Raw genomic sequence first — 115,343 nt, 5'->3', positions numbered from 1 at the left:
AAAATAAATATGCAGGAAATGATAACCAACTCAAGGGTTATAGTATGGTAACGGCTAATGGAGATCCAACCTCCTTTATTTACTACTTAAGAAATGGTAACAATGTAACTTATAAGTACTGGGTTCCATCTAAGACCAAAGGTGTTGCTGGTGGCCATTTAGTAGCAAAAAATGTTACTGTTGATCAATTAGTTAATGATTACTATGTTAATCAAAATCAAAAGGACGAAGTTAATGGATATGTAAATAAATTAGGTTCTGAAAAAGAATATCAAGAAAAACAAGCTGAAAAGAATTAATAATTTTAACTTTTCGACAACAAATAATACGTAAATGTTACAATTGCATTGCACACAACATAATCCCTTTTATTTTAATACCGTTTGAATGTATAATGATGGTATAAATAAATAAAGAGGGTATTCATATCATGAAGCAAATTAAGAAACTTTTGCTAAGCGCTGTAACATTTACAGGAGCACTTGTTATGTTTGCAGGTGTTAGTTCGAATGTTAAAGCGGCTTCGACAACTAAAGATGCTAGCTCATCCAGTGTCAAGGCATCTTCAACGTCTAAGGATGCTAGTTCATCAGTTGTTAAGGCTGGTTCATCATCCAGTGATAGTACTTCCAATAGTACATCTAATGATGATAGTTCTAATGGGTATACAATTAAGTCTGCAACCCAATATCGTTTACGAAGCATCAATACTTCAAACATCAGATTTTGGAGTCAACCATATGCTAAGGGTGTTCAAGCTCAAGGAAATACTAAACAACTTAAGGGCCAATTAGTTAAGTTGAACCGAGTTGCTACGAAGGGTAACAATACTTATTTTGAAGTCTATGGTTTAGGACCAACATATGGTAGCAAGAACTTAGGTTGGATCAATGCAAAAGCCTTAAGTCAAGTTACTAATTACCAATTACCATTTACTTATTCTAGTCAGTTATATCCTACTTATGCTCCAGATGCTTGTGAAGCCGTTAGTTTATTAATGGCATTGAGTGTTAGAGGTTTAGCTACTAACGTTTCAACCAAGGCATTTATTGATGGGGTTCCACGTAGTAGTAATCCTAATTATGGTTATACTGCTGATCCATATCGTCGTGGTTCTGGAGCAACTATTTATCCAGTTGCTTTAGCTCGGTATGCAACTAAGTGGACTAATGCAGCTGCTGATATCACAGGGGCTTCTAAGACGAAGTTAATTTATGAAATTCGTCATGGAAATCCAGTTGTATTTGAAGGAGCTAGAGGGATGTCACATCCAAATTCTGATCACATTTTAATAATGGTTGGATACAAACCAGGTTACTTTGAAATTGCTGATCCACTTAAGTGGAAGTCATCAACAGGTAAAATTTTCTGGACTTCAACTTCTAACTTTATGAATTACTTTACAACTAAAAAACGTGGTTCTCGTGCCATGGTATTAAGATAATTAAATTAAAAACGTGTCGAATTCAGATTACAATCTGAGTTCGACACGTTTTTTTGTAAGAATTTAATTTATTTTTTGGAGGGGGAGAATAACGGATTTAATTAATTGCTTTGATTAAAGGATCGACGCGGTTTTCTAAAAAAGCCCAACTAGATTCACACATGTCTTGGAGGGAACGTTGTGGAGTCCAATTTAAAACTTTCTTTGCTTTACTGATATCAGCAATTGTCTTTTTAGCATCGCCTTTTCGACGGGGAGTTACTAAGAAGGGGATGGGTTCGCCACTAGCTACTTCAAAAGCATTCTTAATTTCAAAAACACTGTATCCTTTTCCGCTCCCTAAATTAATTGCGTCAAAGTAGTTTTCGTTTTCGATTACTTGATCAATTGCAGCAAGATGGCCTTGAGCTAAATCTGTGATATGGATGTAATCACGAATGGCAGTTCCATCGGGGGTATCGTAATCATCCCCAAAGATGTTTAATTCATTTTGGTTGCCCATTAAAACATTGAAGATAGCAGGACCTAAGTTATCAGGTTTACCCTTAGGTAAATCACCCAATAAACCATTTTCGTTTGCACCGAGAGGATTAAAGTATCTTAATGCAATTGCACTCCAACCGTGTTTGCTATTAACAACATCTTTTAAAATTTGTTCATCTTGTTTTTTACTTGTTCCGTATGGATTCATACTTTTAGCGGTATCTTCTTCACGAATAGGATTGTGTTTTGGACTTCCGTAAACACAGGCGGAAGAACTGAAAACGATATTTTTAACATTTGCGTTTTGCATCGCGATTAGTAAATTGACGATTCCGTTAACGTTATTTTGGAAGTATTTAATTGGATTATGAACGGATTCACCAACTGATTTGTATCCGGCAGTGTCAACAACACAATCAATTTGGTATCGTTTTAACACCTGTTCAACAAATGGGACATTTAGCATGTTGCCCTTTTCAAAATTAACTTTCCGACTTGTTGCAAGTTCGATTTCTTGAATTCGTGATTGATCAGACTTAGCGAATGAATCGATAATTGTGACGTTATCACCACGATTTAATAATTCAACAGCAATGTTGGAACCAATGTAACCAGCACCACCTGTAATTAGAATATTTGACATGTTGTTTCACTCCTTTGGGTAATGTTTATTTACTATCATCATTTGATAGTATCTATACTATAAGGGACGAACCTAAAATGAAGCTTAAAATGAAATTATGGAACGTTAAAATGCATTAAAAAAAGAAATAATTCTAGTTAAAGAATCTATTTGTATCAAATAGATTTTATTTTGCTTGAAAAAGTTAAAATTTGAGTTATTATATAAACAGTATAAATGATTTATACTGTTTATATAATAAAGGAGAATTAATAATGAGTAATTTCAAGAAAGTGTCCATAATTATTGCAATGTGTATTGGTACATTCATGTGTCTAGTAAATGAAACGATTATGAATGTTGTTTTACCAGAAATTGAACATGGTTTGCATACTAATTTGACTTCAATGACCTGGGCAATTAACGCATATACAATTATCTTTGCAGCTTTAACAATTCCATTTGGCAGATTAGCACAAAGAATTGGCGTTAATAAATCGTTCCTAGCTGGAACTTTTATTTTTTTAATAGGAGCAATTATTGCTGCTTTTGCTCCAAACATTAGTATTGTTATTTTGGGAAGATCAATTCAAGCTTTTGGAGTTGCATTTGTTTTTCCATTATCAATGATTATTGGGATTTCAATCGTTCCAATTCAAAGAAGATCTTTGGTGATTGCGTTATTGAGTATGACGCAGGGACTAGCAGGAGCATTAGGGCCTAGCATTGGTGGAAGTTTAGCTCAAGCATTTAATTGGCGATGGGTGTTTATTATAAATGTTCCATTAGCAATTATTACAATTGCCCTTTGTTTAGTAGCAATGAACTTTAATGAAAAAGTCACTGATAGTAAGATTGATATCTTAGGAAGTATTCTAAGTATAGTTGTTCTATTTTCACTAACGTTGGCTCTAGTTCAAGGTAACAAGTGGGGATGGAGCAGCGCAAGCATCATTAGTCTATTTGTGACTAGTGTTATTGCCTTAATTTTATTCATTTTATATGAACGTCGAATTGACTATCCAATGATTCCAATGAAATTATTTACTTATCGTCAATTTAATGGTTCAGCATTATCTATGTTAATCGGAACGGTTTTCTTTGTTGGTGTTCTATCAGTATTACCAACTTACTTCGTTAGTTTACAAAATAAGAGTGATTTAACTGCAGCATTGTTAATTACACCTGCATCAGCAATGATCGTGGTATTTTCGCCAATTGCATCAATGTTAGCTAAAAAAATTGGTGGTCGAATTTCCATTATTTTAGCTGCTTTATTTATGGGAGTAGCTTATATTCTTCTTTGGAATATTAATATGTATAATCAGTTTCATGTGGCAATTGCTTGTGCAGTATTAGGTGCAGGTTATGGAATCATAACTGGGGCTATGCAAAGTTTAGCAGCATCTGATTTTAATGGAGATTTATTATCGTCCTCTCAACCAGTTATTTTAGTAATGAGATTGATAGGTTTTGCTTTAGCAGCTTCTATCTTTATTACAGCATTAAGCAATAATGTAAAGACAGCTAAAAATCAATCAATTAGTTATGCTAAAAACCAAGTTGAACGATTGAATCTTAGTTCTAATCAAACAAATAGGATGAAACGTCAAGTAACAAAGCGTATTCGTGAAGAGAAAAATGAAAAAAATAAACCATACCATGTTTCTAATGCTCAAGAGAATAAGATAATTAATGCAGAATTGATAAAATTTCCTGTTCAGATGCGTTCTAAATTGAAGCCAACAATTGTTAAAAAGATTAATAGTAAAATTAAAAAAACAGAAAATAAGATTAATCTAGCTACTACAAGAGTCAGACATAATACTAAGAAGCAATTCTCACAAGCATTTACCAAAATATATAAGATTGCTAATCCATTTGTTTTTTCAATCATTTTGTTAGCATTTATTTTTCGTCGATTGAATAAAAAATCAACTAAAAAAAATAATCATTTAAGTTTTTAAGAAATAACTGGTTTACTTTAGGAAATTAGCTGATTAAATTGTATAATAAATCTATATAATTTAATTAATTTAAAAGAGAAGATGATTTAATGGCATATTCAACCGCTTTTTCACAATCAATTTCCATTATGGCTTATATAGGAGCTGGATCTCAAATGGAAGATTGTAAATATTTATCAATTAAAAATATTTCTGATAAATTAAAGATACCTGTTCCAAGTATAAAAAGACTGATTTCGTTAATGAAAAAAAATGGCTTATTGGATACGAAGGCAGGTATTGATGGTGGATTAGCATTGAGTAAGGATACTAATCAAATTTCTCTTTTAGATATATTTAATTCAATTGAGGGAGTTAATCCATTATTTAAAATATATGATTCATTTGATTTTGACTCATTTGATAGAAATAAAACTGAAGTTGAAACATGGGTCAATAATGAAAAAAATGTTTTGAATACAATAGAAGAAAAGATGCTTTTAGAACTTAAGAACACGAGTTTAGCAGATATCCTTAATGTTAAATAGAACACATCTGTTATGTTATAATTAACGCATACGTTCAAAAGGAGCCATTAATATGTCACAAAAATATCCTAATTTATTAAACTATTTAAATCAGTTACAAAAAGAAAAGATTTTTGATTTTGATCGATTTGTTGAAGGAAATCGATTCGTTGATAAAGTTCGTCAATCGAACGATGAAAAAACTGCACAAAAAATTATTATGGAATTTGATCAAGCTTCATTTAATGCTAAACTTCGTGATTTAGAATTTAAATTTGCTAATGACTTTGACACATTGATTGACAATGCAATGGGAAAGGGTGACTATGGAAAAGTTGCCAAGTATGCCCAAGTTGCTCAATTATTGAAACAAAATCATCTAACAAAGGTTATTTGGTTAGATCCTGACAATGATGAGCCAATCACATATTCCCAATTAGCCCAAAAACTAACACAATTAGCATAATAACTTACTTAACTAACTACTTAGAATTATTATTAATTTCTAGGTAGTTTTTTTATTTGCTAAATTCCTTACGTGAATAAAAAAAATATGGTAGGATAATCTTGTTAGACAGCTAACAAAAAGGAGAGAATTATTATGAAAGGTGAAGCAATCGGCAAACTGTTAAAAATTGCTTCTAATCAGATAGTTACAAATTTTGATAATTATACAAAAAAATTTGGGTTAACAGGAAACCAACTGTTATTAATTGATTATCTATATGATAAAAGAGATAGTAACGTTTGCCCACGAGATATTGAAAAAATGTTAGTGGTTAAAAGATCTACGGTATCGATCCTATTGAATCGGATGGAGGAACATGGTCTGATTCAAAAAGAACCAGATGAAAAGGATGCCCGGTTAAAGCACATTGTTTTGACTGATAAAGCACTTCAAATCCGTTCTAAAACAAAGGATTATTTAAGTCTAGAAAGTGAACATTTACATTCGATTATGTCTGATAAAGAAATCGAAGAATTTACTAAATTATTAAATAAAATTATTCATGGAGGAACAACTGATTATGGAAAATGTTAAAGAGAAAATTCCAGTTAGTCTAATGTTATCGATTATTGCTGCTGGATTAATGTCATTTTGTGGAGTAGTAGGAGAAACAGCTGTCAATATTGCCTTTCCAACTTTAATGAATCAATTTGGCGTATCAACTGATGCGGTTCAATGGATGACAACAATTAATTTACTATTAGTCGCAATTGTTGTCCCACTATCTGCAATTCTAAAAAAACGTTATAAAATGAAAAGTGTTTTTGTGGTAGCTAATCTATTGTTCTTGATTGGATTATGTTTAGATTCATTTTCACCAGATTTTGCTTTGTTAGTATTAGGTAGAGCAATCCAAGGAATTGGAACCGGACTTTCCTTGCCTTTGATGTTCAATATTATTTTAGAACAAGTTCCCGAAGATAAAAAAGGGATGATGATGGGAGTAGGAGCTCTAATTACTGCCATTGCTCCTGCTGTTGGCCCCATTTTTGGTGGAGCAATGGTATCTTCAATTGGCTGGCGTTTCATTTTTATTTTATTAATTCCATTGATTCTTATTTCCTTATTTTTAGGAGTTACAACAATTAAACAATCTAGTCCATTGGAAAAAGCTAGTTTTGATGGTTGGAGTTTTGGAATGATCATTGTAACATTTGGCAGTTTAGTTTATGGATTTAGTCAATTAGGAAGTGCCAATGCTTCTTTAATGCAAAGTGGTTTGTTCATTTTAATTGGTTTGATTGCTTTACTTGCATGGGTCATTCGTTCTAATAAATTGTCTGATCCAATTATTAATTTAAAAACGTTAACTAATTTTGGGTTTAGCAGTCATGTAATTGCGATTGCCGGAATTCAATTCACGACGCTAGGTTTATCTTTTATCTTACCGAACTATATTCAAATCGTAAGTAAACAAAGTGCTTTTGCAGCCGGTTTAGTTATGTTACCCGGTGCCGTTCTAGGTGCTTGTATGGCGCCGATCGCTGGTAAATTGATGGATAAGTTTGGTCCTAAAAAACCACTTATGATTGGTTCATGTTTTTTAATTGTAGCTAATTTATTGTTATTCATCTTAGGTTTAAATTTATCAGACATCGCAATGGTTATTCTCTACACGGTCTACATGTTAGGGATGGGTTTGATGTTCAGTAATTTAATGACTAATGGGATTCGGGCTTTGAACGTTAAATTTGCAGCTGATGGAAATGCCATCAACAATACCGTTCAACAACTAGCAGGAGCAATTGGAACATCAGTTATTTCAGCAGTCGTAGCAGTTAGTCAAAATGCCAGTGGCGTTCCTAAGATAACCGGAACGGCTATTGGGGCTCATCATGGTTTTCTTCTTTTGTTAATAATTATGGTTATTCAAACCGTTATTTTAATCATGGGATTACGGAGAAACAATAAGGTTTAAAATTTAAAGCAAATGGTTTGTTAGCTAACAGGTTATGTTGTACACTATTAATTGTTAAGAATCATATGAATTGTGAGGAGAAATAATATGAAAACAGAAATGTTAGAATTAGAAAAGAAACGTCGTTCAATTTATGCATTAGGACGTAATATTAAAGAAACTCCTGATGAATTAACTGATTTTATTAAGAAGACAATTAAGGAGACCCCATCTCCATTTAATAATCAAACGACCCGAGCCGTTATTACTTATGGAAAATATCATGAAAAAGTTTGGGACATCGTATTGAAGGCCCTTCGTAGAAAGATTAAAGATGATGGTGCTTTTGCGAAGACGAAAGAAAAAGTTGAAGGCTTTAAGGCTGCTTATGGAACCATTCTTTGGTTTACTGATATGGATGTTGTTAAGAAGCATCAAGCTAAGTTCCCAACTTATGCTGAAAACTTCCCTGATTGGTCTGAACAAGCTCAAGGAAATGCCCAATTTGCTGTTTGGACTGGTTTAGCTGAAAATAATATTGGGGCAAATCTTCAACATTACAATCCACTAATTGATGACGCCATTGCAAAAGAATTTGATATCCCAAAGAAATGGCGCTTACGAGCTGAAATGGACTTTGGATCAATTGAAGCTCCAGCCGGCAAGAAAGATTACATGGATGATAAAGAAAGATTTAGAGAATATAAATAATTGAATATTTTAAAGGTTTCCTAAGTATGTTAAATCAATAATGTTTAACCCATGATTAAAGGAGCCATATTATGACTGAACCTAAAAAAATTTATAAACCTGAATTTGTTAAATTACGTGATAAGGCGTTTACTGATAAATCATTGATGGATCAAGTTCGTTTTTACTGGAAGCATCCTGAATATGTTATCGATCGTAATACCCAAAAAGTAAAGCCGGTGACAACTGATATTTTGCATACTTGGATCAAGCATTTCTTTGCTCAGCATCCAAAATTTAATGCCACGACCGAAGTCGAATATGTGGATGATGACTCGTTAGTAAAAGCGGTTATTAAACTTGATGATCAGTATACTGTAAAGATTTTAATCGATCAATACGGGGCACTTAATATTCACGATAATTCTTATTTACGTGATCATTATAATTATGTTCCGATTGACAGTATTGTTAATCCAGATGATTTAATTTTACAACGAATCAATAAGTATCACCTTAAATTTAATCGAATTTATATTTCTAATTCACAAGTTCGGATTGGGGCTGATGAAGAAAAATTATTCGATCAGGAGTTAAATGATTTCTTAGAGTTTCTTGCTGATTTTGTCAATCATCCTGATAAATACCAATCGCAAGCGAAATAATAAAAAAGACTTATAACTATTAGATAAATTCTAACAATTATAAGTCTTTTATTTATATAAATAACATTTTTGATCGATTAACTTAAACGACTAATAATAAATGCACTTATTAGAACTAATATTAATCCAATGATTGTAAAAGTCATTTCTTTTTTATCTTTATGTTCATGTAAGATGAAGATTCCCCCAATTGTAGCAACGATAACGTTTAATTGGGTAAGTGGAAAAGCATTTGATACTCCATTTTCATTCATGGAAATTAAGTAAGTTAATGTTCCGAATCCACCGAAAATACCGATTGAACTAGTGATAAAAGTAGATTTAGTGAAGAACACAGGTTGTTTTTCCTTTGAACGCATGTAGAAACCAAGTAAAATTCCACCAACGAACATTCCGATACATTGTGGTAAAACACCTTGCATTCCACTAGCTTGTGGTACTCGTGGGAATACAGAACATGCTGTATAACCTAAAGAACCAATGATTAATAATGGAAGACCAGCTTTATAATCTAGTTTCTTTCCCTTGCCCGAGGTATCAGCTTTATCTTTTAAGCTTGTCATGGTAATTCCAATGATCAAAATCACGATACTTAGGAAACCGAGCAGTTTAGCAGTACCTGAAGCCCATTCACCCCAAACGATGACTCCTACTAATGGAATTTCAACTAATTGTAGTCCGGTTGAAATTGGCATTGCAGTTGAGACGTTCATCTTTACCAACGCCATAAATTGCATTAGTTGAGCAATCGACCATAGGAATCCACCTGCAAAACACCACCAGAAATCAGCTGCTGAAATTGATGGACGGAAAATTAAATAGAGGATAACTCCAATAATAATTTGTCCGTAAACAGTTCCAACAAGTTGATTTGAAGGGCGTCCACCAGCAAGAGTAGCGATGATGGGTCCGATTCCCCACATTAGGGCTGGTAAAAGACCAATGATAATATTCAATTGAAAAACTCCTTTTTTATTCGATGATTATATTATAGCAAAATAAAAAGATTGTGTAAATATGCACAATCTTTTTTAATTAGCTTTTAAAATCAAATCGTTTGAATCACTAGTTCCTGATTGAATATCATTTGATTGATGTTTTGTTGCTTCAAAGATATTGTGAGTAGCTTCCCAAATTCTTTGAGCAACATCTGGATGATTCATTGTGTAAAGATGAATCCCATCTACTCCTTCAGAAACTAAATCGATGATTTGGTCAATTGCATAAGCAATGCCAGCATCCTTTAAGGCCAGTTTATTATCAGCATATCGATCTAAAATACTGCGGAATTTCTTGGGAACAGGGATGCCAGATATTTCAGCAATTCGTTCAATTTGTTTCTTACTAGTACAAGGCATAATGCCGGCTTCAACTGGAACATCAATATTAGCAAGAGATAGTTTTTCTTGAAAATCGAAGAAGACGTTATTATCAAAAAATAATTGTGAAATTAAATGATCACATCCGGCATTGACCTTGTATTGAAGGTGACGAATATCATCGATAAAGCTAGTTGCTTCCGGATGGCATTCAGGATAACATGCTCCGGCGATGCTGAATTGAGGATACTTATTATGAATATAGTTCATTAACTCATTTGCATGGTGAAAAAAGTTTGGACTAGGTAAATTTGGAATTAAATCACCACGTAATGCTAAAATATTGTGAACACCAATTTGGTCTAACTTTTGAATTAAGTCATCAATCTGAGCAGGGGTTTGATAGATTCCTGGGACATGGGCAACGGCAGGGACATGAAGTTGATTTTGAATAATATCAGCAACTTTTATCGTTCCGTTATTTTGAGCAGAACCACCGGCACCTAATGTAACTGAAATAAAATCGGGATGGACAGCATTTAATTCATTTAATGGATTAACGATTGAATCAAGTGACGATTGTTTTCTGGGTGGAAAGACTTCCAGTGAGAAAACGGTTTTCTTTTTAAATTTGTCCGTTAGATTGCTCATTTTTAAGCTCCTTTCTTACGTCCTTAGTTGCTGTGACCATGTTCTTTAGACTTTCAAATGATTCTTCTTCACCACGAGTCTTAAGTCCACAATCTGGGTTAATCCAAATCTTTGAAATGTTAAGTTTGTGGCAGAATTGTTCAATTAATTTTTGTAGTTCTTCTTCTGATGGAACCCGAGGTGAGTGAATGTCGTAAACTCCCGGACCGACTTCGGTTTGGAAATTATCCTTAACCAATTGATCGATCAATGTGAAGTCGCCTCGGGATGCTTCGAATGAAATGACATCGGCATCTAAGTTATCGATAGCTGGTAAAATGTCATTAAATTCGCTGTAACACATATGAGTATGAATTTGGGTACTTGGTTGAACACCACTGTGAACTAATCTAAATGCTGGAACAGCCCAGTCAAGATATTCTGAGTTCCAGTCAGTCTTACGAAGCGGTAGGTTTTCACGTAAAGCAGGTTCATCAACTTGAATGATCTTAATATCGTGTTTTTCAAGATCTAAGACTTCATCCCGAAGGGCTAATGCAATTTGGGTAACCGTTTCTTTTCTAGCGATATCTTCACGAGGGAAGGACCAGTTGAAAATAGTAACAGGGCCAGTAATCATTCCCTTTAACCAACGATCAGTTAGGCTATTAGCATAGACAGAAGCGTCAACAGTGATTGGAGCTGTTCTACTAACATCACCCCAAATAATTGGAGGCTTAACTCCACGAGTCCCATAGGATTGAACCCATCCATTTTGAGTGAAGACGAATCCATCAAGTTTTTCACCAAAGTACTCAACCATGTCGTTTCGTTCATATTCACCGTGAACTAATACGTCTAGGTCTAAATCTTCTTGAATTTTAATGATTCTTGCAATCTTATCCTTGTTAAATTGATTGTATTCTTCACGAGAGATTTCATTATGACGGAATTTACGACGATTAGCACGAACATCACTGGTTTGTGGGAATGAACCGATGGTGGTAGTAGGTAAAACAGGTAATTTAAATTCTTCTTTTTGGATTTTTTCACGTTCACTGCGTTTTGGTAAACGATGATAATCTTGATCCGTTAATTTATTGATTCTATCATGAACAGCTTCGTTAAAGGGATGTTTAACATTTTTGAATAATTGTTCATTTTGTTCAAGAATTTCTTTTCCTTTAGCATCATTACTAAACACATGATCCAAGTCAGTTAATTCACTTAATTTTTCAATCGCAAATGCGAGATGTTGTTTAACATCATGACCTAATTTATCTTCGTTCTTAGCGGTATATGGAACATGAAGTAATGAACAGGAAGTATTAATAACGATTGGAGCATTTGTTGATGCTTTTAGTTGATTTAAATTCTTTAAACTAAGATCATAGTTGTTGCGCCAAATGTTTTTACCATTAACGATACCAGCAAATAATGTCTTATCACTTGGAAAGCCAACTTCTTCAACTAATTCTAAGTTATGAATTCCTTCAACTAAGTCAAGGCCGACAGCATCAAAAGGTTTAGAAATAACGTCTTCATAAATGTCTCTTAGATCACCAAAGTAATTTTGAATCAAAACTTTTACTTTATGTGGTTGAGCTAATAAAGAATCATATATCTTATCAAAAACTCTCTTTTCACTATCAGTAACGTCGAATGAAAGAGCAGGTTCGTCTAATTCTAACCATTCAATATTTGATTTATCTAGTTGTTTGAATAAATCTTTATAGCCATCAACTAACTTATTGATAAATTGTTCAGGAGCGGTTTCGTCTAAGAATCTTGATAATCTTAAAAGAGTATAAGGACCGACAATGACAGCCTTAGGATTAACCCCATTAGCTTTAGCAAGCTTTAATTCAGTAAACAACTTGCTGCCGTTGAATTTAATGTCAGTATCAGAATGAAATTCTGGAACGATGTAATGGTAGTTAGTGTTGAACCATTTTTTCATTGGAAGAGCTTTGACACTTTCGTCACCATGTTGATAACCACGAGCTTGAGCAAAATATTCGTCTAATGGAGATAGGTTCAAGTCTTTGTATCTTTTATCGACGATGTTGAATGCAACTGCGGTGTCTAAAAAGTTATCAAAGAATGAAAAATCACCAACGGGGATTAAATCAATTCCGGCAGCTTGTTGTTCTTTCCAGTGCTTAATTTTCAATTCGTCAGCTTTTTGATTTAATTCTTCTTGGCTGATTTGTTTTTTCCAGTAATGTTCTGTAGCAAATTTTAATTCACGGTGTTCACCAATACGGGGAAATCCAATTGTTGTAACTGTCATAATAAAAAACTCCTTTATATTTTTAAATCTATAGTTATCATCCATTCTCATTTATTTTGGGTACAAAAAAACGCCCCTAGAACCAGTTATCACTAGTTCTAGGGGCGTTCATAATATGTACGCGGTACCACCCTAATTTAGCTAACCGTATTTGTTAGCTCTCAATCCGGACACTTATCATAGCTATCCGGCAACTTGATAACGAAAGTTAATCGTAAGTAGCTTATCTTTTGACTCACTAACTTAAGGGGATTGCTCGGAGACCATTTTCCTAAAGTGGGTTAGTATCGGTTCTCATCATTCCCGATTTTCTGTAACTAACGATCTAAAGTACTTATCTCGTCAATGCAATTTAAATGATTGACATAACTATATGCTGTTTTTTTAGGATTGTCAACACTAATGTTAAAATAAATTAAATTAATTTTTTTGATATTTAGTTATATATAGAAGCAATTAAAAAATGAAAAAAACAAATCAAAAAAATGAAAATAAAGGGTTGACTTTTATTTTTAATAGCGTAATATTATCACCAACATATAACAACAGCTACAGAGAACGGATGAGTAGTTGGCAAGCAATTCTAAAGAGAGCTGCGTTTGGTGAGATGCAGTGTTTTGGCTACCAACGAAGATGGTCCCGGAGTAGTTTTAATTGGTGAGTTACTATAATGAGCTGATTACGGTTAACATTCGATATTATGTTTCAGTATAGCTACTACAGTGTACTGGTTGAGGCTAGTTCTATATTTTGGACTAGTGAATTCAGGGTGGTACCGCGTACATAAAGCGCCCCTAGATACAGATTAAGTTCTGGATCTAGGGGCGCTTTTTTTATATAAATTTTTAAGGAGATGTTTCTTATGCCAAAGTTTAAGAATGAAGAATTACATTATGATATTGTTGGAAGTTTCTTACGCCCCGAAGTTTTGAAGGAAGCACGAGTTAAGTTTGAAAATAATCAAATTGATCATGAGCAATTAAAACAAGTGGAAGATCAAGAAATTAAAAAGTTAGTTCAAAAAGAAGCTCAAGTGGGATTAAAGATTGTTACCGATGGGGAGTTTAGAAGAAGTTGGTGGCACTTGGATACTTTTTGGGGATTTGATGGAATTAAGAAAACTCATTATAAAGAGGGTTACAGATTCCATGATGTTGAGACCAGAAATGATTCAGCTCAAGTTGATGGCAAGATTAAGTTCAATCCTAATCATCCGGATTTATTAGCATTTAAATATTTAAAAGAAGTTACTGATGATTTAGACGTTACACCTCGTCAAAGTATTCCATCTCCAGCTCAATGTTATGCTGAGTTAATTCGTGGAAAAGATAATGTTGAAAAATTAAAGCAATTTTATCCTAAACATCAGGACTTAGTTAAAGATCTTTCTAAAGCATATCATGATTTGATTTTAGCTTTGTATGATGCAGGATGTCGAGATGTAAAGCTTGATGACTGTACCTGGGGAATGATTGTTGATAAAAATGCATTAAAGAAAGTTGGGATTTCTGCAGATGATGTGGAAGAACTAAAGGAAGTTTATCTTCAATTTAATAATGAATCAATTCGGGACTTGCCTGATGACCTTAGAATAAGTACACATGTTTGTCGTGGAAACTATGCATCTACTTGGGCATCATCAGGTGGTTATGGCCCAGTTGCTGATACATTGTTTGCAAAAGAACATGTTGATGCGTTCTACTTAGAATTTGATGATTCCCGTTCCGGAGATTTTGATCCACTAGTTAAGGTTCCAGATGGAAAAGAAGTTGTGCTCGGATTAGTTACTTCTAAAAAACCAGAATTAGAATCAGAAACTAGATTAGCAGAACGAGTCAAAGAAGCATCTCAATTTGTTAAATTAGAAGATTTATCATTGAGTACTCAATGTGGCTTTGCTTCTACGGAAGAAGGGAACCACTTAACCGAGGAACAACAATGGAACAAGATTAAATTAGTTATCGATACTGCTAATAAAATTTGGCATAAATAAAATAAATTAGAAATTACTTATAATAAATTACTTAAGGAGATAATAATTATGGCTAAAGTTGAAAGTTTTACATTAGATCACACAAAGGTTAAAGCACCATACGTTCGTTTAATCACTGAAGAAAAAGGACCAAAGGGTGATGTCATTTCAAATTACGATTTACGATTAGTTCAACCCAATGAAAATGCAATTCCTACTGCTGCGTTACACACAATTGAACATTCTCTTGCAGGATTACTTCGTGATCGTTTAGATGGAGTTATCGATTGTTCACCATTTGGTTGTCGGACTGGTTTTCACTTAATCGTTTGGGGTTCTCATTCTACAACTGAAGTTGCCAAAGCTTTAAAGAGTTCATTAGAAGAAATTGCTAATAATTTTACCTGGGACGATGTTCAAGGAACAACCAAATATACTTGTGGAAACTGGCGTGATCATTCACTATTTGGTGCTAAAGCTTGGAGCAAGACGATTCTTGACCAAAAGATTAGTACTGATCCATATGTTCGGAAACCAATTTAGTTAATTATATTATAGGGGGTAATTAGGATGGCATTAATCATTAGTTTTTTAATCAAATTTAGTATCTTTGTTGCATTTTGGATTTTCTACTTATCCCTTGTAATGTGCGCATTCAACGGAAAGAAAATTATTGAAAAGTTTAATTCTTATTTCAAAAGGGGAGGTGGCATTCATGACTCAAGCCAAGTTAATCGATTTTAAAGACGTTAAGAAACAATTTGTGACTGATAATGGAGTTAATCCAGTTCTAAAGGGAATTGATTTATCAATTCCACAGGGGAGTATTTTTGGAATTATTGGATATAGTGGAGCTGGAAAGTCAACGTTAATTAGATGTATTAATGGATTGGAAAAGCCTACGACTGGAGAAGTTACATTTGATGGGCAAGTCGTGAATCAATTGAACAATCGTCAATTATTACAATTACGAGGTTCGATCAGTATGATTTTCCAACAATTTAATTTATTACCAAATTTAACGATTGCCCAAAATGTGGCACTACCGATTCAATACAAGCATTTTTCTAAAAAAGAAATTGATCAAAAGGTCACGAAGTTATTAGATTTAGTTGGTTTATCAGATAAAGCTTCTGCTTATCCTGCTTCTTTGTCAGGTGGGCAACAACAACGGATTGCAATTGCTAGAGCGTTAGTTAATGATCCGAAAGTATTATTGTGTGATGAAGCAACCAGTGCCTTAGATCCAGAAACAACGACCAGTATTTTACAGTTATTGAAGGAATTAAATACTAAATATGACATAACGGTAATCGTAGTCACTCATGAAATGAACGTGATTGAAAGTATTTGTGACCACGTTGCGGTTCTTGATCATGGCAACATTGTTGAACAAGGCGAAACATATCAAGTTTTTGCATCGCCAAAGGATCCTTTAACAAAGCGGTTCGTGAATGCGGCATCCAACATTGATTTACCAAAAGATTTTATTAATACATTGCACTTAAAAAATGGTGAACATTTGTTACAAATCACATATCAAAGTGGTAGTACTGTGGAACCGCTAATTTCATATTTATCCAGAAAATTTGATGTCAACGTTAATATCATTACTGGAAACGTTAAACTACTTCAAGGTCAATTATTGGGAAATTTAGTCGTAGTTCTTGAAGGAGAATCAGCAGCAATTAAAGATGCTAGAGATTATCTATTGAACGAAACAGATATTCGATTGGAGGTGTTGAGTGATGTTAAGTAATTATTTTCCTAATGTAGCAAGTAACTATCAAGCGTTTACTAGTTCTATTATTCAAACCTTAGAAATGGTTGTAATTTCTGGAGTGATTGCTTTTTTATGCAGTCTGGTAATTGCAATTGGCTTAGTTGTCACCCAACCTAATGGAATTAAGCCCAATATTATTGTTTGGAACATTCTAGATAAAATTGTGAATCTATTTAGATCGATTCCATTCATTATTTTAATTGTAGCATTGATTCCATTAACAACTGTTATTTCTGGAACTGCGATTGGGGTAAAGGGGACTATTTTCCCATTGATTATCGGAATTACACCATTTTTTACTCGCCAAATTGAAGCAGCTTTTAATCAAACTAAATTTGGTTTGATTGAAACTGGTCAAGCAATTGGGTTAACGAATTGGCAAATTGTAAAAAAGATTTATCTTCATGAAAACCTAGCTAGTATAACTAGAATGACAACGACAACGATTGTTAGTCTTGTTGGGTTAACGGCAATTGTGGGGACAGTTGGTGGCGGTGGAATTGGTAACTTTGCAATTCAATATGGTTATCAACAAAATCAATTTGACGTGACTTTAGCTTCAATTCTTGTTCTGTTATTGATCGTTACCATTATTCAAATGTTAGGCACGATTATTGCAGAGTTGCTTAATCATTAATTGGGAGGTCAAAATATGAATAAGAAGAGAAAACGATTATGGCGTTCGATTGGAACTGTCATTGTCTTAATTGGAATCCTAGTTTGGATTATTGCTTCTGGAAGTATTAATAGCAATAGTTCAAAAGGAGACAAAGAAGTATCAGTTGGGGTAATTGGAACCACCGATAACGCAATTTGGAACCAAGTTAATCAAAATTTAAAGGATAAGCATATTCATGTTAATGTAAAAGTTTTTAATGATGGGCAAGCTTTGAATCAAGCAACTGCCAGTGGTCAGATTGATATTAATGCATTTCAACACTATGCCTTTTTACGGCAACAGATTCAACAAAAGCATTTTAAATTAAGCGTAATTGGTCAAAGTTATATCCAACCATTGAATGTTTATTCAAAGAAACTTAAGTCATTACATCAAATAAAGGATGGGGCAAAGATTGCAATTCCTAATGACCCTACCAATGCTGGAAGAGCATTAAAGGTGTTACAAAAAGCAGGCATAATCAAAACAAATCCTAGTAAGGGTTACTCGCCAACGCCACATGATATTATTAGTAATCCCCATCATGTTCAAATTGTAGAAGTTGATGCAGCTGCAATTATTAAATTATTACCTAACTTTGCAGCAGGAATTACCAACAGTAATTTTGTTCAAGCAAACCATTTGAATCCCGAAAAAAATTCAATTTTCAAGATTGCTCCTAACATTAATGATCCATATAACAAACCATGGATCAACATCTTGGTGACTAAGACTAATGATAAGAATAATGCTACATATAAAGAGATTGTCAAAGCATATAATTCTAAATCAGTTGCGAAAGTGATCAATAAAATTTACAAAGGAGTTAGTTATCCAGCTTTTAAATATTAATAACAAGGATTCCATAACGATGGAATCTTTTTTATTTTGATTTTATTGACACCGTGTCATCATAATAGTATTATTGTAGTTGTTAATTATGACACCGTGTCATTAGAACGGAGATGATGAAATGCCATCAAAAACTTTTGAGAATTTGAATCAAGAAAAGCAAAATCAGATTTTTGCATCTTTATTAAAAGAATATTCAACATATAAATTAACGGATGCAATGATTTCAAGAATTGTGAAAGATTGTGAAATTCCGCGGGGTTCATTTTATAGCTATTTTACTGATTTAGATGATAGCTATCTATATGTATTGAAAAGGGTTTTGAAAGAAGTTCATTTTAATGTCTATGAACACCTTAAAACTAATCATAAAGATTCAATGGACGTTTTTTATCAAACGACAAAATCATTTTTGCAAAATATTAATGGTTCTGTTTTTCAAAATTTCTATAAATTATATTTTGAGTTCAATCAATATACTTTGATGATGGGAAGCTTAAATTATAATTTTAAAGGGTTGAAACTTTATCTTGATAATAAAGAAGTCATTCCCAATGCCGATGTTGCTTTTCAAATGGCGACAATGGTAAGTCACGCTACGATTAAAGAAGTTTTGACTGGAAGTGATTTTAAAATCAGTTTGGATAATTTAAAGAGAAGTTTAGATCTATTAAGAACGGGATTAAAGAAGGAGAAATAAGATGTTTTTAGCAATTAAAGAAATGAAAAAATATAAATTGCGTTATAGCCTTGTGATTGGGGTTATTATGTTGATTTCATATTTAGTATTTGTTTTAACCGGGTTAGCGAATGGCTTGGCTAGTTCCAATCGGTTAGCAATTGATTCATGGAATGCATCGCAAATTGTTTTGAATCGGGATGCAGATGGATCATTGACCCAGTCTAATTTAACTGAACAACAACAAAATTCAGTTAAAAAGAGTGGTAAATATGCTGAGATAAGTCAAGCTAGTGCAAATATGCAGAACCTTCACCAAAATAATCGAGTTGGTGTTCAAATTTTAGGGATAGATAAACAACAATTTATTGCCCATCAATATCAGATCATCAAAGGCCATCAATTTAGAAATGATCGTCAAATCGTTGTTGATCAAAATGTGATTCAACAAAATCATTATCGCTTAGGTCAAACGGTTCGCTTTAGTAAAACCTCGCCTAAATATAAAATTGTTGGAATTACCAAAAACCAAGAATTGAACGTTGCCCCAGTTGTTTATACTAGTTTAAATGGAGCTCGCGATTTGAAGTTTGGGGCTCAAAATAAAGCTATTAGCGCCATTGTGTTCAAGAGTGGTCATCACAAGATCAATAATAGTGATTTACAAATTATGAGTATTAATGACTTCATTCAAGACCTACCGGGATATAGTGCCCAAAATAGTACTTTTGAGTTTATGATTGTTTTCCTATTAATTATCACAATGTTTATTATTGCAATTTTCCTATATATTTTAACGATTCAAAAGAGCAAGTTCTTTGCTGTGATGAAGATTCAAGGAATTTCAGACTGGACATTGATAAGGAGTATCATTGCTCAATCACTATTGTTAACTATAATTGGTCTAATCATTAGTGGGATTTTAACTTTCCTAACAGCTTTAAGTATTCCAAATGCTGTCCCAATTGTTTTTGATCCAATGTTAATTAGCGGAGTCATAGTGATTATGATTATAATGGCAGTGATTGGCTCAATCGTTCCAGTTAGAACGATTACAAAGATTGATCCAGCAACTGTTATGGGAGGATAGTAAAATGACATTAGTAGAATTGAAGAATATTAACAAAGTATATGGAAAAGGATTAAGTGCTACTAAAGCATTAAATGAAATTAATTTTTCAGCTGATCAAGGAGAGTTAATTACGATTACTGGTCCTTCGGGTTCCGGGAAAAGTACATTTCTAAAATTGATTGGTGGAATTTTGCAGCCAACAAGTGGAGATATTTCAATTGATAATGTTAGTTATCAGAATCTAAGTAGACATAAAAAAGAACGATTTAGATTGAATAAGATTGGTTTTATTTTACAAGCTTATAATTTATTACCATTTTTGAAAGTAAAAGAACAATTTGAATTAATTGATCGAACTAAAAAAAGTGGCAATTTAAATCCTGATCAATTCCAAAAAATAGTTAAACTTTTGGATATTCAAGATTTAATGAATCATTATCCAGATGAACTTTCTGGGGGACAACAGCAACGAATTGCGATTGCCAAGGCATTATATGCTAATCCCAAAATAATTTTAGCTGATGAACCAACGGCAGCTTTGGATGGGAAGAAAGCGGTTGAGGTAATGAAAATATTTCAACAATTAGCCCATCGAGAAAACAAGTTAGTTCTGCTAATCACGCATGATTCAAGGCTTGTTCAATATGCTGATAGGAACTATCAAATTGTTGATGGGCATGGTGATTTCATCAGTATAAAAGAAACGCAATTAGTTTAATATATTAAAGACGACTACTAAGAACTACTTAGTAGTCTTTTTGATTATATTGCTTAAGGATGATTTGTTAATCATGGTATACTTACAATAATAAATATATGGAAGGGAAGCATACAATATGGGATATATTGAGCTAGTTCACAGTTCTAAAATTTATGGAAGTGGTGAGAATGAAACGAAAGCAAATGATGATATTTCATTCTCAATTAAAAAAGGAGAATTGACTGTAATTGTCGGGGCTTCTGGTGCTGGAAAATCAACACTTCTAGATATAATTGGTGGAATGGATAAAAGTACCATGGGAAAAGTAATTATTAATGGGAAGGATATTTCTAAATATTCTGCCAAACAACTGACTACCTACCGTCGTCATTCTGTTGGTTTCGTTTTTCAATTTTATAATTTAATTCCTAACTTAACATCATTAGAAAATGTTGAACTTGCTTCCGAAATTGCTCCTAATGCCTTAAATCCACAAAAGGTATTGACCGATGTTGGTCTTGCTAAAAGGATGAATAGTTTTCCATCTGATTTATCTGGTGGAGAACAACAAAGAGTTTCGATTGCTAGGGCTATTGCAAAAAATCCAGATTTATTACTTTGTGATGAACCAACTGGGGCTCTGGATTATAAAACTGGAAAACACGTTTTGAAATTACTTCAAGATGTTTGTCATAAGTCTAATAAAAATGTCATTATTGTAACTCATAATGCTGCAATTAAAGCAATGGCAGATCATGTGATTGAAATTGGCGATGGTAAAGTAAAGAATGATAAATTGAACTCAAGTCCCACTCCAATCGAACAAATTGAATGGTAGGTGGAAAAAATGAAGAAAACGTTAGATAAAAGCATTCAACGTGAGTTTAGTTCATCAATGGCCCGTTTTGTTTCCATAGTCGTGCTTATTGCCTTAGGGATATTTGTTTTAATTGGGCTAAAAGTGACAGGTCATGATATGCGATTAACGGGAAACAATTTTTATCAGTCACATCGGATGGCTGATGCTCAAGTAAGTGGTAATTTAAGTTTTAATAAGCATGATGAACGGGTTATTTCAAAACTACCACATGTAAAAGAAGTTGAATTTAGTACTTATCGGGATGCGATGATTAAAAACACCAACAAAAGTATCCGAATTAGTTCACTTAATAAAAGAATTTCCATTAATAAAGTCGTTAATGGAAGATTACCACAAAGGGCAAATGAAATTGCTATTAATGCTAATAATAAATCACATTATAAAATTGGTACTTATATTCATTTTACAAATAACAAGGGTGCCAATAAGGTTAATGGATTAAAAGTTACAAATTACAAGATTGTTGGATTTATAACTAATAGTGATTATATTAAAAATAATAATTTAGGAATGACTTCTGCTGGAACGGGACAATTAAGTACATTCGGAGTGGTTACGAAATCAGCATTCGCAAATTATCAACCAACTGTTGCTGAGATTAAATACAATAACGTTAGCGGCACGGCTTATAATCAGAATTATGAAAATCAAACTTTTAAAAATGTTACTCGAGCCCAAAATAAAATCAATCGTTTAGCCAAGGAAAGAACTAATGGAATAAAACAAGTTGCATTAAATAAAGTGCACGCCAAACAATTAGAAATTAATAAATCAGAAAAAAGATTGAACCAAAAGCAACAAGCATTAAAGAATCAAAAGAAACAATTAGCTGCGCAGATGTCAATGATGACGGTAGCACAACAAAAAACTGCTAAATTAAAATTAAATAATGCTAATCAAAAGTTGGTTCAGGCAAGAACTAAACTAACTAATGCCAAACAAAAAATTGCTAAGACTATTTCTAAAATTAATAAGAGTGGTAGTGTCACATATCAAATCCAAGATCGAAACGATTATAATCCTGGATATAATGAATATGGTCAAGATGCCCAAAAAGTGGATGTTCTATCCAACACATTTCCATTGATCTTCTTTGCGGTTGCATTACTGGTTAGTTCAATTACAATGTCCAGAATGGCAGAGCAAAAGCGGATTCAGCTTGGTACAATGCGGGCATTGGGATATACCAAATTTGATACAATGAAAGTATTTTTAATTTATGGAATTTTAGCTGGATTGCTTGGAACTGGAATTGGTGTTTGGTTTGGAACGAAATTTTTACCATATCGAATCTTTAAAGCCTATGCAGCTAATTTTTCCATTCCAAACTTTCAGATGCCATATTCAATTACTTGGATTATAATATCTTTGATAATTTCATTGTTATGTGCAACTCTACCAGCCGTTTATGTGGCCGGAAAATCATTAAAAGAGTTACCAGCACCCTTAATGTTACCTAAAAAGACAAAACGAGCATCTAGGATTTTACTTGAAAGAATACCATTTATTTGGAAACATTTTTCTTTCAATTATAAAGTAACATTTAGAAATCTATTTAGATATAAAAATCGAATGATTATGACGATTATTGGGATAGTTGGATGTACAGCCTTATTAATTACTGGATTTGGAATTCGCGATTCTTTGAACGGGGTTCTGAAAGATCAGTATCAAAATGTTATCCATTATGACGTTGTGAGTTTACACAATCCGTTAGCTTCTAAAAAAGCGAGAACGGATTATTATAAGGCAGTGGACGATACTAAAGGTGTAAGAAGTAAGACGAACATGTTCTTTGATTCTTTATACACCAAGCCAACTGGATACAGTAATCAAAGTGTTTCTTTAATGGTTCCTAAAGATGTAAATCATTTTGATAGATTTATCACTTTAAGAAATCCAACAACTGGGAATAAATTGAAATTTAACAATAATGGAGCAATTATTACCCAAAAATTAGCTAGGGTTACTAATGCTAAAGTTGGCAGTAAAATTACTTTTAAGACTGATGATGGAACTAAGTATCGGGTAAGAGTCAGCGGAATTACAAAGATGTATGTTCAACATTATGTTTATATGACGCCAAAATACTATAAGAGAGTATTTCATAAATCTGCCCAAAACAATGCTGTAATGTTGAAATTAAGGGATCGTTCAAACGCCAACTTAAATCGCGTTTCTCTACGATTAAACAGACAAAAAGCAGCAGTTTCTTCAATCGAATCAAATCAAGCTAAAACGATGGTTCATAATTATTTACATGGATTAAATAATTTAATTGCAATCATTACGTTATCGGCTTCAGCACTTGCATTTGTTGTTCTATTTACTTTAACTAATATCAATGTTTCTGAACGGGAACGAGAGTTATCTACAATTGAAGTGTTGGGATTTTATCCTCGCGAAGTTGTAATGTATGTCTATCGTGAGACGTTTATCCTTACAATAGTCGGGATTTTATTAGGATTTATTGGTGGTGATTTATTGCATAGTTTTATCATGCAGACCCTACCGCCAGACAATACAGAAGTTCCTTTGGGATTATTGTGGACTAATTTTGCAACTTCTGGTGGAATTACAATAGTATTTTCAATAGTTGTTATGGTTATCATGGCCATTAAGATTAGTCGAATTAATATGTTAGGAGCTTTAAAGTCAGTGGATTAATAAAAAGAGTTATCATTCAATCATTTTTGAATGATAACTCTTTTTTGTTATTTATTATTTTTATTTGTTATTTATTTATTTTAATTTTCCGTTGGGCGATTGCGTATAGTATCCAAGCAATCCCACCAAAGAAGATCGGACCAACAACAGTCCAGAAGGCCGTCTTATAATCGTGGACCAGGATTGGTTGAATGATGTTGAATATGATTCCAAATACTAAGACAGCAACGACAATCGTAACTACAGTTAACATTGCTTTTTGGTTCTTATAGAAGACAAAAGGTCTTTCTAAATCTTTCCGTTTTTTAAAGAATGGAAAAGCAATTGCTAAGAAAATATATGGACAAGCATTAGAAATGTTCATCATATCGTAAAGAATTTCATAGAATTGTTGAGCACTACTTCCACCAAATGCAGTAAACAACAGAATGAATGCAATGATGATTGCTTGTGCCCACATTGCATTTGCAGGCATATCGTGTTTATTTATTTTAGTTAACTTTTTAGGCCAAAATTCAGCAGGTGAACCAATAATGAAGGACTTGATTGGAGAATAAACAATTATTGCAATCGTTCCTAAAGTTCCCATTAAAATACTGATCCCAGTTAAACGAATCATTCCATACCCTAATGTATTTGTCATTGCAGCAGATAAGCCTAAAGCATGTCCTAAAGCAGTTCCAACATTATACATTAAAACAAAAATAACATTTTGAAGCGTAACATTACCCTTTCCAATAACATTCTCCCAATTGATACTAAAGCCAAAGAAGAAGATTGAAATAATGTAAAAGAAAGTAATCATAAATGCGGCAATCATTATCCCACGAGGAAAGTTCTTTGTTGGATTTTTCATTTTATCGACCAATCCACCAGCAGCTTCAATTCCACCGTAAGCATAAATAGCATAGACAACGAATGACATGATTGCAATGCCACCCTTGAATTGTGGATTAGGGGAAACAATAAAGCTTTTAATTCCGTCAACAGGTTGAACTAGGTGGCCATGGTTAGCAAAGATTAGAAAAATTGAAACAACAGCAAAAATTAATGTAATTGCGGTTACAAAATATCCTCCAGCTGATGCCAACTTAGCAACGAACCCGATTCCCTTAGTTGCAATGAACGTCATTACTAAAATACTTAAAGTCGAAATAACAGCCATTGATTCATTATTTGATAGGGAAGCAATGTGGAAATCTGTTGTGAAATCTTTCCCAAAGATCATTGTTGAAGCAGCAACCCAAATTCTTGGGGCACAATTTACAAGGATTAAGACCCATTCACAAAGCCAGATGAATGAACCAATAAAGGCCCATTTGGTACCGATTGAATTATCCAACCATGAATAAACACCACCATGATCGTTCTTTATTGCTGCTCCATATTCAGCAAACATAAATGAGGTTGGGATACAAAAGGTTAAAGCGGCAAAGATGTACCAAATAATACTTGCGTAACCCATTTGATTATACGCAACGGCAACATCAGTAAAACCAAAAACAGAAGTCATGATGATCATTATGAAACTGATCAATGAGATTTTTTGATTATCTTGATTAGACATTAATAACACTCCTTTTAATATAATATTGCAATAAAAAAACCACACGAGTCCTTTTGACCGTGTGGCTTTTGCACACAGTCAACCTAATGACTTGTGTGGTATTAAGCTTAATGATGAGATTAGGAAATTAATCCAGTCCACACAAATCATTTAAATGACTTGTGCGATGATGAACTAATAAGTTATTTAATTGTTCATTAAATTGCAATAACATCATTAAAACCTCTTTTTTATTAATTAAATTAATTCTAGTCGATATAAGTTCAAAATACAACTTTATTTTAAGAATTCATTCAATGATTTACCTAAACGTTCCATTCCAACTTTGATAGTATCATCGTCAACGTTAGAGAAGTTCAAACGCATAGTACCAGATTGGCCTTGACCAGCATAGAATGCTTCACCTGGAACGAAGGCAACGTTGTTCTTAAGACAAGCATCGAATAATTTCATGGTATTAACTTCACCAGGGATTTCAAGCCAGATGAACATTCCACCTTCAGGAGTACTGTGATGGATATTGCTTGGTAACTTAGTTTCGATCATTTTAAGCATTAATTCGAAACGATGTTTGTATAAAGCACTGATTTTAGCAACGTGTTGATTGATATCGTTTTCTTCAAGATAACGAGCAATGATGTGTTGGGTTAAGTTATCTGAATGTAAGTCAGACATTTGTTTCATAACTAAGAAGTTCTTAACGAATTCCTTGTCAGCAACGATCCAACCTAAACGAAGACCTGGTGTAAGAATCTTGGAGAAGGTACTTAAGTAGATAACCCGACCTTCGGTATCAAAGTGCTTCAATGGAGGAAGTTCTTCCCCAGCATAACGAATTGCACCATATGGATCATCTTCAGCAACCGTAATGTCGTATTTATTAGCTAATTCTACGAATGCCTTCCGACGTTCAATTGACATTGTTCGACCAGTTGGGTTTTGGAAAGTTGGGATTGTATAAATTAACTTAGCTTCGGGATGGGCCTTTAATGTTTCTTCCAAGGCATCCATCTTCATTCCTTGTTCATCCATGTCAACACCAACAATGTTAGCGCCATAACTCTTGAAAACATCAAGTGTACATAAGTAAGTTGGTTTTTCAACGATGACAGTATCGCCTTCGTTAATGAACATTTTAGCAATTAATTCAATTGATTGTTCTGAACCAGTAGTAACTGAAATGTTATCAACAGTTGTTTCAATTTGACGTGGCTTTAATAATTTTTCGTTAATTTGTTCTCTTAATTTACCGAATCCAATTGCGCTGCTGTATTGTAAAGCAACTTCACTTTCGTTATCAAAAACTTCATCAGAAGCTTTCTTTAATTCTTGTGCAGGGAATAATTCAGGTGCTGGTAAACCACCAGCGAATGAAATTACTTTGGGGTCCGCTGCTGCCTTTAAAATAACTCCGGTAACGTCGGCTTCATTATTTGGAACGTGTTTCGAAAATTTAAAATTCATAGTGCATACCCCTTTTTTATTTAAAATTGTTACAAGTATATTATATAGAATGAAAATTTACAATCTTTTCTTAATAATTTCTTTAAAAAATATTATTAAAAAATTTAATAACTAAATTAAAAAATAAAATCTAAGAAATTATTGACAAAGATTTTTTTAAGGAATATGATATAGACAATTTAATTCGAGGAAACAACAAAATGATCAGGAGAGTAATTCGTTATTCATCCCCAGAGAGCTTGTGGTTGGTGTGAACAAGTGATTGAAGAGCGAACGAAGATGGCCTGTAATTTGGCACTGTTGATAATTAGACAGTGATGGGGTGGCAACCATTATTAATTGCACGCGTTGAGTAGACGTTAGTGAGGATGAAAGTGTAAACTTTTATCGAATTAGAATGGTACCACGGTGACCCCGTTTCTAGTAAAAAACTAGAAGCGGGGTTTTTTGTTTACCTCGAAGTAAAAAAATTTAGGAGATGGATATTTATGAAGTTTTGGAAGAAGAGTTTATTAGGAACATTATTGTTAGGTTTATCTTTGGTTACATTGGCTGGATGTGGTAATTCAAGTCAACATACGGTTAAACTTGGAATTATGGGTAGTGATAAACGTCCATGGACACCAGTTGTAAAAGACTTAAAGAAGAAGGGAATTAATCTTCAAATTACTTCCTTTAATGATTATTCTCAACCTAATGCAGCATTACAAAATAAGCAAATTGATATTAATGCTTTCCAACACCGTCTATTCTTGAAGAATTGGAACCAAGCTCATCACAGTCACATTGTTGCCATTGGGAACACGATTTTATCACCAATTTCACTTTACTCTCAAAAGTTAAAGAGTGTTAGCCAATTGAAGTCTGGTGATTCAATTGCTATTCCAAATGATGCTACTAATGAAGGTCGTGCTCTTCACTTGTTAGAAAATGCTGGATTAATTAAACTTGATAATAAAGCATTACCTACTACTAGTGATATCAAACAAAATAAGAAGCACTTAAAGATTGTTGCTGAAGATGCTGCTCAAACTGCTCGTTCATTAAATGACGTAAAGGCTGCTGTTGTTAACACTAACTTTGCCCAAGATGCTAAGTTACCAAACAGTGAAAAACTATACACTGAAAAGATTAACAAGCAATCTGAACCATACATCAACATCATCGCTGCTAACAAGTCAGATAAGAACAAGAAAGAATTAAAAGAAGTTGTTAAAGCTTTCCAAACTCCAAAGGAAAAGAAATTAATCAATAAACTTTACCATCACCAAGAAGTTCCAGCATGGGGTTTGAAGTTAAAATAAATTAATCGAGAGGAAGAGTTAAAATGAATGCCCAGGAACATCAAAAAATTCTAGAAGATTTAGTTAATATTGAAAGTGTTGCTGATCATGAAGAAAAAATTGCTAAGTATTTACAATCATTTTTTAAACAACATGGAATTGAATCCCAGATTGTAAAACAATTTCCTGGGCGTTCGAATTTAATTGCTTCGATTGGAAATGGGAATGGACCAAAAATAGCTTTGACTGGTCATGAAGATACAGTTCATGAAGGGAAGAAGTCTGATTGGTCAACTGATCCTTTTCAAGCCACAGAAAAAGATGGCAAATTATATGGCCGGGGCACAACGGATATGAAATCAGGTCTTGCTGCCATGGCAATTGCATTAGTTGAATTGCATGAAAATCATCCTAATTTAAATGGGACTGTTTTATTCGCTGCGACGATATCTGAAGAATTAACTCAAGGTGGAGCACATGAATTAACTGAACAGGGATATTTAGATGGTTTTGATAACATCATTGTTGGGGAACCAACTAGTGATGCTAATGATCATCTGCAAATTGTGACTGGTCATAAAGGGGCTTTGATTTATACAGTTGAAAGCTTTGGTAAAGCAGCTCATAGTTCGACGCCTGAATTAGGGATTAATGCGATTGATAAGTTAATTCATTATCGAAGTTTAGAGCATCAATTATTTCAAACTTATCAAGAAAGTAATCCTGATTTAGGGAAAACAATTTATACCCCAGATGTTTTTCATGGTGGGCAACAGGTAAATAGTATTCCTGACTACGCTTATCAAAAAGTGATGGTTAGAACGATTCCAGAGGAACCTAATGATAAAATTATTGCAGATTTAAATGCCTTAATTTCTAAGGTTAATCATGACGATTCGGAGAGTCGTTTAAAGTTAACGGTCAACTTTAGTGGAGTTCCAGTGTTGTCGAACCCTGATGATTTGGTTAGAACGATTCAAGGGGTTTCCAAAGAATTCTTACCAACTGAGATACCAACATTAACGGTTTCAATGGGGTCAGATGCTTCTCAATTTATTGAACGGAATCCATCAGCTAAGATAGTTCTTTTTGGACCAGGAAATAAGACTGCTCATCAAACGGATGAGTATGTTAGTTTAAAAAATTATCAATTATTCATCCAGCTTTATCAACAAATTATTTTAAAAGAAATTAACTATTGAGTTGGCAGAAATGGATGTAATAACGTATAATAAAAATTGAATCATGTGATTCATCAAGTTAATGGCCTTCCAGAAGAAATTTTGGAGGGCCATTTTTTAGGAGAAAAAGATAAATGGACAAATGGCAACGCTCATGGGCCCAAAATAAATACTGGGTCATGCTACATTCACAACAGTTTTATAATCAGATTAGACAATTAGCTCGTGATAATGATTGGACAACGGAAAAACAGCATCAATATGATCAGATGATTGAAGAAGCAACTCAATTACCAATGACGGGTGCCACAATGAGAACAGCTTATCAACATGTGTGGGGATATTTTAAAAAGATTGCAACTGATGAAGAAAAGGATCAATACATTGATTATTTAAATCATTTGAATCCTGAAGATGATCAAATGGGCCCCTGGCTTGCTCAAATGGCTCAAAAGTATGATGTGAAGTACTTATTAGAATCTCGGTTGATAAAAGAATTATTGAATAATTCATAATCGTATTTAACCCTAGTTGAATTAAATTTTGATATAATGAAAGCAATTAATAATTATGATTTTAATTGACTGGAGGTAATATTTTGAAATTCAGAAGATCAATTTTGGCATTAGTGTTAGGCGTTCTAATGTCTGGAACTTTAATTATCGGTAATTATGAAGTTAAAGCGGACGGAAATCAGAACAATTCATCTAGTAAGGTTCAATATCAAGAATCATTAATGAAGCAAGCTGATAGAACTGGTAAGAAATTAAAGAAGTTAAAATTAACTGGTAATTGGTATAGTCTTTTAAATGTTAAGGGTCAACTTCAAGGGCAAGCCATTACAATTGCTAAAGATGGTGGTGTGAACTGGGCTCCTTATAAGGGAGTGGGGAATAATACTACCGCTATGAAGGTCAATAAGTATAAAAGTTGGCAACGACTTCAATTACGTTACCCAGATGGTTCCCATATGTACGCATTTGTGAAATCAACAACAGTAAAGGTAAAGAAAGTTCGCTATCAAGCAATTTTATTTGCTACTAGTAATCAAGCTAAACCTACTAAGAAACAAAAAGTTCGGGTGGCAATTAAAAATAAAAAAGCCTTATCGAAAAAACAAGTTACAGTTAAAGCTCGCTTTTAAAAATAAGACAGCCAACAAAAAGAGGGCTGTCTTTTTATTCTAACTAAAGGGTTGTGAAATTATGGAAATTGTAAAACATGTTACTCAAAGCTTAAAACGGCTTCAATATCACGAAAAAATTAATGATGATGCGAAATTACATTATGATATCAAGACTTTTTTTGAAACCGCCCAAGAATATCATCCTAGAAGTCATGAAGCTCAAGAATGGTATTTCCAATTACAAAATGTAGCTAAGGAACTAACTGATAGTTATCCAGATAGACTTCATCCAAGTACGCCAGAACGCTTATCTGAAATTTTAAAACAGATCACGAACGTATATTTATATATTCAATATTCTAAAATGGGCAAAATTGGAACTAGAATTAATACTGTAAATCCCAAAGATACTGAAAAAATCAAGCAAATGAAAGCAGATGCTGAACGCCAACTTGCTCAACAAGGTAAGCGGGTAATCATGAGTAGTGTTGGGAAGAGTCAATTGACCAATTCGCCTTGTTTATTAATTCAATATATTGATGCGGATGATGTAAAATGATTTCGAAACGGTTAGATAACTTTTATAATACCCGTTCAACGGCTGAAATCTCAAAAGATTTGTTAGGACGGTTATTGATATACAATAGTCCACAGGGCAGAGTTAGTGGATACATTGTAGAAACAGAAGCTTATTTGGGTGTTAATGATTCTGCTGCTCATGCTTTTCGGGGTAGGCGGGTTCCATCAAATGAGCCCCTATACGGGCTACCAGGAACGGTTTATATTTATTCGATGCGTGGTTTGTATTGCTTTGATATTGTTACCCAAAGTCGTGATGACCCACAGGGGGTCTTAGTTCGTGCAATTGAACCAGTTGAGGGAATAGAGATAATGAAGAAGAATCGTCCTAAAAGAGGAGTGGATTTAACCAATGGTCCTGGAAAATTGATGCAAGCATTCGGAATTAACGATAAGAAATTTAATACCTTACCAACTGATATTCCGCCATTATGGGTTGATTTAGCCAATAATCATCGCTTAGAACCACAATCTATTATTGCCACGCCTCGAATTGGCGTTAGTAAAGGGGAACAATCTGATGATAATTTACGATTTATAGTGGCGGGGAATCCATTTGTTTCTAATATGCGAAAACGTGATTTATTAATGAATAATGGTTGGCAAGCAAGTCAAGAATAATGATATAATTACCTTATTAGAATGCTGAACTGGAGGATACGATTATCAATATTTTTGACAAAATAATCGACATCTTTCATAAATATGAAAAACCGTTAAAACGGACATATGTTGGATTGATCCTTATCTTCATTGTTTATTCAATATGGACTATTTATGAATCATTGTCAGGACCAAAACTAATTGAAGCGTTACATTCAATTTCATTAAAGAATTTTGTTATTTTACTAATTTTAGGAGCTTTATCCATCATCCCAATGTTAATTTATGATTGGGTTTACAGTGAAAAGGCGAAACTTGATATTACTAAACCGGAATTGGTTACAAGTAGTTACATTATTAATACTTTTACTAATATTGGTGGCTCTGGTGGTTTAGTTGGGGCGAGTTTAAGAGTTTTCTTGTTTGGAAATGTAGAAAATGAAAAAGAAACCTTAAAAATTGTTACCCAAATCGCATTATTTACAATGACTGGGTTAGCCATCAACGATATTGGAGCCGTCATTTGGAACTTTAATCGTTTTGGTAGTTTTCCTTGGTATGAAAAACTGGTTTTAATATTATTCCCACTGTACCTATTAGTTCCATTTATTGCGAAGAATGATACGATTAGGAAAAATGAATTAATTAAATTGTTTATTGGATCAGCTCTAGAATGGGTCGTTTGTTTACTCTTCTTTAGTTCAATTGGATTCTTCTTTAATTTTAATTATGATTTTAAAGTCGTGTACATGGGAGTTGTTTACGCTGGAATCGTTGCGGCAATCACTTTAATTCCTGGTGGTGCTGGAATTTTTGATGTGTTGATTATTGGAACATTACACAATGAAGGTTTATCAACTGACCAAGCATTAGTTTGGACATTAATGTATCGGATTTGTTATTATTTTGTTCCATTTATAATTGGATTAGTATTACTTGGCTTTAAACTTTTAAGACGCAAAATTAAAAAAAATAAAACAGTTAATAATTAGGATTATTTAGTTAATAATCCTTTTTATTTTGCTTGCATTTCGAGCTAAATTAAGTTAATCTAAACTTAAATACAGGTCTTTAAACTTAGTCCAGTGAGACAAGCAAGATACGGTTATCAAATAATATAACTCTAACCTACTTGCGCGTCTCCAAGTAGGCTTTTTTGTAAGGTTGATGAATTAAAAATTCATTTTTGGAGGATATTATGAATAACGTAGATCATAATTTAAAGCAACATTCTGATACAAGACGTCCCATTATTATCGGAGTTAGTGGTGGATCCTGTAGTGGAAAGACAACCGTTAGCGACTTGATTTATAAGAGCTTCAATAATGAATCAATGATGATTATTCATGAAGACTCTTATTATAAAGATCAATCACAGAAAACACCTGAAGAACGTGAGAAAACCAATTATGATTCTCCAGAAGCGTTCGATGATGATTTACTGTTTGAACAATTAAAACAATTGTTAGATGGTAAGGCGGTTGAAGAACCAATTTATGATTATACAATTCATAATCGAAGTGATAATACTCGTCATCAAGAGCCACGTGATGTTATCATTTTGGAAGGAATTTTAACCCTTTACGACAAACGAATTCGTGATTTAATGGATATGAAGATTTACGTTGATACTGATGACGATATCCGTTTAATTCGGCGTTTGAAACGAGACACAAAAGAACGTGGTAGGACAATTGATAGCGTAATTGATCAATATTTAGCAACGGTTCGACCTATGTTTCATCAATTTATCGCCCCTACCAAACGATATGCTGATTTAATTATTCCTGAAGGTGGCGGGAATCAAATCGCAATTGATGTGATTACTACTAAGATTCGTTCAATTATTGATGCTAAGAAAAAACAAAGTTAAAACAAAACTGGTTGATTATTATAATCAGCCAGTTTTTTAGTGAATGGAGTTAAAAATGAAGAAATATGATGCGATTATTTTTGATGTTGATGGAACTTTGATTGATAGTTTTCCTAAATATAAAGCAATTATGGAAATAATAATGCCTAAGTATGGAATTGATCAAATTTCTGAGAAAGATTTAAAGATTACTTTTCCATTAACTGCTGATCAGACGTTAAAACATCTTGGAATTTCAGAAAAGCTTACTAATCAAATGATCAATGATTATCTGATGACGGAAGCAAAGCTAAAAATGAAACCAGTTTTATTTTCGGGATTAACTAATTTCTTTAAAGTAGTTGCTAAACAATATCCCGATGTTGGATTAGGAATTGTGACTTCAGGAAGTAATCGTGATATTGCAAAACTAAAGGATAACTTTTCTTTCATGAATCAAATTTGGACAACCGTGACATCAGATACGCTTCCATACCATAAACCAGCTCCTGAGCCATTAATAGAAGCAATTAGTGAAATGGGTTTTAAACGTCAACAAGCGTTGTATATTGGGGATGCCTATACAGATGAAGGTTGTGCTAAGAATGCGCAAGTTGATTTTGGGTTAGCTGGTTGGGGAGAAATTGATTCAAAGTTAAAGAATGGCTATGCCGATTATGATTTTAAAACTCCTGATCAAATTATTAGTTATTTAAATAATTAAATGTATGTATATAAAAAGAAACCATTATTTAGATAATGGTTTCTTTTCTGAAATTATTTAGTTATCTCAGCATGTTCAAAGTCTAATGTAGGACCATTTTGGTAATAACCAATGCCCTTAACGTTAGATTTTAGTAATTCAGTTTGACCTTGTTGATAAATTGGAATAACTCCTTGTTGACTCATTAATAATTTGTGAGCTTGAACAAGATCGTTCCAACGTTTGTCAGGATTATTAGCGTCTTGATTTTCAGCTTTGTTTAATAATGCATCATATTTAGCATTAGAGAATTTACCAAAGTTTAAAGCATATCCAGTCCGACCAAGGTTAAGCATGGAGATAGGATCCTTAACGGATGGGTTAAAGGAAAGATAATCAATATCAAATTGACCCTTAGCAACTTTACCTGATTTAGTAACAGAAGGTAAATTCGTGTTCGTAATCTTCAATCCTGGTAAGTGATTCAATTGAGCTTGAAGTAATTCGGTTGATGCTTTACCAAGTGGGGAATCATCAGCTAAAATGTTTAAACTAAGATTCTTCTTGTGAAGTTGGCTAAGGCCCTTCTTAAATAAGCTCTTAGCTTCTTTTAAGTTATGTTCAACTCCACTAGCTTCATAAGCAGCAGTGTTGAAGTCTTCACCATTATGACTAGCAATTCCAGTTCCAACAAATCCACGAGCAGGAGTTGAGCCATCACCTAAAACATCATTTGTGAATTCTTTCCGGTCAATTGCCATTGAAAGGGCTTTTCTGATGTTTACATTTCGAAGTGCAGGAACTTTCTTTTGATTCAAGATCATAAAGAAGGTAGCGTCTGTCTTAAGATGATGAACGTCTTTACCACTCTTGTAATTGTTAACTTGAGATTTACCATTGAGCGCAAGTTGATCAAGTTTACCAGCTTCAAACTGGTTGACTCCAGTGTTTGCATCCTTGATTACATTGAAGTTGATTTTATTCAACTTAACAGCACTCTTGTTCCAATATTGATTATTTTTAACTAATGACCAGTTATCATTACTACCAGTCCATCCACTGATTTTGAAAGGTCCGTTATAAAGCATGGATTTACTATTAGTTCCATACTTCTTACCATATTTTTCAACAGCGGCTTGGCTTTGTGGATAGTAAACTGGTAAAGTTAGCATGTACTTAAAGTATTCCTGAGGTTTGGCTAATGTATAAACAACTTTATACTTACCAACGGCCTTTACTCCAATTGATGATGCTGGCATTTTACCAGTAGTAACGGCTTGCCCATTCTTTAAACTATTTAAATAGTAAGCATCTTGGGAAGCTGTTTTAGGGTTGGCACTTCTTTGGACACCATAAACGAAGTCCTTAGCGGTTACGGGAGTACCATTACTCCATTTTGATTTTCTTAAATCGAAAGTGTACGTCTTACCATCTTTAGAAACATGATATGACTTAGCGACTCCTGGTTTAACTCCTTGTTTATCATGGGATAAAGTTAATACCCCTTGATTACTGTTATAAACAGTTTGTTCTTCATTAATATTAATGACCTTTGAAGGGTCAATTGAAGTTAGTTCTTGAGTTTGAGTCCAGTTCAACGTTTTACTATCAGGATTGGCTTTACTACTAGAACCAGAATTAGTTCCACAAGCAGCTAATACTGATGCAGATACTATGAAAACGGCACTTAATTTACCAATTGTTTTTAACTTCATGATTAAAAAATCCTCCTTTGTTTAGTTGCTAATATAAATTGATGGTTCCATTGAAACAGTCAGATTCGATATGCATCACCTCGTTGAACTAAAGAAAAACAAAAAATGCCACTACCAGAAAAAGCACTGATAGCAGCATCCAAACTCATAATAGAAAAACTAGTTATTATGAAGATGATTGGAAAGAGCAGTACCAATGCGGTTATACATACATGAACAAGCATTCATTTTGGTAAACATAGGCTAACTCCCCCTTAATTCGTTCTCTTTATTAACTATGACATAGTCTATCATTCTTAAAAAAGCTTGTCAATTATTAAGTGTACGATTTAATTTATGAATTACTCTGAAAATGATTTTAAAAATTGGAGAATTCCTTTTTTTAATTCGATCAATTCTGGAAAAGGATAGCTTTGTCTGCTCAAAAAGAAGAATGGTCTTTCAAAATGATGATCTAAATTTTCAAAATGAACGTCTTTAGGAACAACGTTTTTAGAGATAATTGATTGTCCAATCCCCATTTTTAAACAACGGACAATTAAATCGTTATTATTGATTGTGATGAGCTTTTCAGGAGCTAAATTATTTTGCTTAAAGAACTCCTCAGTATAGTAATAAACTCCAGACCCATCTTCTCTTTCTAGCCAAATAGAGCTATGAAAATTTCCGGCATGAACAAGCTGGTCAGTATAAAAGGCTTTTCGTTCGATGTTAGGAGTAATGATTGGTTTTTCAATTAATCCAAAAGTAAGTTGATGGTTAGCAATTTTTTTGGCAATATTAGTTGAGTTACTAATTTGGACCAAAATTTTGCTATTTGTATTCTCAATTAAATGTTCTAATAATTGGGGAGCTAAAATATCAGCAATTGTATGGGAGATACCAATTTGACATTCAATTTGTTGAGCTTGTTTTTGGGTAAGTTGTTTTTGTAATGCCTGTTGTTTTTCATATAAGCTAACCCCTTTTTGGTACAACTGATCAGCTGTTTCAGTTGGAATGACCTCACTACGAGAATTTCGAATGAAGAGTTTATTTCCCAATATTTTTTCTAATTTTTGAATCTGTTGGGAAACAGAAGACTGAGACGTGAAAATTTGTCTGGCAGCAGCAGAAAAATTACGATTTTCGTAAACTGCTCTAAATGCTAAAAAATATTTGAACATCTTTACCTCTTTCTATAACTTTTTGTGATAGTTAATATTATAATGATTAATTTCTATTATAGTAGTTTCCTTGCTATAATAAAATCATTAAATCAGATAAGGTCGTGTTAATTATGAAAAAAATTCAAGCAAGAACTCCTGGTTTTGCAGTTGCTTTTATCATTGCAGTAATCAGTCAACTTCTTACGTTCGTGATTCCAAACTTGGGAGCGGCGACGATTGCAATATTAATTGGAATTGTTTTAGGGAATACTTTTTTAAAACAAAAAGTATTATCTGAAGGAACTAAGTTTGCTGAGAAACGGTTGTTAGAATATTCAGTAATGTTATTAGGATTAACGATTACGCTTCAAACGATTATTTCCCTCCATTTTACTGGATTACTATTTATTGTTTTGCAAATGTCAATTACGATTATTGCTGCGATTTGGATTGGAAAGAAGCTCCAATTTGGTGATGGGATTTATCTGTCGATGGCTGGAGGGAATGCGGTTTGTGGTTCTTCTGCAATTGCATCAATTAAACCCGTAATTGGGGCGAGTGATGAGGATGCTGGAATGGCAATCACATTGGTCAACTTAATGGGAACCGTTTTAATGCTTGTATTACCTGTTTTAGGGACATTAGTTTTCGGAAGTCAAAACGTAACAAGAGGGGCTTTGATCGGAGGAACTGTTCAATCTGTTGGCCAAGTTATTGCTGGAGCAACAATGGTCAATCAAGCTACTGTTAAATACGCAACGTTGTTTAAAATCATGCGAATTATTTTATTAGTCGTAATCGTAATGGTTTTTGCAAAATTACATCAAAAGAACGTTAGTGATAAACAAGTAGTTGAAGAGGTAGAAACAGACGTTAAAAAGCACAAAATCAATTTCTTACCATGGTATGTTCTTTGGTTCTTAATTTTCTGTGTTTTGAATAGCTTAGTGACATTACCTGGCTTTGTAGCAGAAATTGCTCATTTATTAAGTACTTGGTGTGAAGTAACTGCATTAGCTGCGATTGGATTAAGATTGAACCTCAAGTCATTTATTGCGGCAGGAAAACGTTTTGCAATTTATAGTTTAGTGGTTGGAGCAGTCCAAGTTGTTACTGCATTAGTATTGATCAAATTATTAATTCATTAGAAGATTAGGATGGACAGTTAAGCCCATCCTTTTTATTTTGCTTGAAACATATTGGAATATTTCGCAGATAATAAGTGATATAATATAAATGTTTTAAAACTAAGGAGGTTTTTTCATGACCGAAGAAGAACAAAAACAGTTTGATAAATTACAACGTGATCAATTAGGAGATAATGGAATTGCACCAACAGACTTTATTAAAAGTGCAATCAAATATGCAAATGAGTTTCAAGATATGCATGCCGAATTACTTGATCATCAATATAACAAAATGTTATCAGAATTATTTATGAGCAAAGAAAAGATGTTAGAACTATTGAAAGATTTCTTGGTTGATAACAATGACGATAATGTTAGAAAAAATCTTAGTGAAATAATTGAAGAAGTGGATAACGCTGAAGATACTATGATGAAGGTTACATTAGGAAATAGTGATGATGCGATTAACCGTTCTGAAATGAATCAACATATTGATGATGCAGATTTTACAGTCAAGGGGGTTACTGATCTTGATAAAATTACAGCTTTTAATGTGATTCAACAAATGGTTGGTGACTACCAAGATGAGTTAGACTGGTAATTCATTAATTGATTTCTTTAGGGGTGAAGTAAAAAATGAAAATAGGTGTAATTGGTGTTGGTAATATGGGAGGCTCCATTTTAAAAGGGCTTGCTCATCACTTTGATTCAAAAGAATTGTATGCAGAAAACCACGTAAATCCACGGGTATCTGAATTACAAAAGAAGTTAGGTTTTCATTTAGTAAATGAAATCACTGAATTACCTAAGGATTTAGATATTTTGATTGCGACGGTTCCAGCCTCAATAACTAAGGATGTCCTATCAGAATTAAAAGTAAGTAACAAAACGATTATTGCTTCTGCAGCAGGTGGAGTTAGAATTGCTGATGTCCAAGATGCTGTTGGCAATCGACCAGTACTTGCGATGGTTCCCAATATTCCAGTTGCCGTTAATGCGGGAACGATTGGACTTAGTTATGGTAGTTTAACTCCAGATCAACAAACGGTGGTTGATGAAGTTATTGGATCATTAGGTGATTTGATCGTTGTTAAAGAAGCTCAATTACCAATTGTTGGAACAATTGGTGGCTGTGGACCTGCTTTTGTAGATGTCTTTATGTCTGCAATGGCAGATGGTGCTGTTGAAAACGGTCTTGATCGAAAAACTGCTTACAAGACCATCAGTAGTATGGTAAAGGGTAGTGGTAGATTAGCTCAATTGAGTGACCTATCCCCAGCTGACCTTAAAGATCAAGTTACTTCTCCTGGTGGAACCACGATTAAGGGAGTTAACCAATTAGCTGCAAACCAATTTCAATCAGCAATTATTAAAGCAATTAATGCTGCAAATGGCGATATGTAAGGAGAAAATTAAATGAAGAAATTATCAGGATTATTATTATTAACAGCAGTTCCATTGTTATTAGCCGGATGCGGGCAAAAGGAACATAAATCATCCATGCATATGAATTCTTCTCAAATGAAGTCGATGTCTAAGAATTCTAGTTCAAAAAACAAATCGAGTTCAAGTTCTAGTTCAATGAAGATGTCAGACAATAATGCTAAATCAGCATCTGCCTATTCACTTAAAAACCCAATGGACATGCCTTCTATGAGCACTAAACAAAAGAGTGCTTATAAACATATTGATGTTACCAAAAAAGCTAGTTCAAAAGTCACTAAAGCAAGTGATTACAATAAAAAGTTAGCAATTCCTGGAACAATTACTAAAGTCGGAAAGTTTTCTCATGGTTATAGTAATTTATTGGTAACTGGAACAAACGGCCAAAAGTACTTGGTAACGATTAAAAAGAATTATGCATCTATGTCTAAGGTAAATGATCGAGTTATTGTTTATGGTTACGGTCTAACAAAGGCAACAGGATCTCAAAAGGGAACTGGATTTACTAGTGCAGAATTAGGTAGTCATGCAATGGACTTTAGTGCTGATGGTTTAACAATGGCCATGAAATAGGATTGTATTTGCTACTCAAAAGTGGTAATATTTTAACAATTTCAATAATTTTTGGGGTGAACGCAAATGGATTTAAAAAAATTGATAAGTAAGAATGTTGAAGCAGTTAAGCCAGATAGTATTTCTGAATTTAATGAACGAGTAGCTGGGATTCCTGATATGCTATCATTAACTTTAGGAGAACCAGATTTTAATACTCCAGACCATATTAAGGAGGCTGCTGTGAGGGCAATTGAGGATAATGAAAGTCATTATACAAATCCCTTAGGTGTTATGGCACTACGGAAAGCAGCAACTAAGTTTATGGCAGATAAGTACGGTGTTCATTATGACCCTGAAACTGAAACATTAGTAACAACTGGAGTTAGTGAAGCTCTTTTTGATACATTTAAAGCTTTGATTGACGAAGGGGACAAAGTTTTAGTTCCTTCACCTGCTTTTCCCGTTTATGATGGTGATATTAGTATTTTAGGTGGTAAAACTGAATTCATTAATACTTCTAATGATGGTTTTAAATTAACGCCTCAAAAATTAAGTGAAGCTTTAAAAGAAAATAATGATGCTAAAGCTATTATCATTAATTTCCCAAGTAATCCAACAGGTCAAACTTATACTGTGGATGAATTAAAAGCTCTAGCTGATATTTTAAAGCAACATGATATTGTCGTAATTAGTGATGAAATTTATAGTGAGCTAACTTATGGACAACATCACCATTCCCTAGCTGAATTTATTCCTGATCAAACAGTTGTCTTTAATGGCCTATCAAAGTCACATGCAATGACAGGGTGGCGAGTTGGGGTGGTTTTTGCTAAAAAACCATTGCTTTCACAAATTGCAAAGGTTCATATGTTCAATACATTTAATATTCCAGCAATTGTTCAATATGCTGGTGCAGAAGCATTTGCTAATGGTGAAAATGATGCCTTACCAATGAAAAAGATTTATGAGGAAAGACAAGCCTTGTTATTGAAAGGATTACATGAGGCTGGTCTTGAGGCTGGCAAACCTGAAGGGGCATTTTATATTTTTGCCAAAATTCCTGATAGTTATAATCATGATAGTATGAAATTCTGTTTGGACTTGGCAAATCAGGTTCATGTTGGTGCCGTTCCAGGGGTTGGATTTGGACCTGGTGGTGAAGATTATTTCAGACTAAGTTATGCTACTAGTACTGATAACTTAAAAGAAGCAGTTAAAAGAATTAAAGCGTTTATGAAATAAAATAAAAAATCAGCACTGAGAAGTGCTGATTTTTTATTGGTTTGGATTTTAGATTGTTATTCTTCTTGTAAGTCGTCTTGTAGTGTACGTTGTAGGTCTTTTGGTAAGTTGTTTTGAATTTCTTGTTGCTCTTTGTTTTGCAACTTGAAACGATGTTTGATCTTATCGTAACTACTAGTACCCTTTATGTAATTTGTAAAAATATTAATACTGTCATCGATTGCGCCTTCAGACAATAGCTTTTTACTAATTATCTGATAAAACTTGTTCTCAGCACATTTAATCTTCTTAATTTCATCTTGACCTTTAGGAGTTATAACTAAAACATTCAGACGTTTGTCTGTTGGATTGTTTGTTTTAGTTACTAACTTCTTATCCACCAGCGTTTGGATTAAACGACTAGGGGACTTCTTCTCAGAAATTAATAATGAACCAACGTCTTTTAGTGATATCGGACCATAATGATTAATGATACCGAGAGCCTCACTTTGATTAGGACTAACAATAGCATTAGAATCTCTTAAAGTGTTAGCATAATCGAAGTGGGCTTCACGTGCGATACTCTTCAATAAAAATCTAAATAATGCGATTTTATCGGTATTGGAGTATTCTTCCATATGCCTCGCCTCTTTTTTAATATGTCATACTTATTAAAAATGATTCTAACAAGCACATTATAGGAGAAAATCTAATCAATTACAAACATTGTGAACCGAAAATTATGATATACTAAATATTAATAATTATATTTGTGAGATGATAAAATGTTAACAGGATTTGATTGGACGATTCGATTAATCGTAGCCATGATTTGTGGCGGACTAGTCGGATATGAACGAACGATTCAATTAAAAAGTGCTGGGATTAGAACCCACGTTGTTGTGGCTTTGGGTTCTGCACTAGCGATGATTGTTTCAAAATATGCTTTTTTTGATATTTTGTATTTGCACAATATCTCACTTGACCCATCCCGAATCGCTGCTCAAATCATTAGTGGAATTAGTTTTTTGGGAGCCGGAACGATTTTAAGCGGACATGTTAGAATTAGTGGATTGACAACAGCCGCTGGAATTTGGGCAACGGCAGCAATTGGAATGACGATTGGAGCGGGACTTTATTACATTGGAATTGCCGCTACTGTGTTAATCGTTGGAGTTCAATTTCTTTTCCATGATGATTCGTTTGTAAATATGATGATGCCACATAATCATATTCGATTACATGTTGATGCGGTTAGTGATAAAAAATCGTTGGATGCTATAGAAAAAACATTAAAGAAAAATAAAGTTTCGCATATCCGTTTGGATATTTTATCAACCAAAAAAGACCACCTTGCTTTACAAGTAGTGGGTCGAATTGATAAAAAAGAGAGCGTTGCTAAAATAATGATTGCTTTAGAAGAAAATAAAATGGTAATTAGTACCCAAGCACAACATTTATAAAAATTATCGAGATCCTGGTGAAGGGTCTTTTTATTTACGTATTTACTAGAAGGAAGGAATGAGATTAATGCGATTGTTGCATACAGCAGATTGGCACATTGGAAGAAGATTACATGGCTTTGATTTAATGCAGGAACAAAAAAATGCATTTAATCAAATTGAACAAGCTGCATTAGCTGAAAATGTTGATGGGGTTATCATTGCAGGTGATTTGTACGATCGTTCACTGCCATCTGAAGATTCTGTCGCATTATTGAATCAAATGATTCGTCAATTGAATTTGAAAGATAAACTGCCAATTTATGCAATTTCTGGGAACCATGATAGCGCGACAAGATTAGCAACGGGAGCGGAATGGTTCAAAGAGACTAATTATTATATGCACACTAATTTAGCAGAAGCATTTACACCCATTGAATTACCTGATACACAACTATTTTTGTTGCCTTATTTTGAGCCTTTTGCGGCAAAACAATATTTTGAAAATGACGATATTCATGATGTTGCGACTGCATTTCAATATATTGTTAATGAAATAAAAAAACACTTTGATCCTAAAAAAAGACATGTTCTAGTAGCTCATTTTTTTGCTGCTGGTAGTCATCATACAGCTTCTGAAACTCAATTAACGGTTGGGGGATTAAATGCTGTGCCAATTGATTTATTAGACTCATTTGATTATGTAGCTTTAGGTCATTTACATGGGAAAGATGCCCTTCACAAAAATAATGCTCAGTACAGTGGATCACCAGTAAAATTTTCATTGTCAGAAGCCAATCAAGAAAAAGGAATGTTTATAGTTGATACTCTAAAACCTGATGAACGAAAATTTATTCCAATTGTCCCTGTTCATGATGTAAAGTTATTAGAAAATAGTTTTGATGAGTTAATAAAACCTTCTTTTTATGATCAGATAAATAGAGATGATTTTTTGGGAATTACGTTAACTGATGAAGAGCCAATTCCAAACGTATTGGCTCAATTAAGAGAGATCTATCCAAAAGTGGTTTCGTTAGGGAGAAGTGATGGGTATCATCCAACAATTGATTTTCAGGGTGAAAATGGTAAAAAATTGCAGCGAAAAGACCCCCTTCAATTATTAAATGATTTTTACCAACAGGTTGCTAAAGAACCATTATCACAGGAACAGTTAAAATGGGCTAAAACAAGTTTGAATCGAGTTAAAAAAGAGGAGGATTAAAAATGCGACCAATTGAATTACATTTAGAGAATTTTGGGCCGTATCAAAATGAAACGATTGATTTTGATAAATTAAAGCATGCCAAGCTCTTTTTAATTTCTGGAAAAACCGGAAGTGGTAAAACAACTCTATTTGACGCAATGACTTATTCATTATACGGAGCAGGAGCAAGTGATGATCGAGATATCAATAGCATGCGTTCGGATTTTGCTGGGGGCCAGGATGTTACGAGAGTGACGTTTACTTTTGAACATCAAGGTCTGAAGTATCAAGTTATGCGTCAACCGCCTCAAACATTAGCTAAAAAGACTGGTGATGGAACGGTTAATCGTTCATCAAAGGGAAAGTTGATCATTTATAATGATAATAAAATCATTGACGAAATAACGAAACTGAAAGATATTGGGATTAAAATTGAAGATACATTGAAACTATCTCGAAAACAATTCGTTCAAATTATTTTGTTGCCCCAGGGAGATTTTAGGCGCTTTTTGATGGGGTCAAGTGATGAAAAAGAAAAAGTTTTACGTAAAATTTTTAAAACCCAACTTTATGATGATTGGGCAAAAGAACTTCATGAAAAAATGAAATCACAAAAAAACATAACGAATAATCAACAACAATTGATTGATAATGGTCTTGAACAGGTTGAATGGGAAATCGAACCTGATGATTGGCAAGAAAGTAATGTTGAACAAAGAATTCGAATTCTTATTAAATTTCAACATGAAGCTAATCAAGTGTTAAAAATTAAAAAAGTTCTAGTTAAAAAGGAGCAAAAAAAAGCTAATCAAATTGAGCAAAGTTTGTCTGAAGCAGATTTAATAAATCAACAAATTGATTATTTAGCTAGTCTTCAAAAACAAAAAGCAGCTTTAGTTGCTCAAAAAACGTATTTTAATGATTTAAAACAACAATTTGAAAAATTAAAAAAAGTACAGGAACAACGAGCTGATTATAATCAATTTAATGAATTACAAAATAATCAATCAAAAGTAAAATCTTTATTATCAAATGGTGAAGAACAGATTACGGAAAAAAATCAGGGCTTAAAAAAAATTCAGAATCATTATCAAGATCTAACTAAGCAAAAGCAATACAATACAAAAAATCAAGAAGAATTAATTAATTTGCAAGATAAAAGAAACCAATTGTTAGAGCGTGATCAAGTTCAACGAAATTTGCAATTAGCAAATGCTAAACATGATAAGTTAGTTCAAGAACAATTAAGATTGAAAACAGAAATTAAAAAAAGCCAAGCGATAATTGATGATTATGATTCTTGTAATCAAGAACAGGTTAAATTACTTAAAGAAGATGATCAGTCTCGACATGTTTTAGAACATCTAAAACTAGGGATTACGCAATTAACTGATTTACGGAATGAAGAAGATAAATTACAGCAACTTAAAGCGGATAATTTTAAACTAAGTGAACGACAGCTTCTTTTACAAAGCCAAGAACAATTGATGCATGATCAGTATGAAAATGACCGTCAAATCTGGTTAAGAAGTCAGGTAATTAATTTATCGGTTGATCTTGAATTTGGGAAACCATGTCCAGTTTGTGGAAGTATTGATCATCCTGCTCCAGCGCATGATGATTTGAAAAGAGTTGTTGATAATCAAACGTTAGAAAAGAGTCATCAACAATGGCAATCACAGCAAGCTAAATTAATAAATGTAAATGGCGAACTAAAGGAACGACTTACTAAAATTGAAGAAACAGAGGAACGGATGCATCAAAACCGTTTAAAGATTAAAAAGGAATACAAGTTAAAGAAAAGAAATTTTGATAAGATGATGGAAGAACTGACTAGTCTTCAGCAAAGTGAAATGGAACAACTTTCTAAAGTTAAGAATGCTCAAGAAAAAAATCAGTCTAAATTAGTTAAAATTAAAGAAGCGCAAAAAAAAGATAAAGCGTTAGCACAGGAAAAAGAACAACAAAATGAACAACTCCAAATTCAAAATGGATTGGTTGAAAAATACCAAACGCAATTAGCTGAAATTGATAAGCATTTTACAATTGAAATTAAAAATGTAGCTGATTTAGACCGTAAAATTGAACATTTAAAGCAATTGATAAATAAGTTTAATACTGATTTTGAAGTAACATCGAAATCATTGCAAAAACAGCAAAATGATTTAGCGAGCCTAGAGGCTACAAATAAAGCTTATTTATCTGAATATCAAAGAATAACTGACCAATTAACAATTAGAAAGAAGAAGTTACTTCAATTTTTGAATGACAATTTTCAAAGTAATGATTTAGACCAATTAGCATTGGTAATTTCCAAGTTGCCTCATTTATCAAAGATTGAAGATGAATTAACCCAGTATTCTGATAAGAATAAGAAGACGAAGACTCAAATTAATACCTACCAAAAACTAGTGAAAGATAAACAGAAAATAGATACAAAAGACCTAATGGTTCAATTAAATCAGCAAAAAAAGCAGCTCCAACAAATGGAAACAGATTATGATAATAAACAACAAAAAGTAGCAGTTAATGATCGTTTATTAAATCAAATTAAAAATGCACAAACTAAGATTAATCATGATCAAAATGATTTAAATCAATTAATGTTATTAGATGAAACTATGAATGGTAGTGGGGATGGTAAATTAAGCTTAGAACGATATGTTCTTAGAGCTCAATTGGTAGAAATTCTAGAGGTTGCAAATCAACATTTTCAAGAATTAAGTTCAGGACGTTATTCATTTCAATTACATCAGGAATCCGGCAGTTATCGTAAGAATACTGGATTAGAAATTGATGTTTATGATGACACAGTTGGTCAGTGTCGAAGTGTTCATACATTATCTGGGGGAGAGAGTTTTATTGCTTCGTTGAGCTTAGCCTTAGCTTTGGGGGAAGTAATTCAAAATGAAGCCGGAGGAATTAAGATAGATACACTCTTTATTGATGAAGGTTTTGGTTCTTTAGATCGTGAATCTTTATCAGTAGCGTTAAACACTTTAGAAAACGTTGAAAGCCAGGGACGAATGATTGGAATGATTAGTCATGTTGGAATGATGGAAGAAAGCATTCCATATCAAATTCGGGTCACTGGTGATGGTCAGGGCCACAGTAGAACGAAAATTATTTTACCTTAAAATGATTTAAATTTATAAAAAAAGACATTGGAAAAGTCCAATGTCTTTTTTGTTCATCTGATTTAATTATTATTTGTGTTTGTAGTTTGAGTGCTAGGATTAATTGTTAATAATGCATTGTTAAGATTAGTACTGGTTTGGTTGATAGACTTATTAGCTTCTGTGGCCATTGGGCTATCTTTGATTTTAGTTACTAGCATCATAGCAATTTTTAACGATCCTTGGGCATTGGTAGTGTCAGTATTGATTTGTGTTTGACTTAGGGTACCATTGCTCTTATTAGAAAGATCATTTACAGCATTTTGAGCAGTTGTGATGTATTGACTAACTAATGTGAATAAATCTGTATCATCAGTTGGTAATTTAGTTGGGGCGTTAACACCAGTCTTATTTGCATCCGCAATAACGACATTCATATATTTAGTTGCGTTATCAATATTGTTTTGCATATTTTGTTTAGTGGTTACGTCATTAATTTGAGAAGCAGTAGAGTTGGCATTGTTCATTGCAGTGAGGGCATTAATGATTTCTACGGCAGTATCGTATTTGTTGCTATTAGCATTAGCAATGTTATTTTTAACAGTGTTTAAATCACTATACGCATTAGCCATGTAACTATTAGCATTGTCAATTAATGTTGAATCAGATGTGCTAAGTTTATTTTGAATTAAATCTTGAACTTCTTGAAGAGATGAATTGGCTTCACTGATTCTGAGCGTAGCATCATCACTTTCATCAGAGTTAGTAAGTTTGTTAGCCATATTTTGGGCAAGACTAATTTGCTTATTAGCTTGAACAATTAGGTTATTTGCTGAGTTGGCATCCTTATTGTTAACAGCAGCTTTAGCCTGACTAATGTCATCTTTAGCTGCATTAACATAGTTAATTACTTTCTTCATATTTTTAGAAGCATTTTTAATTGAATCATCGTTATTAGAGTTAGTATTAGCAGAACTACTATTAAGTTTAAGACCCTTTGTATAAATCCAGCCACGGACAGAATGGTCAGAGGAAACAATTTTATAATACTTGTAACCATTACTAAGAGTCATAACTTTATATGCCATAAATGTAGTGTTCTGTTTGATTAGTTTTTGGACATTAGCCTTGCTAACGGTAACCTTGGCACCACTAGTTGAGCCAGGCTTATTGAAAATAGGATTTTTCCCAGTTAATACACTAGTGTATTGTTGGTTCTTTAAACTTTTAGTAGTACTAGTCTTTTTAGATTTTGTCACATTGTTCTTACTAGAATTTGTTTTTTTAGTTGTATTTTTATTATTGTTTTTAGACGAATTTGAATTCGATTTTTTATTACCTTGTTTGCTATTCTTAGGTTGACTATTTTTTTTAACTTTTTTAGTTGTCATAATTGTCGTTTTGACTTTTTGATGTTTAGTACTAGCATTAGCAGTTTCATTTCCTAATGCTAATAAGGAAAGTGTAGCAATTGATAAACAAAGTACTTTTTTGATTTTCTTTGACATTTCATAACCCCCGATTTTTTAATACATTATTATTATAATATTTTTCGCTTTTTTTTGCGATATTTGGGGCTTTAAGATTTCTTTACATAAATTTCAGCATTGTTATAATTAAATTAATAATTAATAAAGATATTTTGGGAGGATTGTGGAGTGATGATTACACTAGCAGGAACAATTGGAGCTGGAAAAACTTCTTTAACGAAGTTGCTATCTGAACATTTAGGAACGAAAGCATTTTTTGAACCAGTTGCAGATAATCCAATTTTACCGCTTTATTATAAGGATCCGAAAAAGTATGGATTTTTATTACAAATTTTCTTTTTGAACCGACGTTTCAAAATGATTAAACAAGCAATGCAAGATGATAACAATGTTTTGGATCGCTCAATTTATGAAGATGCATTATTTACCGATTTAAACTGGAAATTAGGTAATATGACGGATGAGGAACATGACGTTTATCATAGCTTATTGAATAATATGATGGAAGAACTCCCATATGCAGCTCATAAAAAGGCACCTGATTTAATGGTATACGTTGAGGTCAGTTTAAATCGGCAACTAGAGCATATTAAAAAACGTGGCCGTGATTATGAACAAACTGATACAGACCCGGGGCTACTTGATTATTACAAGCGTCTTCAAGAAGAATACAAAACTTGGTTCGATAACTATGACATTAGTAAAAAAATCAAAATTAATGGAGATAAATATGATTTTGTAAATAATCCGTCTGATAGAATTGAAGTAATTAATCAAATCGATAGGGCTTTAAAGAAACGTTAAATTATTGATTTTTTAAATTAAAGCACAAAAAAAGCATGATTCATACGAATCATGCTTTTTAAATATGAGTTGGGCTAGAATGAACTAACATCTCCCTACGAAAGAGGTAGGAGCTCTACTTGAGCTACCAACTCGAAAAAGTTAATCACTTAACTCACAAATAATAATATATCATATTAAATATAATCGTGCAACTTTTTCTGGGAATGATTTTAATTTAATTCGACTCCGTTATCCTTAAATAGTTTAGGAAGAGGAATTAAATCTTCACCATCATATTCTTTAAAGAATTCTTCTAAACTATAATGATGAGAGTCTGGGAGGTCTTGGCGATAAACTGGACTAACTGTTTCATTTAATTTACCATTAATTAATTCTAGTTGTAGGTCTTCCACTGGCAGTGCTCGTTCATTAACAATTTTGACATCGATTAAGAAGGGTTTACCAGCTTTAGTAACTTCAATCGCTTTTTTCAAAGCTTCTGGAAGTTGTTTTTGCTTAGTTACAGTAACAGCTTCAATTCCCATTGCTTCCGCAATTTTTGCAAAATCTTGATCTTGAAGATCCAATCCAAAGAAGCTCATTGGAGCATCTTCTTGTTCACCACTAATAAAACCAAGGTCTTGATTGGAGGTAACGATATTGATTATTGGTAAATTATATTTATGGAGTGTGACTAAATCCTGAAGAACCATTGATTGAGCACCATCACCAGCAATATTAAAGACCTGTTTATCAGGATGTTCCAACTTTGCAGCCATAGCACCGGGGAGCCCAGAACCCATTGTAGCAAATAATGCTGAAATGACCCATTGATTTTGGTTAGTTAATTTCAAGTAACGGAACGTGTCGATAATGTTATTTCCGACATCAACAGAGAAGATTGCATCCTTATCAGCTAATTCATTCAAATGTTTGTATAGTTGAGGAGCATGAATTTCTTCAGTTTGAGCATTTTCAATTTTATCTAGATATTGATTCCAATTTTCCTTATCAGCAACGGCTGCCTTGAAAAATGGTGTTGGTTTAACAGCTTCACTTCTTTCAATTGCCTTATCAATAAAGATTCCGCTATCAGACCAAATTGATAGATCAATATCATGATGTTTACCTAGCTCGCTTCTGTCATTATCCACTTGGACATATTTGAAATTATGGGAAGCGTAGTAAGTATTAGCAAAAGCAAAATCACCACCAACGGCAATGACTAAATCCGCACTTGATAGAATTTCATCAGCTGGCTTAGAAGCGGCTCTGTTAGCAGTTCCTAAATATCCTTCAAAATTATAATCAACAAGTCCTTTTGCAAGTCCATCAATTACAATTGGGATTTGAAGCTTCTTAGATAATTCTACTAAAGCATCGCCATGTTCTTTAATTCCACGCCCAACATGAAAAACAGGCCGTTGAGCTTGTTTAACCATATTTAAGAATTTATCAATTTCTGAATCAGTAGCTTCTGGTTCAGGTGCTGCCTTCTTTAGTGTTGGAGAATAGGAAGTATATTTATCTTCAGGAATTTCGGCATAACCAAAATTGTTTGGAATAACAACGACAGCAACACTTTGATGTTGATATGCTTGTTTAACAGCTTGGTCGATTACGTGAGGTAAACTTTCTGGGGTCATCACAATTCGATCATAGCAGGCAACATCACTAAAAATAGGTGTCTCAGGAAATTCTTGGAAATAATCATAATTCATATTAGTGTTAGGAACTTGACCTACTAAAGCAACCACTGGAGCGTGATCAGCTTTAGCATCGTAAAGACCGTTTAATAAATTAACGGCCCCAGGACCAGCAGAACCAAAAGCAACCCCAACTTGTCCCGTTAATTTTGCGTGAGCACTAGCTGCTAGTGCAGCCACTTGTTCATGACGAACTTGAATGAAATCAATTTGATTTTGTTCTTGATGTAAAGCGGCTAATAATGAGTTTATTGAACCACCTGGGTAACCAAAAATTCTTTTAACGCCCCATGACTCTAAAACTTTCAGCGCTGCAACTCCTGCTGTAATTTTACTATCTTCTGTCATAATTGACCCTCCTCGAATATCTATCATAATTTTAGTATATCACTAACGGCCTTGAATGCTATTGATAAGGCTTTTTAGTGTAATAAGTAAAGAAGTTTAATTTATTCTTTACTTTGTGTTAGGCTTAATTTAAAAAGAATGAAAGGGCTTGTCAACATGGATTTAATTCAAGCAGTTCAACAAAGTAACAATTTTGAACAGATTATAGAAGTTTTAGATAATTATGATGTCACTTTAGAAGATTTAACGGAAGAATTGGCTGATCAATATAATATTTATTATGACGGGGGAACTAATTTCTATAAAGATTCTGAACCTGATGACGACAGCTATTTAGGCGATGGGAACCTTGATAATATTGATAAAACTAGTAAACATGATATTGTGAACTTTAATGATTTAAAGCAAATGATTATTAGTGTATTAGAATAAAATTGATAAAAAACGTTGACATTTTATTTTTTGAGTATATACTTATCATCAACGTTAGATAAACGAGTAACGAACATAAGAAAAAACGTCGTAACAGATTTCTCAGCGAGCATTGATTTGGTGAAACAATGCATTGAAGTTACGAAACGTTATCCTTCTTTAGTTAGTCAGCTGAAGTTAGTAAGCTCGACCGGTAGCAACCGTTATCATGCCAGCGTATCGTCGAAAGACTGTACGTTAAGGTCTAGATTTATTCGATCTAGATAAAATAAGGTGGTAACGCGCTTTTGGCGCCCTTAGCTTTTCACATTCGTGTGGGAACTGAGGGTGCCTTTTTGTTTATCTAATAAAATCATATAAAGAAAGAAGTGGTTCGTATGAAATCTGAGATTAGTAACACAGATGATGGCGAGATTCAGATTATGTATCAAAAAAATATAAATAAGAAGACTGTACGAATCATTATTTCTGATTCGTTCTAAAAATTAAGGAGCGATTTATTATGACAAACCAAACTGAAACTAAATTAACTGAAAATGAAGAAAAATTAGCCCAAGCTTTATACAATGCTTATACAACTCATGATGCTTTAACAATGGGTGATTGGGAAAAGACATTAGATAATGATGATGCGGCATATCGGGTTCAAGCACGTTTAATGGAACTTAAGGGTCAACCAGTTGGCGGTTATAAAGTTAGTTTAACTAGTAAACAAACTCAAGATATGTTCGACTCTAGTGAACCATTATTTGGAGCCCAAATTGAAAGTCATTTCGTTAAATCACCTGCTGATTTATCTTTAACTAAAGATTTAATGGATCCATTAGCTGAAGTTGAATTGGTTTTTAAAGCAAAAGAAGATTTATCAGTCAATGATTCGTTAGAAGATTTAATGAAGAAAACGACTGTTGCTTCTGGAGTTGAAGTTCCTGATGCTCGTTTTAAAGCATGGTTCCCAGAACTATCTAAATATTTAGTAATGGCAGATGCTGCGGTTGGTGGTTTTGTTGTTTATGGTGATGAAAAAGATACCAATGATTTTGCATTAGAAGATTTAGCAAATGTTCATACTACATTAAGTCATGATGGTAAGAAAGTCGCTGAAGGAGCTTCATCAGAAGTTCTAGGCAATCCAGTTAACTCATTACAATGGTTGGTTAAGAAGTTAGCTGAACAAGGAAAGACATTTAAAAAGGGCCAACGAGTTTCAGCAGGAACATTCTTATTACCTCCTCACTTAACTGAAGGTAAGTGGACTGCAACATTTGATAATGGGTTCAGTGATGTTACTGTGAATGTTACAAGATAAATTAAATCAAATAAAAAATTCTCCACGATAACAAAGTCGTGGAGAATTTTTTTTATTTGTTCAATAAGTGATGCTTAATTAAATACTGTTTAGCAACATTTGCGGCACTTTGATGTTTAACACCAACTAAATAATTCATTTTTTGCATGTCTGAATCACTAATTTTACCGGCTAACTTACTCAATGCTACTTTCACACCAGGATGACTAACTAAAAATTCATGATTCATTAGTGGGGCTCCTTGGTATGGTGGGAAGAAATGTAAATTATCTTTTAACGTTACTAAATGATACTGCTTGATTTGTGGATCAGTAGTATAACCATCGACTAAATTAACTTTATCATTTGCGATTGCTTTGTAACGAATGGCAGGAGACATCGTTAAGTAATTGAACTTAAGATTGTATTTAGCTTTAATCCCTTTATAACCATCTGGTTCGTAAGCAAAGTCAGTATCAAAACCAGCTTTGATTTTAGAAGAAATTCGTTTTAAATCAGAAATAGTTTTAAGATGATATTTTTTGGCAAAGCTAGCTTTAACAGCAAGATCATAACCATTTTGATAATGCATTGGTTTTAAATAATCCATATTAAATTTATTCTTAAGGCTATTTCTAGCAATATCATATGTCTTTTGAGGATTTTTATTGATCAACTTAGGTTGATTAGTGATTGCCTCTAAAACGGTACCTGTAAATTCTGGATAGATGTTAATTCGATTTGATTTTAATGCTTGAGATAAGAATTGCGTTGTTCCAAAGTTAGGTTTTAAGATAACTTTTTGTTGAGGATCTTGTTGTTGAATTAAATCTTTATACATATTGATTAGAATTTCTGGTTCACTACCTAGTTTACCAGCAATGATGATGGTCTTATTTTGATTCGAATTCTTAAATTGATTATAAGCTGTTCCCCCAGCAATTAAAATTAATAGAACAATAATTGCTGTAACCATTTTCTTCAGTGAAAGTTTAGCGATTAACTTAATGATTCCACTAAAAATGAGGGCTAATAATGCTGAACAGACAGCTCCAATGATTAAGAAACTATCATTATTAGTTTCAATTCCTAAAATGATGTATGTTCCTAAACCACCTGCTCCAATTAAAGCAGCTAAAGTAGCTGTTCCAATGACTAATACAGTTGCAATCCGAATTCCTGATAATATGATTGGCATTGCAATTGGTAGCTGGTAATTCCAAAGGCGTTCCATTCTTGTAAGACCAAATGCTTTTCCAGCTTCTTCTAAGTTTTCATCGATAGATGTTAAAGCAGAATATGTGGATTGAAAGATGGGCATAATTGCATAAATAACTAATGCAACGATTGAAGGAGTTGTTCCAATCCCAACAAAGGGAATCAATAACCCTAGCAAAGCTAAACTAGGGATGGTTTGAAAAATCCCGGTAATTTGTAAACAAAATTCTGCGATATGTTTATGTTCTCGAAGAATAATGGCTAATGGAATTGCAATAATTGCAGCAATTAAAATTGAAACTATTGATAAGACAATGTGTTGGCCTAATGCTGAAATGATTTGTTGATGTTGTTGTTCAATTACGTGGATTAAATTATTCATGATCACGATCCCCCTGTTTTCCTAAATAAGCTAATAGGTCGGCAGTATTAATCTGCCATTTTTGCTTATTGAAGGTTACGATAACATATGGGAGTTTTTGAAGTTCCCTTGCTAATTCAGCAATTGAAGCATCGTATCTAATCATATCATTGTTATCGGGGCTCGCTTTCATCGCGTTTCCAGCATTAATAAGATCATAAACTTGTTCTTGATGGTGATTTTTGAACATTTGACGAACTAAGTCATCTTTAGGATGTTGTAACAATGCCTCAGGAGTATCAACTTGAATTAATTTTCCGTTATGAAGAACTGCAATTTGATCTCCCATTTTTAAAGCTTCATTCATATCATGAGTGACAAAAATGATGGTGTTTTGTAATTTTCGATGAAGCTTTAAGGTTAGGTCCTGTAATTTTGTTCGATAGATCGGATCTAAAGCACTAAATGGTTCATCCATTAAAATTAAATCTGGATTGATGGCCAATGCTCGAATGATTCCAATTCGTTGTTGTTCACCACCAGAGAGTTCGTTTGGCATTCGGTGACCAAATTTTTCTGGATCAATTCCACTTTCTTGCATTAATTGTTTTGCATTTGTTAATCTTTTTCTCTTATTAATATGTAGAGCTTTTAATTGAATTCCAATGTTTTCATAAATATTTAAATTAGGAAATAGGGCGATGTTTTGAAGTACATATCCCATATGGAGGCGAAGCTTCCGAATATCGTAATCGTTTAAAGCTTTATTAGCTAGTTCGATTTTTCCACTAGTTGGATCGATAAGTCGATTGATTAGTTTTAGGAGGGTCGTTTTCCCACTTCCGCTGGGTCCAACAATTACAAAAATTTTGTTTTTTGGGATTGTTAAATTTATTTTATGCAGAGCATCATTATTACCGTAAGTTTTAGATACTTCTTGAAATTTAATAATACTAGAATTGTTTAGTACCATGAATAATTCTCCTATTTAAAGATTATTAACTATATTACTCATGATACACTATTTATTTGATTTGTCAGTACACAATCTATTTTATTTTGATGATGTTATGAAAAATAACATAATGTTGTATACAAATTGATTTTGTTCTGTTATTATATAAACAAGCAAAAATATATGTAATAATATATAACATGAAAGGGTGTTAGTAATGAAAAGGTTACATAAGATAACCATTGTTGGTTTAACGATGTTACTGTCGTTAGTCATGTTTGTTGGATGGGGACAGTCCGTTCAAGCCAAAGCAGAGAAAACCTATAACATTGACACAGATGTTACATTTCCTCCGTTTGAATTTGCCAACAACCAAAATAAATATGTTGGAATTGATATTGATATTATGAAAGCAATTGCTAAAGATCAAGGTTTCAAAGTTAAAATGAAACCTGTTGCCTTTAGTGGAGCTCTTCAAGCCGTTCAATCTGGTCAAGCTGATGGTGTGATTGCTGGAATGAATATCACTCCTGAGAGAGCAAAAACCTTTGGTTTCTCAAAGCCTTATTACAGCTCAGGAGTTTCAACTGTTGTTTCTGATAAAAGTGATATCCATAGTTTATCGCAATTAAGAGGTAAAAAAGTTGCAGTTAAAACCGGAACGAATGGTGCAGCATACGCTAGTAAAATGAGTAAAAAGTATCATTTTAAAGTTACAACTTTTGATGAATCTAATGATATGTATCAAGATGTTATTACTGGAAACTCAGCAGCTTGTTTTGAAGACCAACCAGTTATTCAATATGCTATTAAGACTGGAGCAAAATTAAAAGTGATTGGCAAACCTGCTAATATTGGTCAATATGGTTTTGCTGTTGATAAAGGAAAGAACAAAGTATTATTAGCTAAATTCAATAAGGGTCTCGCTCACATTAAAAAAACGGGTGAATACCAAAGAATTGTTGATCATTACTTAAAGAGTGAAAAGAAAGCTACTGACACTAATTCATGGATGGGAATCTTAAAACAAAATAAGAAATTTCTACTTCAAGGATTTGGCGAAACCGTTTGGTTAAGTATCATTTCCATTATTTGTGCAACGATTTTTGGAATTATCGTTGGTCTTCTTGGGGTTTTACCTAATAAATTCTGCCAAGGATTATCAAGTACGATTATCTACTTCTTCCGTGGTTTACCATTACTAGTCCTAGCGTTATTCATTTATACTGGAGTGCCAACCTTAATTGGAACTAAAGTTTCAGCTTTTACAGCCGGGGTAATTACTCTAATGCTTGATGAGGGAGCTTATATTGCGGCCTTCGTTCGTGGAGGAATTAATTCAGTTGATAAGGGACAAATGGAAGCAGCTCGGAGTTTAGGATTACCATTTAGTAAATCCATGCGAAAGGTTATCTTACCACAAGGAATTAGAATCATTATTCCTTCCTTTATTAATCAATTTATCATTACATTAAAAGATACTTCTATTTTATCCGTAATTGGAATTCTAGAATTAACACAAGCTGGGAAAATTATTATTGCTAGAAACTTACAAGGATTTAAGGTTTGGACAATTATTGCATTGATTTATATTGTTGTAATAACCGTCTTAACTTGGCTTTCCAAATTGGTTGAAAGGAGAAGCAAATTATGAGTGAAAAGGCGATTGTGAAGGTAACAGATTTGAATAAGATATATGGAAGTAACCATGTGTTAAAAGACATTAACTTTCATGTAGATAAAAATGAAGTGGTCGTAATTATTGGCCCTTCTGGCTCCGGTAAAAGTACATTGCTTCGTTCATTGAATCATTTGGAAGTTCCTACTTCTGGAAAAATTGAAGTTAATGGGCAGGATACAACTAGTAAAAACGTCGACATTAATAAAGTACGTGAAAATTTAGGGATGGTTTTCCAACATTTTAATTTATTTAATAACTTAACTGTTGGTGAAAATATTACGTTAGCCCCAACGCAATTAAAAAAAGAAGATAAAGCTACAGCAATTAAAACTGCAAAAAAGCTTTTAGAAACGGTTAACCTTAGTGATAAATACGATGCTCGTGTTCAATCATTATCGGGTGGTCAAAAACAACGGATTGCAATTGCAAGAGCTTTAGCAATGAATCCAGATATTATGTTATTTGATGAACCAACCAGTGCTCTAGATCCAGAAATGGTTGGGGATGTGTTGAATGTTATGAAAAAACTTGCTTCAAAAGGAATGACAATGGTCGTTGTCACTCACGAAATGGGATTTGCACGTGAAGTTGCTGATCGGGTCGTTTTTGTTGATGATGGACACGTTCTCGAATCAGGAACACCAGAAGAAATTTTTGATCATCCAAAAAGTCCGCGTTTACAAACATTTTTATCAAAAGTTCTAAAATAAAAGAAGAAGTGCTCAGAAATGAGCACTTTTTTTGTATCTTTAGATGTTGATATATCAATGTTTACAGAAATAAAATGAAAAAGTTTTAATTTTTAAGTGTTTTACACTTGTGTTATATTACAAATGTGGTATAGTAGTAAATGAAGTGAGGGGGATGAAAAAGAGATGCGAATAGATATTAAATCGTATTTGGATCATGAGAACCTAACGATTTACCGAGTTTCAAAGGAATCGGGATATGGTTACACGACCCTTCACAAATCATTCAATAAGCATCAAACTGGTGCTACTTCTATGAATATCAGAGATTTAGATGCACTAGCAAAAGCACAACATATTCAAATGTGGAAAGTTCTGAAAGAACTTGAAGAACATTACTTGGATGATTAATAAATTATAAATAAATTAAAATAAAAAAAGAAATGGGGATATAAATTATGGCTAGATTTTCAAACGATCCATTCGGTGATTTCGGTAACATGGATGATATTTTTAATAATTTAATGGGCGGCATGAACGGACAAAATAATGCTCATCGTCGTTACATGGTCAATGGACAAGAAGTTACCCCAGAACAGTTAGAACAAATGAAGAAGAACGGTCAATTAGATGGCCAAATGAACGGTCAACCTCAACAAGGAAAACAAAAGACAAGTGTATTGAGCAAACTAGGTCGTAACTTAACTAAAGAAGCACGTGAAGGCAAGTTGGATCCAGTTATTGGCCGTGATAAAGAAATTCAGGAAACAGCTGAAATCTTGTCTCGTCGGATTAAGAACAATCCTGTATTAGTCGGAGATGCCGGTGTTGGTAAGACTGCTGTTGTTGAAGGACTTGCTCAAGCAATTGTTAAGGGAAATGTTCCTGCTGCAATTAAGAATAAGGAAATTATTAGTATTGATATTTCTGCTCTTGAAGCTGGAACTCAATATCGTGGAAGTTTTGAAGAAAACATTCAAAACATGTTGAAAGAAGTTAAGGCAAGAAAGAACGTTATTTTGTTCTTTGATGAAATTCATCAAATTTTAGGTGCTGGTAATGCTGGTGATAACAATGGTTCTAAGGGATTATCTGATATTTTGAAACCAGCTTTGTCTAGAGGAGAAGTTACTGTTATTGGTGCTACGACTCAAGACGAATATCGGAATACAATTATGAAAGATGCTGCTTTAGCTCGTCGATTCAATCCAGTACAAATTAAAGCACCAACTCCTGAAATTGCTTTTGAAATTATGAAAGGAATTCGTCCTTTATACGAAAAACATCACAATGTTGAATTACCTGATGATGTTTTAAAGGCAACCATTAGTTATGCTGATCAATATATTCCACAACGTCACTTACCTGATAAGGCAATTGACTTACTTGATGTTACAGCTGCTCACTTAGCTGCTCAACATCCAGTTGTGGATCAAAAGGATATTGAAAAACAAATTGAAGCTGAAAAAGATGCTCAACAAAAGGCTGCTGATAAGGAAGACTTTGAAGATGCATTGAAGCACAAGAACAAGATTGATGAATTGCAAAAACAATTAAGTTCTACTAATAAATCTAAGAAGGTTACAGCCACTGTAAATGATGTTGCTCAAGCTGTTGAAAGAATCACTGGAATTCCTGTTGCTAAAATGGGTAGTAGTGACATTCAACGCTTAAAGGGCTTAGGTGACCGTCTTAAGGGTAAAGTCATTGGACAAGACGAAGCTGTTCAAGATGTTGCACGTGCAATTCGTCGTAACCGTGCTGGTTTTGATGATGGAAATCGTCCTATTGGAAGTTTCTTATTCGTTGGACCTACTGGTGTTGGTAAGACTGAATTAGCAAAGCAATTAGCATTGGATATGTTTGGAAGTAAGGATGACATTATCCGTTTGGATATGTCTGAATACTCAGACAGAACTGCTGTATCTAAGTTAATTGGTGCTACTGCTGGATATGTTGGATACAATGATAACAATAATACTTTAACTGAAAAAGTTCGTCGTAATCCTTACTCAATCATTCTGTTAGATGAAATTGAAAAAGCTAATCCACAAGTAATTACTTTATTACTTCAAGTTTTAGATGATGGTCGTTTAACTGATGGTCAAGGGAATACTGTTAACTTTAAGAATACTGTTATTATTGCAACTTCAAATGCAGGGTTCAGTAATGAAGAAATTACTGGAAACCAAAAGAAGGATGCAACTTTAATGGAAAAATTAGCACCATACTTCAGACCAGAATTCTTGAACAGATTTAACGCCATTGTTGAATTCTCACACTTAACCAAAGATGATTTGAAACAAATCGTTAACTTGATGTTAAGTGATGTTAACATTACCCTAGCTAAGAAGGGAATGGACGTTAAGGTTACTGATGCAGCTAAAAACTACTTGATCGATCAAGGATACGATGAAGCTATGGGTGCTCGTCCATTACGTCGAGTAATTGAAAAACAAGTTCGTGATAAGATTACAGACTTCTATCTTGATCATACTGATGTAAAACACTTATTAGCTGATATGGATGATGGTAAGTTGGTAATTAGCGAACGTAAAGATGATGCTAAAGAAAACGATGAAAAGAAAGACTAATTAAGGTTAACTAAAAAGTTAAACTTAATTTATTATAAAAAGAAGCAATCTCTGATTGCTTCTTTTTATTTGCATTTAAGTAATTTTCATTATTATTTATTAAAAAGCTGATTAAAAAACATCTTAGTGTTTTGACTAGGATGCTTTTTTTGTATGGTCGTTATTTTTATCCTCAAATGACTTTGTTATTAATTTGATATATAATAATTAAATATATTAATCTAAAAATTTTATCCTAATTAATTATAAAAAGGAAGTACATATGTTAAAAAAAGAAAAATTTGAAATGAAAGAGAAAAAATTATTACATAAAGTTGGTAAACGATGGGTAATACTGGGTATTACTACGCTGGGAGTCCTTGGTGCTAGTTACGATACAGCTCATGCTGATTCTAATGTATCTACAACTAAAAACCTATCAGATGATAATGCAACGAACGAACAATCCCAACCCCAAAATAATTATGCCAATGAAGATCAAAGTCCTTATGATTCTAATGCAACGGTAAGTAATGATACCAATGCCTATACTAGGGGAACATCAACTGTTGATTCTATTAGTACTAGTTCTGATTCGAATACATCGGCAGTTGCTAGTTCAAACGATAATCCAAGTAGTTCATCAAATAATGCTGATGTTAGTTCTAATCTACATTATTCAGACGCAAATTTAACTTCAAGCACTAGTGAATATCCTGCAAATTCATTTAGTAATACTAATTCTAATTCTTATAATACTTCGACAACTATAGAATCTAATCGATCAACCAATGAAAGTCAAAATTCAAATTCATATTATTTAGATGATATTGTTGAAAGTGATACTAATCCTTATGCAACCTCGACGGAGACAGATGAAGAATCTAGTGACACTTCAGATGTTCTTAGCTTAAATTCTAATGATAATGATACGGCTAGTTCGGATTTTGCTAATTATACGTCTGCAGAAAAAGATGAGATGAAACATTTAGATTATCTTTTAATGCGTCGTTTGCAACCAACGATGGAATCAGCTACTAATGCAGCTCTTGATTCATATAATGATGTTCTTGCTGATGGAGCTTCTGTGACCATTGATATTTCGTCACTATCATCAACAGCTGCTAGTTCAGCTTCCGGGAGTTTAGTTAATATTAATTCTGAACTTACAAGTATTGCAGATGCTTATAATTCATATGTTGATGAATTTTCTAGCTATAATGATAATAATATCCAGGTTCAAGGAGATAGAACTAATTCAGAAAAGAATAAGATTTATAATAGTGGAGCAGTTTTAGTTAATAATTTCATTGATTTCTATAATATTTATGGTGACGGGAGTTTTGTACAAAATCGGGTGAGTCAAGCTGATTCTATTACTAGTGTTGCTTTTCAAAGTATGTCAGCGGAAGCCCAATCAAAGGCAGATTCAATAGCGCAATCCGAAGCCGCATCAGTTGCGCAATCGAAAGCAGATTCCCTTGCGCAGTCTGAAGCCGCATCAGCTGCTCAGTCAAAAGCTGCATCCATAGCGCAATCCGAAGCCGCATCAGCCGAGCAATCCAAGGCAAATTCCATAGCGCAGTCTCAAGCCGCATCAATAGTACAATCTGAGGCCGCATCAGCTGCTCAGTCAAAAGCTGCATCCATAGCGCAATCCGAAGCCGCATCAGCCGAGCAATCCAAGGCAAATTCCATAGCGCAGTCTGAAGCCGCATCAATAGCACAATCTGAGGCCGCATCAGCTGCCCAGTCAAAAGCCGCATCCATAGCGCAATCCGAAGCCGCATCAGTTGCGCAATCGAAAGCAGATTCCCTTGCGCAGTCTCAAGCAGCATCAGCTGCCCAATCAAAAGCCGCATCCATAGCGCAATCCGAAGCCGCATCAGTTGCACAATCGAAAGCAGATTCCATAGCGCAGTCTCAAGCCGCATCCATAGCACAATCTGAGGCCACATCAGCTGCCCAGTCAAAAGCCGCATCCATAGCGCAATCCGAAGCCGCATCATCTGCTCAATCAAAAGCCGCATCCATAGCGCAATCTGAAGCCGCATCAGTTGCCCAATCAAAAGCCGCATCAATAGCACAATCTGAAACCGTATCAGCTGAGCAATCCAAGGCAAATTCCCTTGCGCAGTCTCAATCTGCCTCTGTGGCTAAATCAAAATCAGCTTCTATCGCTCAGTCCGAAGCAGTTTTAATCGAACAACAATCCAAGGCAAACTCTATTGCTCAGTCTCGAGCCGCTTCTGTGGCACAATCAAGAGCAGATTCCATAGCTGATTTTCAATCTGCATCAGTTGCTCAATCAAAAGCAAATTCCATTTCACAGTCTCAATCAGCTTCGTTTGCAAAATCAAGAGCCAATTCCATAGCGCAATCTGAAGCCACTTCTGTAGCACAATCAAGAGCAAACTCCATAGCGCAGTCTCAATCAGCTTCAGTAGCTCAATCAAAGACTAACTCTATCGTTCAATCAAAGTCTATCTCTGAAGCTAATTCGGTATCAAAATCAGACACGATAGCTCAATCAAAACCATCAACTAAATCGGAAACTACTTCTACTTCTGATTCACAGCATTATTCTTCTGTTAATTCTGAAGTGAAATCTAGTTCTTCAACTCAATCACCAGTGGTAAAATCTATTTTTAATTCAACAAATGATTCAAACACAACAATTCCTGCATCCAATCAGCAAGTTACTGATGTTAATGGAACGGATTCAATTTTACAAAGTTCCCAATCAGAAGCAACATCAAAGTTGGATATGAAAGAAAATGCCCAAAGTAGACAAATAAATGAATCTAATAATGATGCAACTAACGGTTCGTTCGTTGGATACATTGCAAATGACAGTTCAACGAGCAGTTCCAATAATAGTGAGTCTAATTCAGCGTCTGAAAATAAAACTAATAGCAATTCAACTAAAAGTAAAGACAATCATCATTCAATTCATTATTCTAAGAAAACGGTAAGAGTAAACAAAAACGCGAAATACTATTCAAGAATATCTGAATTTAAAAAAACTAAAAACAATAAATATCATTCTGGGACAATGAAACAAAAAGCATTCTTATACGTTTTGAAAAAACACAGTTTGCATCGTTTTAGTTTCTTAAAAACAGGTAAAAAATTATCAATTAAAAAAGTTGTTCGAGTTGGGAATAAAAAATATTTAAAATTATCGAATAACACTTATCTTGAAGCACTTCGTAGGAACATTAAAAATAAATAATAAAAAGCATTCCTCATTTTAAATTCAGAATGAGAAATGCTTTTTTGTAATTTGAATGTTAAATTATTTTATTTGATAAACCTTACTTTCATAAGGACGAAGTGTCGTATTTTTATCATCATCATAATTATTCAATAATAACTTACCATCAGCCTGCTTATAATCACGGGATACTTCCTTATCGGTAAAATTACTGATGACTAAAACAGTGTGATTCTCATAGTTTCGAGTGTAAGCAAAAACTTCGTTATCTTCAGGATCTAATGGTTTAAAATCACCATATTGGATAACGTCGTTCGCTCTTCTAATTTGAACTAATTTTTGATAGTGATAGTAGACAGAGTTTTTATCCTTTAATGCATCTTCAACGTTAATTTCAGGGTAGTTTGGATTTAAAGCGAACCAAGGTTTAGTATTTGAAAAACCACCATTAGTTGCATTCTTCCAAGGCATTGGAGTCCGTGCATTGTCTCGTGAACGATCAGCGAGGTATTTTAGCATGGTGTCTTTATCAACTAAGTGCTTTTCATCAACAAAATCATGATATGCGTTGATGGAGTCAGCATCTTCATATTGAGATAATTTGGTGTAATGTGAGTTGGTCATCCCAATTTCTTCTCCTTCATAAACAAAAGGAGTTCCTTGCATCATGTGTAAAGTCGTTGCTAACATTTTGGCTGAAACAACACGATACTTAGGATCATCATTAGCAAATCGAGAAACAGCCCGAGGTTGGTCATGATTGTTCCAGTAAAGACTATTCCAACCCTTACCATTTAGTTCAACTTGCCAACGACTCAAAGCGTGTTTAAGATCAGTTAGTTTAATCTTTCCATCGTACCATTTACCCATTTCAGGATTAGGATTTCCTGCTAGATCAACATGTTCAAATTGAAAGACCATGTTTAGTTCACTACCGTTTAAATTAGTAAATTCAGCAGCGGATTCAGGAGTAGCAGTTCCCATTTCTCCAACAGTTAAGACATGATCATATTGAGAGAAAACATCTTTGTTCATGGTTCTTAAATAACCATTTAACTTGTCTAGATCTGGTTTTGCATTTGCCAAGTTTTTGAATGGATGTTCAATTTTATCACCATTGAATTTGGGTTTAGCGATGAAGTCAATTGCATCTAATCGAAAGCCACTAACCCCTCGATCTAACCAAAACTTCATTACGTCTTCTAGTGATTTACGAACCTTTGGATTATTCCAATTTAAATCGGGTTGTTGTGGTAAGAAACTATGGAGATAATATTGATTTCTAGATTTAACATATGTCCAAGCAGAACCAAGAAATACGCCTTCCCAGTCGTTAGGTTCATGGCCATCGACTGGATCACGCCAAATATAATAATCAGAATAAGGGTTATCTTTAGATTTCTTACTTTCTTGGAACCATTTGTGTTGATCAGAACTATGATTGAAAACCAAATCCATAATAATTCCAATGTGATTTTCTTTGGCAACTTTGAGCATTTTATCAAAATCATCCATTGTTCCATATGCTGGTTGGATTGAAGTGTAATCACTAATATCATATCCATTATCCTTATTAGGGGATTTATAAATTGGATTCAACCAAATATAATTTGCTCCTAATTTGTGAATGTATGGAAGATGTTCTGTAATTCCATTTAAATCACCAATTCCATCATTATTAGTATCTTGAAAACTCATTGGATAAATTTGATATACAACTGAATCAGCAAACCAAGGTCTAGTACTCATTAATATCTCCTCCTAAATTAATTGGATAATTTATTACCTTTCGAATATAGTTATATACCTTTTTAAAAAATCTTTCTAATGTTTTTATCTTTTATTTGAATCTGATTTTATTATAAAAATTAAATTATATATTAAGGCTGGCATAGAAATCTGAAAAAGAATGAAATTAGACTCAATATTTGTTAAAATTTAATCAATATAGATGGACGAATTTAAAGGATGGTTATAAATGGAAGAGTATTCAAACTTATATAATGAAGCATTAGGCGATATGGCAAAGAAAAAGTATGCCCAAGCTGTTGAAGTATTAACTTCCGCAATTGAAGAAAACGCTGATGCAGCGAAGACATATTTTGAACGTGCAAAGTGCTACCGTCAATTATTGCGTCCACAATTAGCAATTGATGATTTACATACTGCAATTAAACTGGGAAAAAATGATTCTTCAGTATATTTTCAAATGGGATTGAATCAATGTCAATTAAAGGACTATCGCAAAGCGATTAAATCATTTGATAATGTTATTAAAATTGATGATGGCAATAAGGATGCATTGTTATGGAAAGCCGAATGTCAACGAGAAAGTAATAAACCAGCCAAAGCAATTTTGACGATTAATGATGCGATTGATATTGCTCCAAAGGATTATAATCTTTACTTATTTAGAAGCTACTATAATTATTTGATTGACAAAGAAGATCGGATGCTTTTAGATTTGAACTTAGTAATTGATCACGATAGTGGAAATGTAAGTGCTTATTTAATGCGCGGATTATTATATTGCAATCGTCAGGAAATTAGTAGTGCTGAAACTGATTTTAAAAAGGTTCTTGACTTAGATTATGGTAATTCAATTGCTCAAAAGAAGATTGATGAGATTGATGCTTCTAAGGTTACTCCAGATTACAAATTTGAAGATAGTTTATACCGATTAAGTGAAGTTTTACCAAAGTTACCATATCAAAATCCTAAGATTCCAGTTCTAGGTAGTATGGGTGATGATGACGATGAAGAAGACGTAAGTGAACCAGAAGATAAAGATGCTGATGAACAAGAACATCATGATACCACGTTCGATGATTTAGTTGGTTTAGATGGAGTCAAAAAACAAATCAAAGCTAATGTTGCGGTTTGGCAAATTAACCGTGAATTAAAAAAACGGGGATTACCTCAAACTGATAGCCCACTTAGTTTAGTCTTTGATGGGAATTCAGGAACTGGAAAAACTAAAATTGCGGAATTGCTAAGTAAACATTTAAATCATTTGGGAATTGTCCCAGAAGAACATTTTATTATTGTTACTCCTAAAAATTTAGTATCTCCATATCCAGATCAATCCAGTGATAAAACTCAATATGTCCTTGATAAGATTAAAGGGGGAACCCTTTTAATTAAAAACATTAATGATTTATTGAAATATAAGGAAAATAATGCTTATTTGGAAGTCTTAGATCAGTTAAAGAGAACATTAACTGATAAAGAAAATCAAACCATGATTATCTTGTCAGGAGAAAAACAAAAGGTGCAAGAATTTATGGAAAAAACTGATTTCGATTTTCAAAATTTGTTTGATAACCAGATTGATTTTAAAGACTACACAAATGAAGAATTACTTCGTTTCTTGACACTCCGAATTAAACAACAACAAAAGAATTTTGATAGCCAAGAAACACTTGAATATCTTCAAACAAAATTAAATCGTTACTTTTTGATTCACAATCATGCTGAATTAGGAAATGCTCATTTTGTTCAAAAAATCGTTAATACTTTAAATAGTGCCCAAAGTTTACGTTTATCTAAATCTGATATTAACGGATTAACTGATGATGATTTTAAGACGCTTACAATGGAAGATGTTAAGGCCATGCTATTGAAATTGAACGTTTTGAGTCAAACCCCAATTGAATCTGGCCAACATAGTGCTGATGATCAACTTCAAGATATGATTGGATTAACCCCCATTAAGAAACAAATTAAAAAATACATTGCTAATGCGATGGTTTCCAAAAAGATGGGGGAACTCCATCTTGATTTAGCAAACATGAACATGATTTTTGCTGGAAGTGCCGGAACTGGGAAAACCACAGTTGCTAGGTTATTCAGTCAAATTATGTATGAATATGGGATTTTGAAAACGAACCATTTTAATGAAGTTAGTGCTCGTGATTTGGTGGCTAGTTATGTTGGGCAAACGGCTCCTAAAACGCATAAACAAGTTAAGAAGGCATTAGGTGGGATCCTCTTTATTGATGAAGCCTATGCATTACAACCATCATCTAACAATGGGGATTACAATCGAGAAGCGGTTGATCAATTAGTTAAAGATATGGAAGATTATAAAGATAATCTAGTAGTTGTTTTGGCTGGTTACACTAAGCCAATGGAACATTTCTTGAACGATTCTAATCCCGGATTACGTTCTCGTTTTAATCATTGGGTAACGTTCCCAGATTATAGTAATGATGAAATGTTAGAAATTCTTGATTTTCAATTGAATAAACAGAAATTAACTTTTAGTAGTCAACGAACCCGAAAGATATTGGGGAAAGACCTCATGGAAATCTTTAAAAACACTGATCATAATAAATTAGGGAATGCTCGTTTTATTCGTCAGGTTGTTGCTAATCTAGTTGAAAATAAGAACCTACGATTAGTTGATGAAATTAATTTACCTAATTTTGATAATGAAGATCTACACATAATTAATCGAGCTGATGTTGACAAAACATTCAATGGATTGCAAGAAGAGTACTTACAAGACAAGTAAAGGAGCCTTTATTTGAATAAAAAAGAACAAGTTAAAATCCTCGGTGATTTAATTCGAATTCAAAGTGTTAATGATAACGAAGGCCAAGTTGCAAAGTACTTAGAACAGTTATTTGCAGCGCATGGAATTGATTCTAAATTGATCGAACAATTACCAGGGCGAAGTAACATTGTGGCTGAAATTGGAAATGGGCAACATCCTAAATTAGGCTTGAGTGGACATTTGGATGTTGTTGATGTCGGAAATTTAAAGACTTGGCACAGTGACCCATTTGAACCAACGGTAAAAGACGGCCGTTTCTTTGGTCGTGGAGTTACCGACATGAAAGCGGGGGTCGCTCAGTTTGCAATTTCAATGATCGAGCTAGTGGAAAGTGGTCAACCAATAGAAGGAACGATTCGATTCATTGGGACAATTTCTGAAGAATTAACAGAAGAAGGTTCTGCTTTTATGGCTGAACATGGTTACGTTGATGATTTAGATGCAATGGTGATTGCTGAACCTAGTGGGGTGTCACTAGATGATTTGAAACCTTACTTTAATAGTGATGGCGTCAAGATTGATAAGGATACTTTAGCAGAATTAATGACTAAGTCATTATCTACCGATTCAAGAGAACAACATTTTATCATCAAAGCTCATAAGGGATGGATGACCTATAAAGTGACTGCATTAGGTAAGGCGGCTCATAGTTCCATGCCTAAAATGGGAATTAATGCTGTTGATACTTTGATTCAATACTATTTAGCTGAAAAGAAGTTATATTCTGAATTGACAGAAAGTGATCCTGAACTTGGTGAAACAGTTTATTCACCAGATATTTTTCGTGGTGGTAAACAAGTCAATAGTGTTCCTGATAAAGCCTTTGAAATTGTTAAAGTTAGAACGATTCCACAAATACCAAATGATGAGCTAATTGCACGTTTGAAGAAAATGATCGTGTTATTGAATGCTCGTCCCGGAATTGATTTAAAACTAGATTTGGAATACAGTGAATATCCAGTAAAAAGTGATAACCACACACATTTAATTGAAACATTTCAAAACAGTGCTTCCCGAACGATGAATGAACCAATGGATTTACCAACAATCGGGGTTTCTTTGGGAACGGATGCATCTGAATTTAAGAAACGAAATCCAAAAATGGATGTAATCATTGTGGGAGTGGGAAATACTTCTGCTCATTGTTCTGATGAGTATATTGATATTAATGCATATTTTGATATGATTAAATTATATAAGGATGCTGCAGTTAATTTTTTAAAAAATAATTAAAGATATTACTCCTGTTATAAAATAACAGGAGTCTTTTATTGCCTAAGGAGAGAAGAATGGAAGAGCAGAAGCGTGGATTGAATTTGTTTCAATTGATTGGTTTGATCATGGGAGCCATTATTGGAGCTGGAATTTTCAATTTGAATCATGATATGGCTGTTGGAGCTGGGGTTGGAGCCATTATAATTAGTTGGATCATTGCTGCCATTGGGATGATTTCATTAGGATTATCGTTTCAGAATTTGATTAATAAACGACCTGATTTGAATGCGGGAATTTATAGTTATGCCGAAGAGGGTTTTGGTAAGTACATTGGTTTTACGTCCGCATGGGGATATTGGTTATCCGCAACTTTTGGAAATATTAGTTACGGAGCTCTACTAATGAGTGCGGTTGGACATTTTATCCCGCTGTTTGGGAATGGTCAAAATATTTGGTCGATTTTAGGTGGGATTGTAATCCTATTATTATGTCAATCTTTAATCCTGCGTGGAGTGGAAACCGCATCGACGGTTAATGTAATGATTACAATTGCTAAAATTATTCCAATTTTCTTATTTGTTGTTCTAGCAATTATTGCGTTTAAATTAAATATTTTTACGGTTGATTTTTGGTCAACGCCGACTGAACACTTTGAATGGGGTTCGGTCGTGGGTCAAGTTAGGAATACGATGTTGATCACAGTGTGGGTCTTTTTAGGAATTGAAGGAGCCGTCATTTTCTCTGGTAGAGCTCGGAAACGTTCTGATGTTGGAAAAGCAACGATTCTTGGTTTGTTGACCGTTATTCTATTATATGCAATGATTACATTATTATCATTTGGAATTATGCACCGGAGTGGTTTAGCCAGCCTTAGTCAACCAGCAATGGCAAACTTATTGCAAAAAATTGTCGGTCCATGGGGGGCTGCCGTGATTAATATTGGGTTAATCATTTCGGTTGCTGGTTCATGGCTATCCTGGACAATGTTTGCTGCCCAATTACCATACGAAGCTTCCAGAGTGGGAACATTTCCCAAGTTCTTTAACCGAGCTAATAAGAATCACGCCCCAACTAGATCGATTTATTTTACTAACACGATTGTTATCATTTTAATGTTTTCATATTTGCTGATTCCTAAAGCATATAATTTCTTTTCTCAAGCGGCTGGATCAGCAATGTTGTTCCCATACGTTTTCTCTTCAATTTATCAATTAAAGTATTCGATCAAACATCATGAATATCAAGATCGAACGCGAAATGTAATCATCGGAACAATCTCAACGATATATACTTGCTGGTTGTTATATGCATCGGGAACTTATTTCCTTCAATTAACAGCCTTAGTCTTTGCCTTGGGGATTCCAGTCTTTTGTTATTTACAAAAAGTAGATAATCAACAAGAACATATTTTTACTAAAATTGAATTGGTTATTGCCGTTTTAATTGCTGCATTTGGATTCCACGGGTTATTTTTATTATTCTAAACAAAAAAAGGTTCTCAAACGAGAACCTTTTTTGTATGGTTTGGATTGCCTTTATGACTTCCGGTCAAGATTATATTGTTTCATTGCTTGGCCAGTAGTGGAGTTCTTATCCCTTGTTGCATCTTGAGGAGAACCAGTGAAGAGGATTTGGCCACCATAACGTCCAGCATGAGGACCAACATCGATAAGCCAGTCAGCTTGACAAATAACTTGTAAATTGTGTTCAACAATAATTAATGTGTTATCAGCAGCGACTAATTCATCGAATAGTTTTAAAATTGTATCAGTATTTTGCATGTGAAGACCAACCGTTGGTTCATCTAACAAGTAAATACTACCGCGTTTATCTAGTTGTAATGCTAACTTCAAACGTTGAAGTTCACCACCGGAAAGAGTACTTAAGGATTGTCCTAGTGAAAGGTAATCTAAGCCAACGCGTTTCATGTTCAAGAGGCGGTCATGAACCTTCTTGTGATTAGCGAAGAAAGGAATGGCCTTGGCAATGGACATATTAAGGACTTCGCTAATGTCTTTACCCTGGTACTTATATTGAAGGGCTTCTTTACTGTATCGTTTTCCATGACAGGCTTCACAAACTTGAACGACTGGATCCATAAATGCCATGTTTGTAATAACGACTCCCTTACCTTTACATACTGGACATTTTCCAGCACCATTATAACTGAATAGGGTTCTTGACACATGATTAGCATCCCCAAAGATCTTTCGAATCTCAGTTAAAATATCCAAATAAGTGGCAGGTGTAGCCCGAATATTTGCACCAACTGCATCTTGAGTTAAATCAATATAAGGTTGATCTAACTTATCTTTGATTGCTTCGACTAAGGAACTCTTCCCAGAACCAGCAACCCCAGAAATAACCGTTTCAACCCCCAATGGGACTTTAACACTAACATCCTTTAAATTATGGATATTGACGTTTTTTAGATCTAAGGTCTTCTTGAACGGACGAGGTTTTCTAAACTTTAGAGGTCTTCTGATGTCTCTTCCAGTAATTGTATCTGACTTTAATAGCTCTTGATAAGTTCCTTGGAAAGTGACCCGTCCACCTTCGGAACCAGCTTTAGGACCAATTTCAACGACATAATCAGCAATTGGAATCAATTCTGGATTGTGCTCAACGATTAAAACGGTGTTTCCATTGTCTTTTAATTTTTTAATGGCCTTTTTAATCAAGTTAATATCATATGGATGAAGACCAACACTAGGCTCATCCAAGATGTAAACCATATCAACTAATGAACTATTAATGAATTTAGCAATCTTGATCCGTTGAGTTTCACCACCAGAAAGGGTTTCAGTTGTTCTATCTAACGTAAGATAACCTAATCCTAATTCAATTAAAGATGAAATCTTAGTAGAAAGTTCACGAATGATTCCTTGTACTAATGGTGTCTTAATTGATTTTAGGTAATCAAGGGCATGAACAAGGTCCATTCCCAAAACATCAGCAATGTTTTTATCGTTGATCAAACAATGAAGAACGGGTTGACGTAATTTAGTTCCATGACATAAAGGACAAACTTCATGGTTAACAATTTCTTTGATTGCTTCCTTATGATGTTGACCTTCGGCACTATTAATGATTGAACGTTTAATTCGAGGAATTAGACCTTCATAAAGAACGCTTTTATGCCATCCTTCATGGGGATTAGTTAATCTTTGTTGTGGAGCATACAATAACTTGTTCAATTCGTCTTTTGAATAGTCTTTGATTTTTTTGTCATTATCAAAGAAGCCACTGTAGGCATATCGTTTCCAACGCCAAGTATTAGGACCGAAACTAACGAAAGTAATTGCCCCTTCATTTAACGATTTATTAAAATCAATTATCTTGTCAGGATCAATTTCATCAACGTATCCTAAGCCTTGACACTTTGGACACATTCCTTGTGGTAAATTAAATGAGAACGTATCAGAGTATCCAACGAAAGGCTTACCAGCTCGTGAAAAAAGTAACCGCATCAATGAATAGATTCCTGTATAGGTGGAAAGAGTTGATCTTGGATTCTTCCCAATCTTTTTTTGTTGAATAACGATTGCAACTGGAAGATTATCGATTTTGCCTACATCTGGTTGACCGTATTTAGGAAGGTATTGTTGCGTAAAACTAGGGAAAGTTTCATTTAACTCTCTTCTTGAATTAGCAGCAATTGTATCGAAAACTAATGAAGATTTACCGGAACCAGATAATCCGGCAAAAACCGTAATAGCATGTTTTCTAATTTTTAGATTAATGTCCTTTAAATTATTTTTATGGGCATCATGGATTTCAATGTAATCACTTTCAGGCATTAGAATATTCCTTTCGATAAAGTATTTATTATCATGATATAACGAATTGAAAGGCAACGAAAGTGTTTTGATTATTAAAAAAGCTGCTCAATTATTATTGAGTAGCTTTAATATGGTATAGACACCAGATCATATCGGGTTGATAGGTTTTTAGAATCTTATAATTATCATGTTCCATAAACTTATTTTGGCTAAAAATGGCGTATTGATATTTACCACTTAGGAATTCATCAAATGCTAATGGTTTACTGGTAACGTATTCAACTTTTAGAGGTTGGTTTAACGTTCGTTCAAATTGACGCATTAATTCTGCCGTTGCAGCATGAAGAACGATCGTATTGTTATTCAATGCTGTATTTTCTGCTAATACCATTGGCATGGTGGGGAGGTAAAAAGTATCAACAATTTTTAAACGATTCCAAAACCGATAGTTGTTCGATCCCCAGTCTTCATCTCGATTATGACTGCGATAAGCAACGGGAACCAAAAAATAATCGTCATTGTATTTATCTAAACTTTCATAAATATCTTCAAAAGAGTGATGAAGAACCAAGTCAGTTTCTTTCATTTTCGGATTATTTTCAAGTAAATAAGAAGCAGCCCGATAGCTATCCGTTGTGCTAGGGCCTAAAGTATGCATTTTTTTCATATTATCACCTAAATTTGTTTAAGGATTTCTTTTGCAATATCATCAGGACTTCGGTGGTCAATATTGACGATGATATCCGCAAGTGATTCATATTGGTTTTGGCGTTCGTGTTTTAATTCTAGAATTCCATCCATTCCTAATTTTTTAAACAATGGCCGTTCTTCAATTCCATCATTAATTAAATGGTGCTCAATGGTTTCATCTTCAGCATTTAAGAATATGGTTGGATGCGCTTGCTTTTTGATTAGGTCAAAATTAGCTTGTTGCATTGGTGTGCCACCACCGGTGGAAAGAATTCCATCTTGTTTTAAAGCAGTTTGTAACAAATTATGTTCGAGTTGCCGAAAACTAGCTTCGCCGTTTTTATTAAAGTATTCCGGAATCGACATACCAGTTTCGTTGACGATCATTTGGTCTAAATCATTAGTCAAACAATTTAGTTGGTTGCTAAGTTCATTGGCCATGGTCGTCTTCCCACTACCCATAAAACCAATTAAAGTTAATTTCATTTTTTAGCCTCCAGTTTTCTTCTTGCTTTGTTTGCATTCGTGATTTTATTATGAATGCTTTTTTTATCACCGGAAATAATTAATTGTTTAAAAGATTCAAGTTGATCTTGGAAATCACTAATTTGTTTAACGATCGTATCTTCAGTTGTAAAAATTGCAGTCCACATATCAGGATTAGCTTTGGCAATTCTAGTACTATCTAAGAGACCGCCAGAAGGAATTCCAGGATCACTACTGAGCTGCTTTAAATCATGATCAACTGTGTTCATTAAGGTAAAAGCGACAGCATGAGGTAGATGACTTGTAACACTAACAACTTTGTCGTGATCACTAGGTGTCATCTGATTAAATGAGAAATCAGCACTTTTAAGGATTTTTTCAAAAGCTGTGATGTTTTCAGGAGACGCATTCCCATTTACTAAAAAATAAGTGTGGTGAGTGAGCATTTCAATATTACTATTGCGGCTTCCCGACAAATGAGAACCAGCCATTGGATGACCGCCAATGAATTGGTGACCATCAGCCATTAAGGGTTGGGCAGCTTCTAGGATATCGACTTTATTGCTACCGACATCAGTAACGAGGACGTTAGGACGTAAATTTAATGGAACTAATCTTTTTAAGTCCTTCATGATTTGACTGACGGGTGTTGCTAAAATGATCAAATCACTGTTTTCGGCCCCTTTCGAAAAATCAACATCCTGGTCAACAAAACCCTGCTCAATCATTAAATTTACGTTTTCTTTATCTAAGTCATCAGCCATAATTTTAATAGATGGATCAGTTTTCTTAATCACTTTGGCAAGTGAAGCTCCAATTAATCCTAATCCGTTAATAAACACAGTTTTCAAAATGATCAGCTCCTTAATTTATTTAAATCTTGGGTGAAAGTAGGGTATGAAATCCGAATTGAATCGTAATCCTTAATCGTGACGTCAGTATTTAAAAGTAATGAAGCAACTTTTAATGTCATTGCAATTCGGTGATCCTTATAACTGTTAAGTTGGGGATCGTTCACGTGCCACTTCTTTCGACCATCAATCACTAAACCGTCAGGGAGTTCTTCGATTTGAATGCCTAACTTCTTAAATTCAGTCGCGATGGCTTTTAGCCGATCAGATTCTTTAAAGCGTAGTTCTTCTGCTCCGGTAATCTTACTAATTCCGTCTGCTCGAGCAGCTAATAATGCAAGAAGGGGAACTTCATCGACAAGTGAAGGGATTTCTTCTTTTGTGACCGTAAATGGTTTTAAATTACTAGTTGTTACGGTAATGTCAGCTCGTGGTTCCACTTCATCATCGATATTACTAAGGGTGATATTAGCATTCATGCGTTGCATAACATCAACGATTCCACATCGAGTAGGATTGATACCAACGTTTTTGATCGTTACCTTGGAGTTTGGCGTGATAGCAGCTGCGACCATAAAGAAAGCGGCTGAAGAGATATCACTTGGAACCGTAATTTCTTGGACTTTAAAATCTTGATGGGGATGAATTGTAATGCGATGACCATCTTGGTCGATACTAGCTGGGCTAAAAGCATTTAACATTTTTTCTGTGTGATCACGTGATTTAACTGGTTCAATAATGGTCGTGTCACCATCTGCTTGGAGGGCAGCTAAAATAATGGCACTTTTAACTTGGGCACTTGCAATTGGCATCGTGTATTCAATACCGTGTAATTGCGTTCCATGGATAGTCATAGGCAAATGATTGTCATCGCTATTGATTTTGGCACCCATTTCACTAAGTGGATCGATTATTCGTTTCATTGGTCGTTTGGATAGGGATGCATCCCCAAACAATTTGCTCTCAAATGTTTGACCAGCTAAAAGCCCACTGATCAAACGGGTACTAGTCCCAGAATTTCCCATGTCTAATGGCTGGCTTGATTTTTGTAATTTCGTCAAACCCTGACTATGGATTTTTAAGGTTTCGCCATCATGTTCAATTTGCACTCCTAATTGACGAAAAGCAGCCATTGTTGAAAGACAATCAGCAGAATTTAAAAAATGCTTAACGGTCGTTGTTCCCTTCGTCATTGCTCCGAAAATGATGCTTCGATGGGAAATACTCTTATCACCAGGGACGGTTAAGGTTCCATTTAAACCTGATTTCATATTGATTCCTCCTAGAAATTGGTTAATTCTTGACGGTATTCAGTAAGTTGCTTTGTTAAACGTTCCATGTTACTCCCGTCAAAAGTATCCGTGATTGCTTTTGCTAATTCGATCGAAACAACGCTTTCGATAACGATTGATGCGGGAACGATTGCCGTAGTATCAGAACGTTCAACGTTAGCTTTTTTAACTTCCTTACTATTAATATCAGCACTTTGAAGGGGCTTGTAAAGAGTAGGAATTGGTTTCATTGCCGCTTTAATGATCAAAGGCATTCCATTTGTCATTCCACCTTCAAAACCACCAAGGTGATCGGATTCTCGAGAAAAACCAGTCTGTTTGTTCCAGTTAATTTCATCCATAACCTTACTACCTGGTTCATAAGCATCCTTGAAACCATCACCGATTTCGACACCTTTCATAGCATTAACGGCCATAACGGCAGCGGCCATTTTACCATCTAACTTAGTATCCCAACTAACGTAGCTACCTAAACCAGCAGGAACATTATTTGCGATTACTCGAATGACCCCGCCAAGAGTATCACCATTCTTTTTAGCAGTATCGATTAGTTCATGGATTGGTTGGACCTTATCCTGTTCAGTAATTCTCATATCATTTTGTAAAATTTCAGGACCAATTTTGGCAACATCCGTTAACTTTTGAGTATCAGCTTCAATGCCACCGACTGATTCAACGTAACCGATAATTGAAATATCGAGGGCTTTGAGTAATTGCTTACAAATACTTCCAATTGCAACCCGCATTGCTGTTTCACGAGCAGATGACCGTTCCAAGACATTTCTTAAATCGCGGTGGTTATATTTCATTCCACCAACTAAATCGGCATGGCCAGGACGAGGCCGGGTAACTTTACGAAGGGTGTTTTGAGGAGTTTCAGGAGCAGTCGGGCTCATGATTTCTGCCCAATGACCATGGTCACGATTCTTAACGGTTAAGGCAATTGGGGAACCTAATGTGATTCCGTGTCGAACTCCTCCCGTGATAATTACGGTGTCATGTTCAATCTTTTGACGATTACCACGTCCGTAGCCACCTTGGCGGGCAGCTAAGTCCTTATTAATTTGATCAATGTCCAAATGTAATCCAGCTGGGATTCCTGTTAAAATTCCGCTTAGTTCTGGTCCATGTGATTCTCCGGCAGTTAAATAGTACATAATTAAAACCTTCCTTTATTTATAATTTATAACTTATAATTTATTATTTTAAATGTTGTTGATATTTTTTTGAATTATCCATGATGTTTTGGATGATATTTTGCATGTATGGAACTAATTCTTTACGTTGAGTTTGTTTTTCAACTCGTTTTAAAACTTCGCTTTCCCTTGATTGGTTTAAAACAGGGAGTTGATTGATTTTTTTGAATTTATGAACATCCTCAACATCACTAAAGCGTTGTTCAAGGAGGATGATTAATTTGTGATCGATTTGATTGATGTCATGACGGGCATCTTCCAATGAATTGGATTGGGGAACGACCATAAAGAAGATGAGGGCAACGATCAAACTGATGAATAAAATGATAATGTCACCAGCCATAATGTTCATCCCAGGAATCTTGGTCAACCAACCAGTTATTAATGGAACTGAGAAGGATGCTAAACTACCAGCAATGAAGAACAATCCAGTAAACAAGCCCTTATTTTTGGGATAGATAGAAAGTAAGGTATTCAAACCGATTTGCATTAATCCTCCAGCAGCACTGATTCCGAAAGCTAATGTTGCAATTGTTGTAACGATTACACTTTGGCTAATGGTAATTCCAATGATTGAAAGAAGAGCAACAATACTCAGAATTAAAAAGATTTTTCTTTTTGCATCAACTAATCTTAAAATCAATGCAACGATGATAACTCCCGAAATCGAACCGATACTGTAAAGCGACAACAGAAAGTGAGAGATATTTTTATTGAAGCCAATTTGTTCAGTAAAGATTGTGATCCATTGAGTGAACCAAATCATTGCGGCCATTGAAGTGTATCCAAAGACAATCAAGGCAGCCGTTAAAGTAAATTTAGGGAGCTTATGAATCCTTAATGCATTTGCTTCATCTGAATCATTTGATTTTTTAATTGGGTGGATTTTTAACGTTAGCACATTTAAAATGTTTAAAATTAAAATGATAACGGGAAGAACAAAAGAAAATCCAAACCACATTTGTTCTTGATGTAACCAGATAATGATGAGTGGGATGATAAATTCACCTAATGAGATGAATGCTTTGATCAAGACACTACTTGAAGTTCCATTAACGTTGATTTCCTCCAGTAATGGGTAAGTTGCTGAATCCATTGCAGAATTTCCAATTCCCGCTAAAATCGTTAAAACATATGCAAGCCCCATTGAGCTATTAACTGGGGTTACTAAGAAGAAAACTAAGTATGCTAGCATTCCAATCATTAACGTTGGTTTTCTTCCCCAATGATCAGATAACCAACCCATAATTAGGTACGCGACTAACCGTCCAATCCCAATTCCAGAAAGAATATAAGATGCCTCTGCAATTCCGGTATGCCAATTATGGGCCAGTTCCATTAAATTTTGAGTCAGAATAATTAGTCCGGCTCCGTTTACAATGTAGTTAGCAAACAAACTACATTTTAATCGAAAGTTCCTATTCATTTCAATTCACCTTTCTTAAACAAAAAACCAACTAGATAGATTTTATCTAGTCGGCTTTTATAAAGAATGGTTTTATTCACGGAATCCATTGGTTATGATCGTCGGCTAGATAAATTAACATCTAACCGACCAAATCGAAAATGACTTTATCACTTAGATGCGAACGTTGAAGTACGTTCGCATCTCTACGAACGTACTAGTTAAAGTAATAAAAGCCAAAATAGTAATTTAAGTTAATTAAATTTCGATTGATCATAATAAGTTGATCCCTTTCGTTTTTGATTGTCTTAATTTAAACATAATTTATTTAAAAAATCAATAAAAATATTAAAAATTATTTTAATTCAATTAATTTTTGAACCGTTTGATAGAAGTCAGGAAGTTCTTTTTTGAGGTTAACGATCTTTTGATCAGCTTGACGTAAAAAGCAATGTTCACTAGTCGCAGTGCAGACAATTTGATCACCTACAGTCATAGTGTATGTTAAAAATAGCTTCACTTTAGAAATTTTTTCGACATTTACTTTGATCGTAATTACATCTGGAAATGTCGTTGTTTTTCGATAATTGCAATTAACATTAACAACTGGAGAGATAATCCCATGTTTTTCGAATTGATCATATGGCCAGTCGATTTGTTTAAGAAAGTCGCTCCGGGCTTCTTCCATGAATCGAATATAGTTAGTGTGATTGGTGATTTGCATTGAATCTGTTTCGTAGTATTGAACTTGATGTTGATAGGGGGCCATAGTCATTCTCCTTTTAAATTGATTTAAACTAATAAGAAAATTTTACCACATCAGAATCAATTAGCGATAACAAGGTAAAATATGGTATCATATTATACAGAATAAACTAGAGTAAGTGTGACTATATAAATATTTAAACTGACTCATTCACAGCGAGTTAAGCTATCTTTAATAGCTGATGCGACTGTTTTATAGGGGTGAAACAATGGATGGTCATAAATTAGATCAAGAAGCAAAAGAAACTGCAAGTGCTGCAGCCTCAGATGCTCAAAAATTAAAATTAAATCAAAAACCAAAAAGCGAATTTGATTCGTTTATTAAAGACGAAAAAAATAATGAAAAATCTGAAAACGAAGCTGACAGTAAAGCCTTTGCAAGCCTAGATGATGTTGTTGTCGATTCAAGCGTTCACATTGCAGCTAGTACCAACATTTCTAATGCTAGTAAGGCAAGTATTGAAACTAATAAATTTGTTGAAATGGCGAGTGCTTCTGCAGTCGCAGCATCTTCAGCTATTGAAAAAATTGTTTCTATTGCCAAATTGGTTGATAGTTATACCACGCAAGCTAGTGAACAAAATGATGAATTGAATAAAATTGCTGTATATTACCAAGATGATAATGTCTTTAATAAAGCAAAGACAACGGTCAAGGGATTAATGAGCATGATGTCATCGATTAAAGATGATACTGACCATGAACACTTAATGGCAAGTATTGCTTATAATACCGCTAGTTTTGCTTCGAGCGCGGCTAGTAACGAAAACGAAGATGCTAGTTCTAATATGGAATCAACTAAAAGATTTGCAAGTCTCTCGATAAAAGAACCCCACGAATCCTTTTCACACAATGCTTCAGCTGCTAGTTGCGCTGAAAACGTTGCCGTAGAAGCTACGATGGCCTCTTCAGCAGCTAGCTTATGTGATAGTGCTAACCAATCAACTCAAAGTGCAGGAAGCCACTTGCTTACTTTACAACAAAGTGCGGATGTGATTGGAGCTCAAATCGCTTCAATTGTTAAAGCCGCTCGTGGTGATCGAAAGACCGACAGTTACGGAAATGCTGCTGTCAATGCTGCTAGTGCTGCTGATCAAAATAACACTGATGCGATTGAGGCCATTGAATCGATTTATACTGCTAGTGCATCAATTGATAACCACATTAAATCAACTAAAGAAATGGTTGGGACTGCCGAAAGTAATGCCAATTTAGTTGATTCATATAATGAAAATGCAAAATCAATTGCCGATGGATACAAATATAATGAAGTAATTAGTTCGGTGTTAAGTGATGCAAATAGTGCTCATTCCACTGCAATGGTTGCGGTTAATCGGGTTAGTGTGGCTAACAGTCAGGCAATTTTAAATGCTAAAGAGGCCATTAAACATAATGATTTTGTAGATGCAGCTCAAGAGACGATATCCAGTGCAGCACTTGTCGCTAGTTCAATCGCTTCCTTGGCCAGTCATGCTGCTGCTCATGCGAATACAGACGAAGCTAGTAGTGGGGCTGTTAAAGTTATGTCAGCTCAACAAATAACTGATTCTGTTCAAAGTCAAGTTAGTAGTATTGAAGAAGAAGTGACCAGTCATGCGGATGCAATTCGAATAGCTACCAGTATTGCTAGTAGCGCTAATGAATTAACCAGTTCAGCAGCTGAAATTGCTAGTAGCGCTCAAATAGCAATCAGTGATGAAGTTGTAGCAATTAAAAGTACTGCAGTTTCGAATGCGGAATTGACCCAATCAATTGCTAGTCAGACTGCTGATCAAGTTACGAACATCAGCTCAGCAGTTGATATTACAAAATCATACGCTGATGATGTCAGTGTAGCTGCTTCTCAAACTCAAATGGATGAAGCGATTACAATCTTAACAGCTAGTCAAGCTGTTCAAAGTGCCAATGCTTTTAATAAAATTGCAACTCGCTTTCCTGATAACTCAACGATTACTGAAGCTAAGTCAATTGTTGATTCTCTTAAAGCACTCGCTAAAAGTGGTGCTAAAGTCACTCTTTCAGCTGCCTCAGTGGCTGATTCAACTAACCATGAAGCGTCAACATTATTATCTAAAGCAAAAGAAATTAGTGAAACCGTTGTTGGTCAAGTGTCTAGTGCATCGAGTGCTGCTCTTGAAGCTAGTGATGCCGCCCAAAATGGTGATAATGAAATTGCTGCTAGTGCAGTTTCAGTTGCTAGTAGTGCCCAAAATGTCGCTAGTTTAGCTGGTGAAGATGTTGATGATAAACAAGCCCAGGTTTCAGCTGCAAAGGATAATAACGTAAGCTTAAATTCTGCTGCTAGTTCTGCTGCTAAAACTGCTAAATCTATCAATGATCAATTAAATTCCATTAGTTCAAACGTTGATTCAGCAGTAAAAATTGAAACAGATAGTTCAACTAGTCGGGCATCTGCAATCACTTCAATTGCAACTGATAATGCTGATGATTGTAAAACAAGTGCAGATGCTGCTTCAAGTGAATTTAGTTACATTTCCAATGCAAATCAACAAGCACAGTCGATTTGTGATGAAATTACATCCAATGAGAGTCAAGCTAATATGATTAAAGCTGATTTTGATGACGATGAATTAAATACCAGTTATAATGATGTGCTAAGTTCAGCTAATGACTTTGCAAGTGAAGCTGCTTCAAGCATTAGTAGTGCTTTCGTAGCAATTAGCGATGGTTATAACGAATTAAGTTCAAATGCAATTGTCACTAGTTCTGCTGTTCAAAAAGTGATTACAAATGAACAAAACCTTGAATCAGCTCATGAAGCTGGGGATGACGAAGTTCATAATTCAATCGCTAGTTCTGCAATGATTGAAATCAAAAGTAATAGTAAAATCATCATGGATTTAACTGTTGATATTGAGTCAATTGCTGCTCAAGTTTCTTCAGCCAACTCACTTGTCAAAGTGGAATCAATGAAGGCTGATTCTGTTCTCAATGTTGCGGGTAAAGAGGTTGAAAAATTAACTAGTGCTGCCAGTTCTGCAAGCGCCGCTCGGATAGAAAGAGCAATTAGTTCAACTAATAGTACTGCCAGTGCGAGTGCATCGACGGCAGCTAGTAACGCCTTAAATGCCGCTAATGATGTTAATAGTGCAATTGAAACCAGGGTTGATGTAGATGCTATCTTGGCTGATATGGAATCGTTCGCGACAGCCACGGAGTCTGCTGAAGCGGCTACTAGCTCGGCTGCAAGTAAATATCCAGAAGACTCGACATTATTGAATGCTTATTATGTAATTCATTCAGCATCAGCATTAGCAGGATCCGCTTCATTTGAAATCAATAAGAACTATACAATTGCAAGTCAACATCAGGAAATGGCTTCAAGTGCAGCCTCAGTTGCCAACTCATTTGCTGAGTTAGTTAGTTCAAATGCAGCAATTGTATCATCTGCGAATGAAGAACGAAATGACGATGTTGTTAAAAGCACGATTGATGACATTAGATCAGCTAATGATTCCGTAAACTCGTTAGTTAGTGATGTTGCTTCTGCTACCGGGATTACAGTTTCTGCTAACGTTAAAATTAATAACATGGCTAATAATGTTAGCATTGCATGTTCAATGGCTCAAAGTGCGGTTCCAGTCGTTGAAAGTCGAGCAGAGGCTGATCGTCCTGTTAAGTCACTTGATCTATCAATTAGTAGTGCCAGTGCAATGCATAGTGAAATTAATGCAGCAGCTTCTTCTACCGCAGCTAGTGCAAGAGTGGCAAATAGTTACGCTCAATTTACAGTATCGGCAAATAAAGTAATCTTGAATGAACTAGATAAAGTCGTTGCAAACATGAGTACGATTAAAATTGTTGTTCCAAAGTACCCATCATCGACCAATACGAAATTAGAGTCGGTTGCTAATGATTACTTTAATAAATATACTGAAGCTTTAGCTACAACAACTTCAGTTACCGATGGCAGCGTGTCAATGGCTAGCATAGTTTCAAGTGCAGCATTGATTACCGAAGATACAGCAGCGAAAGCGAACGATTTGTTCTCCGTTATTAATAGTAACTTTTCTGCGGCAACTTCAGCCTATAGTGAACATGATGATTCGCTAGGGGACGTTCATTCGGCTAGTGCTAAGTCAGCAATGACGGAACTTGCTAAAGCTAATATTCGAGAAATTAGTAAATCAACTGAAGCTAGCACTGCTTTCCAAGAAGTGAGCCAAGTGGCTAGCGTTGTCAACATGAGTATTTCTAATGCTTCTTTAGCGGCTTCCTTTATTGCTGAAACAACGGATCGGCTAAGCTATCCTAAAAATGAGAAGCTAAGTCAAGCTGCTAGCAGTGCTGAACGGTCCAGTAGTAGTTTAGCAAATTCTTCCTCAAGCCAGTTAACTAGTCATGTTGCGAAGAGCTCTGACAGTATAAGTATTAGTAGTTCTACATCAAGCGTTGGTTTAAGCCAAGAAGCAGTAAGCTCTAGTGCTGAACAACAATCTGCTTCTACAATTAGAAAAAATGAAGTTTTTGAACCGCATTCAGCTGCGTTGACCTCACAGGAAGATAAGAAATCCGTTTCTTCTAGTCCGACAAAACCAACTTTCCCAATGTATATGTATGCAACAAAGGGTGTTTATGTATACTTTACGCCAAACTTAACGGATACATCTCGGACTCATTTTTATGAACCAACTGAATTATCAAAAGCAAAGGTCTTTAAAGTAGTGGGGATTGAAACTAATAAATTTGGCTTTGAAGTTTATAAATTGGATGACGGAAATTATACACCGGTTAATGATGGTGGTTTTAAGAATTTATACTATCAAATCTCTGATAATGTAAATCTTGTGCAGGTAACGAAATTATTTGGAATTATGACCTATAAGACTGATCAGTTTGTCGAAAGAGGAAAGTGGATTCCAAAGGGAAAAGTTTTGCGAGTTGAAAAGACACTTAAACATAATGATGCAACTTGTTTCTTACTAAGTGATGGTGGATATATTACTAGTAATAAGAAATATGTTAATAAAATTTAATCGAACTATTTTTATAGAAGCCCAACGGTTGTTGGGCTTTTTATTTTGTTTTAATGCGATTTATTTGCTAAAAAAAGGCATTAATATTAAAATAGAAAATGTAATTAGTCTATATAAAATGAATTTATGAGGTGAAGGTTTATGATATACAATAAATTCGAGTATAAAAAAGTAAATGATAAAAAAGTAATGAAAAAGGTTAAGAAACAATGGGTCGTTGTTTCTGCCTCCTTGTTCACGGTTATTGGTGGATACGGATTAGATCAATATGTACATATGGATGATGTAACAGCACATGCCGATACTGATTCAAACTACGGGGATAGTTTTAATTCCTCAAGCTCTACCCATAATAGTTCCACATCAGATGAATCTAAGAATGTTAGTAGCGAAAGCACTGAATCTGCTGAAGTAAACTCGACTTCAAGCTACGAAGTTTCATCGGCATCGATTCAATCTGCTGAACAATCATCAGCTACTGTGGATAGTAGTGTGTCAACTAACGCTACTTCTAAAACGACAGTTCAATCTAGTTCAGCAGTAGAAAATAGTAAAGACACCCAAGTTACTACTAGTTCTGATAATAAGAGTAGTAATAATGCCAATGCGAATGTAACTACTAGTTCTAATGAAACGTCAGCTACGACTGCTGAAAATCAATCTAGTAATAACGGAAGCTCAAACACTTCAAGTAATGTTGACCAAAGTGTTTTGAACCAAGCAAACGTTAATGCAACTGCTTCAAGCAACAGCAATTATGATCAAATCAAAACAACTGCCAATACGACAGCTGTTTCGGCAACTGCTATTACGAACGGCTCGAGTTCGAATGATGTTTCATTGTCATCGGCTTCTAGTTTAATGAACAACGGTCAAAACAATAGTGCTGCAGAAATTGCAGATAGCGCCTTAGCTAAAGCAACTGATTCTTCAGCTGCAATCAGTAATGCAAATAATAATATTGCTGATGCTGCTGTTACAACAACGAATACTTTAAAGAGTTTAGTTCAATTTAACGCTAATATTAAGGGAACGGTTGATAGTGCTGTCAGTGGCTTAGGTAAAACTGCGGTTGCTGCTAATAGTGTTACTAGTGAAGCTAGTTCTAATGCTAACCAAGTATTGGCTGCTAACTTAGCAACTCACCAATACGCTAGTTTAGACGCTCAACAAAGTGGTAGTAACGTTGAATATGCTAAGTCCGCAATGTCTACCGCTAATGTTGCTGTTAGCTATGCTAACCAAGTAGATTCTAATAACCAACAAATGAGTAGTTTACTTGCTACAGTTGATCAAATTCAAACCATCATGAATGATAATCCTGATATTAATGATGCTTTAGTTAGATCACTCGCTACAAACTCAAGTGCTGTTGATGAAACTGAATTAACGTATCGTGATGCTGATTATCAAGATTATACTAATAGTTACACTACAATTTCAGAAATTCAAGCTGCTATCAAGAGCTTTAATAATACTGGAACAATTAATAGTGCTAAAGCAACGGTTCAAAGTGCTCAAGATTTGGTTAGTAATTTAGCTACGCCAATTAACGAAGCTAGAATCTTAGCAATTCGTTATCCAAACTCCGCTGCTAGTGCTGCATATCAATCTGCAGTATCAGCATACGATCAACAAAAATCTAATTATAACCAAGCTTTGATTGATAGTGTTTACGTTAGTTACACTGATTCTGCGGTTACGTCATTATCAACTCAAATCAATAATTTAGCTCCAGAACAAAATCCAAACCAAGATAGCGTTGTCAGCATTGGGGCCCAAGTTAGTGCTGCCATTTCCAATGCTAGTGCTTATTCAGCAAACGCCAATGGTGTCTTGACTAGTTTACAAGCAGGTTCAACGGCTATTAGTAGTTATGCGGTAAGTGCATCGAATGCTACTAGTGCAATTGCATCAAATGCCAATGCTTTTGCTGGTGACATGTCTAATGCTTCTGGAGTTGTGAATGTTTCTAATGCGTCAGATTTTGATGCCGCAATGCAAAACACAAATATTACGCAAATTAATGTTGATTCTAGCTTTAACTTGGAATCTTCTTATGCTGCTTCTACAGATTCTAATGTTTCAGTTGCTAACAGCGCAAGTAGTTTTGTAATTAACGGACTTCAAATGAACGGTAGTAGTAATGCTATTGACTTTGGTGGGGCATCATATCAATTAGCTAACCAAAACTTAACGATGGAAAATATTGGTGCTTTTGGAACGAATGAAAATGGTCCTGTTACAACTACAGCTACAAGTGCCAATGTGTATTATGATAACTTCAGCTATACTGGTGCGGCACTATTCAATAATAGCAATGCTAATGTTTACTTTGGTAACCAAAATAACGTTGCTGATACCAAGAACCCTAATTATGCTACCGGTGATAATCCAACCGTAAGTACGATCAATGTTAATACTGGTGAAAACTATACCATTAATAATTCTGGAACTGGTAGTGACGGTAATTCTTACAAGGTTAATGGATACTTCTTCAGTAATAATGGTTCTACTACCGATTCTAATGGAAATAGTTTTTCAGGTAATGGTAATGGAAATGACACAGTTTGGGCTAAGAATGTCGAATTCTTACCAGGAGTTTCCTATAATGGATATACTTATAATGGTAATACAGTAACCATTGCTGATGGTGGAACCGCAACGATTGACCACGGGACAAACGTCAATATGAAGATTTCTGGATTTGGGACTGGGCAAAATACTTCTAGTGGTATGGGTTCTGCTATCATGCTTAAGAATAATGGTACTGTTAACGTTAATGCTGGTGCAAATCTAAACATTACACCAATTATGCTTCCTGATTATTCAATTACAGCTACAGTTACTCAAACGTGTCAAGACAATTTGGGAGTGACACAACAAACTGTTAATGCTTCTCAATTACAGGGGGCAATTGTTTCTAATGGAGCTGCAAACGTTAACATTACTAATGGGGCGACAGTTAACGTAGTTGCCAAGGGTAGTGGTGCAACCAATGCTCACGGAAACGTCTATGATGCAGCAACTAGTGATTGGGGGGCTAGTAATGGTGATGTCCATCAAGGAAGAGGATTAATTGATCTATCACCTAATTCAACGGTTACTTTGGATAATCAAGGTAAATTGGCTGTTAATATGACTAATACTGGTACTCAAACTCAAATTTCGTTAGTTCATATGCAACATGGTTCAACATTCAACTTTACGAATACTTCTAATCTTGATCTGGGAATGGATGGGGATTCGACATGTAACTCAACCGTATTTGATTGTGCGGCCACCTTTAATGTTCAAAACCCACAACAAATTATCCTTGATTTGCACAATAATACAGCCGGTGGAAGTAAGTTAATGAGTAGTACTTCATACTTTAACGGGACTTACGTTACTGCTAAAGATAAGAATGGTAACGTTTATGGACCATTTAAGACTGCTAACTTCGGGTTTGATGGTACAAATGTCACGGTAAGTGACTCTGGAACTATTTCCGGTGGAACTGCAATGCCAAAGGGAAGTACTTTCAACAGATATCTAGAATTTGACCATGTTTCTGACACCTTGGTTGGTGGGCTTAAGTATGATCCTACTACAGGTGTTATGAGTGGGTATGCTACGCCAGGTTCATTTATTCGTGCGGATTACGGTGTTCCAGCTGCTAATGGTATTCCTGCTCAAACATTACATGTTAATACTGATAAAATGTTGACGGATCCAACTGATGTTGAACCTAATAAACCTGGACAATTAACACCTACTGCAAAGTTATATGTTGCTACGACTGATAGTAACGGGAATTGGAGTTTCACAGTTCCAGAAAATGAAAGAAGCCAGTTTAACGCTTCAAATGGAAATTATACAACTATTGTTTATTCTCATTTGAACAACGTTAAGGATCAAAGTTCCGCTACGAACCTTCAAGCCTACCTTGATGGTGAAAATGATACTTCAAATAGTGACGATACTACAACTGCTAACAAAGACTCTCATACTAACGGAATTGATTATAATAGTGGATATACAGCTGGTAAAGCAGCTTTAACTTTTGATAATGGGATTTATCAAAAATCAATTCACTATCAATTAGGTTATGAAAATGGTTTTGCTAATAAACCTGATATTTCAGCTAACCCTAATAAGGATGCTACTATTAATTCTGCTGCAGCTGCAGATAAGAGCTACTCATTAGCAAGTAACGCCACAAGTAGTGCTGCTAAAATAGCAAATAATGCCGCATCAAGCTTTAACAGTGGGGATTATACTTCTAATAATAGTTTTATTACTGAAATGGGATCTTCCACTGGTTCTAGTGCTTATAATGGAGGATATGCTAAAGCTGATAGTGCCTATGCAAGTACAATGAGAAGCTTAGCTGCTTCAGCATCCTCTTTAGGTCAATCACAAGAATATAATTCTTACACCACTTTGGCCAATGAATTTGATAAAGATGCTAGTTTTGCAGCAAGTAACGCTAACACTGCATCCAGTTACGCAATTCAACAGTCTGATGCAGCTACTTCTACTGCTAATTATCCATCTTCTACTGGTTTTATTTCATTTAACCAAAATGGAAGTTATTACGTTAGTTACACTTCCTCATTTGCCTCAATTGCAAAAAGAAATGTGAACTCAGCTCAAGCAATTGCTCAATTTGATAATGAAGATCCAACCATTAAAGATTTGAATGTTAAATACATTGGCAATGTAGTAACTCAACTTAGTAAATATAATGATTCATTAAACAGTGAAGCTGCCGGAATTGACGCAATTAACCAAACACTTGGTGCAAGTATTGCAGACTTAATTTCTAATTATAATCAAGCCAGTGTTCAAGCAACCGATGCAACTGTTCAAGCGTCTCAAGCAATCGCTAATATGAGCACTGCAAGATCATTTGCCAAAAATAGTGCGACAGCATTACAAGCTGGAGCATTCCTTCAATTAGCATTATCTAATTCTGCAGTTTTAAGTTCTTATGCTGATGCAACTCAAGTAAGTAATTTGAAAGTTGACAACGATTCAAGTGCAATTTCAAGTGCCTTTGCAGCCCTTAGTTCAGCTGACAGTCTAATGACGACGACATCAATTGCTGCCAGTTCAACTGCTTATGTTGAACGTCAATTAGCATCAATTGCCCGTTCTGTTGCTGCCAATGGTAATAAAGCTGATGGAATTGCAAGTATGGCGTCACTTGTTGCTTCTTCTGCTACAGCTATTGCAACTAGTGATAAGCCATCAACAAGTAAAGATGCGTCTGATGCTGGTAGTGCAGCATCTGATGCTAGTGACGCTACTATTAGCGCTAATAGTGCAGCAACAACAGCCTCCAGTACTGCTAGTTCAGCAATTTCTAAAGCCCAATCTGAAGCATCAATGAATCCAGCAAATAGTGCCGCTATTTCTGCTGTGACCTCAGCAATTTCAAGTGCTGCTGCTAGTGCTGCATCAGCTTCAGCTGCTGCCCAAAGTGCAAGTAATGCAGCTAAAAGTGAAGCATCAATTGCCAATTCACAAATTGCTTCAATTAATTCAGCATCTGCTTCAATTGCAACAGCATCTTCAGCAGCATCTGCTGCAGTATCGAGTGCAAAAGCCATTTTAAGTGGTGGAGGTTCAAATACATCAGAGATTCAAAGTAAAGCTGAAACAGCGTTATCTTCTGCTGAATCAGCTGCAAGTTCTGCTTCTACAGCTGTTGATTCAATTAATGCTGCTTCATCTACAGCGCAATCAGCTGCTACTGCAGCTAAATCAGCAGCTGATGCAGCTAAGGCTGCTGCCAGTGCAGCTGGTAATGCATTAAATACGATTACTAATAATGCGGGCTCATTAAGTGGTTTTGCATATAATAGTGGAGCTGATATTGATGCGGCTAATAAGATTATTTCAGAAGCCAATTCTGCTAGTTCCACGTTTGCTAGTCAATCTGCCAGTGCTGATAAAGCTGCTACGAGGGCCAAGGCAACTTATAGTAGTATTACTGATAGATATGCTTCAGCTCAAGGAATTTATAATTCTGCATCAGCTACTGATTCTCAAATGACTTCCTTAGCAACCAATAATTCTTCTAATACTGTAATTCAATCGTATAGTCAAAATGCTTCCACTGCCTATGCTTCTTTAGTTGTGGATTGGAAATCAATGCAAGCATTGAGCTCAACGGCTTCTTCATATAACTCAGAAGTTAGTGCAGCGATTGCTAGACAGTCTGCTTCTGATATGGCTAGCTTTAATGACACCGTCACTAGTGCTAAGAGTTATGCGAATGCTGCAATTTCTTATGCCAATGCAGGAAGCAGTGCTTCCGCCAAAGCTAATTTAACTTCTGGAGATGCTGAAGTCGTTCAACCAATGTCGATGGCAACCCAAGCTTCAGATGACAATGGAACTATTCAAGCAGATTCACAAGCTTTAAATAATTTGTATCAAGAGATGGGCGATCTTAAGAATGCTATGGCTGTTCAATCAAATGCTATTCAAAGCGATTATGATGCTGCAGCTGCAAATAGTTCCGCATCAAGTGGTGGTTCCAGTGCAAGTAGTGCAGCAAGTAGCATTTCCGGACAAATCAGTGGAATTAGTAGTGCTGCTTCAAGCGAATTTGGCAAGATTAAGCAAGACAGTATTTCTGCTAACTCAGCAAGTATTTCAGTTAATAATTACTATACCAGTGGTTCAGTTGATGCTGCCTCAATGAGTAGCATTGCTGCAGTTAGTTATAACCAAAGCAACAGTATTATCACAAGTGCATCAACAGCAATTAGTAGTGCTTTCTCAACGCTAACTAGTTTATCTGCTGACGTAACTAATCAAAGTTCAGTCGCTAACTCGGCATATGCCGATGCTTCTTATCAAAGTAGTGTTATTGGCAGTGTTGCAACCGTTGGTAACCAATATGCTAACTTAGTTAAAGGTATGCAAGCATCAATACAAGCAGATATAAATGCAGGTAAGATGGCTGATGCTCAAAGTCTATTGAATCAAGCTAACCAATACGTTGCTAATGCTAACCTAATTATGGGACAAGCTAGTTTTGCCGCTAGTACAATGAGTGCGGATCAAGGTCCAGCAGATTCTGCAGCAACTCAAGCTTCATTAGATGTTCAAAGTGCATCTACGGCATTTGCCACTATTTCCAATGCTTTAATCAGTGCTACTTCTGCTAATGCTGCCGACAGTGATGCTAGTCTTGCTAGCTCCTATGCAAGTAATGCTAGTGCTGCCAACAGCAGTGCTGGTAACGACGTAACTAGTGCTAATTCAGCTAGTTCAACTGCCAATAGTGCTTCAACTGCAACCAGCAATGATTCTGCTAATGCTGCTAGTCAAGCAACCAGTGCTTCTAGTGCCGCTTCTAACGCTGCCTCAATTGCTTCTGCTAACGCAAGTAATACTTCCATTGCTAGTTTAGCAAGTGATGCAAGTAGCATGGCAAGCATTGCATCTAGTGCTGCTAATGACGCTAAGAATCAATCAAGTACCGCTAGTTCACAATCTGCAATTGCTAGTGCCAAGAGTGCTGATGCAACTAGTTACAGTAATCAAGCTAGTTCTGCTGCCTCACTTGCATCTAGTGCCGCTTCAACTGCATCCAATGCTACTAACCAAAACGGTAGTGCTGATCCTGCTGCTGCTAGTTCCGCTCGTTCATTAGCTAGTTCTGCTGCTGCGGTTGCTTCAAGTGCAATGTCTAGTGCAAATTCTGCTGCTGCAGATGCATCCAAGGCTGCTTCATTAGCTTCGGATGCTGCAAACCAAGGTTCAAAGGATGCTTCAACTGCATCATCTGCTAATAGTCAAGCTCAAAGTGATGATAGTGCGGCTACTAAGAGCCAAGGAAGTGGAAGTGCAAGTAGTGCATCTAATCACGCCAGCTCCGCTGCTGCTTCAGCTAATACCTTTGATAATAGTGCTGATAGTAGTGCTAGTTTAGCTAATAGTTACTACAGTAATGCGGTTTCAGCTGCTAATAAGACTGCTAGTTATGCTAATATTGCATCTAATAATGCATCAGCTGTAAATAGTTTAGCAATTGCTAACCCTAAGAACACCATTATTTCTTCTGAAAATGTAGTTGCTAGTTCCGCAGCTTCAACTGCTAATGCTGCTAAAATTGATGCTAATATCCGTTCTGCAGCCGCAAGTGCTGCTTATTCAAGTGCGTCTGTAGCAGCTAAGAATGCTGATCGAATCAATGCTGATGCAAGCAATGCTTCGGCTAATATTGCTAACTTAGTTTCATTGGCTAATTCAGCCTTTAACAATAATGACGTTTCGGGTGGTAGTGCCTTTGCTTCTCAAGCTACAGCCAGTGCAAGCGTTATTGATCAATTAGTAAGTTCAGCTTCATTCCAAGCATCAAGTGCTTTTGAACAAGCATTTAGTGCAAGTCTTGATGCTTCATATGCTATTAGCGATGAAAGTGTTGCCAGTCAAATGGCTGATATGGCTAGTTCTGCCAATTCAACTGCCAGTTCTGCAGCCAGTGCTGCTAGTTCTGCAGCTTCAGGCAGTTCCAGTAATAGTAGTAATGCATCAAGTGCATCCTCAATCGCAAATAGTGCCGTTCCAGCAATTACCAATAATGATAGTTTAGCTAAGAGTTATGCTGCAGACGCTAAGTCATATTATGATGATGCAAGTGCAATTACTTCATCAGCTGCAATTACTGCTACAAGTTTGAGTAACTTAGCAAGTAATAATGCCTCTAATGCTAGCTATGCTAGTTATGCTACTGCAGCAAGTAATGCTATTTCAGCAATGAATAGTTACACTGCTGATGCAAGTAGTCAAGCTGTGATTGCAAGTACTGCGGCATCTAATGCTGATAGTGTTAACGCTTCAACTGCATCATTATCAACCGCTGTATCAAGTGCAAATGCAGCTATTAAGTCATATGATGATCAAGCTAACTCTGCTTATGCAAGCGGGGATATTTCAAATGGTTCCAGCTATGCTGCTTCTGCCACTGCAGCTGTTAGTGCTGCAACTAGTGCTGCAAACCAATTAGCTACTAATGCAGGTTCTGTAGCTAGTTACACTAGTGTTGCTAGTGCTGCTGCCGCTCAAGCTGCAAAAGATGACAGAAACGTTCAAATTCAATCTGCTTCTATGAACAGTGCTGCTAGTGGTGCAAATAGCATGAGTTCTGCTGCTAGTGGTGGTAGTAGTTCTGCTAGTTCCGCATCAAGCAATGCAAGTTCTGCATCAAGCACTGCAAGTAAGGCTTCAGGAGCAATTAGCGGTTACAATGCCAATGCTTCTACTGAAGATTCAATTGCTCGTTCTGCTGCTAGTTGGGTAGCATCCGAAGCAATCGTTGCCAGTGGTGTTGCTAGTGCCGTAAATAGTTACTACAATACTGATTCCGGAGATGCAACCTTAAAGAGTGAGAGTGGAGTTGCTTCAAGTGCAATGTCTGTAATTAACTCTGTTAACATTGACGCTCAAACTCAAAGAAGTATCGCTGATAGTGGCTCAACTTACATTTCAAGTGTTGCTGCTAGCTTTGCTTCTGCTCAAGGAGCGTTTAATAGTGGAATTACAAGTGAACAATCATACTACAACGCTGCTGCTAGTGCATATAATTCTGGTAATATGAGTGCAGCTTCAGAAGCTACTTCCAACGCAACGAGTGTTGCTAATTCTCTTGCTGCGGTCGCTAATGATGCTTCAATTGCTGCTTCTAATGCAGCCAATGTTAATAGCACGGTTACTAGTGCTGCCAGCCAAGCGGTTGCTGATGAAACGACGGTTTCTAATGCTATGATCGCTTTGAATAGTGCTTCTAATGCTGCTTCTAATGCTGCTAGTTCAGCTACTTCAGGTGGATCCAGTTCCGCTAGTTCCGCCAGTTCAGCTGCATCCAGTGCTAGTGCTTCTGCATTTAGTTTTGCAAGTAATGCTGATACAGATGCTAAGAATGCTTCAACATATGCTTCCATTGCATCCAGTGCTGCAAGTGTAACTGCTGCTGATAGTCTTACAGCTGACCAAGATAAGATTACTATGAACAGTTATTCTGCCGCAAATAGTGGTAACGCTGCAATGAGTTCAGCAATGAATTCATTTAATGCTGCTAGCACAGCCGTTTCAAGTTACAATTCTGACGCTCAAGTTCAAAAGAGCAATGCCAGTTCTGCATACCTAGTTGCTAGTTCTTACGCAAGTATTGCTGATAGTGTTAATGTAGTTGCTAGTTCTAACGCTATTATGGCAAATGTTTATGTACAACAAGCTAGTTCAGCTATTGCAAAGGGTAATTTAGCATTAGCTGCTCAATTCAATACTAGTGCATCTGATTACGCTGCCTCTGCAAACGCAGTTCTTACCAGTGGTAAATCCGCAATGGAATCTGCATCTTCTGCAACTGTTGTTGCAAATAGTGCTGCTAGTTCCGCAGTTTCCGATGAAAATGCTGCTAGTTCACAAATGGATAGCATTAGTGCGGCAATGAAGTTAGCTAGTGCTGTCAATTCTGCTGATAGTTACGCTTCTGGGGCATCAAGTTCTGCAAGCCTTGCTTCTAGTGCTAACACAGGAGTTCAAAGTGATTCTACGGTTACAAGTAATGAATCTGCAGCTGCTAATTCAAATAGTGCAGTAACTAGTCAAAATGCACAGTCAGCTCATGATAATGCATCAAGTGCATCCAAGGCCGCTGCATCTGCTGCTGCCATTGCTCAAAATAATAGTGCTTACAGTTCTGCTGCTTCGATTGCTTCTAGTGCCGCATCTGTCGCTAGTTCAGCTGCTAAAGATGCTGATTCTGCTAGTTCAGCTGCCCAAAGTGCATCCAGTGCTGCAAATAGTGATAGTGCGAAGGCCAGTGCAGCTGCATCTGCTGCTTCAAATGATAATACCACTGCATCCAGTGCTGCTGCTGCAGCTAGTTCAGCTGCTCAAAATGGGGACAGTAGTACAGCATCTAGTGCATCCATTGTAGCTTCTAAAGCTGCTGCTGATGCAATCAATCAATCCAGTGCTGCTAGTGCTGCCGCATCTGACGCTGCAAAACAATCTAGTGCAGCTGCATCTGCTGCTTCACAAGCTTCAAATGATAACAGCATTGCTAGTTCAGCTAATAGTATTGCTAACTCAACTGCTAGTTCAGCATCCAGTGCTTCTAGTGCCGCCAGTTCCGGTGCTTCTGGTAACTCAAGTGCTTCTAGTTCTGCAACTAGTATCGCAAGTGCTACTGGTAGTTATGCAACTGGTGCCGATACTGATGCTTCTAAGGCTAGTGTTGACGCTAGTCAAGCTAACAGTGCTGCCGTTGTAACTTCTGGGTACAATAGTCAAGCTATTAGTGAGGCTGCTGTTGCTTCAAGTATTGCTAGTGCAAATGCAACTAATAGTCTGGTTAAGAGTGCTAATACTGCCGCTAGTTCAGCCGCTGTCCTTGTATCAAATGCAAATGCTGACGCTTCTAAACAAGCAAGTATTGCTAATAGTGCATATCAAAATGCTAGTTCGGCTGCTAAGAGTGCTGATCAAGCTAACACCAACGCATCAACCGCTGTTGTAAATGTAAATAACTTAATTAGTCAAGCTAATAGTGCTTATTCAAAGGGTGATGCTACAACAGGAAGTGTCTACGCTGGTCAAGTTACTGCTGCTGCTGCAAGTATGGCTCAATATGAAACTGATGCATCCAATGCATCCAGTGCTGCTTTATCTGCTCGTACAATCGCTGATAGTGCAAGATCACAAGCAATCGCTGATGAAACCACTGCTTCGAATGAATTAAGTAATGTAACATCTGCTGCTTCTGCTGCATCCAGTGCTGCTAGTCAAGCCAGTTCTGCTAATAGTGGTTCTAGTGCTAATAGTAGTTCTGCTAACTCCGCTAAGAGTGCTGCTAATAGTGCTTCTTCCGGTGCTCAAACGAATGCTAACTTAGCTAGTCAATATGCTGCTCAAGCAATTTCATATGCCAACACTGCAAATGCTGATACTTCTAATGCCCAAATTGCATACAACAGTGTTAGTGCGTTAGCTAGTCAAAATTCTGCTAACAGTTCCTTAGCAAGCTATGCTTCTGTTGCAAGCAATGCCATGGCTGCTGTTACTTCCGCTGATAACGATGCTAAGACACAATCTAGTATTGCCATTTCTGCTAATAGCCAAGCTCAAAGTATCAATGCTGCTAACTCGAACTTGAACAATAGTATTATTGCTGCTTCGACTGCAGTTGATAGTTATGATAAATTAGCTAACTCGGCTTACTTAGCTGGTAGTACTGCTGATGGTGATACCTATGCTAGTGACGCCGTTGCTCAAGTAGCTTCTGCTAGTTCTTATGTACAACAGATCAATGCTAACTCGACTGCAATTCAAAACTATACTGATATTGCAAGTAAGGCTGCTTCCCAAGCATCCGCTGATGTTCAAACTGTCTCCTTCAATGCCAGTGTAACTTCTAGTGCATCCAGTGCGGCAAGTTCTGCTTCTGGTAGTGGTTCTAAGGGCTCTAGTGCTGCAAGCTCAGCATCAAGTGATGCTAGTTCCGCTGCTAGTGCAACCACATCTGATGTAAACCTTGCAAGTGCTAATCAAACTGCTGCATCTAGTTATTCTGCAGTTGCTAGTTCCGCAGCTTCTGTCATAAGTTCAAATGCAGTAATTAATAGTCAAACGGCTAGTCAAATTAATGCATATTACAGTGCTAATACCACTGACCCAACAATTAGTAGTGCTTCTGCTGTTGCATCTAGTGCAATGGTTGTTATTAACAATGCTAATACCGATGCACAACTTCAAAAGACGATTGCATCAAGTGCTGATGTTGAAGTTAATAGTCTAGTTGCTTTAATTAATTCCGCTAATAATGCTGCTTCAATGGCAAATAATAATGCAAACAATCAAGATTTCCTTGTTGTTAGTGCATACAATGCGGGTCAATATACTGTTGCTGATCAATTAAGAGCAAAACTTGAAAGCTATGCTTCCATTGCAGTTTCCAATGCAACAATTGCTAATAGTGCTGCAGCTGCAACCACTAGTTTAAATAGTGTTGGTAGTATTGCTGCAAGCAAGGCGGTTAGTGATGAGAGCAATGCAAGTATTGCTGCTGTTTCAATGAACAGCGCTGCTAGTGACGCTTCTAAGGCCAATAGTTCTGCCAATAGTGGAGCATCAAGTGCCGCAAGTTCAGCTAGTAACCATGCATCTAGTGCAAGTTCTACCATCAATAGTTATGCCAGTGCTGCTGATGGTGATGCTACAAACGCTAAGAAGTACTCAAGCGAAGCATCAAGTGCTGATACTGCTGTTAACAGTGATTCTGCCAACGCTGATCAAAAGTCAGCTTCAATTAATGCCATTATTGCTGCTAACTCCAGTAATGCAAGTAACGCTACAATTTCAAGTGCTTCAACTGCAATTTCAAATGCTAGTGCAGCAATTAAGAGCTTAAAGAGTGATGCAGATTCTCAAAATAACATTGCTAGTTCGGCTGCATCAATTGCTGTTTCTGCTGCTGCTCAAGCTGATAATGATAGTAAGTCTGCTAGTGCTAATTCGGCTGCTGCAAGTATCTTTGCTAGCCAAGCTGAAGCCGCTGTTAATAGTCATAATAATTCAGCTGCTACTATTTACAATTCCCAAGCTGCCAGTGCTGCAGCTGCTACTGTTAACTTAATTAGTGATGCTAGTGCAGCTGCATCTTCTGCCGCTAGTGCAACTTCAGTAGCTTCAGATGCTGCCACAAAGGCTATTGCTGATCAAACTAGTGCTGATTCTTACAACACCAACATTAATAATGCAATTTCAGATGCTAACAATGCTAGTGCTGCTGATAACTATGCATCTAGTGCTTCTAACGATGCAAGTATTGCATCTAGTGCAAATTCAGGAGTACAAAGTAATTCAGCCGTAATCAGTGGGGACTCTAAGGCTGCCGCAAGCAATGCACAATCTGCTTCTAGTGATGCTACTAGTGCAAGCAATAATGCTGCTAGTGCGTCTACAGCTGCAAGTAAGGCTGCTAGTGCTGCTTCTGCAAATCCTAAGAACAGTGCAATGAGTTCTGCTGCTAGTGCTGCTCAATCAGCTGCTTCAGCTGCAAGTTCTGCTGCAAATGATGCTTCCAGTCAAGCTTCAATTGCCAGTTCAAATGCAAGCAAGGCTGCTGCTGATAGTAGCCAAGCTAATAGTGTAAGTTCTGCTGCTAGTTCAGCTAATTCTATTGCATCTAGTGCATCTGCTGCTGCAAGTTCCGCTGCTCAAAGTGGTGATAGTTCTGCTGCTAGTTCTGCTGCTATAATTGCCAGTTCTGCTGCTAGTGCTGCTAAGAGTGCGAGTGATGCTGCTGGTTCATTAGCTAGTGATGCTAATAGTGCTGCTAGTGCTGCTAGTGACGCCGCATCTAAGGCTGCTGCTGATAATAAGACTGCTAGTTCTGCTAACTCTGCTGCCAGTTCTGCTAATAGTGCTGCTTCTAGTGCATCAAATGGATCTGCTTCTGGATCTGCCTCTGGATCTAGTGCAAACAGTTCGGCTTCAAGTGTAACCAGCGCAACTGGTTCTGTTGCTAAATCAGCTGATGCTGATGCATCTAATGCTGTTGTTTACTCCACTGAAGCATCCAGTGCTGATAGTGCTGTAAATAGTTACTCTGCTCAAGCCAGTCAACAAAGTAATGCAATTAAAGCATACGCATCCACTAATCCAAATAATACGGTAATTTCAACTGCTGCAAGTGATATTGCTACGGTAATTACTAGTATGAATAGCTTAAAGAGTGATGCTGACGCACAAAATTCAATTGCAAGTTCAGCTGCATCTGCTGCAGTTGCTGCTGACAGCGCGGTTAATAGTGCCAATAACGCTGCTCTTCAAGCTCAATCCAATGTTAATGCTTTAGTAAGTACTGCTAACTCCGATTATGCAATTGGTAGTAACGATGCTGCTAACGTAATAGTTGTTCAAGCTAGTGCTGCCGCTTCTGCAATGGTTCAATACGAAACTACTGCTAATAGTCAAGCTGCTATTGTTAAGGCTCAAACTGCTAGTGCTAGTGATGCTGCTAAGAAGGCCATTGCCGATGAAAGTTCAGCGGCTGCCTTAGAAGTTAAGGCAAGTTCTGCTGCTTCAAATGCATCAAGTGCCTCTAGTCAAGCAAGTTCTGCTGCTAGTGGTTCTGGTTCTAACAGTTCCGCTGCTAGTTCTGCTAAGAGTATTGCTAATAGTACTGCTTCTGGTGCTGATACCAATGCTAAGTTAGCTAGTGACTATGCCAGTGCTGCTATTTCATATGCCAACACGGCTAATGAAATCACTTCAAATGCTATCGTTGCTTACAACAGTTTGAACGATTTAGTAAATGCTAACAAGTCTAACACTTCGTTAACTAGTTACGCTGCTGCGGCTAGTGCTGCAATGGACAAGGTTAGTGCTGCTGATACTGATGCTAAGAATCAATCAAGCACTGCCAGTTCAGCTAACAGCATGGCTCAAAGCATCAATTCTGCAACTTCTGGTTTGAACTCAACTGTTGATAGTGCTGCAATTGCAGTAAGTACGGCAGATAGTGAAGCTAATGCCGCATACTTATCTGGACGTGCTTCTGATGGTGATAGTTATGCCAAGGTTGCTAGTCAAGCTGTAATTGCTGCAAGTTCCGCTGCTGCTACCTTAGTAACTAACTCTAGTGCAATTCAAAGCTACACTAATATTGCCAGTTCTGCTGCTAGTCAAGCTTCTAACGATGTTCAAACCGTATCCATCCAAGCCAGTGTAACTTCCAGTGCATCCAGTGCTGCTAGTTCTGCTGCTTCAGGTGGTTCAAAGGGATCTAGTGCTGCTAGTTCTGCATCAAGTGCCGGTAGATCTGCTGCTAGTGCAATCGTTGTTAATGGTAGTACAGCTAGTGCAAACGAGACTTCTGCTGAAAGTTATGCTAAAGCAGCCAGTTCCGCTGCTTCAAATGTAAGTTCAACAGCAATCGTTGCTAGCTCAATGGCTAGTCAAGTTAATAGCTTCTACAATAACAATACGACTGATCCAAACTTAATTAAGGCAAGTTCAACTGCTTCTAGTGCTATGTCAGTTATTAACAGTGCCAATACTGATGCGCAAATTCAATCTAATACTGCTTCCAGTGCATATAGTGCTGTTCAAAGTCAAGTTAGTTTAATTGCTTCTCAAAGTGCTGCTGTTTCTAGTGCTGTAATCGTTATTAATGCAAACTATGCTTCTGCTGCAAGTGCATACAATGTTGGTGATTATAGCGCTGCTTCTAACTACACAAGTGCCGCTGAATCAGAGGCTACGATTGCAAGTACAGATGCTTCCGTTGCTGCTAGTGCAGCTTCTAATACAACTAGTTTAACTAATAGTGCTAGTTCTGCTGCCAGCAAGGCGATTGCTGATGAATCATCTGCTAACGCTGCATATAATGATTTGAGCAATGCATCTTCTGCTGCAGCTAGTGCTAACAAGTCTAACAATAGTAGTGCTGCCAGTTCCGCTAGCTCTGCTAGTTCTAACGCTTCAAGTGCCAGTGCTGCAACATTTAGCTTTGCTTCAGATGCTAATGCGGATGCTAAGAGTGCATCAACATTTAATTCGATTGCATCCAGTGCTGCAAGCGTTGTTGCTGCTGATTCTGCTAATGCTGACAGTCAAAGTGCTGTTATTAATAGTTTTGCTTCCAATTACCCAAGCAACTCAGCAATTGTAAGTGCTCAAAGTGCCATGAACAGTAATAGTGCTGCTATCACTAGTTACAATAATAATGCTAAGAGTCAAAAAGCAAATGCAAGTTCTGCTTATGCAGTCGCTAGTTCTGCTGCTAGTGTTGCCGATAGTTTGAACGTCATTGCTAGTTCAAATGCAAATACTGCAAGTATTTTAGCTAGTCAAGCTTCTTCTGCAATCGCTAAGGACGATATGTCTGATGCTGCTGGCTTTAATTCACAAGCAATTAGCTATGCGGACAATGCCCAAGCCGTAATTAGTTCAGCAAGTTCAGCTAATGTAGCTGCATCAAGTGCAACCGTAATTGCTGATTCAGCTGCTAGTTCAGCTATCAGTGACGAAAATGCTGCGAATGCTTTGAATGATCAAATTAATAGTGAAGCTTCAAGTGCCGCTAGTGCTGCCAGTGCTGAAAGCAATGCTTCGAAGGCTGCTAGTGATGCTAGTTCAGCTGCAAGTGACGCCTCCGGTGCCTCTGGTGCTAGTTCTAACGCATCCAGTGCTAATGATGATAGTTCTGCTGCTAGTGCAGATTCAAGTGCTGCTAGTGCAGATTCAAGTGCTGCATCTAATGCTGCTAGTTCTGCTGCATCTAACGCTAGTGCTGCTTCATCAACTGCTTCCGCTGCATCTGGTAACTCTGCTGCTAAATCTGCCGCTTCTGCTGCATCTAAAGCTGCATCAATTGCCAGTTCCGCTGCTAGTGATGCTAATTCTGCATCTAGTGATGCTAATTCTGCATCCAGTGCTGCTAACTCTGCTAATAGTGCTGCTAATAGTGCTACCAGTGCTGCTAGTTCCGCTGCATCTAAAGCTTCCAGTGCTGCAAGTAAAGCTAGTGCCGCTGCCAATAGTGGTGATAGCTCTGCCGCTTCTAGTGCTGCGAGTGAAGCATCTAGTGCTGCTGCAAGTGCTTCCGCAGATAGTTCAGCTGCTAAGTCAGCCGCTAGTGCAGCAAGTTCCGCTGCATCTAAGGCATCCAGTGCTGCATCAAGAGCTTCTAACGATAACTCAATCGCTAGTTCCGCTTCTAACGATGCTAGTTCTGCTAACTCTGCTGCATCTAGTGCATCCAATGCTGCTTCAAAGGGTGCTAGTTCTGCTAGTGTAATTCCATCCAGTGCTTCTAGTACAGCTAGTTCCACTGCCATAATTGCTAAATCAGTAAGTACTGATGCTTCTTCTGCCGAAAGTTATGCTAAAACTGCAAGTTCTGCTGCTAGTGTAACTTCTGGTTACAACAGTCAAGCAGCTAGTCAAGCTGTTGCAACTTCTAAACTTGCTAGTGCAAATGCAACGAATAGCTTAGTATCTAGTGCTAATAAGGCTGCTAGTGACGCTGCTGTTCAAGTATCTAATTTGAATTCTGATGCTCAAGCTCAATCTTCCATTGCATCCAGTGCTGCTAGTGTTGCTAGATCAGCTGCAAATGCTGCTGAGAACGACAACGTTAATGCTTCTAATGGAGCTGTGAACGTTAATAGTTTAGCAAGTCAAGCAGTTGTTGCTTATAACAAGGGTGACGAAATTAGTGGTAGTATTTACGCTGCTAATGCTAAGTCCGTTGCTGATGGATTGAAGAGCTATGAAGATGATGCAACTGCTCAATCCAGTACAGCTGCTACAGCTACTGTAACTGCTTCAGTTGCTGCATCTAAAGCAGTTGCTGATGAAAGCTCTGCATCTAGTTATGAAGCTGCTGCTAGTTCAGCTGCTTCAGCCGGTTCAAGTGCTGCTAGTCAAGCTAGTTCCGCTGCCAGTGGTTCTGGTTCGAACAGTAGTAATGCAAGTTCGGCTAAGAGTATTGCTAATAGTGCTACTTCCGGAATTGACAACAATGCTAAATTAGCTAGTCAATATGCGGATGCTGCGGTTTCATACGCTAAGGTTGCTAATACTAATACTGCTAGTGCTCAAAGTGCCTTCAACAGTGTGAGTGCTTTAGCTAGTCAAAACGCATCTAATTCATCATTAGCTAGTTATGTTGCCGTTGCTAGTTCAGCTATGATCAATGTAACTTCCGCTGATAATGATGCTAAGACTCAATCTAGCATTGCGGTTAGTGCTAATAGTGAGGCTCAAAGTGTTAATTCTGCAACTTCTGGTTTGAATTCTACTATTACTAGTGCGAATAATGCTGTTGCTTCTGATGATAGTTTAGCCAACTCTGCTTACTTAGCCGGAAGTACTTCTGATGGTGATAGCTATGCTAAGGCTGCTAGCGAAGCTGTCACTGCTGCCTCTAGTGCTGCTAATACTTTAGTTAATAACTCTAGTGCAATTCAAAGCTACACTAACATCGCAAGTTCAGCTGCAAGTCAAGCTTCTAACGATGTTCAAACCATCTCAATCAATGCTAGTGTAACTTCCAGCGCATCAAGTGCAGCTAGTTCTGCTGCTTCAGGTGGTTCAAAGGGATCTAGCTCTGCAAGTTCTGCATCATCTGCTGCAAGTTCCGCAGCCAGTGCTGCTACTATCGATATGAGTACAGCTACAACTGATGTAACTTCTGCTTCGAATGACGAAAAGAGTGCCAGTTCTGCTGCTTCTGTTGTTAGTTCAACTGCAATCACAGCATCAACGATGGCAAGTACGATTGCTAGTGAATACAACAATGACACGACTGATTCAGTCATCAAGAGTGCTTCTAGTGTTGCCTCTAGTGCAATGGTAGTTATTAACAGTGCTAATACTGATGCTCAAATTCAATCAAACGTTGCTTCTAGTGCTTACAGTGCGGTTGTTAGTCAAGCTAGTTTGATTAGTTCTGAAAGTGTAAACGTATCAAATGCTGTTACTAATGTAAACATCTACTATTCAAATGCTGCTAGTGCTTATAATACTGGTAACTACGTAATGGCATCTTCATTTACAACTCAAGCTAGTTCAGTAGCTGCTATTGCTAGTTCCTACGCTTCAATTGCCAACAGCGCTGCTTCCAATGCTACTGAATTAACTAGTAGTGCTAATTCAGCCGCAAAGCAAGCAGTTGCTGATGAAAATGCAGTTAATTCAGTAATGATTAGCTTAACGAGTGCCAGTGCTTCTGCTTCAAGTGCTAACACTTCTAATAATAGTGGAGCATCCAGTGCTGCTAGTTCCGCTAGTTCTGCTGCTTCCAGTGCCAGTGCTGATACGTTCAACTTTGCTTCAGATGCTAATGCCGATGCAAATGCTGCCTCTGCATTTGCCTCAACTGCATCCAGTGCTGCTAGCGTTGTTGCCAATGATTCTGCAAATGCTGATAAGCAAAGTGCAGTTATTAAGAGCTTTGCTTCTAACTACCCAAGCAACTCTGCTATCGTAAGTGCTCAAAGTGCGATGAACAGTAATAGTGTTGCCATCACTAGTTATAATAGTGACGCTAAGAATCAAAAAGCTAGTGCTAGTTCTGCTTATGTCGTTGCCAGTTCTGCTGCTAGTGTTGCCAACAGCTTGAATATCATCGCTAGTTCGAATGCTAACATGGCAAGCTTTGTTGCTAGCCAAGCTAAATCGGCTATCGACGCTCATAATTTTGCTCAAGCTACTAGTTTCAATTCACAAGCTGTTAGTTATGCTAATAATGCGACTGCGGTTATTAGTTCTGCCAGTTCTGCTAATGTAGCGGCATCTAGTGCAACTAAGGATGCATCAATTGCTGCATCTAAGGCTCAAGCTGATGAAACTTCTGCTGATAGTTTGAATACTCAAATTAACAGTGAAGCTTCAAGTGCCGCCAGTGCTGCTAGTGCTGAAAGTGATGCTTCTAAAGCTGCAAGCGATGCAAGTTCTGCTGCCAGTGATGCATCCGGTACTTCTGGTGCTAGTTCGAACGCAACCAGTGCTAATAATGATAGTAGTGCTGCTAATAGTGCATCCAGTACGGCTGGATCAGATGCAAGTGCTGCAAGCAATGATGCTAGTTCTGCTGCTAACTCAGCTAGTGCTGCTGCATCTACTGCTAGCGAAGCTTCCGGTAACTCAGCTGCTAAGAGTGCTGCTAATGCCGCTAGTTCCGCAGCAGCAATTGCTAGTTCCGCAGCTAATGATGCCAAGTCCGCTTCAAGCGATGCCAGTTCTGCATCAAATGATGCCAGCGCCGCTAATAGCACTGCTTCAAGTGCCAATAGTGCTGCTGCTTCAAATGCTGCTGCTGCAAGTAAAGCTGCATCAATTGCCAGTTCTGCTGCTAATAATGGTGACAGTTCTGCAGCTGCTAGTGCTGCTAGCGATGCTTCAAACGCTGCCGCTAGTGCTTCTGCTGATAGCTCTGCTGCTAAATCTGCTGCCAGTGCTGCCAGCGATGCTGCTTCTAAGGCTGCCAGTGCCGCATCTAGAGCTGCAAACGATAACTCAATCGCTAGTTCCGCATCAAATGATGCTAGTTCTGCTAACTCTGCTGCATCAAGTGCATCAAGTGCATCCAAGTCAGGTGCTAGTTCTGCTAGTGTTCTTCCAAGTTCTGCTTCCAATCACGCTAGTGCAACTTCTGATGCTGCTAAGTCAGCCGACGCTGATGCAACGTCAGCTAGTCAATATGCTAGTCAAGCTGCCAGTGCTGCTGCCGTAACTTCTGGCTTCAATAGTCAAGCTTCTAGTCAAGCTGCTGCAACATCAACTCTTGCTAGTGCAAATGCTACCAACAGTTTGGTATCTAGTGCTAACGCTGCTGCTAGTGCTGCTGCAGTTCAAGTATCTAACTTCAATGCTGATGCTTCTAAACAAGCAAGTATTGCTGCCAGTGCTTACCAAGTAGCTAGTTCCGCTGCTAATATTGCTGATCAAAACAATGCTAATGCTCAAACTGCGGTTTCGAACGTTAATAGTTTAGTAAGTCAAGCGGTTAGTTATTACAATGCTGGTAACCAATCAGCTGCTACATTCTATGCTGACCAAGCTAGTGCAACTACTTCAACCATGAGCAGTTACGAAACGGCTGCTAGTGCTCAAGCTTCAACTGCTTCATCAGCTACTGCTGTTGCTAAGGCTGCTAGAGACCAAGCAATTAAGGATGAAAATTCTGCTGCTAGTTACGAAGCTGATACCAGTTCCGCTGCTGCTGCTGGTTCCAGTGCTGCTAGTCAAGCTAGTTCTGCTGCTAGTGGTTCCGGTTCAAACAGTAGTAATGCCAGTTCCGCTAAGAGTATTGCAAATAGTGCTACTTCTGGAATCGACAATAATGCTAAATTAGCTAGTCAATATGCTAGTGCTGCTAAATCATATGCAATTGATGCTAATAGTATTACTGCTAGTGCTCAATCTGCATTTAGTAATTTAAGTAGTTTAGCAACAAATAGTACTAATTCTTCTAATAGCGTATTATCTAGTTACGTTGTTGTTGCAAGTGCTGCTATGGCTAAGGTTAACTCTGCTGATTCTGATGCTAACGTTCAATCAAGTATTGCGGTTAGTGCTAATGTTCAAGCTCAAAGTATTAATGCATCAACTTCTACTTTGAACTCAACAATTGCCAGTGCTAATAGTGCTGTTAGTGAAGATGATAGTAAAGCTAATGTTGCTTACTTGGCAGGTAGTACCAGTGATGGGAATGCATTTGCTTCAACTGCTAGTGCTGCTGTTTCAACTGCCCAAAGTGCAGCTCAAACGTTAGTAAACAACTCCAGCGCAATTCAAAGCTATACTACTATTGCCAGTTCTGCTGCTGCTCAAGCATCTGCTGATGTTCAAACTGTATCATTTAATGCAAGCGGTGCTTCAAATGCATCTAGTGCAGCTAGTTCCGCTGCATCTAATGGATCTAAGGGTTCAAGTTCAGCAAGTTCTGCATCTAGTGCGGCCAGTTCTGCTGCTAGCGCAACATCATCTGATGTAATTCTTGCAAGTGGTAATCAAATTGCTGCTTCAAGTTATGCTAAGGTTGCTAGTTCTGCTGCTTCTGTCGTAAGTTCGAATGCTGTTCTTAACGGTAAGACTGCTGATCAAATCAACAGCTACTACAACGCTAACCCAACTAATTCAACAATTAGTAGTGCTTCAATAGTTGCATCCAGTGCAATGGTTGTTATCAATAACGCCAACGCTGATGCTCAACTACAAAAGGCTACTGCTTCGAGTGCTGATTCAGAAGTTAATGATGCTGTTGCCTTGATTAGTTCTGCTAATAGTGTTGCTGTTAGTGCTAATGCTAGAGCAAATGATGCTGCTGCGAATGCTGCTATTGATTACAATGGTGGTGATACTGTTCGTGCAGCTAAGGATACATCATTAGCTGTAGAATATGGCGACATTGCAATTGCCGCTGCATCCAGTGCTGCTAGTGCTGCAACTGCAACTGATAGTTTAACTGTGGTTGGAAAGATTGCTGCAAGTAAAGCCATTTCTGATGAAAGTGCTGCTAGTCTTGCTGCTGCTTCTATGAACAGTGCTGCTGACTCTGCTTCTAATGCAAATAGTTCAGCTAATAGTGGGGCATCAAGTGCTGCTAGTTCTGCTGCTTCTAGTGCTAATAGTGCTAGTTCTTCCGCAACATCATTTAATTCTGCTGCTACAACTGATGCTAAGAATGCAAGTATTGCAAATAACTCCGCTGCCAGTGCTGATAATGCAGTAACTAGTTACTCAAATGATGTTACTTCTAATAGCTCAGTTATGAACAGTTACGTTTCTGCTAACCCAAGCAATGCTGCAATAAGCAAAGCTGCTTCCGATGTTGCTACTGCAAGTTCAGCAATGAACAATGTTAAGAAAGATGCTGATAGTCAATCAAGTATTGCCCAAGCTGCTTATAACGCTGCAAGTACTGATGCAAGTATTACTACTAGTGCTGCGTTTGTTGCTAGTTCAAATGCTAACATGGCTAATACTTATGCTAGTCAAGCTATTGATGCTATCAACAATAACAACATGTCATTGGCAACTTCATTCACGAATAATGCTAAGGCATATGCATCTGCTGCTGATGCCGTAATTTCTGTTGCTAGTTCTGCTGCTACTGACGCCAAAGCGCAAACTTCTACTGCTCAAGTAGCTGCATCTAAGGCCATTGATGATCAAAACTCAGCTAGTGCATTAGATAATCAAGTTAATGTTGATCTTGCTAAGGCTTCAACTGCTAATAATGCTGCTAAATCAGCTAGTGATGCTTCAAGTGCTGCTAGTGCTGCTTCTGGTGCTAATAAAGGAACAGATAGTAATTCTACTGCTACTTCGAGTGCAGCCAGTCAAGCAAGTAATAACGCTAAATCAGCAGGTAGTGATGCAAGTGCTGCATCTAAGGCTGCTTCAAGTGCAGCTAGTCAAGCAAGTGCTGCATCTAAGGCTGCTTCTGAGAATCCTAAGAACAGTACGATGAGTTCTGCTGCAAGTGCTGCTAGTTCCGCTGCCAGTGCTGCTAGTTCCGCTGCCGCTGATGGTTCAAGTGCTGCTTCAATTGCTAGTTCTGCTGCATCTAAGGCCGCTAGTGATAGTAGTAAAGCTAATGATGACAGTAAGGCTGCAAGTGCTGCTAATAGCACTGCTTCTGATGCTGCTTCAATTGCCAGTTCTGCTGCTAATAACGGTGATAGTTCTACTGCATCAAGTGCAGATAGTATTGCTAAATCTGCTGCAAGTGCCGCTAGTCAAGCTAGTGCTGATGCATCCAGTGCTGCAAGTGATGCCGAATCTAATAATAGTATTGCTAGTTCTGCTGCTTCTAGAGCTGCTAATGATAGTAGTGCTGCTGATTCCGCAAATTCTGCTGCAAATTCCGCAAATTCTGCTGCATCTAGTGCTGCTAGTGGATCTAATGCTGGTTCTGGTTCTGCTTCAAGTGCAAATAGTAGTGCTAGTTCCAATGCTTCTACAGTTTCTGCAACTGCTAAGAAGGTTGACGATGACGCTAATCTTGCATCTAGCTATGCTGCTAATGCTAGTTCCGCTGCCGTTGTAACTTCTAGTTACAATAGCCAAGCTTCTAGTCAAGCTGCGATTGCATCTAGTTATGCTGCTGCTAATACGCAAAACAGTGCCGTCAATACTGCTAATAATCTTGCTAGTTCCGCTGCTGTTCAAGTATCTAACTTCAATAGTGATGCTCAAGTTCAAGCAAGCAAGGCTGCTAGTGCTGCTACAATTGCTAGAAATGCTGCTAACAAGGCTGACCAAGATTACGCTAATGCTGTTGCTGCTGTAAGTAGCGTCAATGCATTGACTAGTCAAGCAAACTCCGCTTACGCGATCGGAGCTAACGAACAAGGGAGTCTTCTTAATTCCCAAGCTGCAAGTATGGCTGCTGGAATTACAAATTACAATACGGATGCGGTCAACCAAGGTAGTGCTGCTAAATCTGCTACTGATGATGCGAGTGCTGCTGCATCTAAGGCTGAGGCTGATGAAGCTTCTGCTGCTAGTTATGCTGCAACGGTAAGTAAAGCTACGAGCGATGCCGCTAATGCTAGTGCCGCTGCCAGTGATGCTTCCGACGCATCTAAGGCTGCTAGTGATGCATCTGCTGCTAATAATGGGACTGATAGTAACTCTACAGTAATTAGTTCAGCTTCTGCTGCAACTAGTTCCGCTAGTGTTGTTATCTCCAGTGCTGCTAGTTCTGCTAATAGCATCTCTAGTAAGGCTGCTAGCCAAGCTTCCGAAGCTAATAGTCAAGCTTCTCAATTCCCATCTAACAAGGTAATTAGTTCTGCAGCCAGTGCTGCTAACTCCGCTGCTAGTGCTGCCAGTTCTGCAGCCAGTGCTGCTAATAATGCTAGTGCTGCTGCTTCAAGTGCTAATAGTGCTGCTGCTAGTGATGCTAAGATTGCATCAAGTGCTGCTGCTGACGCTAGTTCCGCTAATACGATTGCATCAAGTGCTGCTGCCGATGCTAGTTCTGCCGCTCAAAAGGGTGACAAGAGCACTGCCAGCAAGGATGCTTCAATTGCTAGTGCGGCTGCTAACTCTGCTAATGCTGCCAGTTCCGCTGCTGCTAGTGCTGCTAGTGATGCAAGTAAGCAAGCATCGAATGCCGCTAGTGCTGAATCAACTGCTTCCAGTGCCAACAGTGCTGCTTCCAGTGCTAGTTCCGCTGCCAGTTCCGCTAATTCAGATGCATCTAGTGCTGCTAGTTCTGCTACTTCTGGTAACAGTTCTGCATCTAGTGCTGCTAGTTCTGCTGCTTCTGATTCTAGTGCAACTTCCATTGATTACAACACTGCAAGTGGTAATGCAATTGCTGCTTCTAGTTACGCTGCCAAAGCTAGTTCTGCTGCTTCAGTAGTTAGTTCTAATGCAATCTTGAACAGTAGTACTGCTAGTGAAGTAAATAGCTTATTCGTTCAAAATAGTTCTAACTCTGATATCAGTAAAGCTAATAGTATTGCTAATAGTGCTATGACTGTTATCAATAGTGCTAATAGTGATGCTCAAACACAAAAGAGCGTTGCTGCTAGTGCAAGAGATAACGTTAACTCGATTGTAAGTGCCATCTCAAGTGAAAACGTTGCCGTATCTACTGCTGCTAGTCTTGCTAATAGTGCCTTTGTTCAAGCTTCATTTGCTTACACATTAGGAAATGGTTCTGCTGCTAGTCAACAAACTAGTATTGCTCAATCAGCTGCTAGTGATGCCCACGCAATTGAAATCAGTGCAGCTAGTTATGCTGCTGCAACTACTAGCTTAACGGATGTTGCTAGTTCAGCTGCTAGTCAAGCTGAAGTTGACGAAAATACTGCTAGTGTTGCTGCTGGTTCATTGAACAGTGCCGCTAGTGATGCAAGTAAGGCTGCTAGTTCTGCTAATAGTGGTGCATCTAGTGCTGCTAGTGGTGCCAGTGGTTCTGCTTCCTCGATTAGTGCTGCTACATCAACTGCTGCTAAGGGTGCTGATGCTGATGCATCTAAGGCCCAAAGTTATGCTAATGATGCATCCAGTGCTGATTCAGTTGTTAACAGCTATGCTAATGATGCTGATGTTCAAAGTAAGGCAATTGCTACAATTGCTAATGATCCAATCAACAGTGGGAACCCAGTTATTTCTAGTATCACGAGTGCTATGGTTTCTAACATGAGTTCCATGGCTACCCTTAAGAGTGATGCTGATGCTCAAAAGAGTGCTGCCAGTTCCGCTGCTGTAACTGCTCAATCAGCTGCCAGTGTTGCTAACAATGAAAACTCAATTGCTAGTTCCAATGCTAATATGGCTAGTGTATTTGCTAGTCAAGCTAGCGATGCAATCAAGGCTGGCAATATGATCACAGCCCAATCTGCAATTTCAACTGCTAATAGCTATGTTGCTAATGCTAGTGCAGTTGTAAGTTCAGTTAATGCTGCTAGTGACGCCGCTGCTAATGCAACTGCAATTGCATCAACTGCTGCAAGTAAGGCTGAATCCGATGAATCTGCAGCCAGTGCTTTGAATGATAAGATAAATAGTGCTGCTAGTTCCGCTGCTAATGCTAGTGCTGCTGATAGTAGTTCTTCTCAAGCATCCAATGCCGCTAGTTCCGCTGCTAGTGATGCTTCTGGTGAATCTGGTGCAGGGTCTAATTCTGCTAGTGCCAGTTCCGATAGTGCTAATACTAGTTCTGCTGCTAGTGGGGCAAGTAAAGCAGCATCAAGTGCCGATAGTGATGCTAGTGCGGCAAGTAAATCTGCTAGTGAAGCAAGTTCTGCTGCTAATAATGTTCCTGGTAACTCAGCTGCATCCAGTGCTGCTAGTGCTGCTGGTTCTGATGCAAGTAAAGCTGCCAGTGCTGCTAGTGATGCTAAGTCTGCTGCCAGTGATGCTAGTTCTGCTAACAATGATGCTAGTTCCGCTAATAGTGCCGCTAGTTCTGCATCTAATGCTGCTAGTTCCGCTGCAAGTAAAGCTGCTAGTGCATCCAATGCTGCTAGTTCCGCCGCATCCAAGGGCGATAGTTCTGCTGCTAAGTCAGCTGCCAGTGCGGCCAGTTCCGCTGCATCTGATGCATCATCAGCTAGTGCAGCTGCTAAATCCGCTGCTAGTGCTGCATCTAGTGCTGCTAGTCGAGCAAAGAGTGATTCAAGTAAGGCTGATTCGGCTAACTCAGCTGCTAGTGACGCATCCAGTGCTGCTAGTTCCGCTGCCAGTGCTGCATCCAGTGCTGCCAATGGTGGTAAGTCTGGTGCTAGCTCAGCTAATAGTCTTCCTGGATCTGCCTCAGGTAAAGCTAGTGCAACTAGTGTAATTGCTAGTTCAGTTGATGCAGATGCTAATAAGGCTGCTAGCTATGCTCAAGACGCCAGTTCTGCTGCTAACGTAACTTCTAGTTATAATAGTGTGGCTACTAGTCAAGCTGCTGCAACTTCAAGTCTTGCTAGTGCAAATGCTAAGAACAGCTTAGTCAATAGTGCTAACAAAGCTGCCAGTGCTGCTGCTTCCGCAATTAGTAGTTTGAATGCTGATGCTCAAAGTCAAGCTGTCATTGCTAGTTCCGCTGCTGTTACAGCAAAGAATGCTGCTAATAAGGCTGATAACGATGACACCAATGCTCAATCAGCAGCTCAAAGTATTAATGCCTTAGTTAGTTCTGCTGTAAGTTATTACAATGTTGGTAACGTTGCTACTGGAAGTATTTACTATGCTCAAGCTAGTGTTGCTACTTCGAATATGGATAGTTTCGTAAATGATGCCACTGCCCAATCTAAAGTTGCTTCAGATGCAACTGTAATTGCATCATCTGCTGCTGCTAAGGCTGAAGCAGATGAAAAAGCTGCTTCAAGTTATGCAGTTACTGTAACTTCTGCAAGTAGTGCTGCTAATAGTGCTGCTAGTCAAGCTAGTGGTAATAGTTCCGCTGCTTCTGGCAACAGTTCTGCTGCTAGTTCAGCTGAAACAATTACTAATAGTGCTGCATCTGGTGCTAATGTTAATGCTTCTGCTGCTAATAGTTACGCTAGTGAAGCTAAATCATATGCCGTAGTTGCTAATAGTGATACTACTTCTGCTGAAAAGGCCAATGCTAGTGTTGCTTCTCTTGCATCTGCAAACTCCGCTAATGCTTCATTAGCTAGTTATGCTGCTATAGCTAGTTCAGCAACCTCAGTAATCAGTTCTGCTGATGGCGATGCTCAAGTTCAATCTAGCATTGCAAGTAAAGCTGCTAGTGTGGCTAATAGTATCAATGCTTCAACTGCTACTTTGAGCTCCACGGTTTCGAGTGCTGCTGTTGCAGTAAGCAATAATGATAGTTTAGCTAACTCTGCTTACCTAGCAGGAGACATTGCATCCGCTAATAGTTACTCGACTGTTGCTTCTACAGCTGTAATTGTTGCTAGTGAGGCTGCTTCCTCAATGGCTGCTAACTCAGATGCAATTGCAATTCAAACTAACATTGCAAGTTCTGCTGCTTCTCAAGCTGATAAGGATGTTCAAACGATCAGCCTTAATGCTAGTGTAATTAGCAGTGCATCTAATGCTGCTAATTCTGCTGCTAACGGTGGTAAGAGTGGTGCCAGTTCTGCAAATTCTGCATCTGGTTCAGCCAGTTCCGCTGCAAGTGCAACTACTTCTGATGTTGCAACTGCCAGTGCAGATCAAGCACTTGCTTCTAAGTACGCAAGTGAAGCTTCAAGTGCTGCAGTAGTTGTTAGTTCCAATGCTTCGATTGATAGTCAAACTGCTGGTTCTATCAACAGCCTATTAAATAATGATCCTTCTAACGCTACTATTAAGTCTGCTGCTTCGATTGCTTCAAGTGCAATGATTGTTGTTAATAGTGCTAATAGTGATGCTCAAAGTCAAAAGAGCATTGCGGTTAGTGCCGATAGCACAGTTGACGCTCAAGTTGCTGTCGTTAGTTCCGCTAATGCTGCTGCTCAAAGTGCCAATGCCATGGCTAACTTCATCGCTAGTCAAGCTGCCGTAAACTATAACAATGGAAATCTTTCCAGTGCTATGGATCAAACTTCAGCAGTTCAATCATATGCTTCCATTGCAGTTGCTAATGCTTCTGCTGCCAATGCTGCTGTCATTAACATCAAGAGTTTGAATGTCGTTGGTAATTCGGCTGCCAGTCAAGCGATTGCTGATGAAAGTGCTGAAAGCTTAGCTACTGCTAAGTTGAACAGTGCTGCTAGTGATGCTTCTAATGCCGCTCACAGTGGTA

Annotated in this window: 71 protein-coding genes and 2 other annotated features (2 of these 73 cut by a window edge); of the genes, 49 read left to right on the top strand and 22 right to left on the bottom strand. The window is 36.3% G+C overall.

Annotated elements, in window-relative coordinates; genetic code table 11:
* Nucleotides 1-299, top strand: partial view of an Lreu_0056 family protein gene (locus AC3B6G_RS06800; RefSeq protein WP_489849658.1) — the 3' end only. Its footprint begins 334 nt before the window's first position; only the last 299 of its 633 coding nucleotides appear in the window; its start codon lies beyond the left edge, outside the window; the stop codon is at nucleotides 297-299.
* 188 nt (nucleotides 300-487) lie between these two features.
* Nucleotides 488-1,444: a C39 family peptidase gene (locus tag AC3B6G_RS06795; protein ID WP_489849657.1), complete on the top strand. Its 957-nt coding sequence runs from the start codon at nucleotides 488-490 to the stop codon at nucleotides 1,442-1,444.
* A 97-nt stretch (nucleotides 1,445-1,541) separates the two neighbouring features.
* Here AC3B6G_RS06795 and galE read toward each other — a convergent pair whose 3' ends face one another.
* Nucleotides 1,542-2,570 carry a UDP-glucose 4-epimerase GalE gene (galE, locus tag AC3B6G_RS06790; RefSeq protein WP_489849656.1) on the bottom strand — a complete coding sequence of 343 codons (1,029 nt, stop codon included), beginning with the start codon at nucleotides 2,568-2,570 and terminating at the stop codon, nucleotides 1,542-1,544.
* Nucleotides 2,571-2,824: 254 nt separating this feature from the next.
* Between galE and AC3B6G_RS06785 the strand changes: the two genes are divergently transcribed.
* From AC3B6G_RS06785 to AC3B6G_RS06755, 7 genes are all read left to right on the top strand, one after another.
* The gene (locus AC3B6G_RS06785) at nucleotides 2,825-4,516 is read left to right on the top strand and encodes an MFS transporter (RefSeq protein ID WP_489849655.1); all 1,692 of its coding nucleotides are present in this window, start codon (nucleotides 2,825-2,827) and stop codon (nucleotides 4,514-4,516) included.
* A gap of 89 nt (nucleotides 4,517-4,605) precedes the next feature.
* The gene (locus AC3B6G_RS06780) at nucleotides 4,606-5,043 is read left to right on the top strand and encodes an RrF2 family transcriptional regulator (protein ID WP_489849654.1); all 438 of its coding nucleotides are present in this window, start codon (nucleotides 4,606-4,608) and stop codon (nucleotides 5,041-5,043) included.
* Between the two features lie 52 nt (nucleotides 5,044-5,095).
* Nucleotides 5,096-5,488, top strand: coding sequence for a hypothetical protein (locus tag AC3B6G_RS06775; RefSeq protein ID WP_489849653.1), 393 nt, complete (start codon nucleotides 5,096-5,098; stop codon nucleotides 5,486-5,488).
* A gap of 135 nt (nucleotides 5,489-5,623) precedes the next feature.
* Nucleotides 5,624-6,064, top strand: a complete 441-nt coding sequence (locus AC3B6G_RS06770) for a MarR family winged helix-turn-helix transcriptional regulator (RefSeq protein ID WP_489849652.1) — start codon at nucleotides 5,624-5,626, stop codon at nucleotides 6,062-6,064.
* Nucleotides 6,051-7,448 carry a DHA2 family efflux MFS transporter permease subunit gene (locus tag AC3B6G_RS06765; protein WP_489849651.1) on the top strand — a complete coding sequence of 466 codons (1,398 nt, stop codon included), beginning with the start codon at nucleotides 6,051-6,053 and terminating at the stop codon, nucleotides 7,446-7,448. The genes AC3B6G_RS06770 and AC3B6G_RS06765 overlap by 14 nt, the downstream gene beginning before the upstream one ends.
* Before the next feature lie 87 nt (nucleotides 7,449-7,535).
* Nucleotides 7,536-8,138, top strand: coding sequence for a nitroreductase family protein (locus AC3B6G_RS06760; protein WP_489849650.1), 603 nt, complete (start codon nucleotides 7,536-7,538; stop codon nucleotides 8,136-8,138).
* Between the two features lie 71 nt (nucleotides 8,139-8,209).
* Entirely contained in the window at nucleotides 8,210-8,782 is a 573-nt protein-coding gene (locus AC3B6G_RS06755; RefSeq protein ID WP_489849649.1) for a hypothetical protein, read from the top strand.
* A 77-nt stretch (nucleotides 8,783-8,859) separates the two neighbouring features.
* Here the strand turns inward: AC3B6G_RS06755 and AC3B6G_RS06750 are convergent, their stop codons facing one another.
* The 3 genes from AC3B6G_RS06750 to metE all read right to left on the bottom strand — a co-directional run bounded on the left by AC3B6G_RS06750 (nucleotide 8,860) and on the right by metE (nucleotide 13,024).
* Nucleotides 8,860-9,738 (bottom strand): GRP family sugar transporter, encoded by an 879-nt coding sequence (locus AC3B6G_RS06750; RefSeq protein ID WP_489849648.1) that lies wholly within the window; start codon nucleotides 9,736-9,738, stop codon nucleotides 8,860-8,862.
* 75 nt (nucleotides 9,739-9,813) lie between these two features.
* Nucleotides 9,814-10,752, bottom strand: a complete 939-nt coding sequence (gene metF, locus AC3B6G_RS06745) for a methylenetetrahydrofolate reductase [NAD(P)H] (protein ID WP_489849647.1) — start codon at nucleotides 10,750-10,752, stop codon at nucleotides 9,814-9,816.
* Complete coding sequence (gene metE / locus AC3B6G_RS06740; RefSeq protein ID WP_489849646.1) at nucleotides 10,727-13,024, bottom strand: 5-methyltetrahydropteroyltriglutamate--homocysteine S-methyltransferase; 2,298 nt, start codon at nucleotides 13,022-13,024, stop codon at nucleotides 10,727-10,729. Before metE ends, metF begins: the two co-directional genes overlap by 26 nt.
* Nucleotides 13,025-13,121: 97 nt before the next feature.
* Nucleotides 13,122-13,379, bottom strand: a binding site (T-box leader).
* A gap of 507 nt (nucleotides 13,380-13,886) precedes the next feature.
* Here metE and AC3B6G_RS06735 point away from each other — a divergent pair.
* From AC3B6G_RS06735 to AC3B6G_RS06690, 10 genes are all read left to right on the top strand, one after another.
* Complete coding sequence (locus AC3B6G_RS06735; protein ID WP_489849645.1) at nucleotides 13,887-15,017, top strand: 5-methyltetrahydropteroyltriglutamate--homocysteine S-methyltransferase; 1,131 nt, start codon at nucleotides 13,887-13,889, stop codon at nucleotides 15,015-15,017.
* Nucleotides 15,018-15,065: 48 nt separating this feature from the next.
* Entirely contained in the window at nucleotides 15,066-15,539 is a 474-nt protein-coding gene (locus AC3B6G_RS06730; protein WP_489849644.1) for an S-ribosylhomocysteine lyase, read from the top strand.
* A gap of 172 nt (nucleotides 15,540-15,711) precedes the next feature.
* Nucleotides 15,712-16,755, top strand: a complete 1,044-nt coding sequence (locus AC3B6G_RS06725; RefSeq protein ID WP_489849643.1) for a methionine ABC transporter ATP-binding protein — start codon at nucleotides 15,712-15,714, stop codon at nucleotides 16,753-16,755.
* On the top strand, nucleotides 16,745-17,416 hold the full coding sequence (locus AC3B6G_RS06720) for a methionine ABC transporter permease (RefSeq protein ID WP_489849642.1): 672 nt from the start codon (nucleotides 16,745-16,747) through the stop codon (nucleotides 17,414-17,416). The genes AC3B6G_RS06725 and AC3B6G_RS06720 overlap by 11 nt, the downstream gene beginning before the upstream one ends.
* A 15-nt stretch (nucleotides 17,417-17,431) precedes the next feature.
* Nucleotides 17,432-18,289 (top strand): MetQ/NlpA family ABC transporter substrate-binding protein, encoded by an 858-nt coding sequence (locus AC3B6G_RS06715; RefSeq protein ID WP_489849641.1) that lies wholly within the window; start codon nucleotides 17,432-17,434, stop codon nucleotides 18,287-18,289.
* 121 nt (nucleotides 18,290-18,410) lie between these two features.
* Nucleotides 18,411-18,989 carry a hypothetical protein gene (locus AC3B6G_RS06710; RefSeq protein ID WP_489849640.1) on the top strand — a complete coding sequence of 193 codons (579 nt, stop codon included), beginning with the start codon at nucleotides 18,411-18,413 and terminating at the stop codon, nucleotides 18,987-18,989.
* Between the two features lies 1 nt (nucleotide 18,990).
* Complete coding sequence (locus AC3B6G_RS06705) at nucleotides 18,991-20,058, top strand: FtsX-like permease family protein (RefSeq protein ID WP_489849639.1); 1,068 nt, start codon at nucleotides 18,991-18,993, stop codon at nucleotides 20,056-20,058.
* 4 nt (nucleotides 20,059-20,062) lie between these two features.
* A complete protein-coding gene (locus tag AC3B6G_RS06700; protein WP_489849638.1) occupies nucleotides 20,063-20,758 on the top strand; it encodes an ABC transporter ATP-binding protein in 696 nt (231 codons plus the stop codon).
* 118 nt (nucleotides 20,759-20,876) lie between these two features.
* On the top strand, nucleotides 20,877-21,578 hold the full coding sequence (locus AC3B6G_RS06695; protein ID WP_489849637.1) for an ABC transporter ATP-binding protein: 702 nt from the start codon (nucleotides 20,877-20,879) through the stop codon (nucleotides 21,576-21,578).
* A 9-nt stretch (nucleotides 21,579-21,587) separates the two neighbouring features.
* Complete coding sequence (locus AC3B6G_RS06690) at nucleotides 21,588-24,287, top strand: ABC transporter permease (protein WP_489849636.1); 2,700 nt, start codon at nucleotides 21,588-21,590, stop codon at nucleotides 24,285-24,287.
* Nucleotides 24,288-24,354: 67 nt separating this feature from the next.
* Here AC3B6G_RS06690 and yjeM read toward each other — a convergent pair whose 3' ends face one another.
* Together yjeM and AC3B6G_RS06680 are read right to left on the bottom strand one after the other, a co-directional pair.
* On the bottom strand, nucleotides 24,355-25,854 hold the full coding sequence (gene yjeM / locus AC3B6G_RS06685; RefSeq protein WP_489849635.1) for a glutamate/gamma-aminobutyrate family transporter YjeM: 1,500 nt from the start codon (nucleotides 25,852-25,854) through the stop codon (nucleotides 24,355-24,357).
* Nucleotides 25,855-26,130: 276 nt separating this feature from the next.
* Nucleotides 26,131-27,318, bottom strand: coding sequence for an aminotransferase-like domain-containing protein (locus tag AC3B6G_RS06680; protein ID WP_489849634.1), 1,188 nt, complete (start codon nucleotides 27,316-27,318; stop codon nucleotides 26,131-26,133).
* A gap of 191 nt (nucleotides 27,319-27,509) precedes the next feature.
* Nucleotides 27,510-27,743: a binding site (T-box leader), on the top strand.
* A 63-nt stretch (nucleotides 27,744-27,806) separates the two neighbouring features.
* Between AC3B6G_RS06680 and AC3B6G_RS06675 the strand changes: the two genes are divergently transcribed.
* The 9 genes from AC3B6G_RS06675 to AC3B6G_RS06635 all read left to right on the top strand — a co-directional run bounded on the left by AC3B6G_RS06675 (nucleotide 27,807) and on the right by AC3B6G_RS06635 (nucleotide 34,666).
* On the top strand, nucleotides 27,807-28,622 hold the full coding sequence (locus tag AC3B6G_RS06675) for a MetQ/NlpA family ABC transporter substrate-binding protein (protein ID WP_489849633.1): 816 nt from the start codon (nucleotides 27,807-27,809) through the stop codon (nucleotides 28,620-28,622).
* A gap of 23 nt (nucleotides 28,623-28,645) precedes the next feature.
* A complete protein-coding gene (locus AC3B6G_RS06670) occupies nucleotides 28,646-29,803 on the top strand; it encodes an ArgE/DapE family deacylase (RefSeq protein ID WP_489849632.1) in 1,158 nt (385 codons plus the stop codon).
* A 113-nt stretch (nucleotides 29,804-29,916) separates the two neighbouring features.
* Nucleotides 29,917-30,297: a DUF1722 domain-containing protein gene (locus tag AC3B6G_RS06665; protein WP_489849631.1), complete on the top strand. Its 381-nt coding sequence runs from the start codon at nucleotides 29,917-29,919 to the stop codon at nucleotides 30,295-30,297.
* Between the two features lie 83 nt (nucleotides 30,298-30,380).
* On the top strand, nucleotides 30,381-30,926 hold the full coding sequence (locus AC3B6G_RS06660; protein WP_489849630.1) for a hypothetical protein: 546 nt from the start codon (nucleotides 30,381-30,383) through the stop codon (nucleotides 30,924-30,926).
* Between the two features lie 61 nt (nucleotides 30,927-30,987).
* Nucleotides 30,988-31,467, top strand: a complete 480-nt coding sequence (locus AC3B6G_RS06655) for a hypothetical protein (protein WP_489849629.1) — start codon at nucleotides 30,988-30,990, stop codon at nucleotides 31,465-31,467.
* On the top strand, nucleotides 31,464-32,108 hold the full coding sequence (locus AC3B6G_RS06650) for a DNA-3-methyladenine glycosylase (RefSeq protein WP_489849628.1): 645 nt from the start codon (nucleotides 31,464-31,466) through the stop codon (nucleotides 32,106-32,108). The genes AC3B6G_RS06655 and AC3B6G_RS06650 overlap by 4 nt, the downstream gene beginning before the upstream one ends.
* Before the next feature lie 164 nt (nucleotides 32,109-32,272).
* Entirely contained in the window at nucleotides 32,273-33,082 is an 810-nt protein-coding gene (locus AC3B6G_RS06645) for a lysylphosphatidylglycerol synthase domain-containing protein (protein WP_489849627.1), read from the top strand.
* 206 nt (nucleotides 33,083-33,288) lie between these two features.
* On the top strand, nucleotides 33,289-33,963 hold the full coding sequence (gene udk, locus AC3B6G_RS06640; RefSeq protein WP_489849626.1) for a uridine kinase: 675 nt from the start codon (nucleotides 33,289-33,291) through the stop codon (nucleotides 33,961-33,963).
* Nucleotides 33,964-34,018: 55 nt separating this feature from the next.
* Nucleotides 34,019-34,666 (top strand): HAD family hydrolase, encoded by a 648-nt coding sequence (locus AC3B6G_RS06635; protein ID WP_489849625.1) that lies wholly within the window; start codon nucleotides 34,019-34,021, stop codon nucleotides 34,664-34,666.
* Nucleotides 34,667-34,719: 53 nt separating this feature from the next.
* On the opposite strand, the gene AC3B6G_RS06630 is transcribed toward AC3B6G_RS06635, so the two are convergent.
* Nucleotides 34,720-36,360 (bottom strand): peptide ABC transporter substrate-binding protein, encoded by a 1,641-nt coding sequence (locus tag AC3B6G_RS06630; RefSeq protein ID WP_489849624.1) that lies wholly within the window; start codon nucleotides 36,358-36,360, stop codon nucleotides 34,720-34,722.
* 341 nt (nucleotides 36,361-36,701) lie between these two features.
* Nucleotides 36,702-37,526 carry a LysR family transcriptional regulator gene (locus tag AC3B6G_RS06625; RefSeq protein WP_489849623.1) on the bottom strand — a complete coding sequence of 275 codons (825 nt, stop codon included), beginning with the start codon at nucleotides 37,524-37,526 and terminating at the stop codon, nucleotides 36,702-36,704.
* Nucleotides 37,527-37,639: 113 nt separating this feature from the next.
* Between AC3B6G_RS06625 and AC3B6G_RS06620 the strand changes: the two genes are divergently transcribed.
* The 5 genes from AC3B6G_RS06620 (at nucleotide 37,640) to AC3B6G_RS06600 (ending at nucleotide 41,875) form a co-directional block, all read left to right on the top strand.
* Entirely contained in the window at nucleotides 37,640-38,656 is a 1,017-nt protein-coding gene (locus AC3B6G_RS06620) for a YeiH family protein (RefSeq protein ID WP_489849622.1), read from the top strand.
* A 115-nt stretch (nucleotides 38,657-38,771) separates the two neighbouring features.
* A complete protein-coding gene (locus tag AC3B6G_RS06615; protein WP_489849621.1) occupies nucleotides 38,772-39,236 on the top strand; it encodes a hypothetical protein in 465 nt (154 codons plus the stop codon).
* Nucleotides 39,237-39,271: 35 nt separating this feature from the next.
* Nucleotides 39,272-40,039 (top strand): pyrroline-5-carboxylate reductase, encoded by a 768-nt coding sequence (proC, locus tag AC3B6G_RS06610; protein WP_489849620.1) that lies wholly within the window; start codon nucleotides 39,272-39,274, stop codon nucleotides 40,037-40,039.
* A 12-nt stretch (nucleotides 40,040-40,051) separates the two neighbouring features.
* Nucleotides 40,052-40,651: a hypothetical protein gene (locus AC3B6G_RS06605; protein ID WP_489849619.1), complete on the top strand. Its 600-nt coding sequence runs from the start codon at nucleotides 40,052-40,054 to the stop codon at nucleotides 40,649-40,651.
* 66 nt (nucleotides 40,652-40,717) lie between these two features.
* Nucleotides 40,718-41,875 carry an aminotransferase class I/II-fold pyridoxal phosphate-dependent enzyme gene (locus AC3B6G_RS06600; protein WP_489849618.1) on the top strand — a complete coding sequence of 386 codons (1,158 nt, stop codon included), beginning with the start codon at nucleotides 40,718-40,720 and terminating at the stop codon, nucleotides 41,873-41,875.
* A gap of 56 nt (nucleotides 41,876-41,931) precedes the next feature.
* Here the strand turns inward: AC3B6G_RS06600 and AC3B6G_RS06595 are convergent, their stop codons facing one another.
* Complete coding sequence (locus AC3B6G_RS06595; RefSeq protein ID WP_489849617.1) at nucleotides 41,932-42,492, bottom strand: MarR family winged helix-turn-helix transcriptional regulator; 561 nt, start codon at nucleotides 42,490-42,492, stop codon at nucleotides 41,932-41,934.
* A gap of 147 nt (nucleotides 42,493-42,639) precedes the next feature.
* Here AC3B6G_RS06595 and AC3B6G_RS06590 point away from each other — a divergent pair, with 147 nt between their 5' ends.
* The 3 genes from AC3B6G_RS06590 to AC3B6G_RS06580 all read left to right on the top strand — a co-directional run bounded on the left by AC3B6G_RS06590 (nucleotide 42,640) and on the right by AC3B6G_RS06580 (nucleotide 47,637).
* On the top strand, nucleotides 42,640-43,317 hold the full coding sequence (locus AC3B6G_RS06590; RefSeq protein ID WP_489849616.1) for an MgtC/SapB family protein: 678 nt from the start codon (nucleotides 42,640-42,642) through the stop codon (nucleotides 43,315-43,317).
* Between the two features lie 67 nt (nucleotides 43,318-43,384).
* Nucleotides 43,385-44,518: an exonuclease SbcCD subunit D gene (locus AC3B6G_RS06585; protein ID WP_489849615.1), complete on the top strand. Its 1,134-nt coding sequence runs from the start codon at nucleotides 43,385-43,387 to the stop codon at nucleotides 44,516-44,518.
* A gap of 2 nt (nucleotides 44,519-44,520) precedes the next feature.
* A complete protein-coding gene (locus tag AC3B6G_RS06580; RefSeq protein ID WP_489849614.1) occupies nucleotides 44,521-47,637 on the top strand; it encodes an AAA family ATPase in 3,117 nt (1,038 codons plus the stop codon).
* Nucleotides 47,638-47,699: 62 nt separating this feature from the next.
* Here the strand turns inward: AC3B6G_RS06580 and AC3B6G_RS06575 are convergent, their stop codons facing one another.
* Entirely contained in the window at nucleotides 47,700-49,124 is a 1,425-nt protein-coding gene (locus AC3B6G_RS06575) for a hypothetical protein (RefSeq protein ID WP_489849613.1), read from the bottom strand.
* A 153-nt stretch (nucleotides 49,125-49,277) separates the two neighbouring features.
* On the opposite strand from AC3B6G_RS06575, the gene AC3B6G_RS06570 reads away from it, so the two are divergent.
* Nucleotides 49,278-49,910, top strand: coding sequence for a deoxynucleoside kinase (locus AC3B6G_RS06570; protein WP_489849612.1), 633 nt, complete (start codon nucleotides 49,278-49,280; stop codon nucleotides 49,908-49,910).
* Nucleotides 49,911-50,122: 212 nt separating this feature from the next.
* Here AC3B6G_RS06570 and spxB read toward each other — a convergent pair whose 3' ends face one another.
* Nucleotides 50,123-51,946 (bottom strand): pyruvate oxidase, encoded by a 1,824-nt coding sequence (gene spxB / locus AC3B6G_RS06565; RefSeq protein WP_489849611.1) that lies wholly within the window; start codon nucleotides 51,944-51,946, stop codon nucleotides 50,123-50,125.
* Nucleotides 51,947-52,084: 138 nt separating this feature from the next.
* Here spxB and AC3B6G_RS06560 point away from each other — a divergent pair, with 138 nt between their 5' ends.
* Together AC3B6G_RS06560 and AC3B6G_RS06555 are read left to right on the top strand one after the other, a co-directional pair.
* Nucleotides 52,085-52,378, top strand: a complete 294-nt coding sequence (locus AC3B6G_RS06560) for a hypothetical protein (RefSeq protein WP_489849610.1) — start codon at nucleotides 52,085-52,087, stop codon at nucleotides 52,376-52,378.
* Nucleotides 52,379-52,880: 502 nt separating this feature from the next.
* The gene (locus tag AC3B6G_RS06555) at nucleotides 52,881-53,687 is read left to right on the top strand and encodes a 2-keto-4-pentenoate hydratase (protein ID WP_489849609.1); all 807 of its coding nucleotides are present in this window, start codon (nucleotides 52,881-52,883) and stop codon (nucleotides 53,685-53,687) included.
* A gap of 52 nt (nucleotides 53,688-53,739) precedes the next feature.
* On the opposite strand, the gene AC3B6G_RS06550 is transcribed toward AC3B6G_RS06555, so the two are convergent.
* Both AC3B6G_RS06550 and AC3B6G_RS06545 read right to left on the bottom strand, forming a co-directional pair.
* Complete coding sequence (locus AC3B6G_RS06550) at nucleotides 53,740-55,266, bottom strand: ABC transporter permease/substrate-binding protein (protein ID WP_489849608.1); 1,527 nt, start codon at nucleotides 55,264-55,266, stop codon at nucleotides 53,740-53,742.
* A complete protein-coding gene (locus AC3B6G_RS06545; RefSeq protein ID WP_489849607.1) occupies nucleotides 55,259-56,218 on the bottom strand; it encodes an ATP-binding cassette domain-containing protein in 960 nt (319 codons plus the stop codon). Before AC3B6G_RS06545 ends, AC3B6G_RS06550 begins: the two co-directional genes overlap by 8 nt.
* A gap of 199 nt (nucleotides 56,219-56,417) precedes the next feature.
* On the opposite strand from AC3B6G_RS06545, the gene AC3B6G_RS06540 reads away from it, so the two are divergent.
* The 5 genes from AC3B6G_RS06540 (at nucleotide 56,418) to AC3B6G_RS06520 (ending at nucleotide 64,378) form a co-directional block, all read left to right on the top strand.
* Complete coding sequence (locus AC3B6G_RS06540) at nucleotides 56,418-57,854, top strand: ABC transporter substrate-binding protein/permease (protein ID WP_489849606.1); 1,437 nt, start codon at nucleotides 56,418-56,420, stop codon at nucleotides 57,852-57,854.
* A complete protein-coding gene (locus tag AC3B6G_RS06535; protein ID WP_489849605.1) occupies nucleotides 57,851-58,591 on the top strand; it encodes an amino acid ABC transporter ATP-binding protein in 741 nt (246 codons plus the stop codon). The genes AC3B6G_RS06540 and AC3B6G_RS06535 overlap by 4 nt, the downstream gene beginning before the upstream one ends.
* A 165-nt stretch (nucleotides 58,592-58,756) precedes the next feature.
* Entirely contained in the window at nucleotides 58,757-58,981 is a 225-nt protein-coding gene (locus tag AC3B6G_RS06530) for a transcriptional regulator (protein WP_489849604.1), read from the top strand.
* A 47-nt stretch (nucleotides 58,982-59,028) separates the two neighbouring features.
* A complete protein-coding gene (locus AC3B6G_RS06525; protein WP_489849603.1) occupies nucleotides 59,029-61,164 on the top strand; it encodes an ATP-dependent Clp protease ATP-binding subunit in 2,136 nt (711 codons plus the stop codon).
* Between the two features lie 262 nt (nucleotides 61,165-61,426).
* The gene (locus AC3B6G_RS06520; RefSeq protein WP_489849602.1) at nucleotides 61,427-64,378 is read left to right on the top strand and encodes a KxYKxGKxW signal peptide domain-containing protein; all 2,952 of its coding nucleotides are present in this window, start codon (nucleotides 61,427-61,429) and stop codon (nucleotides 64,376-64,378) included.
* A gap of 63 nt (nucleotides 64,379-64,441) precedes the next feature.
* On the opposite strand, the gene AC3B6G_RS06515 is transcribed toward AC3B6G_RS06520, so the two are convergent.
* On the bottom strand, nucleotides 64,442-66,109 hold the full coding sequence (locus AC3B6G_RS06515) for a glycoside hydrolase family 13 protein (protein WP_489849601.1): 1,668 nt from the start codon (nucleotides 66,107-66,109) through the stop codon (nucleotides 64,442-64,444).
* Nucleotides 66,110-66,338: 229 nt separating this feature from the next.
* Between AC3B6G_RS06515 and AC3B6G_RS06510 the strand changes: the two genes are divergently transcribed.
* Genes AC3B6G_RS06510 through AC3B6G_RS06500 form a run of 3 tightly spaced genes read left to right on the top strand, consistent with a single transcriptional unit; the run spans nucleotide 66,339 to nucleotide 71,617 of the window.
* Nucleotides 66,339-68,876, top strand: a complete 2,538-nt coding sequence (locus tag AC3B6G_RS06510) for an AAA family ATPase (protein ID WP_489849600.1) — start codon at nucleotides 66,339-66,341, stop codon at nucleotides 68,874-68,876.
* A 12-nt stretch (nucleotides 68,877-68,888) separates the two neighbouring features.
* Nucleotides 68,889-70,151: a M20/M25/M40 family metallo-hydrolase gene (locus tag AC3B6G_RS06505; RefSeq protein ID WP_489849599.1), complete on the top strand. Its 1,263-nt coding sequence runs from the start codon at nucleotides 68,889-68,891 to the stop codon at nucleotides 70,149-70,151.
* 56 nt (nucleotides 70,152-70,207) lie between these two features.
* On the top strand, nucleotides 70,208-71,617 hold the full coding sequence (locus tag AC3B6G_RS06500; RefSeq protein ID WP_489849598.1) for a basic amino acid/polyamine antiporter: 1,410 nt from the start codon (nucleotides 70,208-70,210) through the stop codon (nucleotides 71,615-71,617).
* Nucleotides 71,618-71,668: 51 nt separating this feature from the next.
* On the opposite strand, the gene AC3B6G_RS06495 is transcribed toward AC3B6G_RS06500, so the two are convergent.
* The 8 genes from AC3B6G_RS06495 to AC3B6G_RS06460 all read right to left on the bottom strand — a co-directional run bounded on the left by AC3B6G_RS06495 (nucleotide 71,669) and on the right by AC3B6G_RS06460 (nucleotide 80,604).
* On the bottom strand, nucleotides 71,669-73,933 hold the full coding sequence (locus tag AC3B6G_RS06495) for an ATP-binding cassette domain-containing protein (RefSeq protein WP_489849597.1): 2,265 nt from the start codon (nucleotides 73,931-73,933) through the stop codon (nucleotides 71,669-71,671).
* A 94-nt stretch (nucleotides 73,934-74,027) separates the two neighbouring features.
* Nucleotides 74,028-74,582, bottom strand: coding sequence for a hypothetical protein (locus AC3B6G_RS06490; protein WP_489849596.1), 555 nt, complete (start codon nucleotides 74,580-74,582; stop codon nucleotides 74,028-74,030).
* 8 nt (nucleotides 74,583-74,590) lie between these two features.
* Nucleotides 74,591-75,091 (bottom strand): shikimate kinase, encoded by a 501-nt coding sequence (locus AC3B6G_RS06485; protein WP_489849595.1) that lies wholly within the window; start codon nucleotides 75,089-75,091, stop codon nucleotides 74,591-74,593.
* Nucleotides 75,088-75,933, bottom strand: coding sequence for a prephenate dehydrogenase (locus AC3B6G_RS06480; protein WP_489849951.1), 846 nt, complete (start codon nucleotides 75,931-75,933; stop codon nucleotides 75,088-75,090). The genes AC3B6G_RS06485 and AC3B6G_RS06480 overlap by 4 nt, the downstream gene beginning before the upstream one ends.
* A gap of 14 nt (nucleotides 75,934-75,947) precedes the next feature.
* Nucleotides 75,948-77,213 carry a 3-phosphoshikimate 1-carboxyvinyltransferase gene (gene aroA, locus AC3B6G_RS06475; protein ID WP_489849594.1) on the bottom strand — a complete coding sequence of 422 codons (1,266 nt, stop codon included), beginning with the start codon at nucleotides 77,211-77,213 and terminating at the stop codon, nucleotides 75,948-75,950.
* Between the two features lie 11 nt (nucleotides 77,214-77,224).
* Nucleotides 77,225-78,394: a chorismate synthase gene (gene aroC / locus AC3B6G_RS06470; RefSeq protein ID WP_489849950.1), complete on the bottom strand. Its 1,170-nt coding sequence runs from the start codon at nucleotides 78,392-78,394 to the stop codon at nucleotides 77,225-77,227.
* A 40-nt stretch (nucleotides 78,395-78,434) separates the two neighbouring features.
* On the bottom strand, nucleotides 78,435-79,856 hold the full coding sequence (locus AC3B6G_RS06465) for an MFS transporter (protein WP_489849593.1): 1,422 nt from the start codon (nucleotides 79,854-79,856) through the stop codon (nucleotides 78,435-78,437).
* A 334-nt stretch (nucleotides 79,857-80,190) separates the two neighbouring features.
* Nucleotides 80,191-80,604 carry an acyl-CoA thioesterase gene (locus AC3B6G_RS06460; RefSeq protein WP_489849592.1) on the bottom strand — a complete coding sequence of 138 codons (414 nt, stop codon included), beginning with the start codon at nucleotides 80,602-80,604 and terminating at the stop codon, nucleotides 80,191-80,193.
* Nucleotides 80,605-80,809: 205 nt separating this feature from the next.
* Between AC3B6G_RS06460 and AC3B6G_RS06455 the strand changes: the two genes are divergently transcribed.
* Together AC3B6G_RS06455 and AC3B6G_RS06450 are read left to right on the top strand one after the other, a co-directional pair.
* Nucleotides 80,810-85,597 (top strand): DUF5776 domain-containing protein, encoded by a 4,788-nt coding sequence (locus AC3B6G_RS06455; RefSeq protein WP_489849591.1) that lies wholly within the window; start codon nucleotides 80,810-80,812, stop codon nucleotides 85,595-85,597.
* A gap of 141 nt (nucleotides 85,598-85,738) precedes the next feature.
* Nucleotides 85,739-115,343 carry the 5' portion of a DUF5776 domain-containing protein gene (locus AC3B6G_RS06450; RefSeq protein ID WP_489849590.1) on the top strand. The gene runs 4,706 nt beyond the window's last position, so the window shows 29,605 of its 34,311 coding nt (coding positions 1-29,605); the start codon lies at nucleotides 85,739-85,741; its stop codon lies beyond the right edge, outside the window.

The organism is Nicoliella sp. ESL1149 (assembly GCF_058107265.1).
The sequence above is the reverse complement of the archived record's forward strand: the minus strand, read 5'-3'. Positions and strand labels throughout refer to the sequence as shown.

What these genes read in the sequence shown, in the direction of transcription:
- AC3B6G_RS06795 (WP_489849657.1), top strand. Translation starts at nt 488, where the DNA reads ATGTTTGCAGGTGTTAGTTCGAATGTTAAAGCGGCTTCGACAACTAAA.
- galE (WP_489849656.1), bottom strand. Translation starts at nt 2,570, where the DNA reads ATGTCAAATATTCTAATTACAGGTGGTGCTGGTTACATTGGTTCCAAC.
- AC3B6G_RS06785 (WP_489849655.1), top strand. Translation starts at nt 2,825, where the DNA reads ATGAGTAATTTCAAGAAAGTGTCCATAATTATTGCAATGTGTATTGGT.
- AC3B6G_RS06780 (WP_489849654.1), top strand. Translation starts at nt 4,606, where the DNA reads ATGGCATATTCAACCGCTTTTTCACAATCAATTTCCATTATGGCTTAT.
- AC3B6G_RS06775 (WP_489849653.1), top strand. Translation starts at nt 5,096, where the DNA reads ATGTCACAAAAATATCCTAATTTATTAAACTATTTAAATCAGTTACAA.
- AC3B6G_RS06770 (WP_489849652.1), top strand. Translation starts at nt 5,624, where the DNA reads ATGAAAGGTGAAGCAATCGGCAAACTGTTAAAAATTGCTTCTAATCAG.
- AC3B6G_RS06765 (WP_489849651.1), top strand. Translation starts at nt 6,051, where the DNA reads ATGGAAAATGTTAAAGAGAAAATTCCAGTTAGTCTAATGTTATCGATT.
- AC3B6G_RS06760 (WP_489849650.1), top strand. Translation starts at nt 7,536, where the DNA reads ATGAAAACAGAAATGTTAGAATTAGAAAAGAAACGTCGTTCAATTTAT.
- AC3B6G_RS06755 (WP_489849649.1), top strand. Translation starts at nt 8,210, where the DNA reads ATGACTGAACCTAAAAAAATTTATAAACCTGAATTTGTTAAATTACGT.
- metF (WP_489849647.1), bottom strand. Translation starts at nt 10,752, where the DNA reads ATGAGCAATCTAACGGACAAATTTAAAAAGAAAACCGTTTTCTCACTG.
- metE (WP_489849646.1), bottom strand. Translation starts at nt 13,024, where the DNA reads ATGACAGTTACAACAATTGGATTTCCCCGTATTGGTGAACACCGTGAA.
- AC3B6G_RS06735 (WP_489849645.1), top strand. Translation starts at nt 13,887, where the DNA reads ATGCCAAAGTTTAAGAATGAAGAATTACATTATGATATTGTTGGAAGT.
- AC3B6G_RS06730 (WP_489849644.1), top strand. Translation starts at nt 15,066, where the DNA reads ATGGCTAAAGTTGAAAGTTTTACATTAGATCACACAAAGGTTAAAGCA.
- AC3B6G_RS06725 (WP_489849643.1), top strand. Translation starts at nt 15,712, where the DNA reads ATGACTCAAGCCAAGTTAATCGATTTTAAAGACGTTAAGAAACAATTT.
- AC3B6G_RS06720 (WP_489849642.1), top strand. Translation starts at nt 16,745, where the DNA reads ATGTTAAGTAATTATTTTCCTAATGTAGCAAGTAACTATCAAGCGTTT.
- AC3B6G_RS06715 (WP_489849641.1), top strand. Translation starts at nt 17,432, where the DNA reads ATGAATAAGAAGAGAAAACGATTATGGCGTTCGATTGGAACTGTCATT.
- AC3B6G_RS06710 (WP_489849640.1), top strand. Translation starts at nt 18,411, where the DNA reads ATGCCATCAAAAACTTTTGAGAATTTGAATCAAGAAAAGCAAAATCAG.
- AC3B6G_RS06705 (WP_489849639.1), top strand. Translation starts at nt 18,991, where the DNA reads ATGTTTTTAGCAATTAAAGAAATGAAAAAATATAAATTGCGTTATAGC.
- AC3B6G_RS06700 (WP_489849638.1), top strand. Translation starts at nt 20,063, where the DNA reads ATGACATTAGTAGAATTGAAGAATATTAACAAAGTATATGGAAAAGGA.
- AC3B6G_RS06695 (WP_489849637.1), top strand. Translation starts at nt 20,877, where the DNA reads ATGGGATATATTGAGCTAGTTCACAGTTCTAAAATTTATGGAAGTGGT.
- AC3B6G_RS06690 (WP_489849636.1), top strand. Translation starts at nt 21,588, where the DNA reads ATGAAGAAAACGTTAGATAAAAGCATTCAACGTGAGTTTAGTTCATCA.
- yjeM (WP_489849635.1), bottom strand. Translation starts at nt 25,854, where the DNA reads ATGTCTAATCAAGATAATCAAAAAATCTCATTGATCAGTTTCATAATG.
- AC3B6G_RS06680 (WP_489849634.1), bottom strand. Translation starts at nt 27,318, where the DNA reads ATGAATTTTAAATTTTCGAAACACGTTCCAAATAATGAAGCCGACGTT.
- AC3B6G_RS06675 (WP_489849633.1), top strand. Translation starts at nt 27,807, where the DNA reads ATGAAGTTTTGGAAGAAGAGTTTATTAGGAACATTATTGTTAGGTTTA.
- AC3B6G_RS06670 (WP_489849632.1), top strand. Translation starts at nt 28,646, where the DNA reads ATGAATGCCCAGGAACATCAAAAAATTCTAGAAGATTTAGTTAATATT.
- AC3B6G_RS06665 (WP_489849631.1), top strand. Translation starts at nt 29,917, where the DNA reads ATGGACAAATGGCAACGCTCATGGGCCCAAAATAAATACTGGGTCATG.
- AC3B6G_RS06655 (WP_489849629.1), top strand. Translation starts at nt 30,988, where the DNA reads ATGGAAATTGTAAAACATGTTACTCAAAGCTTAAAACGGCTTCAATAT.
- AC3B6G_RS06650 (WP_489849628.1), top strand. Translation starts at nt 31,464, where the DNA reads ATGATTTCGAAACGGTTAGATAACTTTTATAATACCCGTTCAACGGCT.
- udk (WP_489849626.1), top strand. Translation starts at nt 33,289, where the DNA reads ATGAATAACGTAGATCATAATTTAAAGCAACATTCTGATACAAGACGT.
- AC3B6G_RS06635 (WP_489849625.1), top strand. Translation starts at nt 34,019, where the DNA reads ATGAAGAAATATGATGCGATTATTTTTGATGTTGATGGAACTTTGATT.
- AC3B6G_RS06630 (WP_489849624.1), bottom strand. Translation starts at nt 36,360, where the DNA reads ATGAAGTTAAAAACAATTGGTAAATTAAGTGCCGTTTTCATAGTATCT.
- AC3B6G_RS06625 (WP_489849623.1), bottom strand. Translation starts at nt 37,526, where the DNA reads ATGTTCAAATATTTTTTAGCATTTAGAGCAGTTTACGAAAATCGTAAT.
- AC3B6G_RS06620 (WP_489849622.1), top strand. Translation starts at nt 37,640, where the DNA reads ATGAAAAAAATTCAAGCAAGAACTCCTGGTTTTGCAGTTGCTTTTATC.
- AC3B6G_RS06615 (WP_489849621.1), top strand. Translation starts at nt 38,772, where the DNA reads ATGACCGAAGAAGAACAAAAACAGTTTGATAAATTACAACGTGATCAA.
- proC (WP_489849620.1), top strand. Translation starts at nt 39,272, where the DNA reads ATGAAAATAGGTGTAATTGGTGTTGGTAATATGGGAGGCTCCATTTTA.
- AC3B6G_RS06605 (WP_489849619.1), top strand. Translation starts at nt 40,052, where the DNA reads ATGAAGAAATTATCAGGATTATTATTATTAACAGCAGTTCCATTGTTA.
- AC3B6G_RS06600 (WP_489849618.1), top strand. Translation starts at nt 40,718, where the DNA reads ATGGATTTAAAAAAATTGATAAGTAAGAATGTTGAAGCAGTTAAGCCA.
- AC3B6G_RS06595 (WP_489849617.1), bottom strand. Translation starts at nt 42,492, where the DNA reads ATGGAAGAATACTCCAATACCGATAAAATCGCATTATTTAGATTTTTA.
- AC3B6G_RS06590 (WP_489849616.1), top strand. Translation starts at nt 42,640, where the DNA reads ATGTTAACAGGATTTGATTGGACGATTCGATTAATCGTAGCCATGATT.
- AC3B6G_RS06585 (WP_489849615.1), top strand. Translation starts at nt 43,385, where the DNA reads ATGCGATTGTTGCATACAGCAGATTGGCACATTGGAAGAAGATTACAT.
- AC3B6G_RS06580 (WP_489849614.1), top strand. Translation starts at nt 44,521, where the DNA reads ATGCGACCAATTGAATTACATTTAGAGAATTTTGGGCCGTATCAAAAT.
- AC3B6G_RS06575 (WP_489849613.1), bottom strand. Translation starts at nt 49,124, where the DNA reads ATGTCAAAGAAAATCAAAAAAGTACTTTGTTTATCAATTGCTACACTT.
- AC3B6G_RS06570 (WP_489849612.1), top strand. Translation starts at nt 49,278, where the DNA reads ATGATTACACTAGCAGGAACAATTGGAGCTGGAAAAACTTCTTTAACG.
- spxB (WP_489849611.1), bottom strand. Translation starts at nt 51,946, where the DNA reads ATGACAGAAGATAGTAAAATTACAGCAGGAGTTGCAGCGCTGAAAGTT.
- AC3B6G_RS06560 (WP_489849610.1), top strand. Translation starts at nt 52,085, where the DNA reads ATGAAAGGGCTTGTCAACATGGATTTAATTCAAGCAGTTCAACAAAGT.
- AC3B6G_RS06555 (WP_489849609.1), top strand. Translation starts at nt 52,881, where the DNA reads ATGACAAACCAAACTGAAACTAAATTAACTGAAAATGAAGAAAAATTA.
- AC3B6G_RS06550 (WP_489849608.1), bottom strand. Translation starts at nt 55,266, where the DNA reads ATGAATAATTTAATCCACGTAATTGAACAACAACATCAACAAATCATT.
- AC3B6G_RS06545 (WP_489849607.1), bottom strand. Translation starts at nt 56,218, where the DNA reads ATGGTACTAAACAATTCTAGTATTATTAAATTTCAAGAAGTATCTAAA.
- AC3B6G_RS06540 (WP_489849606.1), top strand. Translation starts at nt 56,418, where the DNA reads ATGAAAAGGTTACATAAGATAACCATTGTTGGTTTAACGATGTTACTG.
- AC3B6G_RS06535 (WP_489849605.1), top strand. Translation starts at nt 57,851, where the DNA reads ATGAGTGAAAAGGCGATTGTGAAGGTAACAGATTTGAATAAGATATAT.
- AC3B6G_RS06530 (WP_489849604.1), top strand. Translation starts at nt 58,757, where the DNA reads ATGCGAATAGATATTAAATCGTATTTGGATCATGAGAACCTAACGATT.
- AC3B6G_RS06525 (WP_489849603.1), top strand. Translation starts at nt 59,029, where the DNA reads ATGGCTAGATTTTCAAACGATCCATTCGGTGATTTCGGTAACATGGAT.
- AC3B6G_RS06520 (WP_489849602.1), top strand. Translation starts at nt 61,427, where the DNA reads ATGTTAAAAAAAGAAAAATTTGAAATGAAAGAGAAAAAATTATTACAT.
- AC3B6G_RS06515 (WP_489849601.1), bottom strand. Translation starts at nt 66,109, where the DNA reads ATGAGTACTAGACCTTGGTTTGCTGATTCAGTTGTATATCAAATTTAT.
- AC3B6G_RS06510 (WP_489849600.1), top strand. Translation starts at nt 66,339, where the DNA reads ATGGAAGAGTATTCAAACTTATATAATGAAGCATTAGGCGATATGGCA.
- AC3B6G_RS06500 (WP_489849598.1), top strand. Translation starts at nt 70,208, where the DNA reads ATGGAAGAGCAGAAGCGTGGATTGAATTTGTTTCAATTGATTGGTTTG.
- AC3B6G_RS06495 (WP_489849597.1), bottom strand. Translation starts at nt 73,933, where the DNA reads ATGCCTGAAAGTGATTACATTGAAATCCATGATGCCCATAAAAATAAT.
- AC3B6G_RS06490 (WP_489849596.1), bottom strand. Translation starts at nt 74,582, where the DNA reads ATGAAAAAAATGCATACTTTAGGCCCTAGCACAACGGATAGCTATCGG.
- AC3B6G_RS06485 (WP_489849595.1), bottom strand. Translation starts at nt 75,091, where the DNA reads ATGAAATTAACTTTAATTGGTTTTATGGGTAGTGGGAAGACGACCATG.
- aroA (WP_489849594.1), bottom strand. Translation starts at nt 77,213, where the DNA reads ATGAAATCAGGTTTAAATGGAACCTTAACCGTCCCTGGTGATAAGAGT.
- AC3B6G_RS06465 (WP_489849593.1), bottom strand. Translation starts at nt 79,856, where the DNA reads ATGAATAGGAACTTTCGATTAAAATGTAGTTTGTTTGCTAACTACATT.
- AC3B6G_RS06460 (WP_489849592.1), bottom strand. Translation starts at nt 80,604, where the DNA reads ATGGCCCCCTATCAACATCAAGTTCAATACTACGAAACAGATTCAATG.
- AC3B6G_RS06455 (WP_489849591.1), top strand. Translation starts at nt 80,810, where the DNA reads ATGGATGGTCATAAATTAGATCAAGAAGCAAAAGAAACTGCAAGTGCT.